The 113,904-nt window shown below is 71.5% G+C and carries 91 protein-coding genes and 10 tRNA genes (2 of these 101 only partly in view); 55 read left to right on the forward strand and 46 right to left on the reverse strand.

What is annotated here, in order from left to right:
* The 14 genes from ACSRUE_RS20280 to ACSRUE_RS20345 form a co-directional block, all read left to right on the forward strand.
* Window positions 1-1,524, forward strand: partial view of a TROVE domain-containing protein gene (locus tag ACSRUE_RS20280; RefSeq protein WP_441292414.1) — the 3' portion only. 156 nt of this gene lie to the left of the window's left edge; only the last 1,524 of its 1,680 coding nucleotides appear in the window; its start codon lies off the left edge, out of view; it ends in the stop codon at window positions 1,522-1,524.
* A 184-nt stretch (window positions 1,525-1,708) separates the two neighbouring features.
* Window positions 1,709-1,780, forward strand: a tRNA-Arg gene (locus ACSRUE_RS20285).
* Between the two features lie 77 nt (window positions 1,781-1,857).
* A tRNA-OTHER gene (locus ACSRUE_RS20290) sits at window positions 1,858-1,981 on the forward strand.
* A 7-nt stretch (window positions 1,982-1,988) separates the two neighbouring features.
* Window positions 1,989-2,060: transfer RNA gene (locus ACSRUE_RS20295), tRNA-Asp, on the forward strand.
* Between the two features lie 4 nt (window positions 2,061-2,064).
* Window positions 2,065-2,134: transfer RNA gene (locus ACSRUE_RS20300), tRNA-Trp, on the forward strand.
* A gap of 20 nt (window positions 2,135-2,154) precedes the next feature.
* The gene (locus ACSRUE_RS20305; protein WP_441292415.1) at window positions 2,155-2,286 is read left to right on the forward strand and encodes a hypothetical protein; all 132 of its coding nucleotides are present in this window, start codon (window positions 2,155-2,157) and stop codon (window positions 2,284-2,286) included.
* 18 nt (window positions 2,287-2,304) lie between these two features.
* Window positions 2,305-2,376 (forward strand) — tRNA-Ala (locus ACSRUE_RS20310).
* Window positions 2,377-2,577: 201 nt separating this feature from the next.
* Window positions 2,578-2,651 (forward strand) — tRNA-Glu (locus tag ACSRUE_RS20315).
* An 86-nt stretch (window positions 2,652-2,737) separates the two neighbouring features.
* Window positions 2,738-2,811: transfer RNA gene (locus ACSRUE_RS20320), tRNA-Pro, on the forward strand.
* A 45-nt stretch (window positions 2,812-2,856) separates the two neighbouring features.
* Window positions 2,857-2,930, forward strand: a tRNA-Pro gene (locus ACSRUE_RS20325).
* 15 nt (window positions 2,931-2,945) lie between these two features.
* Window positions 2,946-3,027, forward strand: a tRNA-Leu gene (locus ACSRUE_RS20330).
* A 4-nt stretch (window positions 3,028-3,031) separates the two neighbouring features.
* Window positions 3,032-3,104: transfer RNA gene (locus tag ACSRUE_RS20335), tRNA-Leu, on the forward strand.
* A gap of 93 nt (window positions 3,105-3,197) precedes the next feature.
* The gene (locus ACSRUE_RS20340; protein ID WP_441292416.1) at window positions 3,198-3,683 is read left to right on the forward strand and encodes an HNH endonuclease; all 486 of its coding nucleotides are present in this window, start codon (window positions 3,198-3,200) and stop codon (window positions 3,681-3,683) included.
* A 113-nt stretch (window positions 3,684-3,796) separates the two neighbouring features.
* Window positions 3,797-6,013: a protein kinase domain-containing protein gene (locus ACSRUE_RS20345; protein ID WP_441292417.1), complete on the forward strand. Its 2,217-nt coding sequence runs from the start codon at window positions 3,797-3,799 to the stop codon at window positions 6,011-6,013.
* 75 nt (window positions 6,014-6,088) lie between these two features.
* Here ACSRUE_RS20345 and ACSRUE_RS20350 read toward each other — a convergent pair whose 3' ends face one another.
* The 7 genes from ACSRUE_RS20350 to ACSRUE_RS20380 form a co-directional block, all read right to left on the reverse strand.
* Window positions 6,089-6,664, reverse strand: a complete 576-nt coding sequence (locus ACSRUE_RS20350; protein ID WP_441292418.1) for an HPF/RaiA family ribosome-associated protein — start codon at window positions 6,662-6,664, stop codon at window positions 6,089-6,091.
* 714 nt (window positions 6,665-7,378) lie between these two features.
* A complete protein-coding gene (locus ACSRUE_RS20355) occupies window positions 7,379-8,440 on the reverse strand; it encodes a hypothetical protein (RefSeq protein WP_441292419.1) in 1,062 nt (353 codons plus the stop codon).
* Window positions 8,441-8,494: 54 nt separating this feature from the next.
* Complete coding sequence (locus ACSRUE_RS20360) at window positions 8,495-10,072, reverse strand: DUF4215 domain-containing protein (protein WP_441292420.1); 1,578 nt, start codon at window positions 10,070-10,072, stop codon at window positions 8,495-8,497.
* Window positions 10,073-10,424: 352 nt separating this feature from the next.
* Window positions 10,425-11,618, reverse strand: a complete 1,194-nt coding sequence (locus tag ACSRUE_RS20365) for a formylglycine-generating enzyme family protein (protein ID WP_441292421.1) — start codon at window positions 11,616-11,618, stop codon at window positions 10,425-10,427.
* A 685-nt stretch (window positions 11,619-12,303) separates the two neighbouring features.
* The gene (locus ACSRUE_RS20370) at window positions 12,304-13,368 is read right to left on the reverse strand and encodes a hypothetical protein (protein WP_441292422.1); all 1,065 of its coding nucleotides are present in this window, start codon (window positions 13,366-13,368) and stop codon (window positions 12,304-12,306) included.
* Between the two features lie 230 nt (window positions 13,369-13,598).
* Window positions 13,599-15,194: a protein kinase domain-containing protein gene (locus ACSRUE_RS20375; protein ID WP_441292423.1), complete on the reverse strand. Its 1,596-nt coding sequence runs from the start codon at window positions 15,192-15,194 to the stop codon at window positions 13,599-13,601.
* 267 nt (window positions 15,195-15,461) lie between these two features.
* Window positions 15,462-16,748, reverse strand: a complete 1,287-nt coding sequence (locus tag ACSRUE_RS20380; RefSeq protein ID WP_441292424.1) for a formylglycine-generating enzyme family protein — start codon at window positions 16,746-16,748, stop codon at window positions 15,462-15,464.
* 118 nt (window positions 16,749-16,866) lie between these two features.
* Between ACSRUE_RS20380 and ACSRUE_RS20385 the strand changes: the two genes are divergently transcribed.
* Together ACSRUE_RS20385 and ACSRUE_RS20390 are read left to right on the forward strand one after the other, a co-directional pair.
* Window positions 16,867-17,310 (forward strand): DUF4351 domain-containing protein, encoded by a 444-nt coding sequence (locus tag ACSRUE_RS20385; protein WP_441292425.1) that lies wholly within the window; start codon window positions 16,867-16,869, stop codon window positions 17,308-17,310.
* 371 nt (window positions 17,311-17,681) lie between these two features.
* Window positions 17,682-18,599 carry a hypothetical protein gene (locus ACSRUE_RS20390; RefSeq protein WP_441292426.1) on the forward strand — a complete coding sequence of 306 codons (918 nt, stop codon included), beginning with the start codon at window positions 17,682-17,684 and terminating at the stop codon, window positions 18,597-18,599.
* A 249-nt stretch (window positions 18,600-18,848) separates the two neighbouring features.
* On the opposite strand, the gene urtE is transcribed toward ACSRUE_RS20390, so the two are convergent.
* The 5 genes from urtE to urtA all read right to left on the reverse strand — a co-directional run bounded on the left by urtE (window position 18,849) and on the right by urtA (window position 23,921).
* Window positions 18,849-19,550 (reverse strand): urea ABC transporter ATP-binding subunit UrtE, encoded by a 702-nt coding sequence (gene urtE, locus ACSRUE_RS20395; RefSeq protein ID WP_441292427.1) that lies wholly within the window; start codon window positions 19,548-19,550, stop codon window positions 18,849-18,851.
* 4 nt (window positions 19,551-19,554) lie between these two features.
* Window positions 19,555-20,382 (reverse strand): urea ABC transporter ATP-binding protein UrtD, encoded by an 828-nt coding sequence (gene urtD / locus ACSRUE_RS20400; protein ID WP_441292428.1) that lies wholly within the window; start codon window positions 20,380-20,382, stop codon window positions 19,555-19,557.
* A gap of 58 nt (window positions 20,383-20,440) precedes the next feature.
* Window positions 20,441-21,574, reverse strand: coding sequence for an urea ABC transporter permease subunit UrtC (urtC, locus tag ACSRUE_RS20405; protein WP_441292429.1), 1,134 nt, complete (start codon window positions 21,572-21,574; stop codon window positions 20,441-20,443).
* A 14-nt stretch (window positions 21,575-21,588) separates the two neighbouring features.
* Entirely contained in the window at window positions 21,589-22,485 is an 897-nt protein-coding gene (gene urtB, locus ACSRUE_RS20410; protein WP_441292430.1) for an urea ABC transporter permease subunit UrtB, read from the reverse strand.
* A gap of 134 nt (window positions 22,486-22,619) precedes the next feature.
* Window positions 22,620-23,921, reverse strand: coding sequence for an urea ABC transporter substrate-binding protein (gene urtA, locus ACSRUE_RS20415; protein ID WP_437765853.1), 1,302 nt, complete (start codon window positions 23,919-23,921; stop codon window positions 22,620-22,622).
* A 698-nt stretch (window positions 23,922-24,619) separates the two neighbouring features.
* Between urtA and ACSRUE_RS20420 the strand changes: the two genes are divergently transcribed.
* Window positions 24,620-25,393, forward strand: coding sequence for a hypothetical protein (locus ACSRUE_RS20420; protein ID WP_441292431.1), 774 nt, complete (start codon window positions 24,620-24,622; stop codon window positions 25,391-25,393).
* A gap of 491 nt (window positions 25,394-25,884) precedes the next feature.
* Window positions 25,885-26,415, forward strand: coding sequence for a hypothetical protein (locus ACSRUE_RS20425; protein ID WP_441292432.1), 531 nt, complete (start codon window positions 25,885-25,887; stop codon window positions 26,413-26,415).
* 166 nt (window positions 26,416-26,581) lie between these two features.
* Here the strand turns inward: ACSRUE_RS20425 and ACSRUE_RS20430 are convergent, their stop codons facing one another.
* The 3 genes from ACSRUE_RS20430 to ACSRUE_RS20440 are packed head-to-tail and all read right to left on the reverse strand — an operon-like array spanning window position 26,582 to window position 31,324.
* Window positions 26,582-28,387 (reverse strand): hypothetical protein, encoded by a 1,806-nt coding sequence (locus ACSRUE_RS20430; protein ID WP_441292433.1) that lies wholly within the window; start codon window positions 28,385-28,387, stop codon window positions 26,582-26,584.
* Window position 28,388: 1 nt separating this feature from the next.
* Window positions 28,389-29,693, reverse strand: a complete 1,305-nt coding sequence (locus tag ACSRUE_RS20435; protein WP_441292434.1) for a tetratricopeptide repeat protein — start codon at window positions 29,691-29,693, stop codon at window positions 28,389-28,391.
* Between the two features lie 5 nt (window positions 29,694-29,698).
* On the reverse strand, window positions 29,699-31,324 hold the full coding sequence (locus tag ACSRUE_RS20440; RefSeq protein WP_441292435.1) for a protein kinase domain-containing protein: 1,626 nt from the start codon (window positions 31,322-31,324) through the stop codon (window positions 29,699-29,701).
* Window positions 31,325-31,679: 355 nt separating this feature from the next.
* Between ACSRUE_RS20440 and ACSRUE_RS20445 the strand changes: the two genes are divergently transcribed.
* From ACSRUE_RS20445 to ACSRUE_RS20465, 5 genes are all read left to right on the forward strand, one after another.
* Window positions 31,680-32,237: an ATP-binding cassette domain-containing protein gene (locus ACSRUE_RS20445; RefSeq protein ID WP_441292436.1), complete on the forward strand. Its 558-nt coding sequence runs from the start codon at window positions 31,680-31,682 to the stop codon at window positions 32,235-32,237.
* A gap of 43 nt (window positions 32,238-32,280) precedes the next feature.
* Window positions 32,281-35,148, forward strand: coding sequence for an ATP-binding protein (locus ACSRUE_RS20450; protein ID WP_441292437.1), 2,868 nt, complete (start codon window positions 32,281-32,283; stop codon window positions 35,146-35,148).
* A gap of 90 nt (window positions 35,149-35,238) precedes the next feature.
* Window positions 35,239-36,306, forward strand: a complete 1,068-nt coding sequence (locus tag ACSRUE_RS20455; protein ID WP_441292438.1) for a response regulator — start codon at window positions 35,239-35,241, stop codon at window positions 36,304-36,306.
* A 242-nt stretch (window positions 36,307-36,548) separates the two neighbouring features.
* On the forward strand, window positions 36,549-39,332 hold the full coding sequence (locus ACSRUE_RS20460; RefSeq protein WP_441292439.1) for a beta-propeller fold lactonase family protein: 2,784 nt from the start codon (window positions 36,549-36,551) through the stop codon (window positions 39,330-39,332).
* Between the two features lie 280 nt (window positions 39,333-39,612).
* On the forward strand, window positions 39,613-40,971 hold the full coding sequence (locus ACSRUE_RS20465; RefSeq protein WP_441292440.1) for an LLM class flavin-dependent oxidoreductase: 1,359 nt from the start codon (window positions 39,613-39,615) through the stop codon (window positions 40,969-40,971).
* 36 nt (window positions 40,972-41,007) lie between these two features.
* On the opposite strand, the gene ACSRUE_RS20470 is transcribed toward ACSRUE_RS20465, so the two are convergent.
* Window positions 41,008-41,667, reverse strand: a complete 660-nt coding sequence (locus ACSRUE_RS20470; protein WP_441292441.1) for a TetR family transcriptional regulator — start codon at window positions 41,665-41,667, stop codon at window positions 41,008-41,010.
* A 62-nt stretch (window positions 41,668-41,729) separates the two neighbouring features.
* On the opposite strand from ACSRUE_RS20470, the gene ACSRUE_RS20475 reads away from it, so the two are divergent.
* Both ACSRUE_RS20475 and ACSRUE_RS20480 read left to right on the forward strand, forming a co-directional pair.
* A complete protein-coding gene (locus ACSRUE_RS20475; RefSeq protein WP_441292442.1) occupies window positions 41,730-42,596 on the forward strand; it encodes a lysostaphin resistance A-like protein in 867 nt (288 codons plus the stop codon).
* Window positions 42,597-42,735: 139 nt separating this feature from the next.
* A complete protein-coding gene (locus tag ACSRUE_RS20480) occupies window positions 42,736-44,004 on the forward strand; it encodes an AAA family ATPase (RefSeq protein WP_441292443.1) in 1,269 nt (422 codons plus the stop codon).
* A gap of 54 nt (window positions 44,005-44,058) precedes the next feature.
* Here ACSRUE_RS20480 and lysA read toward each other — a convergent pair whose 3' ends face one another.
* From lysA to ACSRUE_RS20500, 4 genes are all read right to left on the reverse strand, one after another.
* Complete coding sequence (gene lysA, locus ACSRUE_RS20485) at window positions 44,059-45,366, reverse strand: diaminopimelate decarboxylase (protein WP_441292444.1); 1,308 nt, start codon at window positions 45,364-45,366, stop codon at window positions 44,059-44,061.
* A 193-nt stretch (window positions 45,367-45,559) separates the two neighbouring features.
* Window positions 45,560-47,116 carry a phospholipase D-like domain-containing protein gene (locus ACSRUE_RS20490; RefSeq protein WP_441292445.1) on the reverse strand — a complete coding sequence of 519 codons (1,557 nt, stop codon included), beginning with the start codon at window positions 47,114-47,116 and terminating at the stop codon, window positions 45,560-45,562.
* Between the two features lie 13 nt (window positions 47,117-47,129).
* Entirely contained in the window at window positions 47,130-47,351 is a 222-nt protein-coding gene (locus ACSRUE_RS20495) for a hypothetical protein (protein ID WP_437765869.1), read from the reverse strand.
* A gap of 272 nt (window positions 47,352-47,623) precedes the next feature.
* Entirely contained in the window at window positions 47,624-48,166 is a 543-nt protein-coding gene (locus ACSRUE_RS20500; protein WP_441292446.1) for a hypothetical protein, read from the reverse strand.
* A 127-nt stretch (window positions 48,167-48,293) separates the two neighbouring features.
* Between ACSRUE_RS20500 and ACSRUE_RS20505 the strand changes: the two genes are divergently transcribed.
* Entirely contained in the window at window positions 48,294-48,656 is a 363-nt protein-coding gene (locus ACSRUE_RS20505; RefSeq protein WP_441292447.1) for a hypothetical protein, read from the forward strand.
* Window positions 48,657-48,768: 112 nt separating this feature from the next.
* On the opposite strand, the gene ACSRUE_RS20510 is transcribed toward ACSRUE_RS20505, so the two are convergent.
* The 5 genes from ACSRUE_RS20510 to ACSRUE_RS20530 all read right to left on the reverse strand — a co-directional run bounded on the left by ACSRUE_RS20510 (window position 48,769) and on the right by ACSRUE_RS20530 (window position 53,723).
* On the reverse strand, window positions 48,769-49,017 hold the full coding sequence (locus ACSRUE_RS20510) for a hypothetical protein (RefSeq protein ID WP_441292448.1): 249 nt from the start codon (window positions 49,015-49,017) through the stop codon (window positions 48,769-48,771).
* Complete coding sequence (locus ACSRUE_RS20515) at window positions 49,002-49,763, reverse strand: hypothetical protein (RefSeq protein ID WP_441292449.1); 762 nt, start codon at window positions 49,761-49,763, stop codon at window positions 49,002-49,004. Before ACSRUE_RS20515 ends, ACSRUE_RS20510 begins: the two co-directional genes overlap by 16 nt.
* Before the next feature lie 544 nt (window positions 49,764-50,307).
* Window positions 50,308-51,516, reverse strand: a complete 1,209-nt coding sequence (locus ACSRUE_RS20520; protein WP_441292450.1) for a glycoside hydrolase family 11 protein — start codon at window positions 51,514-51,516, stop codon at window positions 50,308-50,310.
* A 620-nt stretch (window positions 51,517-52,136) separates the two neighbouring features.
* On the reverse strand, window positions 52,137-52,316 hold the full coding sequence (locus ACSRUE_RS20525) for a hypothetical protein (protein ID WP_441292451.1): 180 nt from the start codon (window positions 52,314-52,316) through the stop codon (window positions 52,137-52,139).
* Window positions 52,317-52,355: 39 nt separating this feature from the next.
* On the reverse strand, window positions 52,356-53,723 hold the full coding sequence (locus ACSRUE_RS20530) for a sigma-54 interaction domain-containing protein (RefSeq protein ID WP_441292452.1): 1,368 nt from the start codon (window positions 53,721-53,723) through the stop codon (window positions 52,356-52,358).
* A 187-nt stretch (window positions 53,724-53,910) separates the two neighbouring features.
* On the opposite strand from ACSRUE_RS20530, the gene ACSRUE_RS20535 reads away from it, so the two are divergent.
* Window positions 53,911-54,234, forward strand: coding sequence for a 4Fe-4S dicluster domain-containing protein (locus tag ACSRUE_RS20535; RefSeq protein WP_437765875.1), 324 nt, complete (start codon window positions 53,911-53,913; stop codon window positions 54,232-54,234).
* Window positions 54,235-54,517: 283 nt separating this feature from the next.
* On the forward strand, window positions 54,518-55,198 hold the full coding sequence (locus ACSRUE_RS20540) for a hypothetical protein (RefSeq protein WP_441292453.1): 681 nt from the start codon (window positions 54,518-54,520) through the stop codon (window positions 55,196-55,198).
* On the opposite strand, the gene ACSRUE_RS20545 is transcribed toward ACSRUE_RS20540, so the two are convergent.
* On the reverse strand, window positions 55,195-55,671 hold the full coding sequence (locus ACSRUE_RS20545) for a helix-turn-helix domain-containing protein (protein ID WP_441292454.1): 477 nt from the start codon (window positions 55,669-55,671) through the stop codon (window positions 55,195-55,197). The two genes, ACSRUE_RS20540 and ACSRUE_RS20545, sit on opposite strands and share 4 nt — an antisense overlap.
* Before the next feature lie 268 nt (window positions 55,672-55,939).
* Here ACSRUE_RS20545 and ACSRUE_RS20550 point away from each other — a divergent pair, with 268 nt between their 5' ends.
* The 3 genes from ACSRUE_RS20550 (at window position 55,940) to ACSRUE_RS20560 (ending at window position 57,613) form a co-directional block, all read left to right on the forward strand.
* Window positions 55,940-56,596 carry an FMN-binding negative transcriptional regulator gene (locus tag ACSRUE_RS20550; protein ID WP_441292455.1) on the forward strand — a complete coding sequence of 219 codons (657 nt, stop codon included), beginning with the start codon at window positions 55,940-55,942 and terminating at the stop codon, window positions 56,594-56,596.
* Between the two features lie 54 nt (window positions 56,597-56,650).
* Window positions 56,651-56,956 (forward strand): hypothetical protein, encoded by a 306-nt coding sequence (locus ACSRUE_RS20555; protein WP_441292456.1) that lies wholly within the window; start codon window positions 56,651-56,653, stop codon window positions 56,954-56,956.
* Window positions 56,957-57,220: 264 nt separating this feature from the next.
* Entirely contained in the window at window positions 57,221-57,613 is a 393-nt protein-coding gene (locus ACSRUE_RS20560) for a hypothetical protein (protein ID WP_441292457.1), read from the forward strand.
* Window positions 57,614-57,694: 81 nt separating this feature from the next.
* Here ACSRUE_RS20560 and ACSRUE_RS20565 read toward each other — a convergent pair whose 3' ends face one another.
* Complete coding sequence (locus tag ACSRUE_RS20565; protein ID WP_441292458.1) at window positions 57,695-59,089, reverse strand: TolB family protein; 1,395 nt, start codon at window positions 59,087-59,089, stop codon at window positions 57,695-57,697.
* Window positions 59,090-59,367: 278 nt separating this feature from the next.
* Between ACSRUE_RS20565 and ACSRUE_RS20570 the strand changes: the two genes are divergently transcribed.
* The gene (locus ACSRUE_RS20570) at window positions 59,368-60,258 is read left to right on the forward strand and encodes a hypothetical protein (protein WP_441292459.1); all 891 of its coding nucleotides are present in this window, start codon (window positions 59,368-59,370) and stop codon (window positions 60,256-60,258) included.
* A gap of 127 nt (window positions 60,259-60,385) precedes the next feature.
* Here the strand turns inward: ACSRUE_RS20570 and ACSRUE_RS20575 are convergent, their stop codons facing one another.
* Together ACSRUE_RS20575 and ACSRUE_RS20580 are read right to left on the reverse strand one after the other, a co-directional pair.
* The gene (locus ACSRUE_RS20575; protein WP_441292460.1) at window positions 60,386-61,765 is read right to left on the reverse strand and encodes a cytochrome P450; all 1,380 of its coding nucleotides are present in this window, start codon (window positions 61,763-61,765) and stop codon (window positions 60,386-60,388) included.
* A gap of 67 nt (window positions 61,766-61,832) precedes the next feature.
* Window positions 61,833-63,290 (reverse strand): hypothetical protein, encoded by a 1,458-nt coding sequence (locus ACSRUE_RS20580; protein ID WP_441292461.1) that lies wholly within the window; start codon window positions 63,288-63,290, stop codon window positions 61,833-61,835.
* A 357-nt stretch (window positions 63,291-63,647) separates the two neighbouring features.
* Here ACSRUE_RS20580 and ACSRUE_RS20585 point away from each other — a divergent pair, with 357 nt between their 5' ends.
* The gene (locus tag ACSRUE_RS20585; protein WP_441292462.1) at window positions 63,648-63,776 is read left to right on the forward strand and encodes a hypothetical protein; all 129 of its coding nucleotides are present in this window, start codon (window positions 63,648-63,650) and stop codon (window positions 63,774-63,776) included.
* A gap of 27 nt (window positions 63,777-63,803) precedes the next feature.
* On the opposite strand, the gene ACSRUE_RS20590 is transcribed toward ACSRUE_RS20585, so the two are convergent.
* Complete coding sequence (locus ACSRUE_RS20590; protein WP_441292463.1) at window positions 63,804-64,343, reverse strand: hypothetical protein; 540 nt, start codon at window positions 64,341-64,343, stop codon at window positions 63,804-63,806.
* A 281-nt stretch (window positions 64,344-64,624) separates the two neighbouring features.
* Between ACSRUE_RS20590 and ACSRUE_RS20595 the strand changes: the two genes are divergently transcribed.
* Window positions 64,625-65,248, forward strand: a complete 624-nt coding sequence (locus ACSRUE_RS20595; RefSeq protein ID WP_441292464.1) for a hypothetical protein — start codon at window positions 64,625-64,627, stop codon at window positions 65,246-65,248.
* 446 nt (window positions 65,249-65,694) lie between these two features.
* On the opposite strand, the gene ACSRUE_RS20600 is transcribed toward ACSRUE_RS20595, so the two are convergent.
* Window positions 65,695-67,017, reverse strand: coding sequence for a restriction endonuclease subunit S (locus tag ACSRUE_RS20600; RefSeq protein ID WP_441292465.1), 1,323 nt, complete (start codon window positions 67,015-67,017; stop codon window positions 65,695-65,697).
* Entirely contained in the window at window positions 67,014-68,471 is a 1,458-nt protein-coding gene (locus ACSRUE_RS20605) for an N-6 DNA methylase (protein ID WP_441292466.1), read from the reverse strand. The genes ACSRUE_RS20600 and ACSRUE_RS20605 overlap by 4 nt, the downstream gene beginning before the upstream one ends.
* Before the next feature lie 143 nt (window positions 68,472-68,614).
* Here ACSRUE_RS20605 and ACSRUE_RS20610 point away from each other — a divergent pair, with 143 nt between their 5' ends.
* The 3 genes from ACSRUE_RS20610 to ACSRUE_RS20620 are packed head-to-tail and all read left to right on the forward strand — an operon-like array spanning window position 68,615 to window position 70,626.
* Window positions 68,615-69,310 (forward strand): hypothetical protein, encoded by a 696-nt coding sequence (locus tag ACSRUE_RS20610; protein WP_441292467.1) that lies wholly within the window; start codon window positions 68,615-68,617, stop codon window positions 69,308-69,310.
* Window positions 69,307-70,197: a DUF4159 domain-containing protein gene (locus tag ACSRUE_RS20615; protein WP_441292468.1), complete on the forward strand. Its 891-nt coding sequence runs from the start codon at window positions 69,307-69,309 to the stop codon at window positions 70,195-70,197. Before ACSRUE_RS20610 ends, ACSRUE_RS20615 begins: the two co-directional genes overlap by 4 nt.
* Before the next feature lie 6 nt (window positions 70,198-70,203).
* Window positions 70,204-70,626: a hypothetical protein gene (locus ACSRUE_RS20620; protein WP_441292469.1), complete on the forward strand. Its 423-nt coding sequence runs from the start codon at window positions 70,204-70,206 to the stop codon at window positions 70,624-70,626.
* Between the two features lie 34 nt (window positions 70,627-70,660).
* On the opposite strand, the gene ACSRUE_RS20625 is transcribed toward ACSRUE_RS20620, so the two are convergent.
* Window positions 70,661-71,974 (reverse strand): PAS domain-containing protein, encoded by a 1,314-nt coding sequence (locus ACSRUE_RS20625; protein WP_441293109.1) that lies wholly within the window; start codon window positions 71,972-71,974, stop codon window positions 70,661-70,663.
* Between the two features lie 247 nt (window positions 71,975-72,221).
* On the opposite strand from ACSRUE_RS20625, the gene ACSRUE_RS20630 reads away from it, so the two are divergent.
* On the forward strand, window positions 72,222-74,606 hold the full coding sequence (locus ACSRUE_RS20630) for a glutamine amidotransferase (protein WP_441292470.1): 2,385 nt from the start codon (window positions 72,222-72,224) through the stop codon (window positions 74,604-74,606).
* Between the two features lie 33 nt (window positions 74,607-74,639).
* Here the strand turns inward: ACSRUE_RS20630 and ACSRUE_RS20635 are convergent, their stop codons facing one another.
* The 5 genes from ACSRUE_RS20635 to ACSRUE_RS20655 form a co-directional block, all read right to left on the reverse strand.
* Entirely contained in the window at window positions 74,640-75,725 is a 1,086-nt protein-coding gene (locus tag ACSRUE_RS20635; protein ID WP_441292471.1) for an SMP-30/gluconolactonase/LRE family protein, read from the reverse strand.
* A gap of 604 nt (window positions 75,726-76,329) precedes the next feature.
* Entirely contained in the window at window positions 76,330-77,880 is a 1,551-nt protein-coding gene (locus tag ACSRUE_RS20640; RefSeq protein ID WP_441292472.1) for a hypothetical protein, read from the reverse strand.
* A 135-nt stretch (window positions 77,881-78,015) separates the two neighbouring features.
* The gene (locus ACSRUE_RS20645) at window positions 78,016-79,089 is read right to left on the reverse strand and encodes an ABC transporter substrate-binding protein (RefSeq protein ID WP_441292473.1); all 1,074 of its coding nucleotides are present in this window, start codon (window positions 79,087-79,089) and stop codon (window positions 78,016-78,018) included.
* Window positions 79,089-79,871 (reverse strand): ABC transporter permease, encoded by a 783-nt coding sequence (locus tag ACSRUE_RS20650; RefSeq protein WP_441292474.1) that lies wholly within the window; start codon window positions 79,869-79,871, stop codon window positions 79,089-79,091. The genes ACSRUE_RS20645 and ACSRUE_RS20650 overlap by 1 nt, the downstream gene beginning before the upstream one ends.
* 177 nt (window positions 79,872-80,048) lie before the next feature.
* Window positions 80,049-80,180 (reverse strand): hypothetical protein, encoded by a 132-nt coding sequence (locus ACSRUE_RS20655; protein ID WP_269454198.1) that lies wholly within the window; start codon window positions 80,178-80,180, stop codon window positions 80,049-80,051.
* Between the two features lie 417 nt (window positions 80,181-80,597).
* Between ACSRUE_RS20655 and ACSRUE_RS20660 the strand changes: the two genes are divergently transcribed.
* The 6 genes from ACSRUE_RS20660 (at window position 80,598) to ACSRUE_RS20685 (ending at window position 86,667) form a co-directional block, all read left to right on the forward strand.
* Window positions 80,598-81,239, forward strand: a complete 642-nt coding sequence (locus ACSRUE_RS20660) for an HAD family hydrolase (protein WP_437765908.1) — start codon at window positions 80,598-80,600, stop codon at window positions 81,237-81,239.
* 166 nt (window positions 81,240-81,405) lie between these two features.
* The gene (locus ACSRUE_RS20665) at window positions 81,406-82,374 is read left to right on the forward strand and encodes a hypothetical protein (RefSeq protein WP_441292475.1); all 969 of its coding nucleotides are present in this window, start codon (window positions 81,406-81,408) and stop codon (window positions 82,372-82,374) included.
* Window positions 82,375-82,572: 198 nt separating this feature from the next.
* Complete coding sequence (locus tag ACSRUE_RS20670) at window positions 82,573-83,160, forward strand: RNA polymerase sigma factor (protein ID WP_437542422.1); 588 nt, start codon at window positions 82,573-82,575, stop codon at window positions 83,158-83,160.
* Window positions 83,157-83,921 carry a hypothetical protein gene (locus tag ACSRUE_RS20675; protein ID WP_441292476.1) on the forward strand — a complete coding sequence of 255 codons (765 nt, stop codon included), beginning with the start codon at window positions 83,157-83,159 and terminating at the stop codon, window positions 83,919-83,921. The genes ACSRUE_RS20670 and ACSRUE_RS20675 overlap by 4 nt, the downstream gene beginning before the upstream one ends.
* Before the next feature lie 130 nt (window positions 83,922-84,051).
* Window positions 84,052-85,200 carry a glycosyl hydrolase family 8 gene (locus ACSRUE_RS20680; protein ID WP_441292477.1) on the forward strand — a complete coding sequence of 383 codons (1,149 nt, stop codon included), beginning with the start codon at window positions 84,052-84,054 and terminating at the stop codon, window positions 85,198-85,200.
* A 309-nt stretch (window positions 85,201-85,509) separates the two neighbouring features.
* Window positions 85,510-86,667: a purple acid phosphatase family protein gene (locus tag ACSRUE_RS20685; protein WP_441292478.1), complete on the forward strand. Its 1,158-nt coding sequence runs from the start codon at window positions 85,510-85,512 to the stop codon at window positions 86,665-86,667.
* Between the two features lie 39 nt (window positions 86,668-86,706).
* Here ACSRUE_RS20685 and plsY read toward each other — a convergent pair whose 3' ends face one another.
* A complete protein-coding gene (plsY, locus tag ACSRUE_RS20690; RefSeq protein ID WP_441292479.1) occupies window positions 86,707-87,378 on the reverse strand; it encodes a glycerol-3-phosphate 1-O-acyltransferase PlsY in 672 nt (223 codons plus the stop codon).
* Window positions 87,379-87,492: 114 nt separating this feature from the next.
* Here plsY and ACSRUE_RS20695 point away from each other — a divergent pair, with 114 nt between their 5' ends.
* From ACSRUE_RS20695 to pgm, 6 genes are all read left to right on the forward strand, one after another.
* A complete protein-coding gene (locus tag ACSRUE_RS20695; protein ID WP_441292480.1) occupies window positions 87,493-88,770 on the forward strand; it encodes a patatin-like phospholipase family protein in 1,278 nt (425 codons plus the stop codon).
* 143 nt (window positions 88,771-88,913) lie between these two features.
* Window positions 88,914-90,920 (forward strand): SUMF1/EgtB/PvdO family nonheme iron enzyme, encoded by a 2,007-nt coding sequence (locus tag ACSRUE_RS20700; RefSeq protein WP_441292481.1) that lies wholly within the window; start codon window positions 88,914-88,916, stop codon window positions 90,918-90,920.
* Between the two features lie 282 nt (window positions 90,921-91,202).
* A complete protein-coding gene (locus ACSRUE_RS20705) occupies window positions 91,203-91,868 on the forward strand; it encodes an STAS domain-containing protein (RefSeq protein ID WP_441292482.1) in 666 nt (221 codons plus the stop codon).
* Between the two features lie 50 nt (window positions 91,869-91,918).
* On the forward strand, window positions 91,919-93,133 hold the full coding sequence (locus ACSRUE_RS20710; RefSeq protein ID WP_441292483.1) for an oxygenase MpaB family protein: 1,215 nt from the start codon (window positions 91,919-91,921) through the stop codon (window positions 93,131-93,133).
* 122 nt (window positions 93,134-93,255) lie between these two features.
* Window positions 93,256-94,158, forward strand: coding sequence for a hypothetical protein (locus ACSRUE_RS20715; RefSeq protein WP_441292484.1), 903 nt, complete (start codon window positions 93,256-93,258; stop codon window positions 94,156-94,158).
* 183 nt (window positions 94,159-94,341) lie between these two features.
* The gene (pgm, locus tag ACSRUE_RS20720) at window positions 94,342-95,988 is read left to right on the forward strand and encodes a phosphoglucomutase (alpha-D-glucose-1,6-bisphosphate-dependent) (RefSeq protein WP_441292485.1); all 1,647 of its coding nucleotides are present in this window, start codon (window positions 94,342-94,344) and stop codon (window positions 95,986-95,988) included.
* A gap of 104 nt (window positions 95,989-96,092) precedes the next feature.
* On the opposite strand, the gene ACSRUE_RS20725 is transcribed toward pgm, so the two are convergent.
* Window positions 96,093-98,447, reverse strand: coding sequence for a DNA polymerase II (locus ACSRUE_RS20725; protein ID WP_441292486.1), 2,355 nt, complete (start codon window positions 98,445-98,447; stop codon window positions 96,093-96,095).
* Window positions 98,448-98,945: 498 nt separating this feature from the next.
* Here ACSRUE_RS20725 and ACSRUE_RS20730 point away from each other — a divergent pair, with 498 nt between their 5' ends.
* The gene (locus tag ACSRUE_RS20730; protein ID WP_441292487.1) at window positions 98,946-99,581 is read left to right on the forward strand and encodes a DUF4142 domain-containing protein; all 636 of its coding nucleotides are present in this window, start codon (window positions 98,946-98,948) and stop codon (window positions 99,579-99,581) included.
* Window positions 99,582-99,614: 33 nt separating this feature from the next.
* On the opposite strand, the gene ACSRUE_RS20735 is transcribed toward ACSRUE_RS20730, so the two are convergent.
* The 3 genes from ACSRUE_RS20735 to ACSRUE_RS20745 all read right to left on the reverse strand — a co-directional run bounded on the left by ACSRUE_RS20735 (window position 99,615) and on the right by ACSRUE_RS20745 (window position 102,147).
* Window positions 99,615-100,784, reverse strand: a complete 1,170-nt coding sequence (locus ACSRUE_RS20735; RefSeq protein WP_441292488.1) for a zinc-dependent alcohol dehydrogenase — start codon at window positions 100,782-100,784, stop codon at window positions 99,615-99,617.
* A 2-nt stretch (window positions 100,785-100,786) separates the two neighbouring features.
* On the reverse strand, window positions 100,787-101,524 hold the full coding sequence (locus ACSRUE_RS20740) for a hypothetical protein (protein WP_441292489.1): 738 nt from the start codon (window positions 101,522-101,524) through the stop codon (window positions 100,787-100,789).
* Between the two features lie 278 nt (window positions 101,525-101,802).
* Entirely contained in the window at window positions 101,803-102,147 is a 345-nt protein-coding gene (locus tag ACSRUE_RS20745; protein ID WP_441292490.1) for a hypothetical protein, read from the reverse strand.
* Between ACSRUE_RS20745 and ACSRUE_RS20750 the strand changes: the two genes are divergently transcribed.
* Window positions 102,146-102,730 carry a CIA30 family protein gene (locus tag ACSRUE_RS20750; RefSeq protein ID WP_441292491.1) on the forward strand — a complete coding sequence of 195 codons (585 nt, stop codon included), beginning with the start codon at window positions 102,146-102,148 and terminating at the stop codon, window positions 102,728-102,730. The genes ACSRUE_RS20745 and ACSRUE_RS20750 overlap by 2 nt on opposite strands.
* 475 nt (window positions 102,731-103,205) lie before the next feature.
* Here ACSRUE_RS20750 and ACSRUE_RS20755 read toward each other — a convergent pair whose 3' ends face one another.
* Window positions 103,206-104,054, reverse strand: a complete 849-nt coding sequence (locus ACSRUE_RS20755) for a DUF4351 domain-containing protein (RefSeq protein WP_441292492.1) — start codon at window positions 104,052-104,054, stop codon at window positions 103,206-103,208.
* Between the two features lie 855 nt (window positions 104,055-104,909).
* Between ACSRUE_RS20755 and ACSRUE_RS20760 the strand changes: the two genes are divergently transcribed.
* From ACSRUE_RS20760 to ACSRUE_RS20770, 3 genes are all read left to right on the forward strand, one after another.
* Window positions 104,910-105,779 (forward strand): hypothetical protein, encoded by an 870-nt coding sequence (locus ACSRUE_RS20760; protein WP_441292493.1) that lies wholly within the window; start codon window positions 104,910-104,912, stop codon window positions 105,777-105,779.
* Between the two features lie 226 nt (window positions 105,780-106,005).
* Complete coding sequence (locus ACSRUE_RS20765; RefSeq protein ID WP_441292494.1) at window positions 106,006-107,529, forward strand: sugar ABC transporter ATP-binding protein; 1,524 nt, start codon at window positions 106,006-106,008, stop codon at window positions 107,527-107,529.
* Complete coding sequence (locus ACSRUE_RS20770; RefSeq protein ID WP_441292495.1) at window positions 107,526-108,626, forward strand: sugar ABC transporter permease; 1,101 nt, start codon at window positions 107,526-107,528, stop codon at window positions 108,624-108,626. Before ACSRUE_RS20765 ends, ACSRUE_RS20770 begins: the two co-directional genes overlap by 4 nt.
* 111 nt (window positions 108,627-108,737) lie before the next feature.
* On the opposite strand, the gene ACSRUE_RS20775 is transcribed toward ACSRUE_RS20770, so the two are convergent.
* On the reverse strand, window positions 108,738-110,669 hold the full coding sequence (locus ACSRUE_RS20775) for an ABC-F family ATP-binding cassette domain-containing protein (RefSeq protein ID WP_441292496.1): 1,932 nt from the start codon (window positions 110,667-110,669) through the stop codon (window positions 108,738-108,740).
* Window positions 110,670-110,873: 204 nt separating this feature from the next.
* Window positions 110,874-113,904, reverse strand: the 3' portion of a protein-coding gene (locus tag ACSRUE_RS20780; RefSeq protein ID WP_441292497.1) for a CARDB domain-containing protein. 251 nt of this gene lie beyond the right edge of the window; 3,031 of the gene's 3,282 nt are visible here — the last part of the coding sequence; its start codon lies off the right edge, out of view — the gene reads right to left on this strand; it ends in the stop codon at window positions 110,874-110,876.

The raw sequence follows: 113,904 nt of genomic DNA on the forward strand, positions 1-113,904 counted from the left end.
ACCTACTGCGCGTCCGAGCGGAAGCTCACGGTGGAGAACGCCCGCGCCGTCGAGGCGTGCCTCGCCGCGGACGGGCCCCGCGCCGTGCAGCGCATCGTCGACATCAGCGGCTCGGGGCGAGCGCCGAAGAACGCGCCCGCGATCTTCGCGCTCGCGATCGCCGCCGCCGACGCGAAGCTCGAGACCCGGCAGGCCGCCCTCGCGGCCTTGCCCGAGGTGTGCCGCACGGGGATGGATCTCTTCCACTTCACCCGCATTGTGCAGGGGTTCCGCAAGTGGGGGCGCGGGCTCCGGTCCGCCGTCGCCGCCTGGTACAACGACAAGCCCGTCGACAGGGTCGCGTACCAGGCGATGAAGTACCAGCAGCGCGACGGCTACAGCCACCGCGATCTCCTGCGGCTCGCGCACCCGGTCGCGCCGACCCCGCAGCACGACGCCCTTTACCGCTGGATCGTCGGCGGCATCGAGGCGCTCGGGAAGGCGTCGGCGCGCGGCAAGGCGCTGCCCATGACCGATCTGCCGGACGCGGTGCGCGCGTTCGAGTCGCTCCGCGCGGCGACGAACCGCAAGCAGGTCACCGCGCTGATCAGGCAGCATCGCTTCACGCACGAGATGCTCCTGACCGAGTGGAAGAACGACCCCGCGGTCTGGGAGGCGCTGCTCGAGCAGATGCCTCAGACAGCGCTCCTCCGGAACCTGGGGAAGATGACCGCGATCGGCCTGCTCTCGCCGATGAGCGACGCGTCCCGCAGGGTGGCGCGACAGCTCACCGACGCCGGGCGCCTGCGCGCGGCCCGGGTCCACCCCATCGCCGTGCTCTCGGCCCTCAAGGTCTATGAGCAGGGCCACGGCGAGCGCGCTCGCCGGCGCGCCAACGCGCTCTCGTGGACCCCGGTCCGCGAGGTCGTCGACGCGCTGAACGAGGCGTTTTACCTCGCGTTCCGGGCGGTCGAGCCGACGGGGAAGAAGCACCTCCTGGCGCTCGACATCTCCGGGTCCATGACCAGCGGCTCCATCGCCGGCGTCCCTGGCTTGACGCCGCGCGTGGCGAGCGCAGCCATGGCCATGGCGACGGCGAGGATCGAGCGCGAGTACGGCGTCGTCGGCTTCTCGGCGGCGTCGGGCGGGTACGGCGGCAAGTGGGGCGGGGGCGCCTCCGGCCTCATGCCGCTGTCGGTGTCGCCGGAGCAGCGCCTCGACGACGTGCTGCGCGCGGTGGGTGGCCTCCCCTTCGGCGGCACCGACTGCGCGTTGCCGATGGTCTGGGCGAAGCGGAACCGGGTAGAGGTCGACGCGTTCGTCATCTACACGGACAACGAGACCTGGGCGGGCGCCGTTCACCCGTTCCAGGCGCTCAGGGAATACCGGCAGGCGATGGGCCGACCGGCCCGGCTGATCGTCGTCGGCATGACGTCGACCGGCTTCTCGATCGCCGATCCCACGGACCCCGGCATGCTCGATGTCGTGGGGTTCGACGGGGCGGCCCCCCAGGTGATGGCGGATTTCACCCGGGGTGTCTCGTGACAGGCAGCGTGACGGACGGGCTCCGCCAGCCCGTCCGTCCGACGAGGGCGCCTCACGATCGCCCTCCTCTTGCGGGGCGCCGCCAGGATGGATGGCGCCTGTCCTTCACCCTTTGCCCGGGATCCCCCGGGCCTCGGAGGGACAGTTCTCGTGGTTCGACTCCAGCGTCCCGCTCTCAGCAACAGCCCCCGAGCCCGAATGGATAGGGGCCGGCCTACGAAGCCGGTCGATGCGGGTTCGAGTCCCGCCGGGGGCGCCGGGATCCCCCTCTCCGTCGCCCGCCCTCTCGCCCGATCCGGGCCGAAGGACGACGGTTCTCGGATCCCGACCTTTGCCGCCGTAGCTCAGCCTGGTAGAGCACCTGACATTCCGCTCTCCACCCATTTGCCCGATCCGGGCCGAAGGAGGACGGTTACCGTTCATCTGGATGACGCGGGTTCGAATCCCGTCGGCGGCGCTGGTTTGCCCTCGTATGCATCTGGTGAGGCAGCCTGATTGTCGATCAGGTGAGGGGAGTTCGATCCTCCTCGGGGGCGCCTCGGGGTGTGCGTCATGGAGACGGCGGAGCCTCCAAAACTCCTGCGAGAAGGTTCGATTCCTTCACACCCCGCCGCAAAAAAAAGGAGCGCGATGAACCCAATAAGAACGATGAGTGATCGTCCAATGGGCGAGGAGGTAAAGGAAATGAAGGAGGTAAAGGAGGTAAAGGAGGTAAAGGACGTGGGGAGACAAGGAGATGGATGTTCGATGATGAAGATCTGACGCCAGAGCCGCTGGCTCGGGGTGATAGTTCAACCGGGAGAACACTGCCTTCGCACGGCAGGGATCGAGGTTCGACCCCTCGTCGCTCCACCGGACGGGCCAATGTTCGTGGGTTACCATGCCGCTTGGCAGTTCCCCCTTGGGGCCTCCCCACGGTGTCCTTTGCCCGTTCGTTCGTCTCGTTGCCGAGGCGGGCCGCCGTCCGGCGGCCGCACACGATGTGCGGGCGCTCTGCGCCCGCGACATCGCGGCGCCGGGGCCGCAGGTCGGCTCTCCTGATCATGTGTCCCTGTCCCCATCTCGCTAGAGGCTCAGGCGGCCGGATTTTCGCTCCGGAGACGCGGGTTCGAATCCCGCTGGGGACACCGGGCCGCTCCGCTCGCCAGCGTGCTCCTTGGGGAGCCCGCGCCCGAGCGAGCGAGCCTGCCAATTCCATCTTGAGGATAGATTTCTGGGTGTGGCTCAACCTGGTAGAGCACCGGCTTCGGGAGCCGGGGACTGGGGGTTCGAATCCCCCCACCCAGACCGCGGAGGGGCGACAGCTCCGCCGCGACGCGCGACGAAGACCCTCTGGGTGTGGCTCAACCTGGTAGAGCACCGGCTCGGGGAGCCGGGGGCTGGAGGTTCGAATCCTCCCACTCAGACCGCGTCGCGCAGACGTCACCGTGACGGAACGGCATACGTGGCAGGCTGAGATCCTGCGCCCTTCGGGGCATGTGGGTTCGAGTCCCACCGGTGACACCCTGCCCGGGTGGCGAAACGGCAAACGCTGCTGGCTTAGACCCAGCCATCTGGGGGTTCGACTCCCTCCCCGGGCACCGATTGCGTCTAACCTGGAGTGACGTCATGAAGAGAAAGAGACGATAGAGAGGTGGGCCATGACCGCGCAGACGCTGCTTTTGACGCCATGGATGGTGCCCCATAAGGTCATCCCCTGGCAGACCGCCGTCACGATGAGCTTCCTGGGCAAGGTGGAGGTCATCGAGGTGTACGACGACGTCATCCGGTCGCCGTCGCTCTCCATCAACGCGCCTGCGGTGGTGCGGCTGAAGCGGCCGACGCTGGGGATGAAGCGCGGCGTGAAGTTCTCGCGGCTCAACGTCCTCCTGCGCGACGGATTCCGCTGCCAGTACTGCGGCGTGAAGAAGGTGGCCCGTGAGCTCAACTACGATCACGTCATCCCGCGTGTGCAGGGTGGCAAGACCGTCTGGGACAACATCGTCGCTTCCTGCTACGCGTGCAACTCGACGAAGCGGGGGCGTACGCCGGAGCAGGCCGGCATGAAGCTGCTCCGCGCCCCGGTGAAGCCGAAGTGGCTGCCGCCTGCGCCCGTCATGGGCCTGAGCGAGCGGCGCATCCCGGAGGTGTGGGCAGGCTACTGCGCGAGCCTGGGCTGAGCTGAGCCCCTCGCGCCGGCGCGCCCGCGGCCCGTCGTGCAGACGGCGGGTCGGGCGCGCCGGCGCGCGTCGGGGCTTCCGCCGGCGGCCGCGCGGGTGCAGGATGGCCAGGCATGGAGACGCGTCAGGCCGAAGGCCGCGCGGAGGACGAGGACGCGCCGTTCCCCGCGATCCTGCGGGGCTGGCTCATCGAGGGAGAGCTCGGCCGCGGCGGGATGGGGCGCGTCTTCCGGGCGCTGCACCCGAAGACGCGGGCGCGGGCGGCGATCAAGGTGCTGCTTGGCGACTACGCCCGCCGGCCGGACGTCGTGGCGCGCTTCCGGCAGGAGGCGATCGCCGTCAACATCATCAACCACCCCGGCATCGTCCGTGTCTTCGACTCCGGTGAGCTCGAGGACGGCTCGCCCTACATCGTGATGGAGTACCTGGACGGGCGGGGGCTGCGCGACTGGGTGCAGGCCGTGCCGGCCGCGGATCGGCCGCGGCAGGTCGTGCGGCTCGGCTACCAGATCGCGTCGGCCATGGCCGCGGCCCACGCGTCCAAGGTCGTCCACCGCGATCTGAAGCCGGAGAACATCATGGTGATCGACGACGAGCTCGCCCCCGGGGGCAGCCGCGTCAAGATCCTCGATTTCGGCATCGCGAAGGTCCTCTGGGGCGGCCTCCCCGAGGTGCTGGAGCTGGACGCGAGGGGCTCCCTCGCGCCGGCGTCCGTGCCCCCGCTCCGCACCGAGCTCTCTGCGCCGACCGCGCCGACGGTGGGGATGGCGCCCGACCCCGAGAGCGCCGCCGGCCGGGCGGGGATCGCGAGTGGCCCTGCGAGCGACGCGCGCACGACGGCGGACAGCGAAGAGAGCTCGACGGCGGAGAGCGACTTGCGCGAGGACGACGCGCTCCGGAGCCTTCCTCGCGTGAGCCTCGAGAGGCCCGCGATCGAGATCCTCCCCGCGCCGGTCGAGATCCCGCCCGGGGTGGTCTCCTCTGCAGCGGGGCGCGTGTCCATCGAGCCCGCCGGGCGCGCGTCGAGCGGCGTGGGCGCGGGACAGCCCACGATGCCGTTCACGCAGGAAGGCGCGTGGGGCCTCGGGACGAGGAGCTACATGGCGCCGGAGCAGGAGCGCCACTCCGGGAGCGTCGACGTCAAGGCGGACGTCTACTCCCTCGGCGTCATCCTCTACGAGCTGCTCGAGGGGCAGACGCCCGACGCGCCGCGCGGCGCGTGGCCGCCCCCGATGAGCGCCGCCACGCCGCCCGATCTCGTCGCCCTCGTCCACCAGGTGCTGTCGTTCGACCCCGATGCGCGGCCGCGCATGGCGGAGGTGGCGACGGCGCTGCACCGGCTCGGCCGGGCGAAGAAGGAGCTCGACGAGGCGCTCACGAGGTGGGTCGCGAGCGGCAGGGCGCCGGGGCTCCTGCCGCGCGGCAAGGCGCTGCACGAGCTGTCCGCGTGGGCCCGGGACATCGACGACCTCTCGGCCCTGGAGCGCAGCTTCCTCGACGCGGCCCTCGGCGCGGAGGCGCGCCGCGAGCGGCTCACGCGGGTGCTCCTTGCGCTCGGCGTTGTCTTCCTGATGGGCATGGTCGCGACGACCACGGTGTTCTGGGTGCACGCGACGCGGGCGCGGGCGACGGCCGAGGCCGCCGAGCGCGGCGCGCGGGAGCACAGCCGCCTCGAGGCGGCCGCGAACGCCTCCGCGCAGGAGGCCCTCGCGAAGATGACCGAGGCGCAGCGCGCCACCGAGGAGGCGCTCGCGCTCGCGATGAAGGCGAGCGACGACGCGAGGAGCGCCAACTCCGCCAGGGACTCGATGACCGAGGCGAAGCGCCTGGCCGAGGGCGCCGAGCTCCGCGCGAGGCGCGCGGCGCAGGCCGCGGCCGCCGCGAAGGTGGAGGCGGACGAGCGCTACGAGCAGTCGAGGAGCGCCATGGAGCGCGAGATCGCCGGGCTCGAGGGGGACCGCGAGCGCCTGTCGGCGCGGCTCGGACAGGCCGAGGACGAGCGCGAGAGGGTGAGGGCCGCGCTCCGCTCGAGCGAGCACGAGCTCAGGGCGGCCCTGTCGGAGCTGAGGCGCGAGTCCACGCGCGTGGGCTTGCTCGAGCGCAGGCTCGACGAGGCCTCCGCGCAGATCGACGTATTGGAGAGGCAGAACGAGGAGTGCGCCCTGCGGCAGCGCAGGGCGCAGCCGCGGCCAGAGCCGCCCGCGGACGGGGACATGCCCCCTGCGAGGCAAGAGAGAGAGGAGAGCGCGACGCCGCCGGCCGAGCCTCCGGCGGACTCGAGGCCTCGACCGGCGCCCCGCTGGCGGTGGCGACGCGATACGACGATATAGCGGCGGCCTCCGCGGACAGCGGGGAGGCGGGGCTCGCGCCGCGCGCTCGAGCCCCGCGCGCCCTGAGCATTCCGGCTAGCTGAGCGTGGGTATCTCCTCGCGGCCACGGTTGCCGCCGCGCGCGTCCACGACGCGCACGCTGCTCGCCTGAGGCCCCTCGTCGCCGTCCTCCTCGGTGTAGGCGACGCCCATGCCGACCCTCAGATCGGAGAACGGAGCCGATACGATGCTTCGCTCGTGGAAATAGATCTCCCGGCCATCGATCGTCGTGATGAACCCGTAGTCGTTGAACAGCTTCGCGATGACGCCGGCCGTGTCCTGCGCCGGGTGGGCCTTCACCTCGCTCCGCTGCTCGTCCGCGAGCTTCTTGAGCTGGCGACCGGCGCGCTGGAACACGTCGCGCACCGCCGCCGGCAGCAGGTTCCTCGCGGCCCGCTCCTCGCTCACGATCTCGTGCTTGCCGGCCACGTGGAGGTCGACGCGCACGCGGTACTCTCCGCCCGTGCCCATGCTCGCGTGGTCGCGCTCGACCACCACCGCGCAGCTGTTGATGTGGTCGTTGAAGCGCTCGATCTTGTTCGCTTGCTCCTGGATCAGCTCCTCGAGCGAGGGGCTCTTGCCGATGTGTCGGAAGGTGAGCTCCACTTGCATGCCCTCTCCTTTCATCGCTTCGAATCACGCTGTAGCATCGTCGTTATGCGTCTGCGTCGCCGGATGCGCAGGCTCGGAGGGATTGGCCCTGCGACCGCGAGCACCTCGCGTGTGCTCGCCGTGATCAGGTAGCAAGTTCGCTGCCATGGCCGCTCACCCGCGCAACCGCTGCGCGGCGCGCTCCTTCACGGTCGAGCGCGCCAGGCGCGCGCGCGGAGGCGCAGGCTCTGCGCGGAGGGAGCCAGTTCTTGCGTCCCTCGTGGATCTCCAGGGTGGCAAGGGGGTGTGGCACGAAGCGACGGGGCGCGCTCGCCTGGGGCAGTTTGCGACGAGCGGCGCGCTTCACGTCGTTCCATGGCGTCTCGTCGGCGCTCCACGCGTGTCGAGCCGGGGAGCGGCGCCGCCCGGTCCTGACGAGCTCTGCCATCAGGGGGCGCCGCGAGGGGCGGCGGCCACGGCGGGCCCTCATGGAGCGCGGAGCGACGCGGAGGCCCGCCCGCCGTGCCGATCGGGAGCACGTGCGCACGGCGTGTCGTCGTGCGGCGCAGGAGCAGCGACAGGATGGCGTGCACGAGGGCGAGCGCTCGCGCCGCGATCGTCGCCGCGCCGCTGGCCCGCGCTCCTCCGCTCGGCCGCCCTCCGCCGCGCGCCGCGCGCTCGTGCTCGCCGTGGCCCTCGGATCGAGCGCGCTCCTCGGCGCGTCGGGGCGCCGCTTCAGCGGATCTCGAAGACGTAATCCGTGTCGTAGGTGCGGACGAAGAGCTTGCCGTCCTTCTCGACGAGGAACTCGGGGCCGCTCTTGAGCGGCAGCTTCGAGGCCACCTTGCCGGTGGCGCGCTCGAGGACATAGAGGAAATCCGGCTCGGCCGTGAAGCCGTATCCGCAGAGGAGGTGATCTCCACGCAAGACGAAGTTCTCGGCGTTGCAGACGAGCGGCGCGCTCTGCCAGAGGAGCTGCCCCGAGGCGAGCTCGATGGCCGACAGGTAGGCGTTCTTGCCCTTCGACGAGGCCGCATACGTCCTGTGCCCCGACGAGACGTAGAGGACGCCGTCCTCGACCGCGGCCCAGCCGATGCTGCCCTTCACGAAGCCGGCTTCCTTGGGATCGAACTCAGGCGGCGTGAGAAAGCTCTCGAAGTCGAAGAAGGCGACGATCGTGTGCGCCGCGTCGAGGATCGCGACGAAGCGCGCCTCGGCGAAGCTCGGGCCGTAGAGCAGCGCGCTGTGGTCCCCGTGGCCGATCGCCTTGACGAGCGCTTGATCGCGGTAGCGCTCGGGAGCGAAGGAGGGGAAGGTGTCGCTCGCCCCGCCCGCGTCCGCCCTCGGCGCCGGCGTGATCACCGGCAGCGCGAGGCCGTTCGTGGTGAACCATGCCGCCTCGTCCGTGATCTGGTTCTTCTTCTCGCTGACCTTCACGAGGCGCGGCGCGGCGGAGCTTCCGGCCGGCGCGCGCCGGACGAGCGCCGCGCCAAACGGCGGCGGCGGGAGCCTCACCGGCGACCGGTCATCGAGCGCCGCGCCGTCGTCGCCCGCGGCCACCAGCGCCGGCTGCCCGTTGCCGCCGCGGGGGCGCGGCGCGGGCCGCGGCGGCGGGGCGCCGTCGTGAGGCGCCGGCGTCGCGGGCCGCGCCGCGCCGGGGGGCGCCGCGGCGTCCTGGGAGGCGCGGGCGGGCGGCGCCGAGGCCGGCTGGCACGCGCCTGCGGCGAGCAACGCGGCGGCGAGCCAGCGCGCGGGGCGATGGGGCTGAGGCGGAGACGGAGGCGGGGCGGCGAGCACGCGCGCAGCGTACCGCATCCGCCCCGGCGAGAGGGCGCTCCCAGGCGCGGGAGCTCAGCCGGCGGGCGTGAAGGAGAGGTTGAGCGTGTAGGGGCCGGCGTCCTGCGCGTTGTAGGGCTCGACGAAGATGAACAGCGGCGCGCCGCCGTCGACAGCGATATCGATCCTCTCGTCGCGGCCTTTGTTCTGCTCCTCGATGCACGCCAGCTGGCGTCCCGTGCAGCCGGCCCGCACGTAGAAGCCCTGGTCGGTCTCGGAGGACAGCACCACCCTGAGCCTGCCAGCGCCCGGCGGTGTGATCGTGTGGATCCCCTCCCGCATCCCGAGCCGGGTGCAGGTGCTGTCGAACACCATCGTCCCGCTCGTCGTGTCGCCCCGGTTCTCGCCGAGGACGGCCACGGGCGCGTGCGCGCAGAGGTCGTCGAGCTCCCAGGTGCACTCGGCGGAGCAGCCGTCGCCGCTGGCGGTGTTGCCGTCGTCGCACTCCTCGGGCCGGCTGGTGATGCCGTCCCCGCAGGTGGCCGGAGAGAACGAGAGCTCCAGCGTGTACGGCCCTGCGCCAGCGGACGTGACGGTATCGACGAAGATCGGCACCTCCTGGTCCTGGCTCACGACGATCGCGATTTCAGGCCCGGCGCCCGAGGGGGCGGTCTTGTTCTGGCAGGCGAGCTCGGTGGATCCGTCCGCGCACGCCGTGCGGGCGTAGAGGACGTGACCCCCCGTCCCCGACTGGAGCACGACGCGGAGCGTGCCCGACTGCCCCGGGGGAGGCGTGAACAGGTGGACCTCCTCGGGCCCCACGCCCCCGCAGGTGCCTTCGAACACGCGCGTGCCCAGCGACGTGTCGCCCTCGATCGTCGTCGTCGCCGGCGCTGCGTCCGCGCAGGCTGCGTCGACGAGCGGGCGGCAGGTCGCGGCGCAGTCGGTGTCCGCGCAGTCGACGCGATCGTCGCCCTCGTCGTCCTTGCCGTCGGAGCAGTCCGTCTCGCCGAGCTTGCAGAGGCCGTCGAGCGTGTCGCACACGCTGAGCGTCCGGCACTGCGAGCTCTCGGTGCACCCAGGGATGCACGCGGTGCGCCCGCCCCTGACCTCGCTGCACCGGTAGCCATCGCGGCAATCGTCCGGCCCGCTGCACAGAAGGAGGCACAACCCCAGGCCCTCGCCGAAATCTTCACAGACGCCGCCGTTGGAACAGTCTTCCACGGCGGGATCGCACTGGCCCGCGCAGGCGCCGGACGGCCATCCCCACTCGCGCTCGGTGATGCAGTAGTCCTCGGGGCAGGCGGCATCGGAGGTGCACGCCGCTCCATAGGGCGTGGCGCTCGCTCCGCCGGAGCCGCCGGTGCCCGTGGGCTCGGAGCCACCCGCGCCGCCGGTGCCCGTGGGCTCGGAGCCACCCGCGCCGCCGGTGCCCGCGGGCTCGGCGCCGCCGGTGCCCGCGGGCTCGGCGCCGCCGCTGCCGCCGGTGCCGGTCGCGCCCGACGCACCGGCGCCGCTGCCCGTGGGCTGGGCGCCGCCGGAGCCGCCGGAGCCACCGGCACCGCCTTCGCCACGTTCGCCGTCATCGCCGCCGCACCCAGCGGTCGTCGAGAGCGCGAGCACAAAGAGACCTGCAACGAGTCGTACGTTCATCCACCCGCTCCACCAGAGAGAGATTGTCGAGACGCGAGGTGCACTCCACCCCACGACGCAGCGCCGCACCATCTTCAGTGCAACGGCTTCGCCTGCCAACCCCGGTTCACGGCATCCGCGTTCGTTGGCGCGCCGCGTTTGCCGCGCGCTCGTCATGCGCGATCCGCGCCGGACAGCGGTCCGTTCCGCGGAAAGAGGGCGCACGGAGGCGGCGCGCGTAGCATGCGAGCCCACCGGCCCGCCGCCGTGATGGATGCGACGCGCCTCACGGCGGTGCGGACGGGCGCGGCGGCGGCGCCGCGCGCGAACGGGGCGCCGGGACGGCGCTCGACTTCTCGGCTGAGCGCGGCCGCTACGGCGTCCTCGCGCACCGCACGCCGAGGCTGTAATAGGGCGCCGACGGCGCGACGCTGACCCGCTCGGACGTCAGCAGATAGCTCGGCGTGCCGAAGCTGCTCCCGCCGCGGACCACCCGGTTCGAGGTGTCCGTCAGGTTGGCGCAGTCGACGCATTCCGCCGGATAGGTCCCGTACCCATCCAGCGCCCACTCCCGCATGCTCCCGCCGAGATCCGCCTGCGTCCACCGCCCGTCGCCCTTCGGCGAGCGGGACCCGACGTGCGCGATGTCGCTGAAGTCGCTCTGGAATGTGCAGCCGGGCGCCGCCGTGCTCTCCCTGCAATCGTAGGAGGCGTAGCTCGCGTCGATGATCGTCGACTCCGGCGGATTCGACCACGGATACTGCCGCTGCTCGTCCCCGCCGGCCGCCGCGTAGTTCCACTCGGCTTCTGTCGGGAGCCGGCCCCCGTCCCACGCGCAGAACGCGAAGGCGACAACCCAGCTCACGCAGTTCATGGGCAGGTGCTCCTGGGCGCCCGCCTCCTCCGTCCACGTCCGCATGTCCGCGTTGTCCGGAGTGCACATCACCGCTGCTCGCAGCGCCGCCGCGTCCGGGGGCAGATCGCTGTTCCAGGCCGGGTTCCACCCGCTCCCCTGGATGCCCGGGTGCGCTCCCGCGTCGGCCGCGGGCTGGCTGCCGGGGTACGCCTCGAAGAACTTCCGGAACCTCCCCACCGTCACCTCGAAGCGATCCAGCCGGAAGTCGCTCACCGTCGCTGGATATGCAGCATCGTTGCCGCGGTCGAATGTCCCCCCGGGCACCACCGCGCTCGCGCAGCAGCTCTCGCTTTCGCCCGGCCCGCACGTTGATGGCAGCCCTTCGCAGCTCGGCGGCGTCGTGCACGCCCCTCCGCTGCACACGGGCGCCTCCGCAGGACACGGCTCCGGGGCGTCCCACTGACCGCGGTCGTTGCACCGCTCTAGCCGGTTGTCCGAGCACCGCGCGTCGTCGCGCGTGCATTCGCCGGCGCCGCTGCCGTTGCCGGCGCCGCCGCGGCCCGAGCTTGCGTCGCCTCCGCCGGAGACGGTGTCGCCGCCTGCGCCTTCGAAGGGGTGATAGTCCTTGTCCAGCCCCAGTATCGCCGTGCAGCCGCTTGCCATGAAGGCCGATGCCGCCCACCACCACCGACGCGTGCGCTTGCTCTTCATATCTCCTCTTGGGCCGCTCTCCCCGCGCTGTCCACCGCGGCGCGCGCCCGCGATCTTACCCGGCGACGCGCGCGGCTGCGCCGCCTCCAGCGGTATGGCCGCGCTCGACGCGCTTCACTCGTTGGGAACGAGCGGGTCGATGGTCGGTGCGCGGATGGGACGCAGTTGCGGGGGTGGCTCATGCGCCGGACTGGTGGTCAAGACGTGGACGGGTCGATTGCTCGAAATTGAGCTCGACCTGGTCGAGCTCTCCGTCTGCCGCACGTGTTGCGAGCTGGAGAGGTGCTCCGGGGCGGCGTGGGTTCAGACGGGCGCTGGGCCGCCGCCGTCCTGCGCCGAAGCCGCCGGCGGCGCCGCGGCGGGCGCGGGTGCAGGCGAGGCTTCGGGCGCAGCGGCCGGCGGCGCGGGGGCGACCTGGGGCTGGGGCGCGGAGGCGCCGCGCTCGGCGGAGACGGCCGGGAAGCGCTCCGCGGCGGCGGGGTCCTCCCGCTCCAGGTAGCGGCCGAGGTGGAGGAGCTCGACGTAACGACGTAAAACGACGTAAGCAGAGTGCCAGTGCGCTGGACGCCGCGTGGGCCCGCGGGAGACCACGCCATTCCACCGCGTGCGCCCGTCCGGCTGGCCTGTGGACGACGAGGCCGTCCCGTCCCCAGGAGCTGCTCTTACGCAGGCGCTGTCGCCGGCGTCAGAAGCGCCCTCGCGCGCCGAACACGGCCCCCTCTGGCCCTGCCTCCAGCACGCCCGCGCTGATCCACCTCGGGCTCGCGCTGGCCGCCCGTGCCGCGGTCTTCGGCTCGGTGAGATAAAGGACGAGCGCCGTCCCGGCCCCGGCCAGGCCCACCGCGAACCCGATGGTGCTCACCGTGGCCAGCGTGTTCGCGCTATCCCCTGCGTCGCGCCCTGTCGTGTCGCAGGCCTTCGGGTCCGCGGCCTGGATCCCGCGGCCGCAGTGGTCGTCGATGGTGGCCTTCTTGCCGAGCACGAGCGCGCCGGTGATGCCGCCCAGCGCCAGCCCCGCCGCGCCGAGCCCGCCCGCTAGGTAGAGGGCCGTTCGATGGCCTGCGGGCGCCTCCGGCGCATCCGGCGGGGCCGGCGCAGGCGCCGGCACGATCGCGGGCGTCGGGGACGCCGGATGCGGCGCGGGGGCTCGGGCGGCCGGCGCGTCCTTCAGCGCCAGCGTGAGCTCTTTCGTCTCGCCCGCCGCGATCGTGACGTGTTGTTCCCGGACGGGCTCTCCCGGCGCCTGGATCGACACCCGGTGATCTCCCGGGTCGACCGGCAGCGCGACGCCCAGCGCGGCCTCGCCCAGCACGGAGCCGTCGCGCTGGACCACTGTGCCCGCCGGCGCCCCCGGCGGCAAGGAGAGCGCGAGCCTCGGGATCCGGGGCGAGAGCCGATCGCGCTCCTGCCTCGCGAGCTTCGGCCGCTCGCCCTGGCGGGCCTGCTCGGCCGGCGTCATCCGATCGAAACGCGACAGGTAGTCCTTGAAGCGCGCGACCGCCGTGGCGATGCGGCCCCACTGGGCCTCGCAGGACGCCAGCGTGAAGAGCGTGCCGGGCTGAGGGTCAATGCGCTCGCTCTCGGCGAGGGCCTTGCAGCCCGTCTCGTAACGGCCTGCCTGCATGTCGGCGAGCCCCCGTTCGAAGAGCGCCTCGGCGGCGGCGATGTCCTGCGCCGCGGCAGGAGCCGAGAGGGAGAGCACGCCGAGGGCGGCGAGGAGAGGGGCGGAGCGGCGGAGACAAGAGGGCATGCGCTGGCACTCGGCAGGTGAGGAGAAAGCGGGAGACGCGGGAACTGGCGCGGTGGGCGGGCGGATTGGAGCACGAAGACGGCGAGGTGGGAAGGCGGGGAAGGGGAGGAAGGAGAGGGGAACGGGGCGCCGTGCCGTGCTCTTCACGACGGCGCTCGAACCGCTCGGGGGCAAGAGGAGGTGGAGCTCGGCGCGCAGGGCGCGAGCCGGCGCTGCCGCGGAGCTGCAGCTCAATACCGGCCGTACGGGGAGGTGGATGTCGTTTGTTGCGGCGCGGACGGCTTCTTATCGCTCGATGGCGGCCTGGGACCCGACAGCGATGGCTTGGCCGCGGGGGCCCGCGACGGCGCACCCGGGCGGAGCGTTGTCGACGTGGGTGCCGTGGAGGCTCGCACTGCCGCTGTGGACGGCGCGCGTGGCGCCGTCGTCGAGGCGGGAGGAGGCGGCGCCGCGGCGGACGGTTCCGGTGCCGCGGGGGCCGCCTCGGGCGCCGGCACGAGGGATGGTTCGGGCGTCGACGCGGGCGCCGGTACGAGGGTCGGCTCGGGCGCTGCCGCCGTCGACTCCGGCGTCGCTGCCGCCGTCGTGACGTCAGCCGCCGCCGGCTCACCGCCGCGGCTGGCGCGCAGCCCGAGCCAGCCGCCGCCCAGCAGCACGAGGAGCCCGAGCCCCGAAAGCCCCGCGGCGAGGGGGGCGCGGCTCGGTCTCGACGGCCTGGAAAGCATGCCGAACACCGCGGCGTCCGTCGAGCTCCCCACGAGTGCCGGACCGGACGAGCGCGCGTCGCGCTCCGGGCCCGCGCTCATCGCCGCCGCCGGGGCCGGCTCGGTCGTGACGAGGGCGGTGGCCACCGCCGCCGCGGCGGGGGCCACCGCCGCCGCCGCGGGGGCCGTTCCGGGCCAGGACGGCGCGGTCGGGAACGTCGCCTGGCCGCCGGCGACGGGGATGCCGAGCACCTCGCCGAGGGCCCGCATCGCGTCCGTGGCCCGCTGGAACCGCGCCGCGGGATCGACCGCCGTGGCCCGGGCGAACCACGCGTCGAAGGCCGGCGGCAGCGTCACGCCCATCGAGCGCGCCCGCTGCACCGGCGGCTCCTGCGGGCCGCCGACGGCGATCATCGCGAACGCGAACACGCCGTCGACGGTGCTCGCCTCGGGATCCCAGTACGAGGCGCCCACGAGCAGCGTATAGGCCATCATGCCGAGCGCGAAGATGTCCGCGGCGCCGGTGAGCCTCGTGCGGCCGTGGAACTGCTCGGGGGGCATGTAGATCGGCGTGCCGAGGCTGCTCGTGGCGCCCGCGGCGGTGGAGCCCTCGGCGACGAGCTTGGCGATGCCGAAGTCGAGGATCTTCACGCGGACCGAGCCGTCCTCGCGCTGCGACAGGAAGATGTTCGCGGGCTTGAGGTCGCGGTGCACGATGCTCGCCGCGTGGGTCCGGTCGAGGGCCAGCGCGGTCTGGTAGAGGTAGGTGACGGCCTCGGCGGGCGGCAGGCGGCCGGCGCGCTCGACCCGCTCGCCGAGCTCCTCGCCGCGCAGGAGCTCCATGACCAGGAACGGCATTCCGGTCGCCTCGTCGACGCCCGCGTCGAAGACGTCGACGATGTGCTCGCTCTCGACCCTGGCCCCGATGCGCGCCTCTCGCTTGAAGCGCTCGCGCATCTCCTCGCTCTGGAAGAGGTGAGCGTGCATGACCTTGAGCGCGCGGCGGCGCTCGGTCTCGAGGTGAATCACCTCGTGCACGGCCCCCATCGCGCCGGCAGCGATGAGGCGCACGACGCGGTAGCGGCGCGCGAAGACCGTCCCCTCCGCAAGGATGACCGACACAAGCCGAGGCTCACGCGCCGGGTGGGCGGCGTCAAGGGGACGGGAGGGCCACTGTCCGCCGGTGACGACCCCGGGAGCCGCGCGCCGCCTGGGACGCGGGGGGAGGCGGTGCGGCCGCGCCTGCACCCGCGCCGGCTCGGCCCAGGGGAGCCCGCGGCAGGCGTCGCGGGCGCTCCTCGCACCCCGAGGGGCGCGGCGACGCGAGGGTGGAGGGTTCAAGGATCAAGCTTCAAGGGAAGTGATGCGTTGAGCGAAGTTGATGCCATGTTACCGCGGTGTCCTCGCGCACCGGGCCCCGACGTCGATGGTGCGGGCCGACGGGTCGTCGTAGTTGCGGCCGGAAGAGAGCAGGGTCGACGCAACGTCGTTCCAGCCCCCGCCCCGGATCACCCGATACGAGGCCATGACCATATTGGCGCAGTCTTTGCAGTCGCCTGATGGGTACGTCTCCGCGTACCAGTCCAGAACCCACTCCCGCAGGTTCCCGGCCAGGTCCGCCTGTCCCCACCTCCCATCTCCCGGCGACCTCGACCCGACGGCCTGGATGTCGCTGGGGGCGCACGAGGCGTCAGGCCCGCAGCCATACACCGCGTGATCGGCATCGATCGCCGTCGAGTCTGCCGGTCTCGACCATGGATACACGCGCTGCCCGTCCGCGCCTCCTCCTCCCGCCGCCGCGTAGTTCCACTCCGCCTCCGTCGCCAGACGGCCCCCATCCCACGCGCAGAAAGCGAACGCCACGTACCAGCTCAGGCAGTTCATCGGCAGGTGCTCGTGATCACCCGTTGCATCCGTCCACGTCTGGTATTCTGACTCGCACATCACCGCCGCCTTCAGCGCCGCTGCGTCCACAGGCAGCTTGCTCGCCCAATCCGCATTCCACCCGCTACCCTCAATCCGCGGGTGCGCACCTGCTCCCGCCGCCGGCTTGCTCCCGGGATACGCCTCCACGAACTTCCGGAATCGACCCACCGTCACCTCGAACCGATCCAGCAAGAACCCGCTCACCGTCGCTGGATACGCTGCGTCATTGCCCCGGTTGAACGTGCCCCCGGACACCGCCTCCTCCGTCGCGCAGCAGCTCTCGTTGCTGTCAGGGCCGCACGTCTCGGCCAGTCCGACACAGCTCCGTGGCACGCACTTCCCTGCGTCGCATGCGGGCGTCGCCGCACCACACGGGTCCGCGTCCTCCCACGACCCGCGCTCTCCGCACCGCTGCGGGCGATTGTCATCCGAGCAGCGCACGTCCTCCGGACCACACTCCCCAGTGCACTTCCCGTCGACGCACGTCTGACCGACGCACCGCTGTCCGGCCAGCGTACACTCGTCCTCGCCGCCAGCTCCCCCGGCGCTTCCCACCCCGCTGCCAGCTCCCCCGGCGCCTCCCACCCCGCTGCCAGCTCCCCCGGCGCCGGCTTCGGCTCCGGTTCCGCTCCCGCCACTGCCTTCTTTCTGCACGTAATAACCGTCCTCCAGCCCCGCCGCCAGCGCACATCCGCCTGCCGTCATCGCCCACGCCGCCCACAGCCACCTCGCGCCCTTCGGCTTCTCCATGCCCAGTCCTACTGCCGCTCGGCTCCCGCTGTCCACCGACGCGCGTCCTCCCACGCGTTCCCTGCTGCGCCGCCGCACGCTCGACATGCGCCGTGCTGGGCAGCAGGCAGTGCCGAGCGTGACAGACACCGCCGAGGCGGCCCGACGCCCCGAGCGCGCCATCCTCTCCGCCCTCACGCATGGCGCTGGCGAGCTGGGCGCGAACATCGCCGCCGCCGTGCTGCCCGCCATCCGCGAGCTCGATGAGGACAGGGCCAGGTTCTACGGCGATCTCGTGCTAAATTCCCTGGACGATACGGCCCGGCGGGCCCTGGAGGCGATGGTGAAGGGCTACGAATACCAGAGCGATTTCGCCAAGAAGTACGTCGCGCAGGGGCGCGACCAGGGCCGCCTCGAAGGAGAGCGTGCCGTGCTCCTGCGGCAGCTCCGCGCTCGCTTCGGCGAGCTGCCGGAAGCCGCCGTGGTCCGCATCGAGGCGGCCGAGATCGCCGCGCTCGAGCAGTGGGCCGAGCGGGTGCTCAGCGCAACAACCCTCGCCGACGTGCTCGACGTGCCGAGCTGAGGACCGCTGCTGGGGATATCGCCCAAAGCACCCGGCACGTTTCCACTCCGTCGCAAGCGTGCTCCGGGGCAACTCAGGCCACTACCTTCCGCGGCGTGCGCTCCCTGGTTCCCGTCGAGGTGTTCCCGCTGCGCAGTGCCTTGGCTGGCTCGACGGCGTCCGCCTCCCCGAGGCCTACTGTCGCGCTGCTCCTGAGCGCTGTCGCTCCGCGGCCGCTCCGACCGAACGTGACGTGTCGCCCGCGGCGCCGGGGTCGGGGCACTCGCTCTCACGCTCTTGCGCACAGGGGTGCGAATTCATCTCTCTTTATCTGCCGTACAGATCGCTTATTTGAAGTGCTTCGCCGTCGGTGAGTTGATATCAAGACCGCCGTGGGCAAGCTTGACGGGTTCGCGAAGCTGACCTTCGCCGAGGACACCCCGCGCGTCACCGACGGCTCCGCCGCATGGCACCGGCCGCCCGAGGTGCGACTCGAGCGCGTTCAGGCCGACGGTTACCTCCTTGTGCTGCGGCCTGACGGCCTCGCTCGTCTCGCCGCGCCCTGGCCGGCGGCGTGCGAGCATGACGAGGTGCTCGTCGAGATCAAGATGGCCGGCGACCACGTCGACATCGGGGAGATCAAGCGCGCGACGCTGCGCAGGCTGGCGCGCGAGATCGAGCGCATCGAGGAGCGCGAGCCGCCCTGGATGGGCGAGGAGCCGATCTGGGTCGTCGCTCCCCACCTGCCGTCGTGGCTGCACTCCGTCCGGACGCTGGAGCGGTTCGCCCCGGGCTGTTACTGCGTCGGCCCCTCGCCGTTTCAGTTTCTCTGGATCGCGGCCAACGAGCTGCCGCTGTGCGACGAGCTGGTGCCGTTCCTGGTCGCTCGCTCGGGTCAGGCCCTCGACGAGTTCGCCCGGTGGGTGGCACCGCGGCGGGATGTGGAATGGGTGATCTCCATGCTAGAATACTTGCCGATGTCACAGTACACCCGCGAGGACTTGCTGCGGCGGTTCGCTCGCTCCGACGACCCGGAGATCGAGGCGCGCAGGCAGTGGATTCTCCAGGCCCTGCTCGCCGAGAGCCCGGAGGTCAAGGAGCAGCTCATCGAGAAGGGGATCGAGCAGGGGATCGAGAAGGGCCAGCTCACCGCAGCGCGCGCGGCGCTGCGCAAGGTTCTGGCGCGGCGTGGGCTTGCGCTCAGCGCGCTGCACGAGGCTCAGATTGACGCCTGCTCCGAGCTGGCCACGCTGGATCGATGGCTCGACCAGGCGGTGATGGCGACGAGCGCGGACGACGCGTTGGTGTAGATCTGGGGGCGCCGTGCCGTCGCGGTTCGGCGTCGCCCCCCTTCAATTCAACCGTAGGCCCAGGGAGAGGGAGTTCGCGGCGTGGCGCTGGGCGGGGGATGGGCCGATGTCCGAGCCCAATTGACGTTCTTTCTCCGGCGTGCGCAGCGCGCCGGAGAAAGAACGTCCCAGGCGAGTTCGGCGGGGCCCCCGCCCAGCGCCACGCCGCGAACTCCCTCTCCCTGGGCCGGGCCGCCCTCGAGGGGCCCCTCACACCGCCAAAAACTCCCTCGCGATCTCGTCGTCGAACTCCGCCACGCTCCCCCGCCGCACGATCCCGCCGTTATCCATGATGAAGTACTCGCTCGCCGTCGAGAGCGCGAAATCCAAGAACTGCTCGACGAGCAGTATCGCCATGTCCCCCTTCTTCCCGAGCCCCTTGATGACCTCCCCGATCTCCTGCATGATCGACGGCTGGATCCCCTCCGTCGGCTCATCCAGCAAGAGCAGCTTCGGCTTCCTCAGCAGCACCCGCGCGAGCGAGAGCTGCTGTTGCTGCCCGCCGCTCAGCGTCCCTGCCGCCCGCGCGTGAAACTTCTTGAGGATGGGGAACATCTCCATCATCTCGTCCAGCGCAGCGGGGCTCGGCGTCGGATCGCTCTTCGCCTCGAAGCCCATGAGCAGGTTCTCTCGCACCGTCAGGTAAGGGAAGATCCCTCGCCCCTGCGGCACATAGCCTATCCCCGCGCGCGCCCTGTCGCTCGGCGACCTGGCCGTGAGGTCCGCCCCGTCGAGCGTCACGCTGCCGCGCCGCGGCTTCAGCACGCCCATGATCGCCTTGAGCAACGTCGTCTTGCCGACCCCGTTGCGGCCCAGCAGGCACGACACCCGCCCCGGCGCGACGTCCAGGCTGACCTGCGACAGGATGCAGCTCTCCTCGTAATAGACCGCGAGATCCTCGACAACCAGCATGCTGCTACCGCTCCTCCGCCTGCGCCTCGGCCGGCGCCTTGGCCCCGCCCCGCGCGCGCCCCGCGTCGTGCGCCCGCCCGAGGTAGACCTCGATCACCTTCGAATTCCCCTGGACTTCCTCGACCGGCCCCTCGCACAGCCGCCTGCCGGCGTGCAGCACCGTCACCGTGCTCGCGTAGCGCCGCACGAACTCCATGTCGTGCTCCACCACCAGCACCGACCGCTGCTTCGCGATCTCCTGGACGAGCTCCCCCGTGCGGTCGCGCTCGCGCCGGGTCATCCCCGCCACCGGCTCGTCGAGCAGGAGCAGCTTCGGCTGCTGCACGAGCAGCATGCCGATCTCCAGCCATTGCCGCTCCCCGTGCGCGAGCACCGCGGCCTGCACGTCCGCGCGCCGCCGGAGCCCGACCCGATCGAGCGTCTCGGCGATCTCCCTCTCTTGCGGCGCGGACAGCCCGCGGAGCAGCCCCGGCGCGCTCTCCCGGAAGCCCATCGCCGCCTCCAGGTTCTCGAGCACCGTGAGGCTCCCGAACACCGCCGGCGTCTGGAACTTCCGCCCGATCCCGAGCCGCACCAGGGCGTGCTCCGGCAGGCGATTCACCTCCACGGACTCCTTTCCGGACTCCCCACCTCCGTGGAACACCACTCGTCCGCTCGACGGCTTCGTCTTGCCGGTCAGGATGTCGAGCAGCGTCGTCTTCCCCGCGCCGTTCGGCCCGATCAGGAACCGGAGCTCCCCGCGCTGGATGGAAAAGTCGAGCTCGTCCAGCACCTTGAAGCCGTCGAAGCTCACCGTCACCCGCTGGACCTCGACGATGTTGCCGCGGCTCATCGCGCTGCTCCTCTCCTCGTTTCCGTGGTCGCTTCCGCTCATCTCCGCGCCTCCCCCCTCAGCGACCGGTCGTCGCCGGCGCCTCTGAGCCCGCCGCCGGGTCGACCTCATCCCCGCCCGCCGGCTCCGCCGCGCCGCCCGTGTCGCGGCCCGAGAGCTTCGCGGCGTGCCGCTGCAGGAAGCCCGAGACGCCCTTCGGGAGCAGCATGACCGACGCCGCGAAGAGCGCGCCGAAGCCGAGCTGCCACACCTCGGGGTACGACTCGCTGAGCGCGCTCTTGCCCAGGCTGACCAGGATCGCCCCGACGACCGCGCCGATCAGCGTGCCGCGCCCGCCGACGGCCACCCAGGTCACCATCTCGACCGACGGGATCACGCCCATCGAGGAGGGCGAGATGAGGCCGACCTGGCAGACGAACAGCGCGCCCGCGATGCCCGCCATGCCCGCCGACAGCGCGAACACCAGCGTCTTCAGCGTGACGGGGTTGTAGCCGAGGAAGCGCACCCGGTTCTCGTCGTCCCGCATCGCCACGAGCAGGCGCCCGAAGCGCGACTGGGTGAGCTTCCGGCACAGGAGATAGAGCGCCCCGAGGCAGAAGAGCGTCACGAAATAGAGCACCGTCTGCGTCCCGGTCGCCCCCCGCGCGAAGCCGAAGATCGTCTTCAGGTTCGTGATCCCGTTCGTGCCGCCCGTCACCGCCTGCTGGCCGATGAAGAGGATCGACGCGATCAGCGTGAGCCCCTGGGTGATCAGCGAGAAATACACCCCCTGGACGCGGCTCCGGAAGACGAGATAACCCACCGCGGACGCGATCGCCATCGGCAGGAGGACGACGGCGCAGAGGGCCACGACCGGCGAGCGGAACGGCTCCCAGAAGAGCGGCAGCGCCTCGAGGCCGCTCCAGCTCATGAAATCGGGCAGGCGCGAGCCGGACGTCTCCAGCTTCAGGTACATCGCCATCGCGTAGCCGCCGAGCCCGAAGAAGAGCCCCTGCCCGAGGCTCAGCATCCCGCCGTAGCCCCAGATGAGATCGAGCCCGAGGGCGACGATGGCGTACGTGAGGAACTTGCCGAGCAGGTTCAGGCGGAAATCGGAGAGCACGAGCGGCGCGACGAGGAGCGGCAGCGCCACGGCGAGCGGCGCTCCCCAGGTCCAGACGAAATTGCGAAGGGCGGAGTCTCGGGGGGCCATGTCCATGTCCTCTCCTATCGTGTGCGCAGGGCGAGCAGGCCTGTCGGACGCCACTGCAGGAAGGCGATCACCAGCGCGAACACGAGCGCCTTGCCGAGCGACGCGGTCGTCGAGAGCTCGAGCAGCGTGTTCGCGACGCCGATCACGAGCGCGGCCACCACCGTGCCAGGCAGCCGCCCGAGGCCCCCGAGGATGACCACCATGAAGGCGTCGACGATGTAGTTCGTCCCGAGCGACGGCCCGATCGAGCCGAGCTGCGTCAGCGCGCACCCCGCGATCCCGGCGAGCCCGGCGCCGAGCGCGAACGTCGCGGCGTCGACCCGGCGCGAGCGGACGCCGAGGCACGAGGCCATCTCGCGGTTCTGCATGACCGCCCGCAGCCGCCTGCCGCCCGCGGAGCGGTGCAGGTACGTGTAGACGGCGGCGATGCACGCGATCACGAGCGCGATGAGGAATACCCGCTTGTAAGGCAGCTGCGCGCCGCCCGATAGGGCCACGCCGCCGCTCAGCCACGATGGGCTCGAGACCTGCACGTTGGACGCGCCGAACAGGCTCCGCGCGGCCTGCTGAAGCACGAGCCCGACCCCCCACGTGGCGAGCAGCGTGTCGAGCGGCCTGCCGTAGAGGAAGCGAACCATCGTGAGCTCGAGCAGGAGCCCGAGCACGCCGGCCACGAGGAACGAGGCCGGCAGCGCGAGCAGGAACCAGAGCCCGGCCTCGGTCCCCCCGACGAGCGGCGCGACGTGGTGCCCGATGACGTACGTCGTGTAGGCCCCCGCCATGATGAACTCGCCGTGGGCCATGTTGATCACGTTCATGAGCCCGAAGGAGAACGCGAGGCCCATCGAGATGAGCAGGAGGATCGAGCCCAGGCTCAGGCCGTTGAAGGCGTGGAGTAGAACTTCGTTCATTCTAGAGCACCCAACCGATCGAGACGCCGCGCACAGTGAGGTTCGAGCCGCGGAGGCGCGGAGGGCGTCCTGACGAGGCCCCGCGCCCTCCGCGGCTCCGTGATCCGGGCTTCGGGCTTCGCGCTCGCGCCCCGCTACTTCGCGGCCAGCTCCTTCGCCCAGGGATACGCGCTCAGGTACGGATCCGGCTGGACCGGCTTGCCCGAGCTCCACACCTCGTCGATGAGGCCGTCCTGCCGGACCGCGCCGATGCGGACCGTCTTCCATGTGTGCTGGTTCTTCCCGTCGAGCCGGACCAGGCCCTCGGGCGCGTTGTACTCGATGCCTCCGGCCTTCACGGCCTCCTTCACCTTGGCGACCTCGGTCGACTTCGCCTTCTCGACGGCCATCTTCCACAGGTAGACCCCGAAGTAGCCCGCCTCGATGGGGTCGTCCGTGACGCGCGTGGCGCCGTATTTGGCCTTGTACGCGTCGACGAACTTCTTGTTCTCGGGGGTGTCCGTGGTCTGGTAGTAGTTCCACGAGACGAGGTGTCCGGCGATGTTGTCGGCGCCGATGCCGCGCACCTCCTCCTCGGCGACGCTCACCGAGAGGACCGGCAGCTTGTCGGCGGTGTAACCGGCGTCCTTGAACTGCTTGAAGAACGCCACGTTGCTGTCGCCGTTCAGCGTGTTGAAGATCGCGTCGGGCTTGGCCGCGCTGATCTTGGTGATGATCGTGCTGACCTCGGTCCCGCCGAGGGGCAGGTACTCCTCGCCGGCGAGCTCGCCGCCCTTCGACGCGAGCTGCGCCTTGATGATCTTGTTGGCCGTGCGCGGAAAGACGTAGTCGGAGCCGAGCAGGTAAATGCGCTTCTTGCCCTTCTCGAGCAGGTAGTCGACCGCGGGGACGATCTGCTGGCTCGGCTCGGCGCCGGTGTAGAAGATGTTGGGCGACTGCTCCAGCCCCTCGTACTGGACCGGGTAGAAGAGCAGGCCGTTCAGCTCCTCGAACGAGGGCAGCATCGCCTTGCGGCTGGCGCTGGTCCAGCCGCCGAACACGACCGCCACGGCGTCCTGCTGCACGAGCTTCCTGGCCTTCTCGTTGAACGTGGGCCAGTCGCTGGCGCCGTCCTCGACCACGGGCACGAGCTGCTTGCCGAGCACGCCGCCCGCCTTGTTGATCTCCTCGATGGCGAGCAGCGTCGCGTCCTTCACGGCCACCTCGCTGATCGACATGGTGCCGCTCAGCGAGTGGAGCACGCCGACCTTGATGGAGCCGCTGTCCGAGGCGGGCGCCCCGGGCGCCGCCCCGGGCGCGGGAGCCTCGTCGTTCGCCTTGTCGCAGGCAGAGAGCAGGGCCGCGCCGGCGAGCGCCGCCATCGCGACGCAGAGCGCCCGCCGCCGAGAGGTGCCCGCCGCCGGCCGATCCTCAACGTCCAACCCAGACGTGTACATATTCAACGCATCCTCCTTGGGTGCCGAGGGCGCGTCCAATGCCCTGCATCGACGCGGCGCGGCGATTCGACTGCACAAGAGCCGTTGGGAGTTCGGGAGCCGGCCAGTGGAGACTCCCGGCTGGACACACCCGATGGACGCCCTGCGCAGCAGAACGCGGTCCCCGGACAAGGGCCAGCCACACGACGTCGTGGTGAAAGGCCTTATGCCGAGTGCCATGTTTCGTCGAGGTTTCGCCGACGTGAAATGTCGCCCGGCCGGCAGGCGCCGTGCATTTTCCGCGGGCCGTTTGGATTTCTGACCACAAAGCGCGGCGAGCGATCCATCGTTGTTCTCGTTCCGCTCGAGCTGTCGCCCCGGTCACGGCTCCGGTGGGATGCGCCGCACGCGAGGGCGAGGGCGAGGCGCGCGGGGCGTCGAGCGTGGGGCGCCGTTGGGCGCGCGCGCACGCGCGACCTCGCCCGGGGTCGTCACGCGCGATGTCGCTTGAGCCGACACGGTGTGGGGCGCTCTGGCCGCTGCGCGCACGAGCGCTGCGAGCTCCGGCGCTGTTGGGAGCTGTGACGAGCTGAGGCAACAGGGTGTGCACTCCAGTGCAGTAAAAAACTTGTATCAAGAGCGGTAAATGGCGAGTACACTGGTGGATGCTGTCTGCGCCCTGTGCTCGGTCGACACGGAGGGCAGACGGGGTGGAGCCTATGAGAAGCACGAATCACTTGCCCGGCGAGACGGATGGCCGATCCTCGAGCGGCGGAGCGGCGCCGGACGGCGTCGCGGCCGGGCCGCGGGACGAGAACTCGGTGGTGATCTCCCTGAGCGCGCTGCTCGCGGTGGAGAAGGACGCCTCCACCAAGAGCGGCGCGCGGGCCGATCACGGCGCGAGGAGCGCCGGGATGGAGGATGGCCACGGGTCCGCCGCAGGCGACGGAGAGCGCAGCAGCTACCTGGAGATCTTTCCGTTCGGCGTGCCTTCCGAGCTGCCGGCGTTCAGGCCGCCGGATCTCACGCCCGTGCCCTCCGAGGTCCCGATCGACCTGCGCCCGCCGCGCGCGCGGCGGGCGGCGGGCGTGCGCTACGGCATCGCGGGCGTCCTCGGGGCGGCGGTCGTCGCCGGCGCGGTGTGGCTCGGCGCCCCGCGCGAGACGCTCCGGGCGGCCGCGCAGCCCGGCGTGCGGCACGCGGCGAGCGCGGCGCTGGCGCAGCTGCCGAAGGTGGAGGCAAAGGCCGCGGCCGCGCCCGCCGAGGCGCCTCCGGCCAAGAAGAAGAAGGGCGACAAGGCGCGCGAGCGTGGGGCGAAGGCCCCGCCCGCCGCCCCCGCGGCCGGGGGCAAGGCGCCGGCGAAGCGCGCCGCGGAGAGCAGTCGACCGGCGGCCGCCGCGCCGGCGGCGAGCCCGGGCGGCGCGCGTGCGGCGGGCGACCCCTGCAAAGGCGACCTCGACTGCGCCATGCGGCGCGCCGCGGGCGGCTCGTAACACCGCCCGCGCAAGCAAAAGGGCCGAGAGCTCGCCGCCGATCCAGCGAGATCTGGATCGTTCGGGGCGCGACAGGCCACCAGCGAGCTCTGGTGGGCGCCTCCTGTCTCACCCTCGCCGTCGAGGTCGCCCGCGCGCCCAGCGCGTTCCCCTGGAGCAGGTTATCCACGCGGAGCCGCTTGATCTCCCGCGCCTGCCCTGTGCTAGGGTCTGCTCCTGTTGCACAAAACTGCTGACAACCGATCTGTCCCGGCGGATTGCGCGCACATTGTGCAGAGACATGCGTGCTCCTCGTGCGACCGCTTGGGGCGTAGAGGCGCAGCTGTAGGCACGAAGCAGATACCATCACGTAAAATTCTGGTGTAGGAACAGCGCCCGGCGCCGACGGTGGCGTTGAAGTGCACAGGAAGCGTGGTCCGGCGACGTCGCTCGACGTGTAATGCCGAGTTACGAGCCGCGCGGCGCGACCCTACTCGTCTGGAGGTGGATTCATGAAAGCTTTCGGTTTTGCAGCGATCCTGATCAGCGTGGGTATGATGGCGGCCTGTACGGTCACGAGCGGTGATGGCGACACGAGCGGCGACGGCGGCTCGGGCGCGTCGGGCTCGACCACCACGTCGTCGACCACCACGGGCGAGGGCGGATCAGGCGGGGCGGGCGGGGGCGAGGGCGGCGAGGGCGGCGGCGGGACCGGTGGGGCCAACGTTTGCGCCGAGGAGACCGGCGACGAATGCATGGATTGCTGTGTTACCGAGCACGCCGCCGAGGCGGAGGCGCTAGGCAAGCTGCAATACTGGTTCTGTGGTTGTGCGGCGGAAGCGCCGTGCGCTGCAGACTGCGACACCACGGATGCCACGAGCGATGTTTGCGGGGATGAGGCGATCAACCCGGACGTCGAGAACTCCGCCTGCGATATCTGCATCGCCCAGGCGGCGGAGGAGTGCTATATCGCGGCGGAGGCGGCCTGTGCGGACGCCGACGACTGCAAGGCGCTCATGACCTGCGGCGACGCCTGCCAGTAGTCGGTTCGGGCTCGGAGGCCCAGCCAACCGGACAGGACAGGCGAGCTCTCGCAGCACGCCTGTCCTGTTTTATCTTGTGCTCGCGCGAACGACGCGGAACGCCGCCCGGCGCGCACCGCGGTCGTGCCGCGCGCCAGAGACCCTGCCGGGCATCTCGAGGGCGGAGCTAGCGGGCCAGTCGGAGCAGCAGGATGTCGGCCGCTGTCGACTGCGCCGTGGCGCCGTCGAGGTCCACGCTGCCCTCCACGGTCCCGGCGAGCAGGACGTGGTCCACGAACGACGCGACCCCCGCCGCGGACCGGCGTCCGCCGCTGCTCCCGGCGCCCGGGCCGAGCCGCTTGCTCCAGACGTGGCGCCCCCCGGCGTCGAACCGCGCCACGACGATGTCGCTGCCGCCGCCGGCGCCGTCGAGCGGCCCCCCGCCGAGGTGGGTCGGGCCATCGACGTCGCCCGCCAGGACGAGCCCGCCGTCCGCCTCGAGCGCGAGGCGCGGCGGTCGCTCCGCGGGGTAAGCCCGGCTGAAGCGGTGCTCTCGCGCAGGCCCGAGCTCGGCCACGAACGCCGACATCCGCTCCGAGAACAGCTCGCCGCCGCCCAGATCGAGGATCCCGTCGAAGGTCCCGCTCAGCGCGATCGCGCCGTCCGGCCCGATCTCGATGTCGCCGCCGCGCTGCTGGCGGCCGTCTCCGAAGGCCAGCGACGCGACGTGCTCGCCGCCCTCGCCGAGCTTGGCCAGGAACACGTCGGTCATCCCCCTGGACAGGAGCCGGGGCGCGTCGTCGCCGAGCTGGAGCTCGCCGTCGAAGGTCCCTGTCATGAGCACGTCCCCGCGCGGGTCCACCGCCACTCCCGTCGGCTCCTGGTTCCCCGCGCCGCGGAACTCCCGCCTCCAGAGCAGCTCGCCCGACGTGTCGAGCTTGGCCACCGCCACGTCGGTCCCGACGGGGTCCATCAGCGTCGACACGACAACGAACTCGCCCCGCGCCGAGACCGCGATGTCCTGCGGCCTGCCAAGGAGCACCGCGCTCCACTGCGGCTCGCCCCAGTGGTCCAGCTTGATCACGAACCCCAGCGGGGCGTCGGCCGTGAGCCCCACGTCGTTCATCTTCCCCACGAGCTCGCCCGTGATCGCGACATTGCCCTCGAGATCCACCGCGAGCGCCTGCAGCGAGCCTCGCCCCTCGGTGACGAACCGGCGCATCCACGCCACGGTGCCGTCCGGATCGAGCCGCGCGACGAAGACGTCCTGCTCGGCGCCGGTCGCGAACTGCCCCGCGCCGAGAACGAGGGAGCCCGCGAACTCGCCGCCCAGGATCGCGGAGCCCCGGGGGCCCGCGGCGAGCGCGCGCGCCCGCTCGTGGCCCGGGCCGCCGAGGAGGGCGTCGAGCGGTCCGCCGGGGAGCACCGCGCCGCAGTCCCATGCGCCGTTGCAGTCCTCGTCGGCCGGCGTTGTGCAGTCCTCGACCCGCGGCGTGACCTCGCCGGCGCAAGCGCCCCACCGGCTGTCGAGCCCGCACGCCCGTTGTCCGGCGCGGCACGCGCCGACGCCCACGGTGCCCGGCGGCCCTCCGTAGGGGCACGGCTCGACGGTCCCGGGGGCGCAGGCGCAGACGGCGCTGCCGCCGTCGGCCGCGGGATCGTCTGGCCGGCCGCCGTCGCCGTCCGCCTCGTCGATCGCGCCGTCGCAGTCGTCGTCGGCCGCGTTGCCGCAGCGCTCCGGCGCAGGCGTGACCTCGCCCTCGCAGGGGCCGTAGCCGTCGCCGGCGGCGTTGCACCGCATGAGGCCGGTCTGGCAGGCGCCGACCCCCTTGGTCGCCGGCGGCCCGCTGTAGCAGGCGATGGTCGAGAGCGGCGCGCAGCCCTCCTCCACGAGGATGCCGTCCTCGAGCCCGAGCAGCGCGTTGCAGCCGGCGCAGCCGAGCGCCGCGAGGGTGAACCGCAGGCCGAGCCCGGCCGAGCCGCGCGCGCCCACGTCAATAACTCCCGCCCACGACGAGGGAGAACCCGCCGGGGCCGGCGGCGGCGGCCGCCGTGGCGCGGCGCGAGGGCGGGCCGGCGGCGCTGGGCGGGGCCGTCCAGAGGAGCAGGCCGGCCGCGAGCAGCGCGGCGGTGCCGGTCGAGAACGCGATCGTCGAGGCGGTGCCGGCCTTCTGCGCGTCCTCGCGCAGCGAGACCCCGACGGCGTCGCAGCGGCTCCGCGCGTCGCAGTGGCCGCGGTTCGAGGCGTCCCTGCGGGCGATCGCCTCGGCGCCGAACACGGCGCCAAGGCCGAGCCCGACGAGGCCGGCGCCGCCGGTCGCCAGCGCGATCAGGCGCTGCGCGCGCCCTGCGCCGGGGCCGCCTCCGCGCTCGTCGATGGGCGGGACGGGAGGCGCCTGCGTCCTCTGGCCCTTCGGCGCGGCGGCGAGCGCGCGCGGGGGCGGCTCTTGCGCCAGGAGGAGGGGCACGTCGATGATGACGACGCCCGCGCCGTCGGGCGGGACGACGCGCTCGACCGACCAGCGCTTCCTGCCGGGCGCCTGCGCCTCGATCGTGTGCGTCCCCGGGTCGACCGGGAGCGCCTGTCCCCACTGGGAGGGCAGGAGCAGCACGCCGTTGTGGCGGATCTCGAGCCCCGGCGCGGCGCTGCCGGGGGGCACGGCGATCGCCATCCGCGAGAGCCGCGGCTCGAGCGCGGCCGCGAGCGCGGCCGCGCGCGCGGCGCGGGGGTCTCCCGCGCTCTTCGCGATGGCCGCGGTCTCGCTGAAGACGTTCCAGGCGCCCGCGGTCCTGCCTGTGCGCACGAGGCACTCGCCGAGCCGCAGGAGGAGGTTGAGGGCGGTCGGATCGAGCGTCCGGCCCTGCTCGAGCATGGCACACGCCTCGGCGACACGGCCCGCCTCGAGCAGGCGCGTCGCGGCCTGATAGAGCGCGAGCACCTGCTCCTTGTGCCCGCCCGGCTGTCCCGGGTTGGGGCTGGGCTGTCCCAGGTTGAGCCGTCCCGGGTTGGGGCTGGGCTGTCCCGGGTTGGGCTGTCCCAGGTTGGGCTGTCCCGGGTTGGGGCTGGGCTGTCCCGGGTTGAGCCGTCCCGGGTTGGGTTTGGCCTGTCCCAGGTTGAGGTGTCCCAGGTTGGGCTGTCCCAGGTTGGGGCTCGTCTGTGCCGTGTCGGACTGCGCCGGACCGGGCTCGCCGGCCTGGCCGCTCGCCGGCGCGAGCGACAGCGACACGGCCGCGAGGGCGGCCGCGAGCCCGCGCGGGCGCGAGCAGCAGGGGATCTTCGGCAGGGCTCCTCGGGGCATGGCGATCACCACGGGCTGTCCAGCGCGCCCGCCGGCGTCGCGGCTTCAGCGCCGCTGCCGGGCGCTGCCACGAGGGACGGCGCGCCTGCCGCCACGCTCCGGGCGGGCGCCGGCGCGTCCGCCGCCGCCCGCACCGCGGCGCCGGCGGCGGGCGCCGCCGAGGACCCGGACGCGTGCGCCCCGCGCGTCGGCGCGCGCTGCGGACTCCCCGCGTTCGCCCGCGCGGGTGGCGCGGTCCTCGTGGACAGGACGGCGCCGGCTCCGCTGCGCGCGGCCGGGCGCGCGCCTCTGGCGTCGGCCAGGGGCGCGTCGCACGCGCTGGCAGCGCCGTCGTGCAGCGCACCCCCGGCCGCGTCATCGGGACCCTGGAACGACCTGGCCGCCACCGCGTTCCCCTTCGGCCCCGCGGCGAGCCCCTGCGGCACCCCCGCGAGGTGCTGCGCACCGGCGCCGTCGGCCCAGGTCAATCCCGCTGCCCGCGGCCACCCGGGCGACAGGAGGATCGCGGCCAGCGTGGCGCTCGCGGAGACGGCGCCGGCCGTGGCCGCCAGCCAGGTTCGCCTGGGGCGGCGGCCCTCGCGCCTCGTCTCGGCCGGCCCGGAGGCCGTCGTGGGCGGCCGAACGGAGGTCGCGGCCGGCCGAGCGGAGGTCGCGGCCGGCCGAGCGGCGGTCGTGGGCGGCCCATCGTCCAGCCACGTGAACGTCGGTTGGCTCCGGTGCACCCCCGTGGGCAGCGTCGCGTCGGGCGCTCCGCGAAGCGCGAACGGCGCGAGCGCGGCGGCGAGCTCGCGGGCCGAGGCCGGGCGGCGCGTCCGGTCCTTCTCGAGGCAGCGCATCACGATCTCCTCGAACCCCTCGGGCAGATCGGCGCACGCGCTCCGGAGCGGCCGGGGCGCCTTCTCCGACACGACCAGCACGAACTGCTCCAGCGTCTCCGCGCCGAACGGCAGCGTGCCGCTCACGAGCTGGTACAGCACGACCCCGAGCGCCCACAGATCCGCGCGCAGATCGATGTCCTTGGGCGTCAGCATCTGCTCTGGCGCCATGTAGCGGCGGGAGCCCATGACCGACCGCGCCGTCGTCATCTCGAGCCCGTCGTGCTCCGGCTTCGCGCTCGTGAACTTCGCGACGCCGAAGTCGAGCACCTTGAGGAGCGGCGTGCCGTCGGTCCGGTACGTCAGGAACAGGTTCGCGGGCTTGAGGTCCCGGTGCACCATCCCGAGCGCGTGCGCCTCGGTCAGGGCAACGCAGGCCTGACGGACGTACTCGGCCGCCTCGTCGATCGGCAGCCGCCCGCGGCGCTCCAGGATCGAGCGGAGATCGTTGCCCGACAGGTGCTCCATCACGATGTACGGCACCGGCAGCACCATCCCCGGCCTCGGGGCGAGCGCGCCCAGGTCGTAGATCCGCGGCACGTGCTCCGTCTTCATCCGGAACATCCCGCGCGCCTCGCGCTGGAACCGCCTCAGCAGCGCCGCGTTGCCGCAGTGCTCCGGCCGCATGAATTTGACGGCCACCAGCTCGCCCAGCGACAGGTGCCGCGCCGCGACGACGGCCCCCATCCCGCCGATGCCGAGAGGCCGCTCGACCCGGTAGCGGTCTGCGATGACCTCGCCGCAGTGCACGGGCACCACTCCCTCTTCATCGCTCACCACGCGCCCCCCCACTCCGTCGCTCTGAGATTGCAGACCGGCCAGCCACGATCTCGGACCGGATGGTTCCTTGCAGGGCCGCGCTCGACGCGCTCGCCGCAGGTCTCTGGTGAGATTCGATTCTCCGGAGAGGCGATACGTCGCGTCGTCTGTCGAATTTTCCGGCGCTCCTGTGGGCGCGTGGAGGTGCGCTTCATCTGCTGAGGGCGTTCCGACGGCGCCTCCGCCCTGCACGCGTCGTCGCGCGGGAGGCCGTGATGGGTCGCGCCGAAGGGCGCGTTGGATTGAAGTGTCCCGGTTCCTTTCTGCCGTCCTCTGCGATACATGACGTGCCGTGTCTGCGTCTCCCGCCCTGGTCTGCCGCGGCCTGATCAAGCGTTATGGGGACGTCGTGGCCGTGAACGGGCTCGACCTCGATGTGCGGCGCGGCGAGTGCTTCGGCCTGCTCGGCCCGAACGGCGCGGGCAAGACGACCACGGTGGAGATCCTCGAGGGGCTGACCCGCCCCGACGCCGGCGAGGTCGAGGTGCTGGGCGAGCGCTGGGTGGGGGACGGCATCGCGCTGCGCGCCCGGCTCGGCATCCAGCTCCAGGAGACGCGCTTCCCGGACAAGCTCCGGGTCGGCGAGGTGATCGCGCTGTTCCGCAGCTTCTGCCCGCGCGGCATCGCGCCGGAGCAGGCGCTGCGCCGCGTGGCCTTGCAGGCCTCGACCCCGCGTCGCGCCGTCAGAGAGGGCCATCGCGCGGTGCGCGAGCTCACCGGCGCACGCTGTGCGCCGATCGATCCCTCGCTCCGCGAGCATGTCAGTCAACCTGCGTCGAGGTGGCGGCGCAGTCCTCGTGCGGCTCGCATGATCCTACCGTGTGTCCATATTTTCTGTTCGAGACATTGACCTTCCAAAGTGGCGCGGTCCTGTATTCGTGTACGATGACCGCATGAATGAACGGGGGGAGCGGAGCCGCCAACGCCCTCGCACCGCGCCGAGTCTGTCCTTCTGGGTCGCGGGGCCGCTGGCTGTCGCGCTGCTCGTGTTCGTGGGTCCGGGGCTGTGGATCGCGGCGTGGGCCATCGAGGGCGCGATCCTGAAGAACGAGCTGGGCGTGCTCGCGCGGACCCATGACGAGTGGACCCGCCGCATGAACGACCGCCTGATCCAGGCGGAGGCGAGCGTCGCTCGGTACGGCCGCATGCTCACCTCGGCATTGCATGGAGTCGAGGGAGAGACCCCGCAGAAGTTCGACGCCCTCGTCGGGCCGTCGCGCGACGGCGGCATGGTGTCGCGCAACGCGGGCTTCGAGCCCAAGCGAGACGCCATCATCTGGCTGCCCGCCGGGTACCCGCTCGACGACCAGGAGAAGGTCTTTCTCCTGGAGCTGAAGCGCATGACCGAGCTGTACTCGGCGGGAGCGCCGGGCGAGCCCATGAACACCTGGCTCATCCCCAAGCGGAACGGGCTCGTGATGTACTGGCCCAGCTACACGAGCTACATCGACCAGGTCGACACGACCGTCGATTTCGTCAACTCGGAGTGGACGACGCTCGCGCTCCCGGCGAACAACCCGGAAGGAAAGCCGCGCTGGACGCCGACGAGCTACGACCCGGGGGCACGCGAGTGGATGGTGAGCGTCGTGGCGCCGTTCTTCCGCGACGGGGTGTTCGCGGGGAGCGCCGGGCACGATGTCACGGTGAACGCGGTGATGGACAGCTTCCGGGAGCTCTCGCTGTACCCGGGGACGGAGCACGCCCTCGTGAGGGGCGATGGGACGGTGCTCGTCTCGAGCGTGCACCAGGACAAGATCCACGGGAGCAAGGGCACGCTCACGGTCGAGTCCATCGGCGACGACGATCTCAAGCGCGCGTTCGAGGCGGCGAAGCGCGACGACGCCGCGGCGGCGCACGTGGTCGGCCGCACGGATCAGCGCGTGATCGTGGCGGCGCGCATCGCGGCGCCGGACTGGGTCCTGCTCACCGACGTCCCTCGCGCGGCGCTGCTCTCGTCGGTGAAGGGGCTGTACTGGGACTACTGGCTGATCGCGGCGTTCTCGATCCTGGCGCTCGTGGCGCTGCCCGTGCTCGTGATCATGCGCGTGACCTTGCCGTCGGTGCGGCAGCTCGTCACGGCGGCCGAGCGGATCCGGGGCGGTGATCTCGATCAGCGCTTCGAGGCGTCAGGCACCCGCGAGTTCGTGCACATCGGCGACGCGCTGAACGGCATGGCCCAGCAGCTCCGTGAGACGTTCGCCGCCCTGGCGAAGACGAACGAGGAGCTCGAGCAGCGCGTCGAGCAGCGCACCGCCGAGCTCAAGGAGGCCACGGTCGCCGCGGACGCGGCCAACAGGGCGAAGAGCGACTTCCTCGCCAACATGAGCCACGAGCTGCGGACACCGCTCAACGGCATCCTCGGGTACGCCCAGATCCTGAGGCGCTCGAGGAGCCTGGGCGAGCAGGATCTGCGCGGCGTCGAGGTCATCGCCGAGTCCGGCGCTCATCTGCTGACCCTCATCAACGACGTCCTCGATCTCGCGAAGATCGAGTCGCGGACGATGGAGATTCACCCCAACGATTTCCATTTCCCGTCGTTCTTGAACGCGACGGCCGAGATCTGCCGGATCCGCGCGGAGCAGAAGGGGGTCGCGTTCGTGTTCAAGCCCGGCCCCGCGCTGCCCGCGGGGGTGCGCGCCGACCAGCGGCGCCTGCGTCAGATCCTGCTCAATCTGCTCGGCAACGCCATCAAGTTCACCGAGACCGGCAGCGTCACCTTCACGGTCGTCGAGGTGCCCGGCGGGCCACAAGGCGCGCGCAAGGATCTCCCGGAGGGCGGCGCGAGCCCCGAATCGCGGACCAAGACGCACAGGATACGCTTCGAGATCGAGGACACGGGGACCGGCATCGGCGCCGAACACCTGGACCAGATATTCCTGCCCTTCAAGCAGGTCGGAGACAAGAGTCGCCACCGGGAGGGCACCGGGCTCGGGCTGGCGATCAGCCAGCGCATCGTCACGCTGATGGGCAGCTCCATCCAGGTCAGGAGCGAGCTCGGGAAGGGCAGCGTCTTCTGGATGGACCTGGCGCTCGCCGAGGCGCCCGACTGGACGGACACCGTGAGGCGCACGGAGCAGGGGCAGATCGTCGGCTACAAGGGCTCGCGACGGAGGCTCCTCGTGGTGGACGACAAGCCGGAGAACCGCGCCGTGGTCATCAGCATGCTCGCGACCCTCGGGTTCGAGCTGGCGGAGGCGAACGACGGCCAGCAGGGCCTGGACAGGACGGCGCGCGAGAGGTTCGATCTGATCATCACCGATCTCGCGATGCCCGTGCTCGACGGCTGGGAGATGATGCGCCGCATGCGAAAGGCGCCAGAGCTCGCAGGGACGGTCATCATCGCGTCGTCCGCCAGCGCGTTCATCACCGACCAGGACAAGAGCCTGAAAGCGGGCGCGGACGATTTCCTGGCCAAGCCGCTCCAGATGGATGAGCTGCTCGAGAAGCTCCAGCGACACCTCAAGCTGGAGTGGATCTACGAGCGGCAGGACGGCGCCAGCGAGGAGACGGAGCCGAGCCCCAGCTCGGGTGTGACGAGCACCCGCGATGTCGTCCTGCCCCCGGACGAGGACCTCAAGGCCTTGCGCGATCTGGCGCGCAAGGGGCTCGTCAATCACATCCAGAAATACGCGGACAAGCTCGAGCTGGGCGACCCTCGGCTCGCGCCTTTCGCCAAGCACCTGCGCGAGCTCTCCGAGGACTTCCGGCTGGAGTCGATAGAAGAGCTCGTCGGCGGGCGCATCGACGGCGGCGCCCGATGAGGGCGTCGGGTTGAGATTTGTTGTGAGCGCAGTCATCCTCATGCCGCGTCGCTGGCGCGAAGAGTGAGATCATCCGCTGGAGAGGGCAGTGTGACGAACGTGAGTGATACCGGAACGGTCCTGATCGTCGACGACGAGCCGCGAAACCTGAGGCTGCTCCGCGACAATCTCTCGGGCTGGGGGTTCGAGATCGCGGCCGCGACGAACGGCCTGCGAGCCATCCAGCTCGCGAAGGAAGTGGCGCCGGATCTCATCTTGCTGGACGTGAAGATGGAAGGGATCGACGGCTTCGAGACGTGCCGGCGGCTCAAGACGGATCCGGCCACGAGCGACATCCCTGTCATCTTCATGACGGCGAGCACGGAGATGAGCGCGGACAAGGTGAAGGGGCTGAACCTCGGCGCCGTGGACTTCCTCCTCAAGCCGTTCCAGAGCGAGGAGCTGCTCGCGCGCGTCCGGGTGCAAACGAAGCTCAGGCAGCTGATGAAGAGCCTCGCGGCGCAGGTCGAGGAGCGCGTCGCCGCCGAGGCGGCGCTGCAGAAGCTCACGCACGAGCTGGAGCGGCGCGTGGCGGCGCGGACGGCCGAGCTCGAGCGGGCCCTGGAGGAGCTCACGCAGGCTCAAGCCGCTCTCCGCGCGTCGAACGAGCAGCTGGAGACCGAGGTCGCGCGCCAGACCGAGGAGCTCCGCAGGACGAACGAGCGGCTGACGCTGGAGCTCACCGAGCGCGAGCGCGCGGAGCGGGCGCGCGCGGCGCTGCAGGAGGAGATCATCCGGGCGCAGAAGGAGAGGCTGGCGGAGCTCTCCACGCCGCTCATCCCGATCACCGAGCGGATCATGGTCATGCCGCTGATCGGGACGATCGACGCCAGCCGGGCGCAGCAGGCGCTCGAAGCGGCGCTGAGCTGCGTGCACACGAACCGGACGGACGTCGTGATCATCGACGTCACGGGCGTGACGCTCATCGACTCCGCGGTCGCGACCACGCTGATGGGCACGGCGGCGGCGCTCCGGCTGCTCGGCGCGACGACGGTGATCACCGGCCTGCGCCCCGAGCTGGCGCAAACGCTCGTCTCGCTCGAGATCGATCTCAGCACCGTGGTCACCCGGGGGACGCTCCGGAGCGGCATCGACTACGCGCTGCGACAGGTCCGCTGACGTCGTCTTGCCAGCGCGCCGGCGGGGCCGCGCGGGTGAGGCGGCACACCGTGGCGCACGGAGAATCGATATCATGACAGTCGCCCTGTGCGACGACGTGGCCCAGAACACCGCCAGCGATAGGGCCGTGATCGCGCGCCCGCTTTTTTGTTGTTAAGCGTGTTTATTTTGCATAGCGTGAAAGCATGCTGCCATCATGCTGTCTGCGCCGTTTCTTGGCTGTCAGCGTAGGTGCTACGGCCATGTCCCTCGCCGCCGCTCTCCCCGCGGCGGCCGCCACGCCGTTCACGACATTCGAATCGGGCCAGGTCCGCCCCCTGGCCCTGTCGGCGAACGGCAAGCTGCTCTTCGCGGTGAACACGCCCGACAATCGGCTGGAGATCTTCCGCGTCGAAGCCCATCGTCTGCAGCTCAAGGCGTCTGTGCCCGTGGGGCTCGAGCCGGTCGCCGTCGCTGCCCGGGGCGACGATGAAGTCTGGGTGGTGAACCACCTGTCCGATAGCGTGAGCGTGGTCGACGTTCGGAGCCCCGAAAGGGCGCGCGTCGTCCGCACGCTGCTCGTGGGCGATGAGCCGCGCGACATCGTATTCGCCGGGCCGCAGCGCTCGCGGGCCTTCATCACCACGGCCCACCGCGGGCAGAACGCCCCCTTCGATCCGCAGCTCTTGACGCCCGGCGTGGGGCGCGCGGACGTCTGGGTGTTCGACGCGAGGCGGCCCGGGACGTCGCTCGGCGGCACGCCGCTCTCCATCGTGACGCTCTTCAGCGATACGCCGCGCGCGCTCGCGGTGACGCCGGACGGCAGCCGGGTCTACGCCGCCGCCTTCCACTCGGGCAACCGCACGACCGTCATCGACGAGAGCCTCGTGCCGGACGGCGGGGAGGCGGCGGGCGGACTGCCCGGGCCCGACACCAACTTCGAGGGGGTCCCCCGGCCGGAGGTCGGGCTCATTCTCAAGTTCGACGGGGCCCACTGGGTCGACGAGCTGGGGCGCCCCTTCGACGACGCGGTGCGCCTCTCGCTGCCCGACAAGGACGTCTTCGTCATCGACGCGCTCGCCAACCCGCCGCGCCAGGTGGAGGGGCCAGGCGGCTTCTTCACGGGCGTGGGGACCGTCCTGTTCAACATGGTCGTGAACCCGGTGAACGGGAAGGTCTACGTGTCCAACACCGACGCCCGGAACGAGGAGCGCTTCGAGGGGCCGGGCATCTTCGCCGGCCACAGCGTGCGCGGCCACCTGCACGAGAGCAGGATCACCGTGCTCGGTCCTGGCGGCGTCGCCCCGAGGCACCTCAACAAGCACATCGATTACAGCAGCTGCTGCGCGCCGGTGCCGAACGACGAGAGCGAGAAGAGCCTGGCGCAACCGACGCAGATGGCCGTGACGCGCAACGGCGCGACCCTGTATGTCGCGGCGCTCGGCTCGGACAAGATCGGCGTCTTCGACACAGTGAAGCTCGAGAACGACACGTTCGTGCCCGGCGCCGCGAACCATATCCGCGTCCCTGGAGGCGGCCCGACCGGCCTCGTCCTCGATGAAGACAGGCACCGGCTCTACGTGCTCGCGCGCTTCGACAACGCGATCTCGGTCATCGACACCCGGACCCGCCGCGAGGTCGCGCACGTGCCGATGCACAACCCGGAGCCTCCGAGCGTCGTCCGTGGGCGCCGCGTCCTCTACGACGCGTCGCGGAGCTCGAGCCACGGCGACTCGTCCTGCGCGAGCTGCCATATCTTCGGCGACTTCGACAGCCTGGCGTGGGACCTCGGGAACCCGGACGGCACCGCGGTGGAGAACCCGGGACCGTTCTGTACCGATCTCTTCGGCCAGGATACGAGCTTGCACCCGATGAAGGGGCCGATGACGACCCAGAGCCTGCGCGGCATGGCGAACCATGGGCCGATGCACTGGCGCGGCGACCGCACGGGCGGCCACGATGCGCCCACGTCCCAGCCGGACAGCGGGGTGTTCGACGAGCGGGCGGCGTTCAAGAAATTCAGCGCGTCGTTCGTCGATCTGCTCGGGCGACACGAGACGATTTCGGAGGAGGAGATGGACGATTTCACGGACTTCATCCTCCAGGTCACGTATCCACCCAACCCCATCCGCGCGCTCGACGACTCGCTCACGCCCGATCAGATCGCGGGGCGCGACTTCTTCGGGGGGCCGGTGTCGAGCATCCTCGGCGCCTCGTGCATCGGGTGCCACGCCGTCGATCCCGACGCCAACCCCGACGACTTCGCGCCGGGGTTCTTCGGCAGCGACGGCGGCTCGGCCAACGCCAACGAGACCCAGCTCTTCAAGGTCCCGCACCTGCGCAATCAGTACCAGAAGGTCGGGATGTTCGGCATGGCGGAGTCGTTCGTGTTCCCGTTCGGCGGCTCCAACGCGCACATGGGCGACCAGGTCCGCGGCTTTGGCTTCCTCCACGACGGCGCCGTCGATACGCTCGTCCGCTTCAACGCGTTCTCCGATTTCGTCCAGACGCCGGAGAACCCCGGCGGCTTCCCCGTCGACCCCGAGGGGGAGCTCCTGAAGCGCCAGGTGGCGGAGTACATGCTGGCGCTGGAGTCGAACCTGAAGCCCATCGTGGGCCAGCAGATCACGCTCACGTCGTCGAACGCGGCGGTGGCCGGCCCGCGCGTCGATCTGCTCATGGCGCGCGCCGACGCCGGCGACTGCGATCTCGTGGTCAAGGGCTGGTCACAGGGGGACGAGCTGGGCTTTGTGTACCTCGGCGATGGCCGTTTCGACGCCGACCGCGCGCGCGCGCCGTGGCGGTGGGACGGTGAGCTGCGCTGGCTGGCCACGAGAGGCGGCGGCGAGCTGACCTATACCTGCGTGCCGCCCGGGTCGGGCGAGCGCATCGGCGTCGACCGCGACGGCGACGGCTTCCGCGACGGTGACGAGCGAGACGCCGGCAGCGACCCGGCCGACCCGGAGAGCGTTCCGCGACGGGGACCGCACGGCTCGCACGGGCCGCACGGGCCGCACGGGCCGCACGGGCCGCACCCGCATCACTGAGCGGAACGATCGCGCCTGCGCGCTCACCCGCCCATCGACCGGTGAGCTGCCGCGGACGGGTGCTTCCCTGACAGCAAGGCTTCCGCAGCGCTGGTGGTCCGTTGCTGCCCTCGCAGCACGTCGCGGGGCAGGGGAGGGGCGGGGCTTCGAGCTCCGCCGCTGCGCCCGTGGCTCCGGCGCCGGGCACGGCGCTTGCGCTCTGGGAGCGGTGATCGCGTGCGGCGGTCGCGCGGCGACGTGCCCGCGCACGCACGTGAAGGACCGAGACCGAGGACACCCCATGAGCGACAATCAGCGGAAGATCCGTTTGGGCGCCTTCTTGCCTGGCGCAGGCCACCACGTGGCGGCCTGGCGGCACCCGCAGGCGCAGGCCGACGGAGGCATCAACTTCGCGCATTACAAGCGCATCGCGCAGGCGGCGGAGCGGGCCAAGTTCGACGCCGTGTTCCTGGCGGACGGGCTCGCCTTGCAGAACCGGCCCGGAGCGCAGGGCCGCACCGCTTACGGGGCCAGCTTCGAGCCGGTCACCTTGTTCTCCGCGCTCGCGGTCGTCACCGAGCGCATCGGCTTCATCGCCACCGCGTCCACCACGTACGAAGAGCCTTACCTGCTGGCCCGCAAGTTCGCCTCGCTGGACCATATCAGCCAGGGGCGGGCCGGCTGGAACGTGGTCACCACCGGCGGGGGCGAGGCGGCGGGGAACTTCGGGCTCGACGCCCACCCCGACCACGCGCAGCGCTACGTCCGCGCGCGCGAGTTCGTCGACGTGGTCACCGGCCTCTGGGACAGCTGGGAGGACGACGCTTTCCTCCGCGACAAGGCGTCCGGGGCTTACTACGATCCGGCAAAGCTGCACACGCTCGATCACAAGGGGAAGTTCTTCTCCGTTCGAGGGCCGCTCAACATCCCGCGCCCGCCCCAGGGACACCCGGTGATCGTGCAGGCGGGATCGTCGGAGGCGGGCAGGGAGCTCGCGGCCGAGACCGCCGAGGTGATCTTCACCGCGCAGCAGACGCTGGAAGACGCGCAGGCCTTCTACGCCGACGTCAAAGGCCGGATGGCCAGGTACGGGCGGCACCCCGACCAGCTGAAGATCATGCCGGGGGTGTTCCCCGTGGTCGCCAGGACGGAGTCGGAGGCCAGGGCGAAGTACCAGGAGCTGCAGGATCTCATCTTGCCGGAGGTCGGGCTGTCGCTGCTCTCGGGCCTGTCGGGCGGGGTCGATCTGTCCGCGTATCCGGTGGACGGGCCGCTCCCCGAGCTGCCCGAGACCAACAACAACAAGAGCCGGCAAGCGCTGATGTTCGACATCGCGCGCAAGCGCAATCTCTCCATCCGGGAGCTCTACCTCTGGGTGGCTGGAGCGCGCGGGCACTGGACGATCGTGGGCTCGGTGGAGCAGATCGCGGATCAGCTGGAGGCGTGGTTCACGCAGGGCGGCGCCGACGGGTTCAACGTGATGCCGCCGTGGCTCCCGGGCGGGCTGGACGATTTCATCGAGCTGGTGATCCCGGAGCTGCGGCGGCGGGGGTTGTTCCGGACGGAGTACGAGGGACGCACGCTGCGGGAGAACCTCGGGCTGGCGCGGCCGGCGAACCGCCACGTGGCCGGCGCGAAGCCGCGGGCGTCAGCGGCCTGAAGGCGCCGCTCCCGGGCGAGGGGGCGCCTGGCCGCGTCACGCGCTCTCCCTCGGCCGGCACGGCGGCTCGATGTACGGCGCGAGGTAGCGACAGACCGCCTTCTTCGCCTCGTCGACGTAGAGCGCGCCCTGCTGCTCGTCCTGCTGTGCGGCGAGGGCGAGCAGCGTCGAGGCCATATACAGCGCGCTCTGCGCGACGACGCGGCGCTCGGCGGGCGCGAGCGCGGGCGTCAGCGGCGAGAGGAGCGCCTCGACGCGCGCCGAGAACTCGTCCCCCCACGCCGCGGCCGTCGACAGCATCGCGCCGGACAGCTGCACGCCGAACCACAGCTCCCGGTAGCCGGGCTCCGACCTGTAGAACGCTGCGAGCGCGTCGATCCAGCGCTCGGTGAGCTCCCGCCACGAGCCCGGCGGCGCCTCAGCGAGCGCCGCCTCGGTCCGCGCCCGTAGCCGCTCCAGGTAACGCCCCGTCAGCGCGTGGAGCACGGCCTCCTTGTTCGGGAAGAACTCGTAGACCGAGCCGATGGACGTCCGCGCCCGCGCCGCGATGGCGTTCGTGGTGACCGCGTCGAGCCCGCGCGACGCGAGCAGCGCCGCCGTGGCGTCGAGGATCCGCTCCTTGCGCCGCTGGCTCCTCGCCTGAAGCGGCACCCGGCGGGGCGCGGTCGACGGCGGCTTCTTGCGCTTCGTGGCCATGCGCCGAGCGTACTTGACAACCTGAGCAAAAGCTCGACTATATCCGAGTGAAAGCTCAACTTATGGAACGGCTCGGTCAGAAGGGGCAGATCGAGTCGTCTGGCGCGGCGCTGGCCGGCGCTACGCCGGTCGGCGAGGCCGCCGGGCGAGCGGGCGCGCCTCGACTTGGCTGGCCGGGGCTCGCCGCGGTCTCCGCAGCGACGCTCGCCTACGCCGCGTACCCGCCTGCCGCGGCGGATCGCGCCCTCGGCCTGGCCTGCTTCGGCGTCGCGCTCGCCTCCCTGCTCGCCGTGGCGCGCGCGCCGGACCGGGCGGCGCTGCACGCCCCGCTCCTCGCGGTGCTCACGCTCGCGCCCACGGCGGTGGAGCTCGCAGCGCCCTGGCCGCTCTCTCTGGCCGCGCCGCTCGTCGTGCTCGCGCTGCTCGCGCGCGCCGTGCCGGCGCTCCGGTCGTCGATGCCGCCGCTGCGGCGCGGGGCGTTCGGGCCTGCGGTTCTCGGCTGGATCGCGGCGGTCGTCCTCGTCTCCGCGCTCGCGCTCGTGCTCTGGGTCCGGTTGATGCGGCCCGATCTGTCGCAGATGCGGACCCTGCTCCCGCCCGTCTCGCTGCGGCTGTTGCTCCTCGGCGGCCTTGGGTTCGCGCTCTTCAACGCGCTCCTCGAGGAGGCGGTCTTCCGCCTGGTGTTCCTCGGATCGCTGGACGCCGTGACGACCTCGGGCTGGACCGCGGTGGTCGTCCAGGCGGCCGCCTTCGGGCTCCTCCACCTGAACGGCTTCCCGAGCGGGGCCGTCGGCGTCGGCCTGGCGGCGATCTACGCCGTGATGCTCGGCGTGCTCCGGCGCCGCGCGGGCGGCCTGCTCGCGCCGTACGTGGCGCACGTCGCCGCCGATCTCACCATCTTCGCGCTGCTGCTGACCTGGACGCGGTGACCCGCGGCTCCGCCCCTCCGCCGGCGGGCTCTGCGGAGGAGCAGGACGCCTGGCTGCCTGCTCAGGCCGTTCGGGGCCCTTGCCGCTGACGGGCGGCGGAGTAGCGTCCGTGAGGGCACGCCGCCCCGCCCGAGGCACCATGAGCATCCAGGTTCCCATCGGCATCGACGACTTCCGCCGGCTCCGCGAGCTGGGGCTCGAATACGTCGACAAGTCGCACCTGATCCAGGAGCTCGTCGACAGACCGGGCACCGAGGTCGTCCTGCTCCCGCGCCCGCGGCGCTTCGGCAAGACGCTCAACCTCTCCATGCTGCGCTGTTTCTTCGAGCGGCGCGCGCAGGATCTCTCCCCGCTGTTTCGTGATCTTCGGATCTGGCAGGCCGGCGAGCAGTACCGCGCTCACTTCCAGCGCTACCCGGTGCTCCACCTGACCTTCAAGGGCGTGAAGGCCGAGAGCTTCGATGCGTTCTGGGAGGGGGTGCAGGACAGGATCGCGCGTCTCTTCGACGAGCACCGTGACCTGCTCGGCAGCGGCGCGCTGAGCGAGCGAGAGGCCCGGCGGTACCGCGAAGTCCTCGACGGCACGGCCGGCAGGATCGCGTACGAGACAGCGCTGCTCGACCTGTCGAGCTATCTCCACCGCTCCCACGGTGAGCGCGTGGTCATCCTCCTCGACGAGTACGACGAGCCCCTCCACGCCGGGTATCTCCACGGCTACGCGGCGCAGGTCATCGGCTTCTTCCGCGCGTTCCTCACCGAGGGCCTCAAGGGCAATCCGCACCTGTTCAAGGCGGTGCTCACGGGCGTCCTGCGGGTGGCCCGGGAGAGCATCTTTTCAGGTCTCAACAACGTGGCTGTCTATTCGCTGCTGGCGCCGGAGTTCGACACCTGCTTCGGGTTCACGGAGCCCGAGGTCGAGTCGCTCCTCGCGAGATTCGGTCGGCCCGAGCGGCTCCCGTCGCTGCGCGCCTGGTACAACGGGTATCTCTTCGGCGACACCGTCGTCTACAACCCGTGGAGCGTCATGAACTTCCTCTCCCGCGAAGACGGCGCGCCGCAGCCCTACTGGGTGAACACGAGCTCGAACGATCTGGTGCGCGAGCAGCTGGAGCGGCGCGCGCTCGCGCTCGAGCCGGCGTTCGCGGCGCTGCTCGACGGCGGCAGCGTCGAGCGCATGCTCGACGAGAGCGTGTCGCTCGAGGATCTCGATCGGTGCGACGAGGTGCTATGGAGCCTCCTCGTCTTCACGGGATACCTCAGGGCCGAGAAGCGCTCGCGCGGGCCGATGGAGCAGCCTTCACACCTGCTCTCGATCCCGAACCGCGAGGTACGTGGCGTGTACTCGACGATCTTTCGGCGGTGCATTGAGCTGGGTGCGGCGAGCGTGCCTTTCGCCGTCGCGCGATGAAGCTCAGGTGCGCTGGAGCAGGGCGCACCTTCGTGCGCCCCAGCGATGTACCGCTCACCCGCAGCCGGTCGCGCCAGCCGGCTCTCCCGCCGCCGCGCGCAGGCGCTCCTTGATGTCGTCGGACAGGCACATCCGCGAGACCATGTCCTCGAACGTGTCGCGCCGCCGGATCAGCCGGCTCTTCCCGCCGTCGACGAGCACCTCGGCCGGCCGCAGCCGGCCGTTGTAGTCGTAGCTCATCACGTGGCCATACGCGCCCGCGTCCATCAGGACGACCACGTCCCCCTCGGCGACGTCCGCGGGGAACTCGCGCTCCGGGATCCACATATCCGTGTTCTCACAGACCTGGCCCGTCATCGCCATCGGGGCCGTCTGGCCGCGGCGGCCGTTGATCCGCACCTCGTGGTAAGCGCCGTACATCACCGGGCGCGCCATCGTGTTCATCGAGATGTCCGTGCCGATGATCGTCTTGTATCCCTGCTTGATCGAGATCACCCGCCCGAGCACGTAGCCCGCGTCGCCGACGAAGTAGCGCCCCGGCTCCATGACGAGGCGCGGTTCCTTCAGGCCGTGCTCCGCGCACTTCTTCCGGACCATCGCGGCGATCCCGCGGGCGACGGCCTCCACGTCGAGCGGCGGCTGCTCCCGCCGGTAGGGGATGCCGAGCCCGCCGCCGATGTCCACGAACGCGAGGTCGAAGCCGAGCTTCCGGGCCACCGGGCCGATCAGGTCGAGCAGCTTGCCCGTGACGTGCGCGAAGTTCTCCGGCTTGTTCGCCTGCGAGTGAGGCATCATGTGCACCCCGAGCCGCTCGACCCCGTTCTCGAGCGCGGTGCGATAGGCCTCCTCCACGTGGCGCGGGTGGATCCCGAACTTCGCGGACGGGCCCGCGAACGGCTTCAGATCGGGGGTCGCGATGTCCTCGCCGCTCGGGTTGATCCGGAACGACATACAGCGCGGCTTACCGAGCGAGAACAGGCGCTTCAGGATGCCGTGATCATCCACGTTGAAGTTCACCCCGGCGCGCAGCCCCGCGGCCAGGTCCTCGTCCGAGAGGCTGTTGCCCGTGTAGATGATCCGCTCGCCCGGCAGCCCGAGCGCCTGCGCCAGGCGGATCTCGTTCGGGCTCGCGGCGTCCACGCCCGAGCCCTCGTCGACCAGGAGCTTCGCTATCTCCAGGTTGTTGCACGCCTTGATGGCATAGAAGACGGACACCTCCGGGTAATTGCCGCGCAGCGCCCGCGTGAGTCGACGGAAGTTCTCCCGGATGCGCTCGGCATCGTAGGCATAGAGCGGTGTTCCGTAGTGCTCCGCGAGGTCGCGGACCGAAATGCCCCCGATCTTGATCTCTGCCTCTTGCATACTCCTCGTGGCGTCAACGCTTCAACTTTGAGAGACAACCTGAAGAAACCGTTCGCGATTCCGCGACACAGCCTACCATGTGCCCCCGGCGGCCGGAAGGGGCGCGCCCTGCCTCGCGGTCCAGGGAGGCCGCCGGTCCCCGCGCCCGCGCCGCGCCTCCCAGGCGCGCTCGCCCGGAGCGCCTGGCGCGCGGCTACTTCGCGGGGCCCCGGCCGGTGAACAGGTGCCGCCAGAGCGCGCCGAGCCCGCCCACGAAGAGGGAGCCCTGGCGCTGGTCGATGTCCTCGACCGCGGCGGGGTCGAACGGCAGCTGCTGCGGGTCGATCACCTCGAGCAGGGCGCGCTCGTCCGCGGTGGGCGAGGGGTGGAGCCGCAACCGGCACGAGCTCCCCGGCCTGCGCGGCCCGGTCGACGGGCTCGCCAGCCCGTCGAGGCAGGCGACGAGGTCGTCCACCCGATCGAAGTCGGCGTCCCCCAGGTGCTCGCCGATGAGCGACGCGCGCGCCGCGCGGATCGAGCGGCCCAGCGCGTCGTCGGGGTCGTCGGTCTCGACCGAGGCGTTGATCTCCGTGTCGATCGAGAGGCTGCGGTTCGTCAGGTTGGCGGAGCCCACGGTGAGGAAGCGGTCGTCGACGATCATCACCTTCGAGTGGATGTACGTGGCACGCTCGGCGGTCTCGTCCTCGCCGCACGCCGGCAGGGTGTAATAGACGCCGAGGTGGTGGCCTGTCTCGGCCGCCACGTCGCGCAGCCCGCCGAGCACCTTGGCCTGGGAGAGGCCGACGGCGATCTGCTCCTTCATCGTCTCGGCCTCCATGTTGAGCAGGAGCACCACGTCGAGGAGCGGCCGGCCTTCCGCGCGCATCCGCCGCGCGAACGCCTCCGCGATGACGTGAGAGGTGAAGTACTGGGTCTCGATGTAGATGAAGCGCTCCGCGGCGTCGATGGCGTCGAGGAAGAGGTCGCGTATCTCCGTGCGGTGCGGGACGCCGGTGGGCGCGCCGTGCGGATCGGTGCGGCTCAGCGTGACGCGCGCCGCCGCGAGCGGGATGCCGCCCTCGGGCCGGTAGTCGGGGAACGTCGGATCGGCCTCGTCGACGTCCGGCAGCGTGATGTCCACGCCGCCCGCGCGCCGCCAGCGATCCGTGAAGATCTCGGTCAGCGCCCGCGCCACGGCGCGGCCGCGCAGGGTTGCTTGTACGTCGTGAAACGGCTTGTGCGGCTCTCCTCGGCTGACGCGGAGCGGGTTCTTGTTCGCGTGGCTGCGGTCGTCCCAGCGGTGGTCGCAGAGGTCGAGGCCGCCGAGGAACGAGAGCTCGCCGTCCACCACCACGAACTTCTGGTGGTGCGAGGCGCGCTCGACGTGGGTGGCGTCGAAGAGGAAGCGCAGGCGATGGTTCGTCCACTCGAAGACGAGCTGCTGGAGCCACTCGCGCTCGAGCGCGAACACGAGGTGGAAATCCCACGCGAGGATGAAGATCTGGAGATCGGGGCTCTGCTCGCAGAGGTGGTTCAGGAACTTGAGCAGCGTGATCGGGCTCGACACCTGCTCCTCCCTGCCGCCCCGGAGCAGGGCGACGTCGCTGTCGAACTGCCAGCCGGCGAGGAGCAGGTACCGCCGCGCCCTGGACGCGACCCGGTAGAACTCGGGGTAATACTCGTCGGCGTCGACCAGCAGGCCGATGTCGTCCACCGGGGTGTCGCACCACGTGTGGCGACGAGGATCGATGATCGTCCGTGCGCCCCTCATCGCGATCGCGCGCCTACGGCTTCAGGTGCTCCTCGATGAGCCGCTTCAGGCCCGCGACGTCGAGCCGGGTCCCGCTCGCTTCGCCGATGACGGCGAGCCGCTCCGCCTCGTCGCGCGAGAGATCGGGGCATATCCACTCCAGCAACGCTGCCCAGTCCGGCGCGCCATCGCAGCTATAGCAGTCATCGGGGATCGGCGTATTGTCGGGGAAATTCCGGAAAACCAGGTACGGCATTGCATCTACCTTCGTGCCGGGATCACGATCGCGTCGTCCTTGCATCGTCACCGCGGCTCGCGCTCGCGCTCGTCCGCCGAGCGCTCGCCACCTCGGCTATGGCGCCGGCGGGGCCAGGGAGCAAGCGTGCTCGGGGCCGCTCCGGCCGGCGGGCCGTGCCCGGCGTGGGGGGCGGCGCGTGTCCAGGGGAGGCGCGGGAAGGAGGTCGCGCGGCGCGCGATGGCGGTCAGGTCATCGCGCTGGCACGACCCACGCGCCGGCGCTCGGCCGTGTCAGGGGGCGCAGCCGATCCGCTCCGGCGCGACCGCCACGTCGTCATACCACATCGTCCGCGCCGGCCCGTGGAAGCCGAGGTAGCCGAAGCTGAACGTCTTGTAGCCGAGCTTCTTCCAGCCGGTCTTGTCGATGATCTTGGTGCCGTTGGCGTAGACCTGGACGTCGCCCTTGGCGCCGTCGAAGTAGGCCTCCATGCAGTGCCACTGGTCCTTGGGGAGCTTCACACCGTTGCTCCCGCACCGGGTCTCGCCGCCTGTGGACAGGATGACCTCGTCGTGCAGGTTCAGCACGAGCTGGCAGTACTGCTCGGCGACCTCCATGTTGTCGCCCGCGTTCGGCTCGCCGTCGCCCGTCATGGCCTGGAAGTAGGCGTTGTGGTCGGACTGGCCGAGATCGACGCTGCTGCGCACGTAGAGCCGGACCCAGAACGTCGAGCCGGGTGACGGGACGGAGAGCATCCTCCAGTCGTAGCCGCTGGCCCCCGGGTTCACGCGCAGCGCGCGCGAGCCGGCGTGGAAGACCGATGGGTCGATCGCCATGTTCTTCAGCGCATCTTGCGCCTGGTACGAGGGGCGGTAGGTCGCGCCCTCGGGCAGCCCGTCGCCCTCGAAGTCGGAGCAGAACGTCGCGCTCGCCGGGCACCCGCCCGCCGGCGTCCCGCTGCCGGTGCTCGACGTGGCGCTCGTCTCGGGCGTCCCGGTGCTCGTGGTGCTTGTGCTGCTGCTCGTGTCGCCGCCGCCGCCGCTGCTGCTGCTGCTGCTGGCGCTGGTGCTGCCGTTGCTGGTGGTGCTGCCGCTGCTGCTGGTGCTGCCGTTGCTGCTGCTCGCGGCGGGATTGCCCGTGCCCGAGCTCACGCTCGAGGCGCCGCCGGTCCCCGCGCTGCTGCCGCCCGCGCCCCCGGTTTCCGAGGCGTCAGTTGCGCCGTCCGAGCAGCCCGCCGCCGCGGCGGACAGGGCCAGACAGGAGATCCCAACCCAGGTGAAGCGTGTGATTTCGCGATGGAAAGTCATGTTGATGCCCGAAGGGTGATAGGCCCGTTCGCCGGAGCTGCGCGCTGCCGCAGCGCGGCACGTCTGCCGGTGATCCTTAAGAAACTGCCGCTGCGCCGAGGCGCCGCCTGCGCTCGACGCGGCTCACAGCTCTAGCAGAATTCGCCGCACGTCGGGAGGCGTTCTTCCGGGTCCAGATGGACCGTAAACTTCTCAGCGGAGCGGCGGGCGCGGACGGCGCGGCGCGGGCCGCGGGCCGCGGGATCCTGGGCGTGACCGAGCTGCTCGGCCGCCAGCACCGCGGCGAGCGTCTCGCCGGCGCAGCCCTCGCGCACGGCCCTCGCGGCGACGGCGGCGAGGGCCGCGCTCACCGCGACCGCGCCCGTCACAGCGGGAGACAACGCGGATGCACGGAGCGCACATACTCGTCGGCGTCGCCGGCGATCTGCACGACGGCGCTCCCCATCGGGCATTTGACCCCGAAACCCGTGCTGTGCACGTTGCCGATGCCGGGGCCGACATTGATGTTGCCGTCGCCCGTCTTCCACGCCTCGACCGTCTGGCACAGCAGCTCGACCCGGTAAACCTGGGTGTCGACCCAGATGTTGATCCCGACCAGGACCTGGTTCGCAGCGCAGATCACGCTGCCCGGCCCGCCTCCGTTGCCGCCGGCGGTCACGGTCTGGAAGGCGGTGCCCAGGGTGCCGTCGCTGGCGAGCGGCGCGCAGATCAGGCCGATTTGATCGATCGAGCCGCCGCTCCGGCCGTGGACGCCGACAGCCACGTTGCCGCTCCCACAGGCGATTTCGTAAGAGATGTCGCTGCCCGTGCCGCCAGCGCCGCCTGTGCCGCCGCCGCCGCCCGTGCTGCCAGCGCCGCCCGTGCCGTCGCCGCCAGCGCCGCCCGTGCTGCCAGCGCCGCCCATGCCGCCAGCGCCGCCGGTGCCGCCAGCGCCGCCAGCGCCGCCGGCCGTCCCGCCGCCCGTGCCGCCGGCGCCGCCGCCCGTCGCGCCGGCGGAGCCCGAGAAGTCGAGATCGTCGACCCCGGAGATCGCGTTGCATGCCGCGCTCCAGCACACGAAGGCGAGCGCCGCGGCCATGACCGTCGCGAGAGGCTTCGTCGTCCGGACTGCTGCGTGTTCTCTCATCAGAAGCTCCCGTGGCAGATGATCTGGCCGGCCCCGAAGCTCGTCCGGAGGGCCGACGAGGCCAGGGGGCCGAGGCGCGCGGCGGGATCAACCAGGGGGGGTCGGGTTGGCGGCATGAGGTCTCCCCTTCGGGATCGAGGTCTCGGTGCGGGCGATGGTCTGTTTTGCCGAGGCCTGGCTGACCCGGGGGGCGGTCGCCGTGCCGGGCGGCCGGCGACGAGGGCAGCCAGGACGTCCGGCGTGACCATACCTGCGAGAATGGCCGGAAGGAACCCGAACGTCGCCCCGGAGGCCTTTGCGAAAGCGTTGCCGGCGAGCGGCCGGCCCTTGCCGGGGAGGCAAGGGCCGGGGCGTGCGCGGGCGACGCCCCTCTCGCCGCGGATGCATGGCGACGCCATGGCGGATCTGCGACGTCGCGGGGAGCGCCGGGACGTGTCTGTCAGATGGGTGGGGAGTCGTGCCTGGGATTGAAGGAGCCCGGGCGCGTGGCGCGCGGGATGCCGATCCCGCGCGCGTTCATCATGCGATAGTCAAGGCCGAGCGCTCACTTCATCGACACGTTCACGCTGGCGCTCCCGCTGCTCTGATAGCCCTCCACGACCATCGAGACCTCGTACAGGTTCCCCAGCTTCATCCCCAGGCGATCCCACGCGTTGAAGTGGTTGGCGACGCTGATGGTCCCGCTCGTGCGCTTCTGCTGCCGGACGCTCCAGAACTGATAGAAGGTCGTGTTGCCCTCGATCGACGGCTGGTTGACTCGCTGGGTCCGATAGATGTCATAGGTGCCTCCGTCGCTGGTGACGGTGCCCATGAATCCCTGGCCGCCCGGCGGACGCCAGGTGCCCCAGCTGTCGATGATGTAATACTCGATCAGCGGGCCCTTCGTCCACCCGTAGACGCCCAGGTACGAGTTGCCGTTCGGCCGGTAGTCGGCCGAGTAGGTCACGATCTGGTTCTTCGACCCGGGCCTCAGGCCTTTACGGCCCAGCAGGTTGTTGATGTTGTTCCATTCGACGTTGAAGCCGTTCGCCGTGTTGGTCTGGCATCCGCTCCCGGTGTCCTTCCAGTACTCGAAGGTGTAGCCGCAGTGGGTGCCCGTCTGATTGCCGCAGACCTGCTGGTTGGGTGACGTGCACGTGCTGCCGCCGGAGCCGCCCGACCCGCCGGAGCCGCCCGACCCGCCGCCGCCGGCGCCGGCGCCTCCCCCGCCCGAGCTGCTGCTGGACGAGCTCGAGCTGCTGCTGGACGAGCTCGAGCTGGTGCTGGACGAGCTCGAGCTGGTGCTGGACGAGCTCGAGCTGCTGGACGAGCCCGAGCTGATGATCGTGCCGCCGGAGCCGGTGACCGAGGCGATCGTGGGCCGCCCGCTGCCGCTCGCGCAGAAGCCCCACTCCGTCGAGGTGCCAATGCGGACCGAGCCGTTGAAGTCCACGTTCGTGGCGCTGAACTGGCCGTTCGACTCCGTGAACTTCACGTTCCACGGGTTGGGCTTCGTCGAGCCGTTGAGCGCGACGACGACGTTCCAGCCGGTGGTCGCCTGGTCGCGGGAGTTGTTCTTCACCGTCACGTTCGCGCAGTAGCCGCTTCCCCAGTCCGAGGTGACGGCGACGCTCGCCGACATCGAGCGGTCCGCGCTCTCCAGCGCGCCCTCCTGAGCCTCGATGTCCTCGTCCACGATGTTCTCGACGCTGCACGCCAGCAGGCCGCACGCGATCGAAGCGGATAAGTAGCCAAGTAAGGGAACGATGCGCATTTAAGATTCTCCATGATCGGATCGGCGGAGTCGCGGGTCTCTGTTCGAGATGGATCGATGAACCATCGAGACAGACGCGAGCCCTCCGAGCCATTGGTTAAAGTTCGAAATTTCCGGCCAGCGTGCTCGTGATCCGGAGATCACGGATGCGCCCGCGGGCCTGCGCCGACCACATGCCTGGCAATCACGATGTTTGTCGGACAGATGCTCACATGCGAACACCCCGTGTGACGGGGCCGGGCATCAACTCGGAAAAAGCAAGAACAACTCGAACGCGCAGCCGCAAGAAGCAAGTAGCCCCGGCATGTTCACCCGGAGTAGGCCCCTGTACGATCCTGCAACCGACTGCGGCCCCCGGCCGAGAGCGGTCCGGAACGTCAAGGTAGATTGGCATCTTCACACAAACAGGAGGTCAAAGTCAAGACTCTTTTCTAAGTCGCGTTTGCTTTTGCTTTTGCTTTTGTACGCCTTGCCCGGCAGCGCCTTGGCGTGCTGTTTGTATTGTAAGGGCAAGATCCAGCCACGTTGCGCGTGTAGGTCCGAGGATAGAACCCAAATTTGTTCACTCTCCTGGAAAAGCGACGAACTCTCGAGAAAAAGCGGCCTCCGGCCGAGCTTGGTCATCCGGTCTTGCGGTGAAACTCCACGAGGAACGGTGCCTGACCGTCAGGGTCGAACTGATGCAGCGCCTCTGACACGACGTTCCCGGGGCGTCCCGGATCGAGCGGGATCTCTCGATCGCCGGGCATGTCGGTGCGATAGCGGAGCCGCCCGGAGACCATGTGGACCACGCCCCTCACACGGGGTCTCGTCGCGTGGTTTGACGTGCCTCTCGGCCGTCAGCCCTTCTCTCCGTCCTTCCGGATCCCGAGCTTCCGCATCTTGCTTTGCAGCGTCGTCGGCTTCAGCCCCAGCGCCGCCGCGGCCCCGTCCTCTCCGTAGATCTTCCCGCCCGCGGCCCGCAGCGCGTCCTCGATGCAGCGCTGAGCCGCCTCTCGGTACGTCATCACGCGCCCTGTCGCGCCGGGCGCCGCGGAGAGCGGCGCTGACAGGATGAGCTCGTCTCCGGTCGACATCACCATCGACCGCTCGATCACGTTCTCCAGCTCCCGCACGTTGCCCGGCCAGCCGTGCGCCCGCAGCCGCGCCATCGACTCCGCGCTCACCCGCGGCGGCGTCCGGCCGAAGCTCGCCGCCACCTTCTCCACGATGACGCGCGTGAGCGGCTCCAGGTCCTCTGGGCGCTCCCGCAGCGGGGGGACGAGGATCGGGAATACCTGCAGCCGATAATAGAGGTCCTCGCGGAACGCTCCGCTCGCCACCATGTCCTCGAGCGGCCGGTGCGTCGCAGCGATCACGCGCACCGAGACGCGCACCGCGCCCTCGCCGCCGACGCGCTCGATCTCGCCCTCCTGGAGCACGCGCAGGAGCTTCGCCTGCGCCGCCCTGGGCAGCTCGCCGACCTCGTCGAGCAGCAGCGTCCCGCCGCTCGCGCGCTCGAACAGCCCGAGGTGCCGCGCCGCGGCGCCCGTGAACGCGCCGCGCTCGTGGCCGAACAGGGCGCTCTCGACGAGCCCCTCGGGCAGCGCTCCGCAGTTGACCGCGAGGAACGGCCGCTCCGCGCGGCGCGACAGCGCGTGGATGCGGCGCGCGATCACCTCCTTGCCCGTGCCCGTCTCGCCGCGCACCAGCACGGTCGTGTCCTGCCGCGCGACGAGCGGCACCATCTGCTGGAAGATCGCCCGCATCGCCGGGCCCACCGCGACCACCTCCCTCGGCAGGGCGACGCGATCGAGCTCCTCCTTGAGCGTCCGCTTCTCCCCCTGCGCGCGGCGCGCGATGGCCGCGACGCGCCCGAGGACCTGCACCTGCCGCAGCGCCACGGCGAGCAGGCGCCCTGTCGCCTCGAGCAGGGCGGGCGAGACGTCGAGCGCCGCGCCGCCGCCGAGCGCCATCGTGGCGCAGCCGACGGCGCCCTCCGCGTCGCGGAGCGCGAAGACGGCGAGCGTCTCGCCGCCCGCGCCGCGCCGGACCTCCGGCGCGCCCGGCGCGGCCGCGCCGCGGCGCAGATCGAGCCGCTGTAGCGGGAGATGGCGCGAGAGCGCGGCGCACACCGCGGGGACGAGCGTCGCCTCGGTGTGCGCGCGGGCCGAGGCCTCGCCGAGGTCGGCGAGCAGGAGAAGGGCGTGATCGGCGGAGGCGGTCATCGTGCGCGGAGCGAGGCCGACGAAATGGCGTTGCGCGGCACCGTAGGGGCGTTGCCTGGGCCGCACAAGGCCGTCGAAAGCCCGGGAAAAGCCGCTCGGGCCGCGGGCACGCGCCCTGCTCCCTGCCGGAGGAGGGAGAGGAGAGCGCGCGGACGACCGCGCGCCACGGAGAAGGAAAGGAACCCTCATGGCCTACGTCATCGCCGAGCCCTGCGTCGCCACGTGTGATACCGCCTGTGTCCCTGTCTGCCCCGTGGACTGCATCCACGGCCCGCTCGCGGCGGACGAGATCTCGCGCATCCCCGAGGGAGAGCGGAAGACACGCCTCGCCGGTCTCCAGCTCTACATCGATCCCGAGTCGTGCATCTGCTGCGGCGCCTGCGAGAACGAGTGCCCGGTGAGCGCCATCTTCGATGAAGACGAGCTGCCGGCCGAGTGGCAGCGCTACCGGGAGATCAACGCGCGCTTCTTCGACGATCGCGCGAAGGCGCGCGCTCCGGAGGAAACCTGAGCGCGGGTCGGGAGCGGCAGATATCGAGGAGCGACACAGGGAGAGGCGGAGGGGGCCGCGGGGCATTCGCCAGCGGAGGGGATTATCGATGAAGGCGAGCGACATAACATCCCGCAGCGCTGGCTTTCCAGGGGCAGGTCGGCCGAGGAGGTCGCCGGCGTGATCATCGCGCGGGTGCGGGGGGCGCAGGCGGGGCAGCGCTCGGGCGGGTAGCGCGCCGCAGGTTGCGGGCTCTCGGCGGTGATGCGGTAGTAGGATGGCGCGCGATCACGAGGAGGCACTCATGAAGGCCGCGGCCGCGCTGGTGAAGGACATTCGCGAAGAGCTCCGGAGCATCGACGATCAGCTGAGAGCCCACCCCTACCCGGACGCCATCGAGCGGGGCGAGATCGCGCTCGAGGGACTGAAGGCCTTCCCGGGCCACCAGCACCACGTGGTGCTCAGCGACCTGCGCTCGATGGCGATGATGCTCCAGCGCTTCGGGGACACGCCCTGGCGCGATTTCTGGAGCGGTGTCCTCCAGGGCGAGCTCGTGGCGCCGGACGGGATCGCCGCCATGGGCCGGAAGCTCGGCATGACGAAGGACGACCTGGATCGGTACGAGGTCACCGCGGAGGGGTTCGCGTATGCCGTTCAGATGGCCTGGGCCGCGGCCAACGCCTCGGCGGCCGAGATCGCGTGCGCCCTGCTCATCAACTTCCCGGCCTGGGGGTTCAACTGCGGCAGGATGGGGAAGGCGCTCCGCGACCGGTACGGCTTCGGCCCGGAGCACACCGCCTTCCTGGACGCGTTCGCGGCCCTGCCATCGTTCGAGGACACCGCGGTCGCCATCGTGCAGGACGGGCTCGACCGCGGCGTGGAGCCCCGGGCGATCCGCCGCACGACCCGGCTATTTCAGGCGTATGAGAAGATGTTCTGGGACGCGATGATGGCGCTGGGAGCGCAGAAGCGCGCGGCTAGCTAGCGCCGCCCTTCCTCGCGCTCACACCCGTACTTCTCGCGGATCTCGGTCGCCATCCGGTGCACCACCGCGCCGGCGTCGGCGCGCACGTGCAGCTCCAGCCCCGGCATCAGCTCCACGCGACGCCACGCCCGGCCGAGCTCCTCCGTGTCCGCGCGCTCCCCGGCGCCGGGCGCTGCGCTCTCGGGCGGCTCCGGCGGCAGCACCTCCTTCGCCAGCTCCTCGAGCGGGATCGCGGCGAGCTTCCGCTTGATCTCCGGGAGCAGCAGGTTGTGCTCGCGCAGCTTCTTGATCGCGAGCGCCCGCACGAGGTGCTCGCGGCCGTACGTCGTGCGGCGGCCGTGGAACGCGGGCTTGTCCATCAGACCCTCCGCGAACCAGTGCTTGATCGTGCCGGTGCTGACACCGGCGGCGCGCGCCAGCTCGACGGCGCTGTAGCCGCGCGGGGCGACAGGGGGCGTGGGGACCAGGGGCATCGAGGCATCCTAGCCAAAGAACCAGACAAAAGTCGACAGAATCTGGACAATTGATTCTGGTTTCCAAGTGAATGGAGGCTCCAACGAGATATTCTCCACAGAAATCTGGCTAGTATCAAGCATGAACCAAAGAATCCTATCAAAAAAACAGGATGATGTGACCTGAATCCAGAAAAACGGCTCAAAGATCGAGCGAATCGAGTCGCCCGGATTGTGCTGGTCGGGTCGACGAGGGCGGTCGGCGCGGGCGGTGGTACACCCTGCCTTCATGACGACGACGGGCGCGCCGCGATCCATCTACCTTCCCAGGGCCTTCGAGGCGCACGACCTCGCCGAGCTCCACGATCTCATCGAGGCGCACTCCTTCGGCATGCTCATCGCGCCCGGGGAGGACGGCGTGCCCATGATCGCGCACCTGCCGTTCCTTCTGGAGCGCGACAGCGGCCCTCACGGCACCTTGCTCGCGCACGTCGCGCGGGCCAACCCGATCCGGCGCGCGCTCGACGGGAGCACGCCTGTCCTGGCCGTCTTCCGCGGGCCGCACGGGTACATCTCGCCCGGGTGGTACGCCTCGCGCGACGACGTGCCGACCTGGAACTACGCCGTCGTCCACGCGCACGGCGCGCCGCGGGCCATCGAGGACCACGACGCGCTGCTCGCGCTGCTCGCGCGCCTCTCCGACGTGAACGAGCGCGGGCAGCCCGAGCCCTGGAGCGTCGCGGAGCTCTCGCCGGAGAAGCGATCCGCGCTGCTCCCCGCGATCGTCGGCTTCTCGATGGAGATCACGCGGATCGAGGCGAAGCTCAAGCTGTCGCAGAACCGCCGCCCCGAGGATGGCGACGGCGCCATCGCCGGGCTGCGCGCGCGGGGCACGCCCGACGACCGCGCGCTCGCGGAGGTGATGGAGCGCGCCCGCCCCCGCTGAGCCGTCAGCCTTCGCGCGCTCGCGATCTCCACGACCCGCGCGACCGGGCAGGAAATGACGAAGCGGTACGTCGATGCAGTGATCCAAGGGGACTTTCAGGATGCCCAGCGCATCTTCGAGCGGCTCCCACAGAAGGGGCGCCTGCGCTCGTTTGATCCCGGGCAGATCCTGGTCGAGCACAGGGCCGCCTATCACGATCGTGTACTTACCTGGCTTGGCGTCGAGGGAATGAAAGGCGCCTGGCGTGCTGCAGTGAACGGGAGGTGGGTCCTCTACGGTTTCGACGATGCCATCGTCTTGAGCCCATTCGCGTCCGCCGATGACCAGCAGGCTCTGGCGTGCCACGGGTTGGTGGATTGACGGGCCAGGAACGTCTTCCCGTGTTGCAGTCGTCCGCCTGACCCCCTCCTGCCCCGAGCTCGAGCCCCCAGCGGATCTCCGCTCACGTGTCCAGTTGCGCCGCCACGATCGGCAGCTGCGGGGGCCGCCCCCTGCCGCCGTTCCAGCCGAGCGCCGGGGGGCCGCGGGGCGCCGCGCTCACGGCGGAGCGGCGCTTCCTCGAGGCGCGCCCGGGCAGCCCCCACGCCTGCGGCATCGAAGCGGACGCCGGGATCTTCGCGTCCGGTGCCGATCCGCATGGTGGGCAAGCACCCGGGCCTCGCGGACGCGCCGTGGATGAACCCGGCGCAGTACACGTTCCCGGACGCGACCATGTTCGGCAACATCTTCGTCCCGGGTCACGAAGTCGCTTATGCCTGCGCGGATGAGGGCGCGCAGCTCGCGTGCGGCAATGTGTGGAGCCAGTTCGCGAAGCTGCGGATCTGCGACTCGTCGCCGACGTGCAAGCTCACCCTCCTCGGACCGTGCAAGGGCTCGCTCCCGAACGAGACGGACTGCACGACGAACGCGGCTGGTCAGCCGACGTGCCACGCGGACGGCGTGTCGTACCCGGAGTCGATCTCGTCGAAGCTCGACGCGGAGGGGGTCTTCAACCTCTACCCGAGCTGCGCGCAATGAGGCGCGGCGACGCTCGTCCGCCGAGAGCACCGCCGGCGGCCCGAGCAGCCGGCGCGGCGCTGTCGACGAAGGGTCGTCTCTCTACGGAACGGGGCTCCACGAGGCGCTGCCGCCGTAGGCGATGAACGCGGGGGTGGCCTTGGCGTCCCGGGTGTCGACGACGACGACGCTTCGAATCGCCGGCTCGCAGCCGAGGTAAGGGCATAACGAGAGCGTGAAGGCGAGGTGGCGATCGTCGGGCGCCCAGGAAGGCGCGTAAGCGCTGTAGAAGGGGCGCGGAAACGCGTCGGTGAGCGGGCGCTCGGCGCCGCCGTTCGCGTCGAGCACCGAGATCTCGTTCCGATAATCCGCGCCGAACCCCCCCTCGCGGACGGACCACGCGACGGCGATCGTCGAGCCCTTCGGCGAGACCTCCGGGCGCATCGAGCCCGCCACCCAGAACGAGCCGAGCCCCTTGATCCCGGTGCCGTCGAGGGCCGTCGTGAAGAGCTGCGATCGCTGGCAGCAGAAGGCCCCCGTCGGGCTTGCCGAGAAGAGCAGGCGATCGCCGAGAGAGCGGGCGGGGCTGAACATGTGGTTGCCCGCGTCCGGCAAGCGCCTGACGCGCCTCGTGGCGACCTCCACCGAGAGGAGGTGCTCCGCGTCGAACTCGCCTGCGACGCAATGAACCGCGTCGCCGCCCGGCGAGAACGTGCATTCGCCCAGCGTCGCCGGCTGGCCGACGCGCTGGTCGTCGCCGCTCGCGACCTCGACGAGGTGAAGCTCTTCCAGGCCTTCGTCCGCCGGCGCTCGCGCCCTGGCGACGTAGGCGACGCGGGCGCCGTCGGGCGAGATGGCGAACGAGGGCTCGCCGTACCATGCGGAGAATTTGCCGGTGATCGGCCGCTGCTCCGTGCCGTCCGCGTTCATGAGGAAGACGCGCCAGGCCATCCCGTCGCGGTTGCTGAGAAAGGCGATCCGCCGGCCATCGCCGAGGAAGGTGGGCGCGACGTTGCGCTGCGCCTTTCGCGTGAGCTGGGCCTCGACGCCCGTCGCGAGGTCCATCGTGAAGACGTCGCCCGAGCGCACGAAGGTGATGCGCCCGGACGCGAGGGTGAGCTCCCTGGCGAGGCGGAGCCGCGGAGGCCTCTTCTCCGCCTCGGGCACGCCGAGCCCCTCGTACGCCTTCACCCAGTCGTCGAACGTGCCGATCGTCTTGCGCGGGGCCGGGCCCGTCGATTCCGCGGTCGGCTCGGAGGGCGGCTGGTAGGGAGCGGTTGAAGGTTCGGTGCTCGGCGCTGGCGACGCTGCGAGGGCATGGGGGGCGGGCGGAGGCGGGTCGTCGCGCTGGAGCGGGGCCGCCGCGTTCGAGGCGCTGGGCGGGGGAGGGGGCTCGCCGTCGCTCGCCGGCCTGGGCGTGCACGCGGCGAGCAGGAGCCACGCGATCGCGGTGCGCTGCGTTCGTTCGTGCATGGCCCAGGGAGAACGCTGCTGCAAGGGGCGCTCATCCCGCTCCCGCGACGCCGCGCCGCGAGCCGTTCAGCCGGCTACCCGACGCCGATGCGGCCCAACAAGGGGGCTTGCTGACCGACGCGTGGGCGCGCCGCGCGCACCCACGCGTGGCAGAAGACCAAGTCGTTGGGCCGGGCTGCCATGGAGGGATGCGTCGTGGCTGCCCCCCACCCGCCATGGCGCCGCCACCCCCTGAGGTGGATCTCTTCTCGCGTTTTCCCGTCGTTTCGTGTCGGCACGGGGTGTGCTCGAGGCCGAGCGTCATGCCGACGCTCGAGCACAACGCCCTCGTCGAGATGTTCCGCGAGCACCCGGCGCTCGCGCCCCACTGGCTCGCGACGCTCTTTCACCTCGATGTGCCGCGACACACCTCGGTCGGGGTCGTCGAATCGTCGCTCGACCAGCTCATCCCGGTGGAGTTCCGCGCTGATCTGGTGCTCGAGCTTCGAGACGCGAGCGGCGCGCTCGTGCTGGCGATCGTCATCGAGGTCCAGCGCGACATGGATCCGGACAAGAAGTTCTCGTGGCCGACGTACGTCACGGTCGTGCGTGCCAAGAAGCGCTGCGGCACGGTCGTCCTCGTGATCGCACCGGACGCCGGCGTGGCCGCCTGGGCGGCGGAGAACATCGATCTCGGTCTGGGCCTCGGCCACGTCGAGCCGCTGGTGCTCGGTCCGGCCGTCGTCCCCGAGATCACCGACCCAGCCGAGGCGGAGAAGGACGCCGAGCTGGCCGTGCTCTCGGCGGTGGCGCACGGCAATGGGCCGAACGGGCTCACCGTGGTCAAGGCCGCGCTCGTTGCGCTGGGCCAGCTCGACCAGGAGCATGCGATGGTCTACTTTCAGGTCATCTGGAGCGGGTTGCGTGAGCCCATGCGGCGGGCTCTGGAGGCGTTGGTCATGGAACGGCAGATCGAAGACGAGGCGAGGTTTCCGTTCGTGCGGGAGCTGATGGATCGCAGCAAGCTCGCGGGCCTACGTGAGGGCAAGCTCGAGGGCAAGAGGGACACGCTGCTGCGGCTGCTGGCGCGTGCAGACATCGCGCTCACCGAGAGCGAGAGCGCGCGCATCCAGGCGTGCACGGACATTGCGACCCTCGACCGCTGGATCGATAACGTCCTTGCGGCGAAGAACGCCGCCGAAGTGCTCGCCTGATGGTCAACAGATGCGGCCCGACAAGGTGATGAATCAGACGGGCTTTGCCAGCTGATCATCGCGGCCTATACAATCGCGCCATGAACCGCGACGGACCGCTTGTCATGGTGTCGCCGGACGCGGCGCTTCAGCCGTCGAATCGGACGCGCGTGCCCCCCGAGGGGCGGAGCACCGGGAGGTAGCGCGAGGCGGGGAATCCGCCCTGGAGCCTGGGGCCCGAGGCCGGGAGCTCCCGCCCGAGCGCGACGAGGAACTGGACGATCTCCATCCAGGCGAGGTGATAGCCGAGGCAGAAGTGCGCGCCGCCGCCGAACTGGGCGATCTCGAGCGGCGAGAGCGCCTCGTTGCGGCCGAGCCAGCGCTCGGGGCGGTAGCTGTCCGGATCCGGGTAGAGCTCCGGATCGCGGGAGAGCAGGACCAGCGGGATCGCCACGTGGGTCCCCGCGGGGACGGCGCGGCCGTCGAGCTCGAAATCGGCGACGGCGCGGCGGGCGTCGTGCGGCACCGGGGGATGGAGGCGGAGCGCCTCGCGGAACACGGCCTCGGCGAAGGGGAAGCGGCGGAGATCCGCGGGCGAGCGCGGGAGATCCGGCGCGCTCGACGCCTCCTCGCGGAGCGCGCGCCAGACCGCGGGGCTCTCGGCGAGGTGGGCGACGCACCAGGCCATGACCGAGGCCGAGGTCTCGTGGCCGGCGAGGAGGAGCAGGCGGAGGTTGCCCACGAGATCCTGCTCCGAGAGCGGCTCGCCCTGCTCGTCGCGGGCCGTGAGCAGCGCCGGCAGGAGGCCCTTTGCGTCGCCGCGGGCGCGCACGCCGGCGAGGATCCGGCCGATGCGCTCGTCGAGCCAGGCGCGGGCGCGGAGGCCGCGGCGCCGCGGCGAGCCCGGCACGTCGAAGGGCAGGCTGAGGATCACGAGCATCAGATCCTCGTAATAGTGGCGCCACTCGGGGAGCTCGTCGTCCTCGACGCCGGTGATCTTGAACATCACCTCCAGGGCCAGCTCGCGGGTCTCGCGCAGCAGCCGGACGTCGCGCCGGCCGAGCCACGAGCGGACCTTGCGCTCGACGCTGGTCGCGACGATCGCGCCGACCTCCGCGGCGTCGAGGCCCTTCGGCGAGAAGGGCCCGTTCATCGCGGTGCGGAGGCGGCGGTGCGAGGCGCCGTCGTGGGCCATCAGCGTCTGACCGAAGAGGTGGCCGACGCCGCCCTCGGTCAGGTACGAGGAGTCGACGGCCTTGCTCTTGAAGAGCGAGAAGGCCTCGTTCGATGCGTAGATGAGCTGCCAGGCGTCGACGCCTGGGGCCCAGAAGAAGAGGGAGCCGAAGCGGCGCTGGCCCTCGCGGAGCAGGCCGAGCTCGTCGACGGCGATCGCCGGCATGTGGCCCACGAGCGGGAAGCGGCCGGGGAGGATGGGGAATCCATGCCGCGTCTCGATGCGGCGGGCGAGGGGATTGCGGCCTTGAAGGAGCGGGAGATCGGCGAAGGAAGCGGGGAGGGCGGTGGTCATGGCGCGTGCGACCTCCACGTGTATCACCACGCCGGCGCGGCCTGGGCGCCCGGCGAGAGGCGCGCTGTCATCTCCGGATCTCGGACACGAGGACGAGCCGCCCGTCTTCGTATCGGGCGCACACATGGTAGTCGGGGTCGGTCCCGGGGCCCTGCTCGAGCGCACGTGCGATCACGCCGAGCAGGTTTGGCCATGTGCCGGCGGCGGCGATCAGGTAGGCAGACCAGCCCGCCTCCTCGAACGCGGTGACGACCTTCTTCGGGTCGTCGAAGCCCTTCCCCGGATCGCCGACCGCCGCGCGGAGCGCCGGCAAGAGCTCCGTGACCGCCGCGTCGCCGGCGGCGCATCGCTCGGCGGCGAACGCCCTCTCGACGCCGGCGCGCGAGGCGTCCGTCAGGGCCCACGACGCGACGAAGCGGCCCCGCTTGCCCTGCACGGTGACCCCGAGGGTGCCGTCGCCGGCGAGCCTGCGCGCCGGCGCGGCGAGCCAGAGGTTCTGCCGGGCCTCGGCGAAGCCCTGGGCAGCGATCCCCGGGAGCACCCTCGGATCGACCGAGCCTCCGGAGAGCGCCCTCGCGATCTTGCCGTAGCCGTCCGTCGCGCCCAGCTCGCCCATCCGCTCGGGATCGAGGCACACCGACACCACGGGGCTCGCGTCGAACCTGGAGCACCGGCCCTCCGGGCCCCCGACCTCCTCGCTGAACGCGACGAGCTCCTTCAGGGCGGCCGGATCGCCGCCGGACCCGAAGAGCGGCATCACGACGTCGAGCCGGAGGTCGTCGCCGTCCGCGTAGATCGCGACGGCGGCGATCCCGCCCTGCGCCACGCCGAGCGGCGCCCGGGCGCCGAAGCCGGCGCAGCGCGCTGCCCCCGGGCACGCGTCCAGCGGGGCGCCGCCCGCGAGGACGTCCACCACGCCCGCCAGGGCGCGCCGCGGGTCCGCCCCGCTCACGAGCGGAACGAGGAGCCGCACCCGCGTCACGTCCGCCGCGTGCTCGCGGACGACCTTCTCGAGCGCCTTGCCCGAGGCCCCCTTGGCCATGGCGTCGACGACCGCGCGCGCGCTCTTCTCGGACGCGGGCACCACGGCGCCCAGGATCGGCCTTCGCGGATCGACGCCGGCCTTCGCGAGCGTCACGTCCGGCGGATCCTGGCTGCCGAGCGCGCGGTTCGCCTCGATCAGGACCTCGGCGATCTGGGGCACGTACTGGACGGCAATCTCGAGGGCGCTGTTGCGAAGCGAGGCGTAGATCGCGGCGCCCGGCGGGAGGCGCGCGATCTGCTCGGCCGACGGGGGCGGCGGCTCGGGCGCGGCTCCCCCGGGCGCGGCCGGGTCGCTCGCCACCGGTTGCGCCGGCGCCGTTGCGGAGGCGCTCGCCGGTGCGCCTGGCCGCGCCGGTTGCGCGGCGGCGCTCGACGAGCTCGCGCCGGTCGAGCCTTGTCGCGCGGCGCAGGCCGCGCTCCCCGCCCCGAGCGCGATTCCCGCGCCGAGGAGGACGATGGGGAGGAGCTCTCGAAGGGGCATGAACGGGCTTCATGCCCGCGCGGTCGCCGCGCCACAAGCCATGAGGTGATACGCTCGGCGCGAGGACGACTGGAGCTCGTCGCTCGTCGTCCGCCGGAGCGGGGAGCAGCGCGCGCTGCGCATCCTCGGCGCCCAGCACAGGCACCCCGCCAGGCTCGCCGTGGACGCGGACGCCGTGTACATCCTCGATGTGGGCACGAAAGCGGGGCCCAGATCGCGCGCCTCGGGCCGGGAGCGCTTCCATTGCTGCAGCATCTGGGCGGCGCCGCGATGACGAGCGCGCGCGCCGGGGTCGTTCCTGGCAGGCCCTTGTCCTCTGCCAGGCGACAGTCCCGCCGCCGCGCCCAGGTTTGCAAGGTGTCGTACTGGACCGGCGTCGGCTCGGACACCCAGGTGAACGTGCAGCGCTACGACTATCTCGGCAACCCGGTCGACAGCCAGTTCACGAATACGTATCTCGGCGCCGAGATGTTCACGCCCTGCTGAGCGAGCGCTGATACAGGGGGGCCGAGATCACTCGCCCGTATCGAACTCGCACGCGGCGACCTCCGGCGCACACTCGCCCTCCACCTCGGCGGCCACAGAGGCGAGGCAGTCGTTGCACTCGGCGCTCCGCGCCTCGCCGGCGCCGCACGCGCCATAGCAGGGCAAGTCCTCCACCAGGCCGCAGGCAACGCAGAGACAGTCCATGAGCACCTCGTAAATCTCGGCCGACGCCTCGCACAGGTCCGCCGGATCGTCGGTGTCGTAAGGTGGCAACGAGCAGGTCGCGCACTCGGCGCTGCCACCGGCTCCGCCCGCGGCGCCGACCTCGCCGCCCGCGCCAGCGCCCGCCTCGCCACCCGTCGAGCTGCCGCCCGCGCCGCCGCCGGCCTCGCCTCCCGTCGAGCCGCCGCCGGTCCCGCCTCCCGTCGAGCCACCGCCGGTCCCGCCGCCTCCGCCCACCAGATGGTAGCTTTCGTCCAGCCCCGCCAGCGCGGTACACCCGCCGGCCGCCGCAAGCCCGATCAGCGCCATCGCCAGGGACGCGTTCACACGCTTCGAGCCCGCCATGGCGCCGGAGCATCACTCGCTTACACCTCCGGCGTCAAGTGACCGTGCGGCTGGTTCGACCTGGGGTCGTGGCTCGATGCACGCACGACACGCGTGCTCGTCAAGTCTGTTACAGTCGCAGATATCGCATGATCATGGACGACGGCGCGCATGACCGCCGCCCCCGAACTCGGCCTGATCGCCTTGCCGTGCGCTGCCACGTCGTGGCTCGCCATGGCACAGAATACCAGCGTGTTTCTCCCGTGCCGGAGCGGGCATGTCCCGTGCTGGACACGGCGGCCATGACACACAAGTGCTTTCTCTGGTTGGCTCGTGGTTCCTTCATTGGGTGGGCGATGCTGGGCGGCGCGGCGTGCGGCGAAGATGACCATGGACCCGCGAGCGCGGAATCCACCAGCACCAGCGGAGCGGGTGCGAGCGGCAGCGCCGGCGCTGGCGGCTCCGGAGGCGGCGGCGGCAGCGCCGCGAGCGGCGGAGCCGGCGGCTCCGGGGGCGGGGGCGGCAGCGCCGCGAGCGCTGGCGCTGGCGGCTCCGGGGGCGGCGGCGGCAGCGCCGCGAGCGGCGGGGCCGGCGGCTCCGGGGGCGGGAGCAGCCATGGCCTGACGTGCCGCGAGTCGAGCTTTCCGGCGTTCAGCAAGGCCTGCGAACAGGCGAGCGACTGCGTCGTGTTGCCGCACGTCACGACCTGCTGCGGAGACGTCCTGTTCGTCGGCGTGGACGCGGACGACGAGGAAGCGTTCGAGGCCGCCGAGGCGGCGTGCCTCGCCGGCTCGCCGCTGTGCGATTGCCCGTCGCAGCCGTCGCTCGCGGAGGACGGCCGTCGGCTCGAGAGAGAGAGCGAGCAGGCGGTCGCGGCGCGCTGCGACGAGGGCTCGTGCACGTCGGAGATCAGGGATTTGCCCTAGCTCGACCTTCGTTCGCGGGGACTCGTGGCCGACTCGGAAGGCCTGCAATCTCTGGCAGGTTCCCTGCGAGGCAGGCCGCCGGCTCTCGCCCTCACCCGACCGCAGCTCGAGTCAGCCGGCCGGGATCGGCGCGACCGAGATTCGGTCGTCTTCCTCCACCGTCGCGGCGGCCGCGTCGCGAGCTGATCCAGCGTGCCGGGGGCAGCCAGGCTCGGAAAATCTGTGGGGAGCGAAGCCGGTTCGTCGAGCACGACGATCCCCGCGTCGTGGGTGTTCGGGATGAAGCCGGGGAAGCTGGCAAGCTCCTGAGAGAGGCGTTCATCGCGGCAGGCCCGGCGTCCTGGCGTGGTCTGCGCGCGTGAGCGCCGGGCCCGCCCGCGATCCGGACGCGGCCTGATCGATGAACATCGATGCCGAGCAAGCTGAGCAAACCGAGAGCTAGCCGCTCACCCCATCCCCCGGACGCGGCGCAGCAGCGCCTCCGCCGGCTCGTAGCCCCGCCCCTCCGCGCGGGCCAGCGCCGCCTCGGTGGGCACGAGCTCTCCGGAGAACGCCCTGGCGAGGATCGTGTGCGGGAGCCTGTCGGCCCGGGCCGCGGCGCGGGCCACGCGCTCCTCGACCTCGCTGGCGAGCGCGAAGAGCGCCTGTGTCCGGCGCGCGATCTCCGCCTGCTCCTCCGCCGGCGGCACCGGCACGGGGATGCCGTTGAGCGCCGCCTGCGTGAGCTTCGGCTGGGCCGAGCCGGTCACGTGGTGCTGCAGGTCGAGCGAGTTCAGGAGCAGCTCGAGGTACCCGAGGACCACGCCGGCCTTCGGCTGGACCACATGAGCATGGTTGTTCACCCAGAACCTCCCGCTCGCGGCGAACGCCACCCGGGTGTTCCTCGACAGGAGGTTCGCGCCGTCCTCGGCGATCAGCAGGTAATCCCCGTCGAACAGGTAGCCATCGATCGAGTCGATGACCCCCGACGCGCCGTAATACGGATACGGCCCCTGGCGCCTCGCTCGAACCGCGGAGCTCACGGGGACGCGTCGGCCATCGTGGTTGTCCACCAGGGCGCCGAAAGGGCAGCGGACCCAGGACGGCGGCAGGGGACGCTCCGGACCGTCGCTGCTCGCCCCGGGGGCGGCCGGCGCCGACGTCGAGCAGCGCGGCGGGGGCTCCGCCCGTCCCGCGGCCGGCACGGCGGCGCCCGGCGCGCGCAGGTCCTCGGTGAGCCTCCCCGAGCACGCCGCCCCCAGCACGGCCTGCCGGAGCCGCCGGAGGAGCAGCGACGACCTCGCCAGCCGGGCCTTCGCCGCGTCCACCTCGCCGAGCAGGGCCTCCGCCTTCGCGACGATGCGGCGCTGCTCGGGGAGGGGAGGCAGCGCGAAGGGCCGCTCGAACGTCTCGCGCACCTTCACGAACGGCTGCGCGGAGCCGCCCTTCACCCAGAACCCCTCGTCGTTGAGGTGGAGGAACAGGTAACCGACGTCGATGGCCCGCTCGTCCGGCCAGACCACATGGGTGTTCGCGATCGCCGACCACCGCCCGCGCGCCTTGAACGCCTTCCCGCACCGCGTCCCCACGGCGGAGACCACGATCGCCTCGCCCTCGTGCTCCCAGCCGTCGCACCACACGTCGGGGCCGGCGGCGCTGAACCCCTGGTAGCGCCCTGGCCGTTGCTCGGCGTGGAGCTTCCCCTTGATGAGCCTCGAGCTCCCGCTCCGGTGCGAGCAGATCGACGCGAGCGTCGTCTCGGCCCACCCCTCGGGCAGCGGCCCGCTCACGCCTCCGCCGCCCCGCCCTGGAGCAGCGCGAGCACGCGGTTCAGCGCGGCGACCGCCTCCGTCAGCTCCTGGAGGGCTTCGGTCGCCAGCTCCTCCGGCTCGGGCGGCTCGCCGGCCTCGTCGAGCGACTCCTCCTTGAGCCACCTCAGCCCGTCGAGCTTGAACTCTCGCTCCTTCACCTCGCGGAGCTCGAAGCTGCGGAACCGACCCTCGCTGGAGCTCGCCGCCTCGCGCGCGCCGCGCCCGTCGGGGTCGCCGCCGTAGCACCGCTCGAACTCCGCGAAGTGCGCCGGGGAGAGCGGCCGGCCCTTCTTGGTGATCGACGGGACGCCCGTCCGGGCGTCGTAGATCCAGACCCTCTCCGTCGCGCGGCCCTTCGAGAAGAAGACGACGTTGGCCTTCACCCCGGCGCTGTACGGCGTGAAGGTCCCGTGCGGCAGGCGGAGCACCGTGTGCAGGTCGCAGCCCCTGGCGAGGATCTCCAGCACCGCGCCTGCCTGGTCGGCGAACAGGCAATGGTCCGGCAGGACCATCGCCGCCCGGCCGCCGGGCCTCAGGATCGTCAGCACGTGCTGGATGAAGTTGAGCTGCTTGTTCGCGGTCGCGATCGAGAAATCCTCGCGGCGCGGCGTCTCGTAGGCCCCCTTCGTGCCGAACGGCGGGTTCGTCAGGATCACGTCGAACCGCTCGTCCGGCGGCGGGGCGTCGATCGAGTCGCCGAGGGTGATCCTCGGCTCGATCCCGTGGAGGACCAGGTTCATCAGGGCGAGCCGGCGGGGGCGCGCGACGAGCTCCTGGCCGAAGAACGCCCCGGCCTTGATCCGGCGCGCCGCCTCCCGGTCGAGCGCTCCCCGCGCCTCGGCCTCGATCCACTCCCACGCGGCGACGAGGAAGCCGCCGGTGCCGCACGCCGGGTCGCAGAGGGCGAAGCCCGGCTTCCCCTGCGGATCGGGCCTGATGCACCGCACGATCGACTGGATCAGGGCGCGGGGCGTGAAGTACTGCCCCGCGCCCTTCTTGCCCTCGGCGGCGGCCTTCTCCAGGAGGCCCTCGTACGCCGCGGCCTGGATGTCCACGCCGAGGCGCGTCCACTCGAGCTCGTCGATGAGGTCGACGAGCTTCCCGAGGCTCGCCGGGCTCTTGAAGCGCGGCTGCGAGCCCGCGTAGATCTCCCCGAGGACGCCGGGGGCTCCGTCGAGGGATCGGAGGACGTCGGCGTAGCGGTCGAGCAGCGCTTGCCCGGTGCGCGCGCGCAGCGCGGGCCAGGAGCAGTCTGTCGCGTCGACCTCGCCGCGGGGCGTCCTGTGCTCGACGCGCGAGAGATCGATGCCTCGCTCGGCGGCCATCTTCAGGAAGAGCAGGTAGGTGATCTGCTCGATGTAGTCCCCGTGGTCGATGCCGTCGTGGCGGAGCGTGTGGCAGAACCCCCAGAGCTTTCCAACAACGTCGGTCATGCGGCGGCGGCTTCGTTCGGGTCGTGGAGCGGGAAGGCGAGGCGCGGGAGGAGCCGGCTTACCACGGCCGGGCGCCTCACGGCGGCCGCCGCGCTCGTCCATGGCGCTGGGACGCGCCGCCGCCGATGTACTAGGCTCGTCCCGTGCCGCGCGCCCTCACCTCGCTGTTCGCGCTTTTCTTGCCGCGATCGCTCCGATCGTCGCTGCCGCCGCGGCTGCCGCTGTCTCTCCTGTCGCTCTTGCCGCTGTCCGGCCTCGCCTGCGCGTCGTCCTCGCTCCCCGATCCGAAGGAGGCGGTGCAGGTCTACGCCGACGCGGCGGCGCGCGGCGACGCCGACGCCATCTACGGCATGCTGAGCGACAAGAGCCGCATCGCGATGTCGCGCGACGAGGTGCGGCGGCGCGTCGCCGAGGCGCGCGCCGAGCTCGCGGAGCAGGCGCGGAGCGTCACGGCGCCCGGGGTCGTGGTCAAGACCCGCGCCCGCGTCCGCTACCCGGACGGCGAGATCGCGACCCTCGAGCTCGACGAGCGCGAGCGCGCCTTCCGGATCTCGGCCGCCGACGCGCTGCCCGCGGGCGGCCGCACCCCCGAGCAGGCCCTCGAGCAGCTCCGCCGCGTCCTCGCGCGCCGCAGCTACGCCGGCCTGCTGCGCGTCCTCACGCCGGCCACGCGCGCCGCCATCGAGAGCGACCTCCGCTCGCTCGTCGAGGGGCTCGCTCAGCCCGAGGGACTCGAGGTCCGGATTGCCGGCGACTCCGCGACGGTGCAGATCCCGGGTGGGCACGAGGTGAAGCTCCGGCGCGAGGCGGGCGTATGGCGGGTCGAGGACTTCGATTGAGACGATGGCTCGGCCGGCTCGGCGCTCGCCGGCCGCGCGGCCTGGGCGGTGAGGCGGCGCTGCCGCCCTCGCGCCTCGCCGCCTCGGCCCGGCCGCGGCGCCTCGCGGTCCTGGCGCTGGTGGTTGTCTCCGCGCTGCTCCTCCTCGCGGTGCCGCGCCCCGTGCGCGCCTTCGGCGAGGAGGGGGCGTGGAACCCGCGGCCGCTGCTGACGGGCGACGCGCGATGGGAGGGGGTGCGCGCCACCGCCCCCGCGCGCTGGTCGTTCGAGCTGGAGCGGCGGACGAGCGCGCCGGCGCGCCGCAACCCGACCACGGTCCGCGCCGACGACCCGGCGCTGCTCGCCGAGCCGTTCGCGCTCTGGGGCGGCGAGGGCGACCTCCCGCCGCTCACCGAGCGCGAGGTCTTCGGCCTGCGCCGCTTCCTCGCGCTCGGCGGCGTGCTCCTCGTCGACGACTTCGCCCCGGGCAGCGGCGCGTTCGGCCGCGCCGCGCGGCGCGAGCTCGCCCGCGTCCTGCCGGAGGGCTCTCCCATCCCGATCGGCACGGAGAACGTCGTCTTCCGCTCCTTCTATCTCCTCCCGCGCGCCGTCGGCCGCGTCGAGGGCCCGCCGAAGCTCTCCGCGATCGTGCGCGGCGGCATGCCGCAGGTGATCTTCTCCGATCACGACCTCGCCGGCGCCCTGGCGCGCTCGGAGGGCGGGGGGCCGAGCGTCGAGGTCACGCCCGGGGGCGAGGCGCAGCGGGAGCGCGCGTTCCGCCTGGCCGTGAACATCGCGATGTACGTGCTCTGCTCGAACTACAAGGACGACCAGGTGCACGCGCCGTTCCTGATGCGCCGCCGCGCCGTCGACGACAACCGACCCCGCTCCGCGCCTGCGCGGCCGTGAGGCGCGATGACGTCGGGTCGCCACGCCGCTGCGCCGAAGCTGGTCTGGCAGGACGACCACTTCACGGTGCTGTTCGACGCGTCCCTGCGCGTCGTCTGGACCGTGCGCAGCTCCAGGCCGTTCACCTCGCTGGAGGAGATCGAGGCCGTGATGGGAGAGCTCATCCGCGTCCTCGACCGGCTGGGCCGCTCCCATCACGCCCTCTTCGTCGACGTCCGCGCCGTCCCCGGCAGGAACGACCCGTCGTTCGAGGCGACGATGAAGCGCCTCCGGCCGCACTGGCTGCGTGGCTTCCGGCGGGTCGGCGTGCTCGTGCAGAGCGTCGTCGGCGCGCTCCAGATCCAGCGCTTCGCGAGGGATGACGGCATCGAGCGGCTGATCACGAGCGACGAGGCCGCGCTCCTCCGGTACCTCACGGAGGAGGGCTGAGCGGCCAGGAGCTCTGGTGTCTGGCCGCGCTCAGCTACCGTCTGCCGTGGCGGAGGGCGTGCGCGATGCCGCTCTGCAGCGTGCTCAACGTGGTGATCCCGGAGAGATCCACGCCGAGCGTGACGAGCGTCTGCGCCACCTCCGGGCGGACGCCGGTGAGCACCACGCGGGTGCCGAGCAGCTGGGCGGCGCGCGCGGTGCGCGTCAGCGCGTCCGCGACGTGCGTGTCGACGGCGCGCACGCCGGTGATGTCCAGGATCGCCGTGTGGGCGCCCTGGCTGCTGATGCCGGAGAGCAACGTCTCCATGATCTGCTCCGCGCGCCCGCTGTCGATCGCCCCGACGAGCGGCATCGCGACCACCCGATCGGCGAGCGGGATGAGCGGCGTGGACAGCTCCCGGAGGGCGGCCTGCTGCGCGAAGATGATCTCCTCCTGCAGCGCGGCCCGCTCCGCCTCCGCGCGCTTCAGCGACGTGATATCGGTCACGATGCCGCCCATGCCGATCGGCGTCCCGCGCTCGTCGTGGATCGGGAATTTGACCGTGAAGAAATGGTGTTGAGCGCCTTCTATCGGCACCATCTCCTCGAACTGCATGACCTGCCCGCCGGTGAGCACCTCTCGCTCCTTCGCCACGATCATCGCGGTGGCCGCGGGGTCCAGGGCGCCCAGCTCGAACTCATCCCGGCCGATGAGCTCGAGGACGTGCTTCTGCATCGTCTGCGCGTGCATGCGGTTGGCCAGGACGTAGCGCCCCGCGGTGTCCTTGACGAAGATGGAGCTGCGCGCGTTGTCCACCAGCTGCAGGAGCAGCTGGTATCGCCCCTGCACCGTCTTCTCTCTCCGCTGCCGGTCGCTGGTGTCATCGACGAGCGCCGCGATCTCGTGCGCGTCGCCTCGGCCGTCGCGCAGCACGGCGTAGGTCCATCGGCAGAGGAGCGCCTGACCTCCCTTCGTCCTGCACTCGCTCGTGGTCGTGGCGAAACGGCTCTCCTCCCGGGCGAAGTCGAACGCCCGCGCCGCGGCGGGGGACACGGGGACCGCGCCCACGAGGTCGGCCAGCCGGCGGCCGACGGCCTCGCTCGCGCTCCAGCCGAGGAGGTGCTCGGCGCTGTCGTTCCAGCACGTCACCGCGCCGTCCAGGCGCCACTGGATCACCGCCGGCACCGCCGTGGGCAGCCCCTCGAGCGCGTCGAGGGCCTCCACGTCTGCCGTGGCTTCCGGCGCGGCCGCGCTCCGTGCGTGACCGTTGGAGCGCTCCGCCAGCGCCTTCTCCAGCGCCTCGACGCGCGCGCGGAGCGCTGTGTTCTCTGCCCTGAGCCGCCCGGCCTCGTCCAGCTCTTCGCGCATCGTCACCAGGGGGCGAGCCTACGCGCGGCGTACCCGGCGTTTCAAGGTGGCTCACCGCTGTTCGAGGTTGCCCGAGAGGTCGCAGCAACGGCGCCGGGCTGGGACACTCCGCCCCGATGTACTAGGCTCCGCGCGTGCCACGCGCCCTCGACTCGCTGCCCGCGCTGTCGCTCTCCCACGCCGGCGCCGCGAGCGGGACTCCCTCTTCTCGCGCGCTTCCCGCGCTTCTCTTGTTCCCGGAGCGGCCGTGACCCGGAGCTTCGCGCCCTCGGGCGATCTCTCGTCGCCGGTCGTCGCCGTCGCCTGCGTCGTCGCGGCCCTGAGCTTCGGCCTGCTCGTGCTCGAGCTCGTCCGTGCGCGCGGCCGCGCCGCCGGGGCGGTGGGCGCCGCGCCCGCGCGCGCGGCGCTCGGCACGGCGCTCACGGGCGCGCTCGCCGTGCTCGGCCTGCTCGCCGCCATCCTCCGCCCTGTCGCGGTCACGTCGCGCGGGAGCCTCGTCGGCCCCAAGGTCGTGGTGCTGGTCGACGGCTCCCGATCCATGGACCTGCCGGGCGTCGCGGGGACCCGCCGCGACAGCGCCGATCGCGCGATCGAGGAGCTCGGGAAGCGCGCCGACGTCCGGCTCTCCCGTTACGTGTTCGGCGAAGGAGCGCCGCTGCCTGCCGACGGGCAGGCAGGCGAAGGCGACGGCGCCGCGCCGGCGCCGGGCGGGAGCGCTGGCGCCGCGCCGGTGCCCGACAGGGACGCGGGGGCGCCGGCCGTCGCCTCCGGGTCGGCCGCGGCGCCCGCGGCGCCCGCGCGAGGCCGGCCGCAGCGCCGCTCGGATCTCAGCGCCGCGCTCGAGGCGCTCGCCCGCGCCGCCGACGAGCGGCCGTCGGCGTTCGTCGTCGTCTCCGATGGCCGGCTCGACCGCCCGGGCCCCGACGACACCGCCGCGGCGACGCGGGCCGCGCTGGAGGGGCTCGACGTCCCGGTGCACACGGTCGCGGTGGCGACCGAGTCCGTGCGCGACGCCGGCGTGCGCGCGGTCCGGACCTCCGGCGCCGCGGTCGCCCACCAGCCGCTCTCGCTCCGCATCGACATCGGCTGCAGCGGCGGCCTCGCGTGCGACGCCGTCCCTGTCGTGGCCCGCGAGCTGCGCGAGCAGGGCGCGCCCACGACGCTCGCCACGGGCACGGCGCACGTCGAGGGCGGCGTCGGCACGGTCGAGCTCGGCGTGACGCTCGACCGCGCCGGCACCCGCATCCTCGAGGTGTCGATCAAGGCGCCGGACGGCGACGAACTCCCCGAGAACGACGTCCGGTACGTCACGCTCGACGTCGCGCGCGATCGCATCCGGGTGCTCCACGTGGCGGGCCGGCCGACGTACGACGTGCGCGCGCTGCGAATGTGGCTCAAGGCCGACGCCTCGGTCGACGTCGTGGCCTTCTTCATCCTGCGCACGCCCGGCGACGAGGTGAACGCGTCGTCGGACGAGCTCGCGCTGATCCCGTTCCCCGTCGACGAGCTCTTCAGCGTCCACCTCTCGAGCTTCGACGCGGTCGTCCTGCAGGACTTCGACGCCGCGCCGTACGGCCTGACCAAGCACCTCCCGGCGCTGGCCCAGTATGTCGACAAGGGCGGCGGGCTCATCATGGTGGGCGGCCCGAACGCCTTCGTGTCGGGCAACTATGCGCGCACGCGGCTCGCCCGCGTCCTGCCGGTGGATCTCGACATCGGCCGCGCGCCCAAGGTGGATCTCGGCGCCTTCGTGCCGCGCATCACCGCCGCGGGCCGCGCGGCGCCGGTGCTCGCGCCGCTGCTCGCGCTGATCGGCGACGAGATGCCGGAGATGCCGGGGACCAACGTCGTCGGCGATCCGCTCCCCGGGGCGACGGTGCTGATGACGCACCCGACCCGCACGACGGCCTCGGGCGCGCCGATGCCGGTGCTCTCGCTGGGCGAGCACGAGAGCGGCCGGACGATCGCGCTGACGCTCGACGGCAGCCACCGCCTGCTCTTCAGCGCGTTCGCCTCGAGCTCCGCGGGCCGCGCGCACGGCGCGTTCTGGGACGCCCTGCTCGGCTGGCTCATGCGCGATCCGCGCTTCGAGCCTGCCGCGATCGAGCCGCGCGGCGGATGCCTCGCGGGCGAGGAGACGGCGCTCGTGCTGCGCCCCCTCGCCGGGCAGCGCGGCGAGGCCAGGGTGACCATCGCGCGCCTCGGCAGCGGCGCGGTCGTGAAGACGCTGACCGCGCCGATCGGCGAGGGCGGCGAGCCGGTCGAGCTCGCCGCCGGTCGCCTCGAGCCCGGGGGGTATTCGGCCACGGTGGAGATCGTCCCGGAAGGCGCCGCCGGCGACGGAGGCGACCAGAAGCGGGCGGCGACGCGGCGCGACTTCGCGTGCGAGCGCGGCGGCGACGAGTGGGCCGATCCCCGCCCCGACGTCGCCCGCCTGGAGGCGATCGCCCGCGCGACGGGCGGCGCGTCGGTGCTCCCGTCGGGCGCCGGCTCGCTGTCGCTGCCTGCGGCGACGCAGGTGGCGACCGAGCGCCACGTCGCGCCGCTCCTGCCCCCCTGGGCCTGGACGCTGGCGGCGGCCGCGGCGCTCGGCGCGCACTGGATCGTGCGCCGGCGCGGGGGCCTCGCCTGAGGCGAGGGCGCCGGCCGGAGCCCTGGTCTCGTCTCAAGGGAACGACGGCTTCTCGAGCGGATCGGCCTTGTCGCCGACCCAGACCCTCAGCACCCCGAAGTGCGCGGCGTTCCCGGTGAAGCTCGCGTGATTCACGATGAGCAGCATCTGCGCCGGGTCGTTGAACGCCACGTTGGCGGGGGCGTCGAGGGGCATCTCCTCCCCTGGTGCGCTCTCGATGCGCGATACCTCGACCCCGTGCTCGTCGAGCACCGAGATCGCGTTGGCCGCCGCGAGCGTGACATAGAGCTTCCCCGACTTGCCGAACGCGAACCCGTCGGGCGCCTCGCCAGCATCGTAGTCGTGGACCAGCTCCAGATCGGCCTCTTCGGGGGCTTCGACGAGGGGGAGCCGGTAGATGGACCCCAGGCTCGTGTCCGACGGGGAGAACGACACCGAGAAATAGACGTGCTCCCGCTCCGGATCGAGCCGGATCCCGTTCACGCCGATCGGCAGGTCGCCGCTGCCGACGAGGGCGGCGCTCTGGAACCAGATCTCCGGCGCGCCGCCCCCGGGCGGGTAGCGGAAGATCGTCGCCTGCAGCGAGTCGGTCACATAGGCGTAACCCTCCTCGTCGAAGGCGATGTCGTTCGGCAGCGGCGGCGTCGGGAAGGGCGTCGGCGAGCACGCCTCTCCAGGCGCGGCCATCACGCACGCCGGCAGATCCGGCAGCGGAGCGCCGTAGCTCTCCTGAACATATCCATGTCCAGTCTTCCTGAAGCGCAGAAGGCCGAGCTGCGTGCTGAGCGCGTAGACCCGGCCGTCGTCGTCGACGGCGATGCAGCTCAGCGCATGCTCTTCGGCGAGCGCCTCGCCCGCCACCTGGATCGTGCTCTTGAGGACTTTGCTGTCCCTGTCGAATACGGAGATGGTCGACGGGCCTTGACCTGCGGTGCCGAACGTCGCTGGGCCGGAGACGTAGACCCGATTCCCATGGACCGCGATGCCTTCGGGGAACCCCGGAGCCGCCGGAGCCGTCGCGAACGTCTTGATCTCGCCGTAGCATCCCCCCTGCGCCAGCGCCGGACCCGGGATCAGCGGCGACACCGCGGAGAGGAGCGCCAGCGCTCCGCAAGCCAACCATTTTCCGTTGGAGTGCGATGATTTTGACGTGACGGAATGCGGCATGTTCCCTCCATGGGTCCCTGGTTGCGGGACCGGAGTTGTCGGAATAGGCCGCGTCGAGAAGACAAAGTGCAAAGTGCCTGGCTTCGTCAGGCTGACGATGCGGCCATGATAGCTGGAGTATATGCGGTTGAGCTGATTGGCTGTCGAGTCGAAATTCTTCGGTTCATGAAATATCAGGGAGGCCGCTGCCCGGCTGTTCGGTGACGCGCCGCGCGCGCCGCCCGTGCCGCCCGCGTCATGTTTCCCATGTGTGTCCGCGTGGTTGCGTGCTTGCGCCCTGGCTGCACAGCGCGGTCACGTCAGTCCACGTCGGTTCACGTCGGTTCACGTTGGTTCACTTCAGTTCACGTCAGTCCACGTCGGTTCACTTCAGTCCACGTCAGTCCATGCCAGTCCATGCCAGTCCACGCCAGTCCACGCTCGTTGCGCAGTGCACGTGGCGACGAATGTGTGCAACGGGCGGAGAACGTGTCCTGGTGGCGTGTTGGTGAATGCTGCCGAGTGTTCGCGAAGGCATCCTCCGGCGCGCGGCGGTCCCCGCGGTCGAGGCGTCGCGCTAGGGCTGCGTCGGCCAGGCGACGCGCGTCGGCACGAGTCGGGGCTCGACGGTCCCGTCGCCCAGCTCGCCGTTCCTGTTGTCACCCCAGCAGAGCATCTCGCCCGTGCGCTTCAGCGCGCAGCTGTGGTCATCGCCGAGGGCCAGCTCGACCACGTCGGTCAGCCCGATCGACTCCGGAACGAGCGCCGGATCCTGCGTGCCGTTGCCGAGCTGCCCCTTCGCGTTGTCGCCCCACAGGAACACCTCGCCGCCCGCCAGCACCGCGCCGGAGTGCCTCGCGCCGAGCGAGATCCGGGTCACGTCCACGAGGTTCGGGATCTTCCGGGGATTCGCCTCGGGGGTCACGACGCCAGTCCCGAGGCGGAACTGCTCTCCCTTGCCCCAGCAGGAGGCCACGCCGCGCGCCGGCGCGGCGCACGTGTGCAAGGCGCCCGCGGCCGTGAGCGCGACGCTGGTGAGGCCCGCGACGGGCTGCGGGGTGTTCTGCTGGTTGAAGTTGCCGAGGCCGAGCTGGCCGCTCTCGTTGTAGCCCCAGCAGTTCATCGTGCGCTCGCCCAGCCGCTCTATCATGCCCGCGCAGGTGTGCGAGAGGCCGGCGCTCACCGAGTCCACGCCGTCCAGCATCACGGTGGGCTCGACCCGATCGACCTCGTCGCCGTAGCCCAGCTGGCCGGAGCTGCCCTCGCCCCAGCAATAGAGCTCGTGCGACGCCGTCACCGCGCAGGTGTGGGTCCCGCCGACGGCGACCTGGGTCGCGCCCGCGAGCTCCCTGGCGCGCACGGGGGAAGGGGAGTTCGTCGCCTCGCCGTCGCCGAGCTGTCCGCTGTTGCCCGCGCCCCAGCACCAGACCGAGCCGTCGGTCAGCACCGCGCAGGTGTGCGCGCGCCCCGACGAGATGCTCGCCGCGACCCTGGTGGCGCCGCTGAGGCCCATGACCGGCCTCGGGACCCGTCGATCCTGCTGCAGCGTCCCGTCGCCGAGGTTGCCCCAGGTGTTCCTGCCCCAGCACCAGACCGAGCCGTCGCTGAGCACCGCGCACGTGTAATCCGTGCCGGCCGCGATGTGCGTGGGCGCGAGGCAGGCGCCCCGCACGCACTGGCCGCCGCAGGGCTTGTCGCACCTGCCGCAGTGCGCGGTGCTCGTGAGGAGGTCCTCCTCGCAGGCGTTCTCGGGGTCCTTGTCGCAGTTGCCGCGGTTCTCCTCGCACGCCGGCGACTGGCAGACCCCGTCCTGGCAGGTCGGCTCGCCGCCGAAGGTCGGGCAGGCGACGTCGCACGCGCCGCAGTGCTGCGCGTCCGTCATCGGGTCGACGCATGCGTCGCCGCAGACCATCCCGCCTCCAGGGCACCCGCCGCCGCTCCCGCCGCTCCCGCCGCTGCCGCCGCCGGTGCTCGAGCTCGTCGACGCGTCGGGCGGGCGCGCCGTGAACTCGTCGCCGCACGCGGCAAAGGCGATGGCGACGGCGGCGGCGGCAGGCACGTACGCCGCCGCGAGGGGCAGCGAGGCGAACGGGAGCCGGCTGGCCCGAGGTCGATGCGTGGAAGCCATGGAGGGCGTTCTTCCCTTGCGTTGAGGCGCGGCTGCGCCATCAGGCGCGGCGGCCTGCGACATTCTAGACGAAGTCGCGCGCCGAGAGCTCTCGCCGCACGCCGCGCCTGTCGCGCCGCGCGCCCGTCGCGCCGATCAGCGCGCCGCGACGAGCACCTCGTCGATCGGCGGCGCCTTCTCGAGCACGCCGAGGTCCACGAGCTGCTTCGCGAGCGTCTCCCAGCGCTCGCTGGTCATGACGCCGAGGCCCTTCTCCTTGGTCTCGGTGGTCTCGATGAGCGGCCGCTGCGCCTCGGCCGCGGCGACGAAGGTCTCCGCGTCCATCGAGGTGTTGAGCTTGGCCATGATCTCGTTGGACCGCGCCGGATCCTGGAGGTATGTGCGCCAGCCCTCGCGCGTCGCGCGGACGAACGCGCGGACGCGCTCCGGGTTCTCCTTCCAGAGGGCTGCGCGCGTGATCACGACCACGACGTACGGGTTGAACCCCTCGCTGGCCACCAGGAACGCGGCGGGATCGCTCCCCTTGCGCTTGGCCGCGATCGGCTCGGCGGTGATGAAGCACTGCTGGGAGAAGTCCTTGTCGGCGACGAAGCGGGCGACGCCGCCGTCGTACGGCACGACCTTCACCTTGTCGAACCCGTACTTCTTCTTGAGGTACGCGGCGTAAGGCAGCCCCGGCTCGATCGCGAGCGTGCCCGATTTGAGGATGTCGGCGATGCTCTTCGCGCCGCGGCTCTCGTGGGTCATGATGGCCTGCGGCGAGGTCTGGAACACGGCGAAGAGGGGGAGCACGTCCGCGCCGCGGGCGCGGGCGGTGAGCACCTCGTCGGCGCCGGAGATGCCGAAATCCACCTGCCCGCCGGCCACCATCTGGACGACCGGCACGCCGGCGCCGCCGCCGAGGATCTCGACATCGAGCCCCTCCTTGGCGAACGCGCCCGACTCGCGCGCGGCGTAGAACCCGCCGAACTCGGGCTCCGGGACCCAGTTGAGGGCGAGCTTCACCTTCGCGGCCGGCGCGTTGGGGGCGGGCGCGGCCGGCGCGCTCTGCGAAGGCGCGGCCGGCGCGCTCCCTTGCGGGGACGCGGACGAGGCGCGCCCGTCGCCTTCCGGCGCCTGCGAGCGCGAGCAGGCGGGGGCGAGGAGGGGGACGGCGGCGAGGGAGGCGAGGCGTCGCAGGAACAACCGGCGGCTGTCGGGGAAGTGCATCAGCGATTGATCTCCGAAGGATGCCAGCGCCGCAAGAGCCGCCTGCCGGCGAGGTCGACGGCGCCGAACAGCGCGAGGCCGAGCCCGGAGGCGAGCAGCACGGCGGCGAAGAGCAGATCCGTGCGCAGCTGGCGGTAGGCGGAGAGGACCAGGATGCCCAGGCCGGCGGCGTCCTCCGAGAAGCCGGCGACGAACTCGCCGACGATCGCGCCGATGACGGCGAGGCCCGCCGCGATCCGGAGCCCCGTCACGAGGTGGGGGAGCGCCGAGGGCAGCTCGAGCTTGCGGAGCGTGGCGAAGCGGCCGGCGCCGTAGAGCCGGAAGAGATCCCGCAGCGCGGGCTCGACGGAGCGCAGGCCCGCGAGCGTGTTCGCGATGACTGGGAACACGGAGACGATGAACGCCGAGACCGCGACCGCGCGCAGGCCGGGGCCGCACCAGAGCACGAGCAGCGGGGCGATGGCGACGATCGGGACGGTCTGCAGGAAGACGGTATAGGGATAGAGCGCCCTCTCGAGCGGGCGCGACGAGGCGAGCGCGACGGCGGCGAGCACGCCGACCGCGGCGCTGAGGAAGAAGCCCGCGAGCGCGGCCTTCGCCGTCGTGACGGCGCCGGCGAGCAGGGTGGCGGCGTTCATCGCGCCCGCCCGCGCCACGTCCGAAGGGGGCGGCAGGAGGTAGGCAGGGACGCTGAGCGCCCGGGCGAGCGCCTCCCAGAGCGCCAGCAGGATCACGAGCGCGGCGAGCGGCGGCGCGACGGCATGGAGCGGGGTGGGTCGCACGGCTCGGCCCTCTCTAGCGCGAGGCCGCCGCGCCAGGAAGATGCTGCGGTGGAAGAAATCAGGCTCGTCCGTGGCCCGGCGCCGAGCGACGCGCGTGCCGAGCCACGGGAGAGGTGAGTGGGGAGCTTCGTCGAAGCGGGGTGTGAGCCGCGCCGAGCGCGTCCCCGCTCGGTCCGGCTACTTGCCCTTCTTCGCGGGCGCGGCCGGAGCAGGCGACGCCTTGGCGGTCGCGGCTGCCTTCTTCTGGTTCTTCTCCGCCGTGTCCTGCTTCTTCTGTCGCTCTTTGGCCTTCGGAGATTTGTCACCCATGGGAGCACCGCCTCGGTGGATGTGTTTGTATTATCCGCCTTGACCGAGGCTAGCACCATCTCCGGCGGCGCAGTCACGAACTTTGTCTTTCGCGAGCGCTTATGTCTCGGCTTCTCCACGTCTCGTCTGGTCTCGTCTCGCTTCGTCTCGCCTCGTCTCGCCGCCCTGTCGGTTTGTCTCTGGGCTGCCTCTCCCAACAACGGCAGGCAGGGCGCAGGGAAACCGTCGATGTGTTGGCTCGGGCCCTTGCTGGTTCCGGCGGATGCGTGGCCACTGCGGGCGTCCGAGACGTGAATCGCGCCGGCCTGGCGCTCGCGTGCGCGCGTCCTTCCGATCGGGGAGGGGCCGGGGCGTGGCGCCCCCGCTGCCGCCGGGCTCGCTTGCCGGCATCGAGGGGCGGCGCTACGAAGGCGCCGCGTGTTCAAGGCCATCCTCTGGGACAACGATGGAGTCCTCGTCGACACCGAGGGCCTTTACTTCCAGGCGACGCGCGAGACGATTGCGTCGGTCGGCGTCGATCTCACCCTCGACGACTATCGCCAGCTGTTCCTCGTCGAGGCGCGCGGCGCCTGGCACCTCGCCAGCGCTCGCGGGGTCGACGAGGCGGGCGTGCGGCGGCTGGCCGACGAGCGGGATCGCCGCTACCTCGAGCTCGTCGCGGGCGGAGACACGCTGTTGCCGGGCGCGCGAGAGGTCGTCGCGGAGCTCGCCGCGCGCTTTCGCATGGCGATCGTCACGAGCAGCAAGCCCGAGCCGTTCCACCGGGCGCACGCGGCGACGGGCCTCCTGCGGTGGTTCGAGTTCGCGCTCACGCGGGATCAGTACGCGCGCGCCAAGCCGGATCCCGAGCCGTACCGGATCGGCTGCGAGCGGCTGGGGCTCGCGGCGCGCGATGTCCTCGTGATCGAGGACTCCGAGCGCGGGCTCCGGTCGGCCAAGGCCGCGGGCCTGACGTGCTGGGTCGTCCCGTCGCCGCTCACGGCGCCGTCGGACTTCACCGGCGCGGACGCGGAGCTCGGATCGCTGCGCGAGGTGCTCGCTCGCCTCCGAGGAGCGTGAGCGCGACCTCACGTTCGCGCGATGAGGTAGCTCACAACGCCCATGTGTGCGCGCCGCCGCCGCGCCGCGTCGCCCCGTCCCTCCCCCTGGATTTTTGCACGCTGCACATCTGCTGGGTGCATGACCATCTGGCGGTTCACGAACGGTTCGTGGCACCTTCGGGCCCGTGGCTTCCGGTGACGGCATCTCGCTCATCGAGCTCGTCGTCCTCGGCTGGTCCTCGGCCACCGCGGCGCCGGCGCCGATCCCCATTCGCATCGACTTCGATGCCCCGGCGGACTGCTCGACCGCCGACCAGTTCTACGAGGGCCTCCGTGCCCGGTCGGACCGCGTGCGCCTCGCGGCGGACGGAGAGGACGGCTGGGGTGTCCGCGTCCGGCTGAGCCGCGGCGGGGCTGGGGTCCACGGCGAGCTGCGCGTCGTTCACGCAGGCGGCGAGACCGACACGCGGATCGTCGATGCCACATCGTGCGACGTCGTGGTCCAGGCGCTCTCGCTCACCGCGGCGCTCTCGCTCGACGAGGTGGTCGAGGTGACCGCGCCCCTCGCTCCCCCTGCGCCGCCGCCGCCCGCTGTCCCCCCTGCGCCGCCGCCCGCCCCGCGAGAGGCGCCTTCGCTCAAGTTCGCGCTCGGCGCGCACGTGGTGGTGACCCAGGTCATCGCACCTCATGCGAGCCTGGGCGCAGCCTTCGGCGCCCGGGTGACCCCGCACATCGAGGGCCCGTTGAGCCCTTCGTTCGGCCTCTCGCTGATGTACGCGCGGAACGACCTGCTGTCGGGCGGCGACAGCGTCCTCATCCAGTGGGCGGCCGCGGCCCTCTCCGCGTGCCCGGTGCGCTGGCAGCTCGGTCCTATCGTCAGCGCAGAGCCGTGCGTCGTCGCCGCCGGCGGCTGGCTCGCGGCGGCGGGACGAGGTATCTCGAACCCGGAGTCCGTCGTGCGATCGTGGTGGAGCGCGGGAGGCTTCGCGCGCGCCGCTGCGCTCCTCGGCGGGGGCACCGCCCTCGAGCTCGAGGCCGGCGTCCTCGTGCCGCTCGTTCACCGGCGGTTCACCATGGGGTGGTCGGCAGAAACCGTCGGCGAGACTCCGGTGATGTCGCCGCTCGTTGGCGTTGGAATCGTGCACAACTTCTAAGCCAGGATTCTGTGATCACTCCGACTCGCGCTGGGAATTATGACCCATGGACGGCATCCGGAAGCTGGGCCGCAGGCACGTCGCTCCCCCCGACCCGAGGACAATGTTCCGCTCTGGCTGTCTCCCATTGCTTCCCGGTAGAGTCCGTTCTCCACTGGTCTCATGTCTCGCCTCGCGGTGAGTATGGTTGCCGACGTCATGACATCGCCTGCTTTGCCTGACAGCGAGCCGGCGAGCGTGGCTCCATCGGCGGCCAACGTGAAGCAGCGGGACGCGCGCCTGCGACGGATGGTGGACGCTCATCTTGACTTCATCGGGCGGGTGCTCCGCAACGCGGGGACCCCTGCTGCCGAGATCGACGACGCGGTGCAGCGCACCTTCATCGCCGCCGCGCAGCGGCTGGACGACGTCCGGCCGGGCGCAGAGAAGAGCTTTCTTCTCCAGACCGCGCTTCACGTAGCCGCCCACGCGCGCCGCAGCGCCGCGCGCCGGCGGGAGTTCCCCGCGGCCGAGCCGCCGGAGGTTGTGGACGCTGCGACACCCGAGCAGCTCACCAGCCAGAAACACGCGCGCCAGATGCTCGATCAGGTCCTCGACCAGATGGAGTCCGATCTGCGGACCGTGTTCGTGCTGTACGAGTTCGAGGAGATGAGCATGGTGGAGATCGCCGGCGTGCTGGGGATCCCGCAGGGCACCGTGGCCTCTCGGCTGCGAAGGGCCAGGGCCGATTTTCGTGAGCGCGTCCGCGCGCTGGAGCTCGTTTCGACGAGCGAGGTGAGACGATGATGGAACCACGTCGCCTACTGGAGGAGAGCGACAACCCGCTCGAACGCGCGCTGCTGAGCGCAGGCGCGTCGTATCCCACGTCACCGGAGACGCGCGCGAAGACGCTGGCCGCGCTGGGGCTCGCCGGCGCCGCCGCCCTGTCGGCCAGCGTGGCGGCGCCTGCGGCGCTCTCCGCGGCAGGGGTGTCCGCTACGTCCTCGTCGCTCGCCATGAAGCTCGGCTGGACCAAGATCCTCGTCGCGCTCTCGACGATGGGTATGCTCGCCGGCATCCCGGCGGGCTACCTCGCCTGGCGCGGGCAAGACGCGCCGGACGTCGCCGCGGCGCACCTCTTCGGCCCCGCGCTCGCCGACCCGGTCGCACAGACGGCGGCGCAGGCGCCTGCCTCGGCGCCAGCGCCGGTGGAGGCGCTCGCGGAGGAGACGATGGCTCCGGCGCCTGCGGCTGGCAGCAGCGTTGCGGCCACGAAGCTCGATCCGAAGCCGTCCGGTATGCGCGCCCTGGAGGCGGAGCTCGGCGCGCTGGACGCGGCGCGCACGATGCTCGCGAGCGGGAACGCGCGAGGCGCGCTCGCGCTCCTGGACGCCTACTCCAGGGCGCATCCGCGCGGGCGGCTGAGCCTCGAGGCCGAGGTCCTGCGGATCGACGCGCTCGCGAAGAGCGGCCGCTCCGACGCTGCCTCGCAGCGCGCCGCGGCATTTCTTCGCCGGCATCCGAACAGCGTGCTTGCTTCCCGGGTACGGCGCTATGTAAACAACTAAACCCTGGGTCATGCGTTGCCCTGCCCTCCTCCGTTCGTTCCGCGCAGCTTCCGGCGTCGCCGGTGCCTGGATGGCGGTGTGTGTGCTGCCTGGGTGTGTGACCACGGTGGATTCTCTCGGCTACGACCGGATGAGCAGCGATGAGCTCGGCCCGCTGACGGGCCCCTCCGAGTACCCCAACGCGTTCCGCGACGTGCTCGGCAAGACGGACGAGGAGATCGCGGCCAAGATCGAGGACAGCTTCAATCAGCTCTTCTACGGCGATCGCAACAACGAGACCGTCTACTACCCGGTGCCCGGCACCGAACAGGCCTACATCTGGGACGACTACCACAATAACGTGCGCTCCGAGGGCATCGGCCTCGGGATGATCATCACGGTCGAGCTCGACAAGCGAGACGAGTTCGACCGGATCTGGAGATACGCCAAGTCCACACTCCGGTTCAAGTCCGGTCCCAGCGAGGGGTATCTCATGTCGTGGTGCGACACCCCGCTCGGCACGGTGGCGTGCATCGATCCTTTCGGCCTCCAGCAGATCGCGATGGCGCTGTTCTTCGCCCACGGCCGCTGGGGGAGCGACACCGGGACCATCGACTATGGGCTGGACGCGATCAACCTGCTCGAGGTGATGCGCCACAAGGAGGCCCTGAACGGGGGGGTCACCTCGGGGGTGACCAACCTGTTCGATTCGACGACGAAGCTCGTCTACGACTACCCGCACGTCTCGGTGGTGGACGTCACCCGTCCTTCCATCGAGATGCCCGCCTATTACGAGCTCTGGGCGCAGGCCATGCGCGACCCCTTCTGGTCCGAGGCTGCCGCCAGCGCGCGCACCCACTGGCAGGAGGCCGCGCACCCGAGCACCGGGCTCATCCCTGTGCGCACCCACTTCGACGGCACGCCGGTGCTCAACTGGGACTACTTCGGCTCCGAGGCCTACCGCACGCAGCTGAGCCTCGCGCTCGACCACGTCTGGTTCGGCGTTGACCCGTGGCAGGTGGAGGAGGCGGACCGGCTGCTCGGGTTCTTCTCGAAGCTGGGCATCGACAAGTACGGCGCGGTCTTCAAGATCAACGGCGCGGTGCTCAGCGCCACGCCGGAGTCGGCGCTCATCTTCATGAACGGGGTCACCGGGCTGATCGCGACGAACGACGATCGCGCCGCCTACATCGAGGCGGTGTGGACGACGCCGCCGGCGACCGGGGAGACCCGCTACTTCTCGCGGTTGCTCCACATGCTCTCGCTGTTGACGCTGAGCGGGCAGTATCGCGTGTACTGATCCGGCGCGCGGGCATCTCCTCCCGCGCAGGCCGCGCGGCGCTCGCTCGAGCGCCGGAAGAGCGTCGCCCTCGCCGACCGGCCGCAGCCGCGGGTAGAGCGCGACCGAGCTCGTGATGTGATCTCGCTTACGTCAAGCGAAAACGGGCACCATGGAAGGGAGCCGCTCCGATGGCGGGCGACGGCATGGGCGCCGGCGGGAGATCCAGGGGAGCGCGCTCGAGCCTGGCTTCTCGATGGCCCCTGAGGGTTCTGCCGGAAGGGGATGGTGATGCCATCGGAGACCGGCGTTGGTTACAATGAGCGCCAGATGAAGCCTCTCCGCGCAGCTCGTCCTCTCGTGATCTCCACGAAGTCCCTTGTTGCCCTCGTCCTCTCCGCGTCGCCGGCCGTCGCGCTCGGCGCGGGCTGCGGCGTGGCGGACAGCGTGCCGAGCCCGAGCGCCGGCGCGTACGAGGGGACAGACCATGAGCCGACCGGCACGGGCGCCGCGAGCAGCAGCGCCGCGAGCAGCGGCGCCGGGCCGAGCGGCGGGGGCGCCGCGGGCCCCGGAGCGAGCTCGGGCGCGGGGCGCGCCGAGGTCATCGGGACCGTCGTCTCTCGCCATGATGTCGTCAGGATCATCGCCCTCGGCGACACCGGCGAGGGAAACCTCGCGCAGAACCAGGTCGCCGATCGGATGAGCGAGAAGTGCGTCGAGGTCGGGGGCTGTCATGCCGTGATGATGAACGGCGACAATTTCTACGACCACGGCGTGGTCGACACGAGCGATGCGCAGTGGGGTCCCAAGTTCGAGCAGCCCTACGACAGGCCCGGCCTGAACGGCCTCCCGTTCTATGCGGTGCTGGGGAACCACGATCACGGCCCCAGCAGCAGCGGCGCACGGCAAGCGCAGATCGACTACTCTCAGCTGCCCGTGGGCGACGGGCCCGGCATGCGGCTGACCGGCAAGTGGCACATGCCCGCCTCATATTACGACGTTCGCGTCGGCGACGTCCATCTCTTCGGGATCGATACCGTCGACTTCACCTCCGATGACCAGGCGCGCGACATGAGCGCCCGGGTCGCCGCCTCGGACGCCACGTGGAAGATCGTCTTCGGTCATCACCCCCGCTTCACGTCCGGAGCTCACGCCTCGGACAACCCGTCGCTCGGGGCGAGCGGGATGTTCGCCATGCAGCAGGCCATCTACTGCGGGGCCGACATGTACATGGCCGGCCACGACCACAACCTCGAGTTCATCGACAAGGGGCGAGACGAGAGCTGCCCGAGCACCTATTTCGCCATCAGCGGCGCCGGCTCGAAGACCCGCGCGGTGTCCCCCTCGGTCCCGACCGAGCGGGGGCAGCTCTTCTTCACCGACAAGACCGAGGGCTTCGCCTATCTGCGGTTCGAGGGGAGGAACCTCCTGTTCGAGTTCATCGACAAGCAAGGCGTGGTGATCTTCACGACGACCATGGCCAAGTGAGCGGGCGCCGCGCCCGGCGGCCGAGCGTCGCCCCGGCCGTCAGCGGCGCTCGTCGTCGCGCGGCGCGCCGTCGCGCTCGTCGTCGCGCTCGTCATCGCGCTCGTCATCGCGTTGGTTCCCGAACGAGATCGTGTTCTCGGTGCCCGCGAGCATCCGCCGGATGTTCGGGATGTGCTTCAGCCAGACGAGCGCGGCGAGGAGCAGCGAGAGGCAGAGGGCCGGGGCGGCCCGCTCGCCGAGCAGCCAGAGGAAGAGGGGCAGGGCGAGGGCGCCGGCGAGGGAGCCCGCCGAGACCATGCGGGTCGCCCGCACGACGACCGCGAAGACGGCCAGCGTGGCGAGCGTGGATCGCGGCGCCAGCACGAGCAGGACGCCGCAGGACGTCGCGACGCCCTTGCCGCCCCGCATCCCGAGGAAGACCGTGTAGTCGTGGCCCAGCACCGCGGTGAGGCCGCCCGCCGCGGCGACCCACCCGCCCGGCGCGACGGAGAGCCACGACGCGAGGGGCCCGGCGACGAGCGCGCCCTTCGCCACATCCGCGGCCAGGACGGCCAGGCCAGGCCCCCAGCCGAAGGCGCGCAAGACGTTCGTCGCGCCGATGTTCCCGGAGCCGACCTCGCGGAGGTCGACCCCTTTGACGAACCGGGCGAAGAGGTAGCCTGTCGGGATCGCTCCGAGGAGGTAGGCAAGGGCCAGGTAGAGTGCCGTCATTGGCCGTCATCGGGCGCCTCCATGCCCGCGCTCACGGCGGGTGTAGCACGCGCGCCGCGTCGAGCGCGCGCCAAAGGCCCCATGTCCCGGTGGCGATCATGGTATTCTGCGAGGATGGCTGACCTGGCGCCCGTCTCGACCCGGAGTGGCCGCGCCCCCAAGATCGCGCTCGTCCTGGCCGGCGGCGCCGCCCGCGGCGCTTACGAGGTCGGCGTGGCGCAGCACATCCTCGAGGACGTCTCTCGCGATCTCGGCCGCGAGGCGCCGCTCGATATCCTGTGCGGCACCTCGGTCGGCGCCATCAACGTCTGTGGGCTCGCCGCGTTCGCGGACGAGGCGCGGAGCCGCGCGCGGCGGCTCGCCGCGGTGTGGACGCGCCTGCGCATCGACGACCTCGTGCGCCTCGACGTGCGCGGCGTGCTCGCGGTCGGGCACGACCTGCTCCGCGGGGGCGCCGCGGGCACGCCGTCGAGCGGCGGCCGCGCCGCGCTCCTCGACACGTCGGGCCTCGAGCGGCAGATCGCGGAGGCCGTGCCCTTCGAGCGGATCGACGGCCACCTCGAGAGGGGGCTCCTGTCGGCGCTGACCGTGTCGACGACGCTGGTCAAGAGCGGCCGCACGGTCGTCTTCGTCCACCGCCGCGAGCCCGGCCTGCCGCCCTGGAGCCACGACCCGACGATCTCCCCCCGCGCCACCGCGATCCGCGCGCAGCACGCGCTCGCCTCGTCCGCGCTCCCCATCCTGTTCCGCCCGGTGAACATCGACGGCGAGCTCTACTGCGATGGCGGGCTGCGCCAGAACGTCCCGCTGTCGCCCGCGCGGCGCCTCGGGGCCGACGGCGTGATCGTGGTCAATCCACGGTACATCGAGCCCGCGTCGAGCGCGGCCGAGGGCGACGCGCCGGGCCTCCCCGGGCCCCTCTTCCTGCTCGGCAAGACGCTGAACGCGCTGATGCTCGACCGGATCGACAACGACCTGGCGCGCCTCGAGAGCATCAACGGGATCCTGGAGGCGGGGCGGCGGCGCTACGGCGAGGGCTTCATCGGCGAGCTCAACGACGAGCTCGGGCTGCCGCCGGGGCGCGCGCTCCGGCCGATGCGGTCGCTGCTCATCCGCGCGTCCAAGGACATCGGCAGCCTGGCGGCGGAGTTCGTGCGCTCCTCGGCGTTCCGCGCGCGCACCACGAGCGTGCTCGGCCGCGTGATGCGGCGCCTCGCCGAGGGAGACGAGCAGCGCGAGGCCGACTTCCTGTCCTACCTGCTGTTCGACGGGGAGTTCGCCGGGGCGCTCATCGAGATAGGCCGCGCGGACGCGCGCGCGCGGCACGAGGAGCTGTGCGCGTTCTTCGAGCGGGCGCTGAGGCCGGGCGGGTTCGAGGAGCGGGCGGGGTGAGGGGGCCTGGAGACACAGGCACGCTCTGGATCCGTCCGGATCCTCTCGGGCGCTGAGGCTCCAGCCGACGTCGGGGCGCTCGGCGCCTACCTCGGCGCGAGCGCCGCGCGGCCGCGGCGCCCGGTGTAGACTCGCGCCGCGAGATGGCACCTTCGGATCCCTTCGGCTGGGTGGGCGCGACGATCGGCGGCAAGTACCGGCTCGACGCCGTGGTCGGCGAGGGCGGGTTCGGCGTCGTCTACCGCGGCCAGCACCTCGGGTTCGACGAGCCGGTCGCGGTCAAGTGCCTGAAGCTGCTCGGATCGCTGGCCCCGGCGGAGCGCGCGTCCTTCCAGCGGATGCTCCTCGACGAGGGGCGGCTCCTCCACCGCCTCTCCCGGGCGAGCGCCGGCATCGTGCAGGCCCTCGACACCGGCGCCGCGGTTTCTCCGTCGGGCGAGTGGACGCCTTATCTCGTGCTCGAGTGGCTCCACGGCGTGCCGCTCGACCGCGAGATCGCCGAGCGGCGCGCCCGCGGCGAGGCGGCGCGCCCGCTCGCCGAGGCGGTCGCCCTGCTCGCGCCCGCGGCGTACGCGCTCGAGATCGCGCACGCGCAGGGCGTCGCCCACCGCGACGTCAAGCCGGCCAACCTGTTCCTCGCCGAGATCGGCGGCCGGCGCACGCTGAAGGTCCTCGACTTCGGCATCGCCAAGGTGCTCGGCGAGCTCTCGAGCATGACGCAGGCGATGGCCGAGACAGGGAGCGCGCTCCGGGCCTTCACCGTCCATTACGGCGCGCCGGAGCAGTTTCACCACCGCTTCGGCGCGACCGGGCCGTGGACCGACGTCTTCGCGCTCGCCCTGGTGCTCATCGAGGTCGCCTCGGGCAGCCGCGCCCTCCTCGGCAGCGACGTCACGCAGCTGTACATCGCCGCGACCGATCCGGCGTTCCGCCCGAGCCTGGGCGGCGCGGGCGTGAGCGCGCCCGACGCCGTCGAGGCGGTGGTGCGCCGCGCGCTCGCGATCGACCCGCGAGAGCGCTACCGCACGGCGGGCGAGCTCTGGGGAGCGCTCGAGGCCGCGATGGCGGCGGCCGCGCCCGCCGGCGCGGGCGCGCCGCCCACGTCCGCCGGCGCGCCGCCCACGTCCGCCGGCGCGCCGCCCACGCCATCCCTCACGACGATCCGCGGCCTGGCGACGAGCGCGCCGCCGCAGGCTGCCCCGCAACCGGCGCCGCCCCCTCCCGCGCCCCAGGCCGCCAGGGCCGCCCCGCGGCGGCGCCTGTTGCCCGCGCTCGTCTCGGCGGCCGCGCTGGCCGCGGCGGGCGCAGGGGCCGTCGCGTTCGCCCGCCGCCGCGCCCCGGACGACACGCGGCCGGCGCACGCGCTCGGCGGCCTGACCGCGCCCCGGATGAAGGCGCCGCCCCCGCCCGACATGGTCCGGCTGCCGGCGGGCCGCTTCACGATGGGCAGCGCGAAGGGCGGCAAATCCGAGCGCCCGCCCCACGAGGTGACGCTGACCCGCGCGTTCGACGTCGATCGCACCGAGGTGACGGTCGCCGCCTACCAGCGCTGCGTCGAGGCGGGCCGGTGCACGCCGAGCGGCCTGCACGGCCCCCGCGCGACCGACGCCGACGTCGAGCAGCGCGGCGCGCTCTGCACCGCGGCGGATCCCGCGAAGTCGCAACACCCGATCTCGTGCGTCGACCAGGCGCAGGCGGCCGCGTACTGCGCCTTCGCCGGCAAGCGGCTCCCGACCGAGGCCGAGTGGGAATACGCCGCGCGCGGCGCCGACGGCCGCGAGTATCCATGGGGCAACGAGCCGCCAGGGTGCGCGCACGCGGTCGTGTCTCGGCCTCCCGGGCAGGGCTGCGGCGGGCGCGGCCGTGGCACCCAGGAGGTCGGCTCGGCCAAGGCCGGAGCGAGCCCGTCGGGCGCGCTCGACATGGCGGGCAATGTCTGGGAGTGGGTGGCCGACGGCTGGGACCCGGGCGTGTATGCCAGAGGCGCCCAGACGGATCCCCAGGTGCCGGCGACCGCCAGCAGGGGCGTGCTCCGGGGGGGATCGTGGGACTTCTCCGCGAGCACGGCAAAAGCGACGTTCCGGCTGGCGTACGATCGTGAGGCAGGCGACGTCTCGACCGGGTTTCGGTGCGCTCGCTCGGTCGATTGAGCATGAGGTCGCCGGAGCGGGCGGCAGGGAAGCGCGGGTCAGCCGGCCAGGCTCATTTCAGCCGCGCCCGGGATAGGCTATCTATCCCATCTTGGTCGAACGTCGGTCCGCACGCCGATCGCGAGGTAGGATGTCGGGATACGTAGAGCCGCGCGATCGGGCGCACGAGACCAGGTCACCGCGCGCACGTCCTCCCATGCGGGCCGGCGAGATCGGCCTCGCGCAGGAGCCTGGTGACTCCGCTTCCTCACCGGTCAACCCCTGCTGCGCCCACAGGAGCCCATGCAAGAATCCGAGAAGCTGATCTCCATCGAGGAAGGCCGGATGCAACGCGTCATCGATGCGGTCGCGCTCGCGTCCACGGGAGAGGTCGAGCTCGCGCTGAAGCAGCTGGCGGCGGTCGAACACGACGCTTTCGGGGTGATCGAGGAGGCGCTGCGCGTCTTTCTCTCCGAGCTCTCCGCGACCACGCAGCAGAAGAGCCAGGCGCTCGCCGCGCTCGCCGCCTCGAAGCGCGAGCTCGAGCATCAGCTGGACACCATCCAGCGCCAGGAGTGCGCGATCCGGGAGCTCTCGGTGCCGATCATCGACATATGGCACGGCATCCTCACGCTCCCGCTCGTCGGGCTGTTCGACTCGGTGCGCGCCGTCGAGGTGACCGAGCGGCTCCTCGTGCGCGTGGCGGAAGACAGCGACGTCGAGTGGGTGATCCTCGATCTGACCGGCGTCACGCTCATCGACTCCATGACCGCCCAGCACCTCATCAAGCTGGCTCAGGCGGTGCAGCTCCTCGGCGCGCGCTGCGTCCTCACCGGCCTGGGCGGTCATGTCGCGGAGACGCTCGTCACGCTCGGCGTCGCGTTCGACGAGCTGAACCCGATGCGCAGCCTGCGGGAGGGGCTCAGGTTCTGCCTTGCGCAGCGGGGGCGCACGATCTCACCGCGGTGATCCGCGGAGCTCCGTTTCGTGCGGCGTCGCCTTTGCGGAGCGCGGCCGGTGTGGCAAGGGATATTCTGGTGCAGCCCATGGAGAACGCGACGATCCCCGCTCGCTTCCAGGACACCGCAGACGCCCGCCGTCGCTTCGGCGACCAGCTCGATCGCCTGGGGCCCTTCCTGCTCCGCGTCGATCCGGTCGCCGACGCCGTCGTGGACGCGTTCGCGTCGATGCCGCCGGGCCAGGGCTTCCGCCTCCTGGAGGCTGCCCTCGCGCGCGGCATCGACGACGACCGCGCGGCGAAAGAGGCCCCGGCCGAGCTGCGGGCGCTCTTCGCGTCGGTCGATCGCGTGCCCCTCTGGGTGGACTGGGAGGCGGTGAACCGCGGCGGGGCGGCGTTCCTGCGCACCGGCGTCCTCGGCGGGATCCTGCTCGCGATGCAGTCGCTCATCCTCGGGTACGCGTCGCCCGGCGGGAACAAGCCGCTGGTCTTCTCGGGGAGGCTCCGCGAGCAGGCCGAGCGCCGCCTCGCCGAGACGAGCCGGTTCGTCTACGCCGTGAGCCAGGCGAACGGAATGCGCCGCTCCGGCGAGGGCTTCGCGATCACCGTCAAGGTGCGCGTCATGCACGCGCAGGTGCGGCGCCTCATCCGCGCGAGCGGCCGGTGGCAGGCGGCCCTCTGGGGCGAGCCGATCAACCAGCACGACATGGTGGCGACGGCGCTTCTCTTCTCGGTCGCTGTCATCGACGGCCTCGACAAGCTCGCCTACCGCTTCGCGCCCGCCCAGAGGGAGGATCTCGTCCACCTCTGGCGCTACGTGGCCCACGTCATCGGCGTCGAGCCGGAGCTCATCCCCGGGTCCTACGCCGAGGCGCGACGGCTGGCCGAGATGATCTTCGCGACGCAGGGCGCGCCGGACCACGACTCGCGCATGCTCGTGGACGCGCTGCTCACCCGCAGGGTGCGCAGCGCGCGAACCGACGGCGAGCGCCGGAGCGCCGAGCGGTTCATGGCCATCTCCTGCGGCCTCTCCCGGGCCGTGCTGGGCGATGAGCTCGCCGAGCAGCTCGGCGTGCCCCGGCAGCGCTCGTCCCTCGTCGTGCCGCTGCTCCGCGCGGTCGCCGCCGCGTCGAGCCGCGCGCACGCGCTGCCGCCCCTGCAGGGTCTCGCGCTCGACCTCGGCGACCTCCGCTGGCGGCGCGTCATCTCGATGGGCCTCGGCGGCCGCCCGGCCGACTTCGCGCCCCCGGAGCGCCTCGCCGGCAGCGGCACCTGAGCGGTCGCGCCGCTCGCGGGGCGAGGGGGCCGCGGCGCCGGATGTCCAGGGCGACGGCGTGCGAGCGGGCGCGGCAGTCGGGGTTGAACCGCCCTCCGGTTCTGCGGTACGAGACCTCCCGCATGGAGATCATCCCTTACGGCGGTTGGAAGCGCGCCGCGCGCCTCGTCTGCGGTGACACGGAGCTCGTCGTCACGCTCGACATCGGCCCGCGCATCATCCGGTACGGCGTCATCGGCGGTCCGAACGAGTTCTCCGAGATCCCCGAGGACATGGGCGCGACAGGCGGGACCCAGTACAGGTTCTACGGCGGCCACCGGCTCTGGATCGGCCCCGAGGACGAGCAGCGGACGTTGCAGCCCGACAACGATCCCGTGCAGCACCGGGAGGAGAACGGCGCGCTCGTGCTCCGGACCGCGCCGGACAGGTACGGAATGCAGAAGGAGGTCCGCATCGCGGCGGACGCCGCGGCGGGCAGGTTCGTCATCGATCATGCGATCGAGAACCACAGCGCCTATGCGGTCGAGTTCGCCCCGTGGTCGCTCTCCGTGATGGCGGCCGGCGGCGAGTGCCTGTTCCCGCAGGCGCCGTTCGTCCCGCACCCCGATCGCGTCTTGCCGGCGCGGCCGCTCGTGCTGTGGTCGTACTCCGACATGGCCGAGCCCCGGTGGACCTGGGGCAAGCGCGTGATCCGCCTGCGGCAGGTCGCGGGCAAGGGGCCGCAGAAGGTGGGTGCGCTCGTGACCCAGGGCTACGCGGCGTACGCGAACCGCGGGAACGTGTTCCTGAAGCGGTTCCCGTTCATCGAGGGCGCCACGTACCCGGACATGGGGTGCAACTTCGAGACGTTCACGAACGCGGACATGCTCGAGATCGAGTCGCTCGGCCCGCTGCAGCGCGTTGCGCCCGGCGCCCGCGCGGAGCACCGGGAGGCGTGGTATCTCCTCAAGGGCGTTCAGCCGCCCGCCGAGGACGGCGCGTGCGCGGACTGGCTCGAGGCGGCGGCGAAGGACAGGCCGCTGTGAACCGCTGATCCTGAGCGCGTGAGGGGCGGGCCCTCCTCGCCGCCGCCACGGCCTCCCGCGAGGGCGGCGAGGCGAGCGGCGCTCAGGCCTCCACCTTGCCGGCCCAGCCGCGCCCCTGCGCGGCGCCCGGGGCGCCCCGTGGAAGGGTTGGCTCGTCCCGCGCGCTCGACTATGCGGAGGCTCATGCCGCTCCACCCCCTCGCGGGCCGCAAGGCCCCTCCCGACGTGCTGATCGATCCCGACACGCTGCGCGCGCAGTACTACAGCGAGCGCCCCGACATGGGCGATCCGCAGCAGCGCGTCGCCTTCGGCACCTCCGGCCACCGCGGCTCGGCCGCGCGGCGCAGCTTCAACGAGGCGCACGTCCTCGCGGTCGCGCAGGCCATCTGCGACTACCGCGCGAAGGAGGGCACGACGGGCTCGCTCTACCTCGGCATGGACACGCACGCGCTCTCGGAGCCGGCGCAGCGCAGCGTCATCGAGGTCTTCGCCGCCAACGGCGTCGACGTCCTCATCGCCGAGCGGAACGGCGTCACGCCGACGCCGGCCATCTCGCACGCGATCCTCACCGCCAACCGCGGGCGCACCTCGGGGCTCGCGGACGGCGTGGTGATCACGCCGTCGCACAACCCGCCCGACGACGGCGGCATCAAGTACAACCCGCCGAACGGCGGGCCGGCCGACACCGCCGTCACCGGCTGGATCGAGGCGCGCGCCAACGAGCTGCTCCGCGCCGACAACGCGGGCGTGAAGCGCACGCCCTACGAGGCCGCGCTGCGCGCGCCGACGACCCACCCGTACGATTTCATCGGCCCCTACGTCGCCGATCTCGGCAACGTCGTCGATCTCGAGGCCGTCCGCGGCGCGAAGCTGCGCATCGGCGTCGACCCGCTCGGCGGCTCGAACATCGCGTACTGGGCGCCGATCGCCGAGAAATTCGGGCTGGACATCACGGTGGTGAACCAGGCCGTCGACCCCACCTTCAGCTTCATGCCCCTCGATCACGACGGCAAGATCCGCATGGACTGCTCGTCGCCGCACGCGATGGCGAACCTCATCGCGCTCAAGGACGACTACGATCTCGCCTTCGGCAACGACGCCGACTCGGATCGCCACGGCATCGTCACGCGCAGCGCCGGGCTGATGAACCCGAACCATTACCTCGCCGTGGCGGTGTCCTACCTGTTCCGGAACCGCCCGCTCTGGCGGCCCGACGCGGCCGTGGGCAAGACGCTCGTCTCGAGCAGCATGATCGATCGGGTGGCGAAGGACCTCGGCCGCCCGCTCCGCGAGGTGCCGGTCGGCTTCAAGTGGTTCGTCGACGGGCTGCTCGACGGCTCGCTCGGCTTCGGCGGCGAGGAGAGCGCGGGCGCCTCGTTCCTGCGGAAGAACGGGCAGGTGTGGTCGACGGACAAGGACGGTATCCTCCTCGACCTGCTCGCCGCCGAGATCCTCGCCCGCACCGGGCGCGACCCGGCCGAGCATTACCGCGACCTCACCGCGCGGTTCGGCGCGCCGATCTACACGCGCATCGACGCGCCGGCCACGCCGAGCCAGAAGAGCGTGCTCAAGAAGCTCTCCCCCGACGCGGTGCGCGCCGAGACCCTCGCGGGCGAGCCGATCACCGCGAAGCTCACGCGCGCTCCCGGCAACGGCGGCGAGATCGGCGGGCTCAAGGTCGTCGCGGAGAACGGCTGGTTCGCCGCGCGGCCCTCGGGCACCGAGGACGTCTACAAGATCTACGCGGAGAGCTTCAAGGACCAGGCGCACCTCGATCGCGTGCTCGACGAGGCGCGCGCGATGGTCACCGACGCGCTGTCGGCGAAGTGAGCTCCCCGGGCGCGCGCGCGGACTCTTGATCTCCCGGCGCTCCTCCGGGGACTCCGCCACGCGCCCGCCCGCCCCCGGGTTCGCCTCGCGCGACGAGCGCCGGGTCAGAACAGCGACAGCTGCCGCCGCGCGCCCGTCATCTCATCGAAATCGGCCCCGCCCAGCCACCGAAGCACCGAGTCCGCGATCGGCTTGAGCTGCTGCGACACGTAATGATCGTAGTCCGGCGGCGCCGTCGTCTGGCCCGCCGGCTCCGGGCCAGCGCGCGTGATCACATAGGCCACGATCCGCCCCGCGTCCCCGCCCAGCTTGCGGGCCGCCTTCACGTGCGGCGGCGTCGTCTTCGTGTAAGCCCCGAGCGGCTTCCTCAGCGCCTTCTTGTACACGAGCTCCGCGTCGAACCGCCCCGCGCGGAGCTCCGTCACGAAGCTCCGCACGAAGCCCTCGACCGGGCGATCGTGGAAGACCAGATCGAGCAGCTCCCGCTGGAAGCGCCGCGCGACCGCGCTCGCGTCCCGCCGGACGGCCTCGAGCCCGACGATCTCGAGCTTGTCGCCGCCCTCCCCGGCGACGAGGCCCGCATAGCGCTTCTTGCTGCCCTGCGCGGCGCCGCGCAGCTCGGGCAGGAGGAAGCGCGCATAGACCTTCTCGAACTCGAGCTCCAGCCGGCTCTCGCAGCCGAACGTCCTCGCGATCTCGGCGGCGACCGACCCGGAGATGGCGTCGCGGAGCTCCTCGGCCCGGGCGACGGCGCGCGCCGCGTCCGGCTCGCCGATGTCGACGAAGAGAGAGTCGGTGTCTCCGTAAAGCACCCGGTGCCCGGCCCTCCGCACCGCCTCGGCCGTGAGCCTGATGACGTGCTGCCCGGCGCGCGTGATGGCGTTCGCGACCTCCGGGGAGAACAGGCGCGACGCGGGAGAGCCGAGCACGCCGAAGAGCGAGTTCATGAGGATCTTGATGGCCATCGCGCCCCGCTCGTCGCCCGCCCGCCGCGCCTCCGCCCGCTCGTCCCAGAGGCGCGCGACGAGCTCGGGCAAGATGCCCGGCTCGCCGCGCCGGAAGGCCGCGCCGCCCGGCGTCACGATGAGCGCCTCGGGCGGCCCGGCGCCCCCGGCGACGAACGTCAGCGGGTCGATGTTGAAGGTGCGAATGAGGCTCGGATAGAGGCTCTTGTAATCGTACACCACGATGTTGCGGTAGAGCCCCGGCAGCGAGTCGAGCACCAGGCCGCCGGCGATCTCCGCCCCTGCCTCCGGCCCGTCCCTCGATACCGAGGGCGCGACCTTGCCGCGGGCGCGGAGCGCGGGCAGGTAGAGCGAGTCGATCGCGGCGATCTGCGCCCCCACGCGATCGAGCTGCATGCCGGTGAGCAGGCTCCTCCGCGCCGAGAGCTCGATGAGCCCCGTCTTCTCCAGCAGATCCCGGACGAGGCGCGCGTCCTCGAGGTTGTACTCCGCGAGCCGCGCCGGGTCGTCGCGGTACGACGCCTCGATCTGCTCGCCCCGGTCGTCTGGCCCGAACAGCTTGCCGCGCCCGAGGATCGTCCGCGCGGCGGTCTCCAGGCGGTAGTCGTCGAGCCGCAGGAAGGCGCCGCGGAGGAGCGCGAGGCCGTCGAGCACCACCCGCCCCGGCAGGACGGCGCGCGCCTCGCGCGAGAAGCCCGGATCGCGCAGGATCGCGATCTCGTCATCGCCCCTCCCGAGCGCGCACAGGAGCCCGGCGCGCCGGCAATAACGCTGGAGCGCGGGCAGATCGAAATCCGGGATGTTCCAGCCGGTGAGGACGTCGGGGTCCGCCTGCGCGACGAGCTCGAGGAAGCGCTCGAGGAGCGTCCGCTCGTCAGGGAAGCGCTCGACGAAGGCGGGGAGCCCGCCGGGCGCCGGCTCGTCGCGGACGAGGAGGCAGCGCTCGCCGCCCGCGCCCGCCACCGCGCCCGCCCCCGCGAGGCTGATCGCATAGAGGTGCTCGCCGTCGAGGCTCGTCTCGATATCGAGCGAGAGCACGCGGAGGCGGGGGACGAAGCTCGCGGGGGCGAGCGTGGGATTGCGGTACACGCGCCCGACGCCCGGGTGGACCTCGAAAGGCCCGGAGACCGCGAATGCCCCGCGGATGCCGCGATCGATGAGAAAGCGGTAGGGAAAGCGCACGTCCGCCTCGAGGGCGTCGGCGCCGGCCTCGGCCAGCCTGTCGCGCAGCGCCGCGACGTCCCGCGGGAGCGCGGCCTCGACGCGCAGGACCGGCTCTCCGTCGAGCGTCTCGAGCGCCTCCGGGGAGACGCGGCGGTCCGCGAGCCGCCGCGCGACGTCCTCGTCGCGGGCGCGCACGAAGAAGTAGGGCCTGAACCTGTCCTCGACGACGAGCGCCGGCGCGCCGTCCTCCATCACCGCGTGGAGATGGATCTCCGGGCGCCCGGCGACGACCCGGGTCATGGGCGTGAGGATGAAGCCGCGGTCAGGCATGGGCGAGTTCGCGGAGGCCCCCGGGCGAGCTCTTCGCCAGCGCGCGAGGCGGCCCGGGGGCCGCACCACGCTGCACTTGACCACCGGGACCGGCGCCCCGCAAGCCCCTCTCGCCCCGGGCGAAGGGGATTTCCGGAGGAGCGCGATTGCCGAGGGAGCGGGGCCTCCGCCGGAGAGGGCGCCTTTCGAGCCTTTCGAGCCTTTCGAGGAGGCGAGCGCCTTTGTCGGGTTGCACGCTCGATTCAACAGGGATGGTGAGCCCTCTTGGCTTGACGTGGAATCCCGAGACGCGGCGCGGGCGACTCCCCGGGTGTGCGGCGATCGCCCCGCGAGCGCGCACGCGCGCAGCGCCATGAGCAGGGCAGTCCCTCGGTCTACGTCGAGAGTTACGTCGAGAGCGGGTCCGCCGCTTGCTTGACGTTCGAGACGTCGTGAGCCGCGGGCATCCACGGATCGGCCGGTGGAGCGCGCCGCGGAAATCCAGGAAGGGAATCCACCATGATGCGCCATCATTTCAAGCATCGCGTCGCCGTGATCGCCGCGCTCGCCGCGAGCGTCATCGGCAGCTCCGCGCACGCGGGTGGGCGTGGAGGTTACGTCCATCAGGACGCGCAGATCTCCCAGCTGCAGCAGCGGCTGGAGGAGGCGAGCCCGCGGTCCGAGGAGACACAGATATCGGACGGCGCCCTCGCGAAGGTGATCTCCGCCGCCAACGAGGTGGAGATCTCTCTTGCGATGCTCGCCCGCAAACAGGCGCGGTCGCGCGAGGTGAAGGATTTCGCCAGGGAGATGCTCGAGGCCCACACCCAGGGGAACATCCGCCTGAGCGCGCTCCTCCGGCGTCTCCGGATCAAGGCGGAGCCGACGCGGGCGAGCGCGATGATCGCCGGGCACTCGTCCATCATCGCGGCGTACCTCCAGAAGCAGCCGGCCGAGAAATTCGACGCGACGTACGTGGCCATCCAGGTGAGGATGCACGCCCATGCCCTGCGGATGCTGGACGAGCAGGCCATCCCGAGGGTGAAGAACCGGGAGCTGAAGCAGGAGCTCCAGCGCATTCGCGATGAGGCGGCGAGCCACCTGAAACGGGCGCAGGCCATCCAGGCGACGCTGGCGAAGGGACAGGAGCGCTAGCTCTCGCGGTCGGGGGCGGCGGCCTCGCCAGGGTCAGGGGGCGAACACCGCGCGCACGCACGCCTCCGCGCGCGCCTCGAAGAGGCGGTATCCGCGCGGCCCGTCGTCGAGGCACATCCGGTGCGTCAGGAGGTACGACGGATCGATGTCGCCGCGCTGGATGTGATCGAGCAGCCGCGGGATGTACCGCTGTCCGTGCTGCTGGCCGGTCCTGACGATGAGCGCCTTGTTCATGAGCGCGCCGAGCGGGATCTTGTCGGCGAACCCGGAATAGACGCCCACGATGGACACCGTGCCGCCCTTGCGGCAGGCCAGCATCGCCTCGCGCAGCACGAGCGGGCGGTCGCTCTGCATCCGGAGCGCCTGCTTCACCCGATCGACCGCGTGCTGCACGCCCGTCCCGTCGGCTTCCATGCCCACCGCGTCGATGCAGGCGTCGGGGCCGCGCCCGCCCGTCATCTCGCGGAGCGCCTCCTGGACGTCGACCTCGGCGTAGTCGAGGGCGTCGGCGCCCCCGTGCGCCTTCGCCATCGCCAGGCGGTCCGCGATCCGGTCGATCGCGATGACGCGCTCGGCGCCGAGGAGATAGGCGCTCTTGATCGCCATCTGACCGACGCCCCCGCACCCCCAGACGGCGACGATCTGGCCCGGGCGGATGTCACAGAGCTCGGCCGCCATGTAGCCCGTCGAGAGCGCGTCGGAGGCGAACAGGGCGCTCTCGTCCCGCACCCCGTCGGGGACCTTGAACGCGCCGTGATCCGCGAACGGCACGCGCACGTACTCGGCGTGGCTCCCCGCGAAGCCCCCGAAAGCATGCGAGTAGCCGAAGATCGCGGCCGTCGTGTCCCCGAACACCCTGTCCGCCACCACGTGATGAGGATTCGAGTTCTCGCAGAGCGACCACAGCTCGCGCTGGCAATACGCGCACCGCCCGCACCCGATGATGGACGAGACGACGACGCGATCGCCCCGCTGCACCCGCTTCACCTCCGCGCCGGTCTCCACGACCTCGCCGAGGAACTCGTGCCCGAGGATGTCGCCCTGCTTCATCGCCGGGATGTACCCGTGGAGCAGGTGCAGATCCGAGCCGCAGACCGACGACAGCGAGACGCGGACGATGGCGTCGTGCGGGCTGATGAGCTTCGGCTCGGGCACCGACGCCACGACGATGTCATCCACCCCATTCCAGCAGATCGCGCGCATGGTCACTCCCTCTCACGGCCTGCCCGGCCGGACGGCTGCCCCGCCGCCGTCGGGATCTCGCCGATCTCGATCCATTGCCTCAGCCGCCGCAGCTCGCCCCGCAGCTGCCGCCTGGGCAGCTCCGCCAGCAGCTCGCCCGCCGCGCGCGCGAGCCGCCCCCGCGGCCGCGCGCCCGGCAGCACCACCTTGATCTCCGTGCCCCTGTCGCCCGGCGCGGTCGCGAGCGAGACGACGCCTGTCGGCGTGCGCTCCGGGCCACCCGCGCCGGCCGCCCGGATCGTCGAGGCTTGCCTCTTCGCGCCGGCCTCCACGCGCCCGATGCTCGGCAGGAGGCGCCGCACGCCCGCCGCGTCCTGCAGCGCGTCCAGGACCGCCGCCCGCGCGCGGCTCACCGTGACGCTGCTCGCGATCCGCGGGGCGCGGGCCCCGAGCGCCCGCAGCGCCGACGCCGCGATCTCGACCCCGAGCGCCGGCCGCTCCTCGGACAGCCCGGCGACCCGCTCGTAGATGCGGTATGCCGCCGTCTCCAGCCGGCTCAGGAGCAGCCCCGCGATTCGCCTCCTCCCCGGCAGCCGCGCGCAGCTCGCGCGCTGCGCCGCCGCGCTCTGCCGCTCTCCCGGCGGGGCGCTCTCCTGCTCCGTCGGGGGCGCGCCTTCACCGCCGCTCCGCTCCCGGTCCGCGCTCTGCGCGCCCCTCTGCGCCGCGGCGCGCGCTCGCCGGCCAGCCTTCGCCCGTGCCATCTCTCCTCCTTCGAGCCTCGCCGAGAGAGCCCGCGAAGGCGCCTTGCAAGCAGGCGGCCACTCGCGCTGATCCAGGCGCTCACGTCTCAACGACGCTCCGAACATGCCACCGCCGTTGCGAGCGGACCCAACAAGGACATTCGCGCGAGCCTCGCCTCCAGGGCGAGCGAGGGCGAGCGAGGGCGAACGACGACAAAGATGGATTGCAGCGAGGAAAGAAGAAGGTTGCAGGGCCTGAGCTTCCAGGCGATACTCGCCGCGCCAGGACGCTCCTTGATTCAATCGACGTCCGGCCCAGAGCGAGCGCTGATTAGAATAACGTAGATACGGAGATGTGAACGTATGAAGACTAGAATTTTCCTGCGTGCTTTTAACTTGGCGGTCTGTGGACTGGCTGTCGCGGCGTGCGCCAGCGGCGACGATGGTGGCGGGAGCGGGAGCGGAGGCGCGGGCGGCTCCGGCAGCGCCGGCAGCACCACCTCCTCTTCGGGCACCGTGGATCCGTCGACCACGACGGCGAGCACGGGGACCATCGATCCCGCCACGACCTCGACGGCCGCGAGCACCTCGGCGTCGACGGGCTCGGGCGCGGACCCCCAGACGATCGAGATGATCGATGACATGGAGGACAACGACAACGCCATCCTCGCCAAGGGCGGGCGGGTCGGTTACTGGTACACCTTCAACGACAAGACGGCGGGGGCCACGCAGACCCCGCCGCCCGATCCGGAGGGGACCGGGGAAGAGCCTTTCACGATGACGGCGCTCGAGCCGGCGCGCGGGCAGAGCACGTACGCGGCGCGCTCGTGGGGGACGGGCTTCGAGACGTGGGGCGCTGGCTTCGGCTTCGATCTGAACAGCCCCGAGGGGGTCAAGGCCTCCTATGACGCCTCGGCGTACACCGGAATCACCTTCTGGGCGAAGCTCGGCCCCGGCTCCGGCACGAGCGCGACCGTCATGATCTCGGACCCGGGCACGGATCCGAGCGGCGGCTGCGAGGAGTGCGACACGTGGCAGAAGACGTTCCCCGCCACCAAGGAGTGGCAGCAGTTCACCATTCCCTTCGCTGACCTGAAGCAGGGCGGCTGGGGCGATCCGGCGGGCACGGACCAGATCGACGCGACGAAGCTCTACTCCATCCAGTTCCAGATCGGCAAGGCGCCCGAGTTCGACCTCTACATCGACGACCTCGGCTTCTACAACTGAGCGCCCTCGTCCGGGCCGCTCTGGGAGCCCTCGCGCTGGGGGCTTTCATACACTCTTCGCCCCCGCACGTCCCAGGGGACATGCGCGACGCGCCGCGACGCGCGCGACGCGCCACGACCCGGGCACCCAGCTCCCTTACGCGCTTCCAACAAAGTGCCTGCATCGCAGGCCCCTCCCAGGCGAACGTGGCCGCGCGCTGACTTCCGTTGCGCCCAGGACAATGCCTCTCCTCGAGCTCGGCTCGCATCGATCACGAAGCAGTTCCCCGGTGTGAAAGCCCTCGATGGCGTCTCGTTCGACCTCCAGGAAGGGGGCCGAGGCGCGTCCGCGACGCCGCCGTACAGGTCGCCCGCGTGCAATCAGGGAGGAACTTAGGTGACGCGGTACTAGGTGGCCCCCTCGAGACCGATCCCCCGGGCGCTTGAGCGGCCGCCTCCGCGCCGCTTCGAGCGCGAGGGCCGGGCCGAGAGTTTCCTCAGCTCGGCACGTCGAGCACGTCGGCGAGAGTCCTTGCGCTGAGGACGCGCTCGGCCCAGAGCTCGAGCGCGGCGCTCTCGGCCGCCTCGATGCGGGCCACGGCGGCATCCGGCAGCTCGCCGAAGCGAGCGCGCAGCTGCCGCAGCAGCACGGCACGCTCTCCTTCCTGGCGCCCCAGCGCGACGTACTTCCTGGCGAAATCGCTCTGGTATTCGTAGCCCTTCATCATCGCCTCCAAAGCCCGACGGGCCGCGTCATTCAAGGAATTTAGCACGAGATCGCCGTAGAACCTGGCCCTCTCCTCGTCGAGGTCCCGGATCGCGGGCAGCACCGCCGCAGCGATCGCGGCGCCCTGCTCGCCCGCGCCGTGCGCCAAGGCGGAGAGGACAGCAAGCTCGGGCCGTCGGGCCGCCTCGGCCGTGTCCGTCACGATCGGAACCGTCAGCCGCCCCAGCACGGGCGGTCGCAGGACGAAGCCTGGAATGCCGGTCTCGATCGGCTCGGCGCACCAGGAGGCGACGTGGGCGTCGGGAGCGACGACGAGCAGGCCGGCCGGGCACCGGTGAATGGCGCGCGCCCCCATGGTGTACTCGGGCCAGCTGAAGCGCTTTCGAGGATCGATGGCGAGCTGGACCTCGACGATCAGCACCGAGACGGGCAGGTCGCCGCCGAGCAAGAGGACGACCACGTCGGCGCGGTACTCGGCAGGCTGGATCTGGGTGAGGTCGATCGAGGTGATGCGCGCTCCGGAGTACGGCGGAAGCGGGACGCCGAGCTCCTCGACGAGGAGCTCGGCGGCGAGCGACGGGCGGTTCTTGAAGAGATCGATGAGGATCTCGTGGGCCATGGAGGGCATCGTGCGGTGGCTCGCAGGCGCTTGAACTCCGGGAATGCGCGGGGTCTCCTCCGCGAATGTCTGCATCGCAAACCCATCCAGATGGCCCGCGGCGGAGGTGATACCAGCGCTCCGGGATGAGCGCATTCGAAATATCGACACTGCGCAGCAGAAATAGAGACATCATTATGGCAGCTCGCGCGCAATGGCGTGAGTCTGCGCATCCTGCTCCCGGATGGCTGGCCCGACCAGTGGAGCTTCCGGGGTTGCTCGGAACCGCCTCGCGCCCCGGAACGGGCGGGCGCAGGACGAAGCTGGGAATGCCGATCTCCATAGGCTGCGCGCACTACGAGGCGACATCGGGAGCGGGCGCGACGACGAGCAGACCGAGACGTGGCAGCGGTGAGCGGCGCGCGCCCCCATTGTGTGCTCGGGCCAGCGGAAGCGCTCGGGGATCGATGGCGAGCTGGGCCTCGACGATGAGCACGCGGACCGGGACATCGCCATCGAGCAACACCACGACGAGATCGGCGCGGTGCTCTGTCGGCTGGACTGGGTGAGGTCGATCGAGGTGATGCGCGCAGCGGTGTACGAAGGAAGCGGTACGCCGAGCGTCTCGACGAGCAGCTCTGCGGCGAGGGAGGGCCGGTTCTTGAAGAGATCCACGAGGATTTTGTGGCCATGGACGGCATCGCGCCGTGGCTGTCAGGAGGGCGAGCGTAATTGCATGTTCAGCGCCGGAGCGGATGGACGCGAGGGCGGAGCGCGATGGGGAGCGTGCTGTCGAGGGGGTGGAGGCGCAGCAGGGCATGAGGGGGAGGGCGCGCGCCGGTGGACAGCGGGAGCGGTACGGCAGTAGGACAGGGCATGGGGAAGCGGAAGGGCGCGAGATGGCTGTGGGCGGGATGGGCGCTGACGGCGGGCGGGTGCGGGTGGGTGGCAGGGCTGGAGCCCAGCTATTACGTGGTGGAAGCGGGCAGTGGCGGGGGCGGCAGCGGGGGTGCGGGCGGTGCCGGCAGCGCCGCCTCGGGCAGCGGGGACCCGTCGACCACGGGGACCACGGACCCCACCACGACCACGACGGCCGAGACCACCTCCGCGACGACGGGCTCGGGCGGGGTCGGTCCTCAGACGATCGAGATGATCGATGACATGGAGGACAACGACAACGCCATCCTCGCCAAGGGCGGGCGGGTCGGTGACTGGTACACCTTCAATGACGGGTCGGAGGGGGCCACGCAGACCCCGCCGCCCGATCCGGCGGGGACCGGGGAAGAGCCTTTCACGATGACGGCGCTCGAGCCGGCGCGCTCGCGGAGCACGTACGCGGCGCGCTCGTGGGGAGAGGGCTTCGAGACGTGGGGCGCTGGCTTCGGCTTCGATCTGAACAGCCCCGAGGGGGTCAAGGCCTCCTATGACGCCTCGGCGTACACCGGAATCACCTTCTGGGCGAAGCTCGGCCCGGGCTCCGGCACGAGCGTGACCGTCACGATCTCGGACCCGGGCACGGATTCGAGCGGCGGCTGCACGGAGTGCGACCAGTGGCAAAAGGCGCTCCCCGTCACCGAGGAGTGGCAGCAGTTCACGATCCCCTTCGCGGACCTGAAGCAGGGCGGCTGGGGTGATCCGGCGGGCACCGAGCAGATCGACGCGACGAAGCTCTACGCGATCCAGTTCCAGATCGGCATCGCGCCCAAGTTCGACCTCTACATCGACGACCTCGGCTTCTACAACTGAGCGCCCTCGCCCGGGCCGCTCCGGGAGCCCCCGCGCAGGGGGCTCTCCACCACTCCTCTTCGCCCCCGGCGCTTCCCAGGGCACATGCGTGATGCGCGACACGCGACACGCGACACGCGGCGACCTGCGCGCCTGGATCCTCTGCGCGCTTCCAACAAAGTGCTTGCATCAGAGGCCCCTCCCAGGCGAACGTGGCCGCGCGCTGACGCCCCTTGCGCCCAGGACAATGCCTCTCCTCGAGCTCGCATCGATCACGAAGCAGTTCCCCGGGGTGAAAGCCCTCGATGGCGTCTCGTTCGACCTCCAGGAAGGCGAGATTCACGCCCTCTGCGGCGAGAACGGCGCGGGTAAGAGCACCCTCATCAAGATCCTGTGCGGCTACTACCCCGCAGGCACCTACGGCGGCGAGATCCGCTTGAACGGCGGCGTCGTGCAGTTCAGCGGCATGCGCAGCGCCGAGGAGCACCGCATCGCGCTGATCGCGCAGGAGCTCGCGCTCGTGCCCGATCTCACCGTCGCCGAGAACCTCGTGCTCGGGCGGGAGCCCATCCGCGGGGGGCTCATCGACTGGGACGCGGTGCGGGCCCTGGCGCGGGAGGCGCTTGCGCGCGTCGGGCTCGACATCGATCCCGAGCGCCCGATCAAGGACCTGGGCATCGGCCAGCAGCAGATGGTCGAGATCGCGAAGGCGCTGCTCAAGGACGCGAAGATCCTCGTCCTCGACGAGCCCACGGCGGCGCTCACCGAGTCCGGCGTGAGGACGTTGCTCGGCCTGCTCCGCGATCTGCGCGCCCGCGGCGTCTCCTGCATCTACATCAGCCACCGGCTCGAGGAGGTCTTCGAGATCGCCGACCGCATCACGGTCCTCCGTGACGGGAAGTCGATCACGACCCAGCCGAGGACCGCGCTCTCGCCCGACAGCGTCATCTCGTACATGGTCGGCCGCGAGGTGACGAACCTCTACCCCTGCCCCCCGCCGCCGGAGGGCCCCGTCGCGATGTCGGTCCAGGGCTGGTCGGTCGAGGACGCCGGGCACCCCGGGCGGTTCGTGCTGCGCGACGTGAGCTTCGAGGTGCGCGCCGGCGAGGTGCTGGGCATCGGCGGCCTCATGGGCGCCGGCCGCACCGCGCTCCTCTCGACGATCTTTGGCGCCGCGACGAGCCGCGTCACCGGCGCGATCTCGGTCCGAGGCGGGCCCGCGACGCCGCCGTACACGGCGCCCGCGCAGGCGATCGACGCGGGCATCGCGCTCGTGAGCGAGGATCGCAAGCGCTACGGCCTCGTGCTCGAGGCGACCCTGCTCGACAACATCACGCTCGCGACCCTGCGGCGGTTCGTGAAGGGGCTCTTCCTCGATCACGCCGATCGGGAGGTCACGGCGGTCGAGCAGATGAAGGCGCTCAGGACCAAGGCGTCTGGGCCGCTCGCGCTCGCGAACCAGCTCTCGGGCGGCAACCAGCAGAAGATCGTGATCGGCAAATGGCTGATGACGGGGCCGCGGGTGCTGCTGCTCGACGAGCCGACCCGGGGAATCGACGTCGGGGCGAAGGCGGAGATCTACCAGCTCATCCACAAGCTCGCTTCGGATGGGCTCGCCGTGGTGCTCGTGTCCTCCGATCTGCCGGAGCTGCTCGGCATGAGCCACCGCGTGCTGGTCCTCAACCAGGGCAGACCGACGGCCTGCCTCGACCGGAAGGACGCGACCGCGGAGCGCGTGATGTCTGCTGCAACGAGGAAGGTGACGGAATGAGCGAGGCCAAGCTTCGCGTGCGTATCCCCTGGCGCGCCCTCTCGATGGTGGGCTCGCTCATCGCGATCTGGATTGCCTTCTCCATCACGACCGATGGGACGTTCGTGACGCCGCGCAACCTGACGCTCCTCGCGCGGCAGATGTCGGTGACCTCGATCCTGGCCGTCGGCATGGTGATGGTCATCGTCGCGGGGCAGATCGATCTCTCGGTGGGCGCGCTGGCCGGCCTGCTCGGCGCCTCATCGGCGATGATCTACGTGAGCCTCGGCTGGCCGCTGCCGGCCGCCTTCATCCTGCCGCTCCTGCTCGGGGCCGTCCTTGGCTTCGTGCAAGGGACCCTCGTGGCGCGGCTGCGGATTCCCCCCTTCATCGTCACGCTCGGCGGGATGCTCATCTTCCAGGGCTGCATCCTCGGCTTGACAGGCGGTGTGTCCATCTCGCCGGCGCGTCCTTACCTGTTCGTGGGCCAGGCGTACGTGCCGCACACCCTCGGCTGGGCGGGCGCTGGCGTCCTCTGCGTCGGGCTGCTGTACAAGGCGGCGCGCGCGACCGGCACGGCGCGCTACCCGTGGATCGGGCTCGCCGTGTTCTCCCTCGCGTTCGCCGCCCTGATGAACTCCTACGAGGGGGTCCCGTTCCCCGTGCTGGTCGTGCTCGTGCTGGCGACCGTGTTCACGGTGCTCGCGAAGCACACGAGGTTCGGGCGGCACCTCTACGCGATCGGCGGCAACCGAGAGGCGTCCTTCTACTCCGGCATCAGCATCGATCGTCACCTCATCGCCGTGTTCACGCTGATGGGCGTGATGGCGGGCATCGCGGGCGTGGTCCTCACCGCCCGCGTCGGCTCCGCGACCTCGGACGCCGGCCGGATGATGGAGCTCGACGCCATCGCGGCCGCCGTCATCGGCGGCACGTCGCTCCTCGGCGGGCAGGGCACCATCTGGGGCGCGCTGCTCGGCGCGCTCGTCATGGCCTCGCTCGACAACGGCATGAGCCTGATGAACACGGAGAGCTTCTGGCAGCCGATCATCAAGGGCATCATCCTCATCCTCGCCGTCGGCATCGACATGGCCAGCCGCAAGACAAGAGGGCATTAGGCGAGCCGCCGCCCGCGTTGCGACTGCGCGAACACGTAGGCCCCGGGAGAGGGGGTCCGCCGCGCCGCGCGGCGGACCCCCTCTCCCGGGGCCGGGCATCCCGGCAGGACCTCACTGCGGCTGCGCCGCCCCGAGCTCGGCGATCTCCTGCTCGATCTGCTCCCACTCGGCCATGAGCGCGTCGATGCGCGGGCCGAGCGCCTCGTCCTCGGCCTGGAGCGCCGCGATCTCGGCCTGTCCGGTGCGCTCGAAGAAGCCGTCGCTGCAGTAGAGGTCGTGGATCGCCTTCTTCCGCGCCTCGGCCGCCTCGATGGACGCGAGCACCTTGTCGCGCCGCGCGGGCAGCTCCTTCTGCCGGTTGCGACGCCGCTTCTGCTCCTCCCAGGAGCCGCCCGCCTCCGCGGGCGCGGCCGCCTTCTGGTGCTCGCGCTTCGCCTTCAGCACCACCGTGTCGGCGTCGAGGTGATCGTCGCCGCAGCCGGCCAGGTACTCCTCGTAGGTCCCGGGGAAATCGCGCGGCCCGCTCGGCGTCACCTCGAGGATGCGCGTCGCCAGCTCGGAGACGAAGTAGCGATCGTGCGAGACGAAGAGCACCGTCCCCTCGAACGCCTTGAGCCCCTCGACGAGCCCCTGGATCGCCTCGAGGTCGAGGTGGTTGGTCGGCTCGTCGAGCACGAGCACGTTGGGCCGCTCGACGATGATCCGGCAGAAGATGAGCCGCGCCGCCTCGCCGCCGGAGAGCGAGCCGACGCTCTTCTCGACGTCGTCGCCCGAGAAGAGCGCCCTGCCGAGCTGGCCGCGGACGTAGCTCGGCGACTCGTCGGGGCACGCCGCCCACAGGAAGGAGAGCGGCGTCATCGACCCGTCGACGAGCAGCTCGCGGTGATCCTGGGCGAAGTAGCCGACGCGGGCCTCGTGCCCCCACGACGCGCCGCCGGCGTCGGCCGCGAGCCGGCCCACGAGGATCTTGAGCAAGGTCGATTTGCCTAGCCCGTTCGGCCCGATCACCGCGACCCGCTCGCCCCGCCGCACCGACAGCGAGACGTCGCGCAGCACCTGCTTCGCGCCGTACGACTTCGAGATCCCCTTCGCCTCGAGCACGTCGCGCCCGCTCGGCCGCTGGATCGCGAACCGGAACAGCGGCGAGCGCCGCGACGTGTCGGCGAGCTCCTCGACCTCGATCTTCTCGATCTGCTTGAGCCGGCTCTGCGCCTGGCGCGCCTTGGTCGCCTTCGCGCCGAACCGCTCCACGAACGCGCGTTTGTCCGCGATGAGCTTCTCGGCGCGGGCGATCTCGGCCTGCTTGCGCTCGCGGATCGCCCGCTTCTCGACGACGAAGGCGGCGTAGTTGCCCGTGTAGAGCGTGATCGTCGCGTAGTCGACGTCGAGGACGTGCGTGGCGACGTTGTCGAGGAAGCGCTGGTCGTGGGAGATGACGACCGCGCAGCCCTTGTAGCCGGCCAGGAACTTCTCGAGCCAGCGGATGGAGAGGATGTCGAGGTGGTTCGTGGGCTCGTCGAGCAGCAGCACGTCCGCGCCGCCGAGGAGCACCTGCGCGAGCAGCACGCGCAGCTTGAAGCCGCCCGAGAGCGTGGAGAGCGGCCTCCGGTGCGCCTCCACGGGGATGCCGAGCCCCTCGAGGACGGCGCTCGCGCGCGCCTCCAGCGTGTAGCCGTCGTGGGCGCGGATGCGATCCTCCAGGTCCGCCACGCGGCCGGCGTCGCCGCCGTCCTCCGCGAGGCGGCGCGACTCGACGAGCGCCTCCCACACGACGCGATCGCCCATCATCGCGAGATCCAGGATGATCTGGTCGTCGCTGAGGAACCGGTCCTGCCGGAGCACGCCCACGCGGGCGTCCTTCGGGATGCTGACGCTCCCGTCGCTCGCGGGCTCGTCGCCCGCCACGATCTTCAGGAAGGTGGTCTTCCCCGAGCCGTTCGCGCCCACCAGGCCGTAGCGGGATCCGGCGTTCAGCTTGAGCGAGACGCCCTCGAAGAGGGTCCGATCACCGAATGATTTCGAGAGGTTCGAGGTTCCGAGCATGGCGCTGTGGGGGCTTGGGTCGCGGCGCGCCGGGGCGGCGCGCCTCGCGGTGCGCCGTCAGCGGCGCGGCGGGGCGCACAGGCATAGCACCGCGCCCCGCGCGGGAGCCGGTGAACGTGCGTCAGCGCGCGCCGGCGCGCGCCGCGCCGCCGGCGTGGCGCGCGTCCGGCTGGCGGGGGGGCCCGCCGGCCGGACGCCGGCGCGTCAGTTGATCTCCGGGCACAGGATCTTGTCCGAGGCCGCGTCCTTGTTGTTCCCGTCGTTGCACTCGTCGATCGCGCCGTCCGGGTCGACGACGGCGTAGATCAGGATCGACAGGTTCGACGGGAACTTCTCGATGGTGGCGGTGAAGTCCACGCTCGCCCCGGGCGCGATCGGCCCCGGGATGATCTCCTCGTCGAGCACCGTCCCGCCCTGGCCGGGATCGCCCGCGTAGTACCGGATCCGCACGTCGCTGGCCGGCGCGGAGCCGGCGTTGGTGACGGTCGTCGGGACGTCGACGTGCTTCATGGCGCACTTCGTCGTGTTCACCCGGCCGACCTCGATCTGGAGGTCCGGGCGCGCGCTGCCGGCGTCGAGGGGCACGGTGAGCGCGTTGTTGTCCTCGTGGCACTCGCGCTCGACGGCGTCCTCGTCCACGACCGCGCGCACGCGGGCGGGCAGCGTCCGCTGCGCGTTGTGCGTGGCGCTGTAGTTCACCGTCAGGAGCAGCGAGCTGTGCGGCTCGATGCTGCTCTGGAGGACGAACGTCAGCGGGGCGAGGTCCTCACCGTAGAGCGGCTCATCGACGTCCGGCGTGTCCCACTCGCCGTAGAAGTTGATGGCGACGCCGGGGCCCACGCGGAGATCGCCGAGGTTCTCGACGCGCACGGTGATCGCGACCTCGTCGGTGAGCTCGCCGCAGGTCGCGTCCGGCGACGAGACCTGGATGCCGCTCAGCGCGAGATCCGGCGCGATGCCGTACGACCGCGGGTTCGAGCGGTAGGTGTTGTAGGCGCGGCCGCCGTACGCCTTCCAGCTCTCGGGCTCCTTCAGGGGGATGCCGCCGCTCTCGAGCACGTTCGTCACGTGGTAGCTGTGCTGGTTCCAGATGCGGCGCGCCGAGACCCAGAGGTCGTTCTGCGCGCCCCAGACCTCGAGGCCGTTGTTGTAGTCGGTGCCTTGCGAGCAATGGGTCGACTCGTTCGAGGTGCCGAACACGATCTCCGCGTTGCCGTCGTTGTCGACGTCGGCGACGATCGGGTACTCGGACCGGGTGCGGCTCGGCGAGGGCACCTTGAACAGGACGTCGGCCGTCACGCCGTCGTAGATGCGGAAGTAGCACTCGTCGTTGTAGATGACCTCGGCGGCGCCATCGCCGTTGAAGTCGAACACGCTCGACCCGGTGGTGCGGCTCGAGTCGTCCTCGGTCAGGCGCTGCCAGCCGTTGTGGTAGCAGACGCAGGTGCCCCGCTGCTGGTTGCACGTCGCCGCGCCCGGGGCGCCGCAGTCCTCGTCCGTGGTGCACGGCTTCCCGTTCGGGGTCCGCTCCGGGTTGCCCTGCAGCCCCGCGACCCCGTCGGTGAGCGCGTTGGGCCACGCCGGGCACTCGGCCGTCGGCGCCTGGAGATCGAACATCATGTAGCGGAGGCCGAACGCCGTGCCGACCTCGGGGAAGCCGTCACCGTCGAAGTCGTCCACGTTCGGGGCGCCGCCGTCGAAGGTGGTGCCCAAGGCCGTCATCACCTGGCGGCGCTTGATGGTGCCGTCCTGCCCGTTGAGCACGAAGAAGTACCCGTTGTTGAACAGGATCACCTCCGGGCGCTGATCGAGCGGGTTGTCGGGCCCGGGCGCGGCGTCCTGGTCCTTTCCGAGGACGTCGGCCACGGCGCAGAGGCCGTCGCGCTGTTCGGTCGGGATCCCGGCCGTGCCGTTGACGGTCTGCCCGTCCCAGACCTCGATGAGCTTCCCCTCGCAGTACGCCGTCGCCTCCCTGTCGGTGTACGGCGGCGCGCACCCGGCCCTGCTCGTCACGCCGGGCGGCGGGCGGGGCAGCCCATAGGCGGTGCTGCCCGCGACGATCTCCAGCCGGGGGTCGTCGTTGAGGTTCGCGACGCAGGCGATGGGCCCGAGCCGGTTGCTCTGGTTCCCCGGTGACCCCTGCATGCCCTGGGCCTTGTCGCCCTTGAAGTGGTCGACGATCGAGAGCTCGCGGGTCGCCTCGTCGACGCGCAACGTGAACACGTTCGGCCCGACCACGATCTCCGGGAGCCCCGCTCCGTCGATGTTGGCGAGCGCGGGCGACGGTTCGTTGTAGCCCGTCCAGAGCGTGTCCGTGAGGACCTTGGTCTCGCCCGTGTTGCTGAAGATCTGGAGCCCTGTCTTCGTCACCTTGGTGGAGCCCACCATCTCCACGACGGCGGTGATCGCGACGATCTCGGGGACGCCGTCGCCGTCGAGATCGCCGACGGCCAGCCCGGCGGTCGGCATCAGCGTCGCGTCTGCGCAGGCGTAGGGCGCGTCGATGGGGTCGCCTTCGTGCCAGACCTGCCCGCCGAGCACCGCGAAGTAGTTCTCTCCCTTGCGGGGACCGCCGCCGTGGATCGCGCGGAGGACGCCGTTCTTGTCGAAGTCCGAGCCGCAGAACGTCGTGAAGATGATCTCGGGGAAGTCGAGCTCGTTGATGAGCCCGTCGCCGTTGTCGTCGTCGAGGTTGGCGACGAGCGGCGTCATGACGGTCTGCGCCGAGGTCTTGAACGGGCTGTTGGCGGCGTCGGAGTTGGCGCGGTTCTCCCCTCCCCACTGGATCTCGCTCTGCGGCAGGGCGCCCGCGAACGGCTCCGGCGGCAAGAGGCACGTGGGCGCGGCGCCCGTGCCGGTGCAGGAGCCGACCTCGCAGGAGGCGTAGGTGGGGCAGTCCCAGTCGTCCTCGCAGGGGCAGCTGGCGGTCCCGGCGCCGTCGTCGGTGCACTTGCTCTCGAAGTAGGCCGCCCCGCCGCACGTGAAGAGCTCGCTCGTCGTGCTGCCGTTCGACACGCACAGCTGGAGGCTGTCGCCGTCGCACGTCCGCTCGCCGGCCGTGCAGGCGTCGACGACGCAGATGGTGCCGTTGCAGAACTGGTTGAAGGCGCACTCGAGGTCGCTCTGGCAGGCGATATCGACGCAGCGCGCGCCTGCGTCCGGGGGCGTCTCGCACACCTCGGTCGCGTCGCAGGTGAGGTCGTCGCACGTGTTGTCGACGCAGGTGCCTTGTCCG

The organism is Sorangium sp. KYC3313 (assembly GCF_052075895.1).
Taxonomy (GTDB): Bacteria; Myxococcota_A; Polyangia; order Polyangiales; family Polyangiaceae; genus Sorangium; species Sorangium cellulosum_B.

Bases quoted from the DNA above. Each gene is read 5' to 3' on its own strand.
- ACSRUE_RS20305 (WP_441292415.1), top strand. From the start codon at position 2,155: ATGAACCCAATAAGAACGATGAGTGATCGTCCAATGGGCGAGGAGGTA.
- ACSRUE_RS20340 (WP_441292416.1), top strand. From the start codon at position 3,198: ATGGTGCCCCATAAGGTCATCCCCTGGCAGACCGCCGTCACGATGAGC.
- ACSRUE_RS20345 (WP_441292417.1), top strand. From the start codon at position 3,797: ATGGAGACGCGTCAGGCCGAAGGCCGCGCGGAGGACGAGGACGCGCCG.
- ACSRUE_RS20350 (WP_441292418.1), bottom strand. From the start codon at position 6,664: ATGCAAGTGGAGCTCACCTTCCGACACATCGGCAAGAGCCCCTCGCTC.
- ACSRUE_RS20360 (WP_441292420.1), bottom strand. From the start codon at position 10,072: ATGAACGTACGACTCGTTGCAGGTCTCTTTGTGCTCGCGCTCTCGACG.
- ACSRUE_RS20365 (WP_441292421.1), bottom strand. From the start codon at position 11,618: ATGAAGAGCAAGCGCACGCGTCGGTGGTGGTGGGCGGCATCGGCCTTC.
- ACSRUE_RS20370 (WP_441292422.1), bottom strand. From the start codon at position 13,368: ATGCCCTCTTGTCTCCGCCGCTCCGCCCCTCTCCTCGCCGCCCTCGGC.
- ACSRUE_RS20380 (WP_441292424.1), bottom strand. From the start codon at position 16,748: ATGGAGAAGCCGAAGGGCGCGAGGTGGCTGTGGGCGGCGTGGGCGATG.
- urtE (WP_441292427.1), bottom strand. From the start codon at position 19,550: ATGCTGGTTGTCGAGGATCTCGCGGTCTATTACGAGGAGAGCTGCATC.
- urtD (WP_441292428.1), bottom strand. From the start codon at position 20,382: ATGAGCCGCGGCAACATCGTCGAGGTCCAGCGGGTGACGGTGAGCTTC.
- urtC (WP_441292429.1), bottom strand. From the start codon at position 21,574: ATGGCCCCCCGAGACTCCGCCCTTCGCAATTTCGTCTGGACCTGGGGA.
- urtB (WP_441292430.1), bottom strand. From the start codon at position 22,485: ATGAACGAAGTTCTACTCCACGCCTTCAACGGCCTGAGCCTGGGCTCG.
- urtA (WP_437765853.1), bottom strand. From the start codon at position 23,921: ATGTACACGTCTGGGTTGGACGTTGAGGATCGGCCGGCGGCGGGCACC.
- ACSRUE_RS20420 (WP_441292431.1), top strand. From the start codon at position 24,620: ATGAGAAGCACGAATCACTTGCCCGGCGAGACGGATGGCCGATCCTCG.
- ACSRUE_RS20425 (WP_441292432.1), top strand. From the start codon at position 25,885: ATGAAAGCTTTCGGTTTTGCAGCGATCCTGATCAGCGTGGGTATGATG.
- ACSRUE_RS20435 (WP_441292434.1), bottom strand. From the start codon at position 29,693: ATGCCCCGAGGAGCCCTGCCGAAGATCCCCTGCTGCTCGCGCCCGCGC.
- ACSRUE_RS20450 (WP_441292437.1), top strand. From the start codon at position 32,281: ATGAATGAACGGGGGGAGCGGAGCCGCCAACGCCCTCGCACCGCGCCG.
- ACSRUE_RS20460 (WP_441292439.1), top strand. From the start codon at position 36,549: ATGTCCCTCGCCGCCGCTCTCCCCGCGGCGGCCGCCACGCCGTTCACG.
- ACSRUE_RS20465 (WP_441292440.1), top strand. From the start codon at position 39,613: ATGAGCGACAATCAGCGGAAGATCCGTTTGGGCGCCTTCTTGCCTGGC.
- ACSRUE_RS20470 (WP_441292441.1), bottom strand. From the start codon at position 41,667: ATGGCCACGAAGCGCAAGAAGCCGCCGTCGACCGCGCCCCGCCGGGTG.
- ACSRUE_RS20475 (WP_441292442.1), top strand. From the start codon at position 41,730: ATGGAACGGCTCGGTCAGAAGGGGCAGATCGAGTCGTCTGGCGCGGCG.
- ACSRUE_RS20480 (WP_441292443.1), top strand. From the start codon at position 42,736: ATGAGCATCCAGGTTCCCATCGGCATCGACGACTTCCGCCGGCTCCGC.
- lysA (WP_441292444.1), bottom strand. From the start codon at position 45,366: ATGCAAGAGGCAGAGATCAAGATCGGGGGCATTTCGGTCCGCGACCTC.
- ACSRUE_RS20490 (WP_441292445.1), bottom strand. From the start codon at position 47,116: ATGAGGGGCGCACGGACGATCATCGATCCTCGTCGCCACACGTGGTGC.
- ACSRUE_RS20495 (WP_437765869.1), bottom strand. From the start codon at position 47,351: ATGCCGTACCTGGTTTTCCGGAATTTCCCCGACAATACGCCGATCCCC.
- ACSRUE_RS20500 (WP_441292446.1), bottom strand. From the start codon at position 48,166: ATGGCGATCGACCCATCGGTCTTCCACGCCGGCTCGCGCGCGCTGCGC.
- ACSRUE_RS20515 (WP_441292449.1), bottom strand. From the start codon at position 49,763: ATGAGAGAACACGCAGCAGTCCGGACGACGAAGCCTCTCGCGACGGTC.
- ACSRUE_RS20520 (WP_441292450.1), bottom strand. From the start codon at position 51,516: ATGCGCATCGTTCCCTTACTTGGCTACTTATCCGCTTCGATCGCGTGC.
- ACSRUE_RS20530 (WP_441292452.1), bottom strand. From the start codon at position 53,723: ATGACCGCCTCCGCCGATCACGCCCTTCTCCTGCTCGCCGACCTCGGC.
- ACSRUE_RS20535 (WP_437765875.1), top strand. From the start codon at position 53,911: ATGGCCTACGTCATCGCCGAGCCCTGCGTCGCCACGTGTGATACCGCC.
- ACSRUE_RS20540 (WP_441292453.1), top strand. From the start codon at position 54,518: ATGAAGGCCGCGGCCGCGCTGGTGAAGGACATTCGCGAAGAGCTCCGG.
- ACSRUE_RS20545 (WP_441292454.1), bottom strand. From the start codon at position 55,671: ATGCCCCTGGTCCCCACGCCCCCTGTCGCCCCGCGCGGCTACAGCGCC.
- ACSRUE_RS20550 (WP_441292455.1), top strand. From the start codon at position 55,940: ATGACGACGACGGGCGCGCCGCGATCCATCTACCTTCCCAGGGCCTTC.
- ACSRUE_RS20555 (WP_441292456.1), top strand. From the start codon at position 56,651: ATGACGAAGCGGTACGTCGATGCAGTGATCCAAGGGGACTTTCAGGAT.
- ACSRUE_RS20570 (WP_441292459.1), top strand. From the start codon at position 59,368: ATGCCGACGCTCGAGCACAACGCCCTCGTCGAGATGTTCCGCGAGCAC.
- ACSRUE_RS20575 (WP_441292460.1), bottom strand. From the start codon at position 61,765: ATGACCACCGCCCTCCCCGCTTCCTTCGCCGATCTCCCGCTCCTTCAA.
- ACSRUE_RS20580 (WP_441292461.1), bottom strand. From the start codon at position 63,290: ATGCCCCTTCGAGAGCTCCTCCCCATCGTCCTCCTCGGCGCGGGAATC.
- ACSRUE_RS20590 (WP_441292463.1), bottom strand. From the start codon at position 64,343: ATGGCGGGCTCGAAGCGTGTGAACGCGTCCCTGGCGATGGCGCTGATC.
- ACSRUE_RS20595 (WP_441292464.1), top strand. From the start codon at position 64,625: ATGACACACAAGTGCTTTCTCTGGTTGGCTCGTGGTTCCTTCATTGGG.
- ACSRUE_RS20605 (WP_441292466.1), bottom strand. From the start codon at position 68,471: ATGACCGACGTTGTTGGAAAGCTCTGGGGGTTCTGCCACACGCTCCGC.
- ACSRUE_RS20620 (WP_441292469.1), top strand. From the start codon at position 70,204: ATGACGTCGGGTCGCCACGCCGCTGCGCCGAAGCTGGTCTGGCAGGAC.
- ACSRUE_RS20625 (WP_441293109.1), bottom strand. From the start codon at position 71,974: ATGCGCGAAGAGCTGGACGAGGCCGGGCGGCTCAGGGCAGAGAACACA.
- ACSRUE_RS20640 (WP_441292472.1), bottom strand. From the start codon at position 77,880: ATGGCTTCCACGCATCGACCTCGGGCCAGCCGGCTCCCGTTCGCCTCG.
- ACSRUE_RS20645 (WP_441292473.1), bottom strand. From the start codon at position 79,089: ATGCACTTCCCCGACAGCCGCCGGTTGTTCCTGCGACGCCTCGCCTCC.
- ACSRUE_RS20655 (WP_269454198.1), bottom strand. From the start codon at position 80,180: ATGGGTGACAAATCTCCGAAGGCCAAAGAGCGACAGAAGAAGCAGGAC.
- ACSRUE_RS20670 (WP_437542422.1), top strand. From the start codon at position 82,573: ATGACATCGCCTGCTTTGCCTGACAGCGAGCCGGCGAGCGTGGCTCCA.
- ACSRUE_RS20675 (WP_441292476.1), top strand. From the start codon at position 83,157: ATGATGGAACCACGTCGCCTACTGGAGGAGAGCGACAACCCGCTCGAA.
- ACSRUE_RS20680 (WP_441292477.1), top strand. From the start codon at position 84,052: ATGAGCAGCGATGAGCTCGGCCCGCTGACGGGCCCCTCCGAGTACCCC.
- ACSRUE_RS20685 (WP_441292478.1), top strand. From the start codon at position 85,510: ATGAAGCCTCTCCGCGCAGCTCGTCCTCTCGTGATCTCCACGAAGTCC.
- plsY (WP_441292479.1), bottom strand. From the start codon at position 87,378: ATGACGGCACTCTACCTGGCCCTTGCCTACCTCCTCGGAGCGATCCCG.
- ACSRUE_RS20695 (WP_441292480.1), top strand. From the start codon at position 87,493: ATGGCTGACCTGGCGCCCGTCTCGACCCGGAGTGGCCGCGCCCCCAAG.
- ACSRUE_RS20700 (WP_441292481.1), top strand. From the start codon at position 88,914: ATGGCACCTTCGGATCCCTTCGGCTGGGTGGGCGCGACGATCGGCGGC.
- ACSRUE_RS20705 (WP_441292482.1), top strand. From the start codon at position 91,203: ATGCAAGAATCCGAGAAGCTGATCTCCATCGAGGAAGGCCGGATGCAA.
- ACSRUE_RS20715 (WP_441292484.1), top strand. From the start codon at position 93,256: ATGGAGATCATCCCTTACGGCGGTTGGAAGCGCGCCGCGCGCCTCGTC.
- pgm (WP_441292485.1), top strand. From the start codon at position 94,342: ATGCCGCTCCACCCCCTCGCGGGCCGCAAGGCCCCTCCCGACGTGCTG.
- ACSRUE_RS20725 (WP_441292486.1), bottom strand. From the start codon at position 98,447: ATGCCTGACCGCGGCTTCATCCTCACGCCCATGACCCGGGTCGTCGCC.
- ACSRUE_RS20730 (WP_441292487.1), top strand. From the start codon at position 98,946: ATGATGCGCCATCATTTCAAGCATCGCGTCGCCGTGATCGCCGCGCTC.
- ACSRUE_RS20735 (WP_441292488.1), bottom strand. From the start codon at position 100,784: ATGCGCGCGATCTGCTGGAATGGGGTGGATGACATCGTCGTGGCGTCG.
- ACSRUE_RS20740 (WP_441292489.1), bottom strand. From the start codon at position 101,524: ATGGCACGGGCGAAGGCTGGCCGGCGAGCGCGCGCCGCGGCGCAGAGG.
- ACSRUE_RS20750 (WP_441292491.1), top strand. From the start codon at position 102,146: ATGGAGGACAACGACAACGCCATCCTCGCCAAGGGCGGGCGGGTCGGT.
- ACSRUE_RS20745 (WP_441292490.1), bottom strand. From the start codon at position 102,147: ATGTCATCGATCATCTCGATCGTCTGGGGGTCCGCGCCCGAGCCCGTC.
- ACSRUE_RS20755 (WP_441292492.1), bottom strand. From the start codon at position 104,054: ATGGCCCACGAGATCCTCATCGATCTCTTCAAGAACCGCCCGTCGCTC.
- ACSRUE_RS20760 (WP_441292493.1), top strand. From the start codon at position 104,910: ATGGGGAAGCGGAAGGGCGCGAGATGGCTGTGGGCGGGATGGGCGCTG.
- ACSRUE_RS20765 (WP_441292494.1), top strand. From the start codon at position 106,006: ATGCCTCTCCTCGAGCTCGCATCGATCACGAAGCAGTTCCCCGGGGTG.
- ACSRUE_RS20770 (WP_441292495.1), top strand. From the start codon at position 107,526: ATGAGCGAGGCCAAGCTTCGCGTGCGTATCCCCTGGCGCGCCCTCTCG.
- ACSRUE_RS20775 (WP_441292496.1), bottom strand. From the start codon at position 110,669: ATGCTCGGAACCTCGAACCTCTCGAAATCATTCGGTGATCGGACCCTC.